Below are 115,343 nucleotides of genomic sequence, written 5' to 3'. Positions count from 1 at the left end.
CTGTAACAACAGTTTTCTTGGTAGGTTTTAGACCAACAATTTCAACTTCTTCGTTAAGTGTTAATCTTCCACGTTCTACACGTCCTGTAGCAACAGTTCCACGTCCTGTAATTGTGAAAACGTCTTCAACAGCCATTAAGAATGGTTTGTCTAGTTCTTTAACTGGGTTTTCAATGTATGTGTCAACAGCATTCATTAATTCCATAATTTTGTCTTCATATACTGCGTCACCTTCAAGTGCTTTAAGAGCTGATCCTCTAACGATAGGAGCGTTGTCTCCGTCAAATCCGTATTCTGATAATAGATCACGAATTTCCATTTCAACAAGCCCAATCATTTCTTCGTCATCAACCATGTCACATTTGTTTAGGAAAACCACCATTCTTGGAACACCAACTTGTTTTGAAAGAAGAATGTGTTCACGAGTTTGAGGCATAGGCCCATCTGTTGCAGCAACAACAAGAATAGCACCATCCATTTGTGCAGCCCCTGTAATCATGTTTTTAACGTAGTCAGCGTGACCTGGACAGTCAACGTGAGCATAGTGACGTTTTTCTGTTTGGTACTCAATGTGTGAAGTATTAATGGTTATACCACGAGCTTTTTCTTCAGGTGCATTATCAATAGAAGCATAATCACGAGCTTCTGATAATCCCTTTTTAGATAAAACAGTTGCAATAGCAGCTGTAAGAGTGGTTTTACCGTGGTCAACGTGTCCAATGGTTCCAACGTTAACGTGTTCTTTTGAACGGTCAAAATCTAATTTTGCCATTTTAATCCTTTCTTTTTAAAAATTAATTTAAATTGAATTTAATGTATTTATGTATTTATAAAATTTAAGTTTTAGCGCTAAAACCAACCAAATGCTTAGCCTTTCAACTAAGTCCTGTCCATAAAAAGTTTTACAAAAATGTGCGCCAAAATAGCATTATTAATTATATTAAATTTTTCAAAAATAATTTACTTTTTAAATTGCTCTAAAAACCTTGCAAGCCCTGCATTTTCATAAGTATAAGGAAGCACTTCATCGGCAACTTTTTTAAAGGCATCTGAAGCGTTAGCAAAGGCGATAGTTTTTCCTAAAACACCAACACAAGATGCATCATTCATGGCATCTCCTAAATGAATAGCACGAGTTACATCAATATTTTTATGTTCGCAGAAAATTTTATTTCCACTTGCCTTAGAAACACCTTTAGCAGAAATTTCTAAAATATTATTTTTATTTCCAGATTCTGTAATAGTTACAAAATTTCCAAATTTTTCTTCTAAATGTTTGCGAATTTTAAAAAGCTTTTCTTTTCTTAAATCAAAGACAATAAATTTAAAAATAGTGCTTTCTCTATCGAATTCATCGTATTTTTTAAGGCTATCAAATCTAAGAAGTTTAAGAACAAATCTAAGTGATTTTCAAGCAAAATAACTTTGGTTTTTAAAATCAGAATTTAAAACCATAACTGATTTAAATTTTGCAATTTCATCAAATATTTCAATAGCAATTTCTTGTGGTATTTCTTTTAAAAAAACTTCCTCGTTATCAACTACAACTTTAGCTCCATTTCAAAGCACATAGCTATTTAAATTAACTGAATCTATTATTTCTTTGGTAGCGCTAGTGAAGCCTCTACCAGTTGAAATAACAATAGGAATTTCTTTATTTATTTCTATTATTGCTTTTCTATTTTTTTCTGAAAAAACAGATTTATTATTAACTCTAGCATCTAAAGATGTATGATCTAAATCGATAAAAATCGCACTTGGTTTAAACATAAACTATATTATAATAAATAATAAATTTTACGGTTATGGATAATAAAAATTTAACAGTTAAAAAAAGCTTTCAATATAATGAAAATGAAAGCTTTAATTACTTATATAAAGTTTCATCAAGGATGAAATATTTATATTATAAAACTAGAATTTTTAATCGTAATTTGGAAGTTATTTCAGCTGTTAATGACTTTGATGAAAAGTATTTAAAGAAAAAAGAAATACTTAAATTTTTTGAAAAATATTACAAATATTTACATAAATCATTTTATGTCGATAACAAAAACAATTTAATAAAAAATAATTACTTTTATTTATTTGGAATTAAATATTTTTATCAAATTCAAAACGTTAATAAAAAAAGCTTTATCTTTATTTTTAAAAATGAAAATGATTTAAATTATTACAAAGTAATAAACGCAAAAAACAATATTCAAAAAGCAATAGATAAATTTTTAGAAGATGAACTTTTAAAATTATTAAAAGAAAAACTTCTACCTAAAGCTTTTGAAAAATTAAACGCTCCTATTGCGTTAAACAAAATAAAACTAGAAATTAAAACTAAAATTTCAGCTTGAGGAATTAATTCGCAAAATAAAACAAAAAACATATATAAACTAATTTTTAATTTAGATTTATATATGTTTCCAGAAGAAGTTATTTATGCAATTGTAGTACATGAAGTTTGTCATTATTTTCAAAGAAATCATTCAAGAGATTTTTATAAATTAGTAACTAAAGAAGTCCCTAATTATTTTTCGCTTCTTAAAGTAACTTATACATATGATTTTGATTAATCATAAGTTACTCCACTTAGATTTTGAACAAAATTAATAAATTTAATATAAGCTTTGTTTAAATCTAAGTTTTTTTCTTTTAAATAAAAATTATGCATTCTTGCATATTCTTCAAAATTTGCAAGAATTTCTTCTTCGCTATAGCATGGTTTTAAATTTAAATCAGTTAAAACATTTGGATAGTATTTAGAAAGAAGTCTAAAAAGTTGACTTGCTAAAAACTTAGAACTAAAAATTTCATTTCTAATTGAATTAATTGCAATAAGCTTGATTGCGATTTCTTGGTCTTTAAATTTAGGAAGTAAAATTCCAGGAGTATCTAAAAAGAAATAATTATCTTTTGTAGTTCATTTATTGGCTTTAGTAACTCCAGGCATATTAGCTACTTTTAAACTATTTTTTGAACTTAAAAAATTAATAAGAGTTGATTTTCCAGAGTTAGGAATCCCAACTACAAAGGCTTTAATTCTAGTTTGTAGCAAACCTTTTTCTTTATCTTTTTTAATTTTATCTTTAAAGATTTCATTTATTTTATTGAAGATAATTTTTTTGCTTGATTGTTTTCTTAAACTAACTCAAAGCAAATTTTTATCTTTATAAAAATTATTAATTTGATCTTTTTTGGCTTTATCCATTAAATCTGATTTGTTAATGATATATAGCCTTGGTTTTTGTGGTGAAATTAAATCAAAATCAGAATTATAAGAACTAATAGGACACCTTGCATCTAAAACGATAATAAATAAATTAGCAAGTGAAGCTAGTTCTTTTAATTCTTTAAAAGACTTAGCCATATGCCCTGGATATCAGTTAATTAAATTCTGAATTTCTTTATCTGTTGAAATTAATTTCATAATTTATTATTTTACTCTTTAGTATAATTAATTAGTTATTTTATATTGGAGATAATTTATGTCATTAAAAGCTGGAATTGTAGGACTACCTAATGTTGGGAAGTCTACTTTATTTAAAGCCCTAACAAAAAAACAAGTTGAATCAAGCAACTATGCTTTTACTACAATTGAACCTAATATTTCTACAGTTTCAGTTGTAGATAAAAGATTAAATGAAATAGCTAAAATTATCAAGCCAAATAAAATCGTTTATGCAACTTTTGATTTTGTCGATATTGCAGGTCTTGTTAAAGGAGCTTCTAAAGGAGAAGGTCTTGGTAATAAGTTTTTAAGCAATATTCGTGAAGTTGATGCAATTATACACGTGGTTAGATGTTTTGAAGATAAAAATATTTTGCACGTGTCAAATTCAATAGATCCAATTAGAGATAAAGAAGATATTAATTTAGAGCTTCTGCTTGCTGATTTAGAAACTGTTAATAATATTTTAAATAGAGTTGAAAAGAAAGCTAAAGCAAGAGATAAATTTGCCCTTCTAGAAAAATCTATCTCACAGAGAATTAAAAAAGCGCTAGAGGAAAATATTCCAGCAAGAGAGCTAGATTTTAGCGATGAAGAAAAAAAGATAATTAATGGTTATCATCTTTTAAGCTTTAAACCAATTTTATATGTAGCTAATGTAAAACCAGAACAACTTCAAAATATTAATAGTGATGAAATTTTTAACAAATTTAAATCATCTTTAAAAGAGTACGAAAAAGTTGTTCCAATTTGCGCGCAAATTGAATCAGAATTAATTGATTTAAGCGATGAAGAAAAATTAGAAATGCTAGCACTATACAACATCAGCGAAAGCGGAATCGAATCACTAACTAAAAAAGCTTTTTCACTTTTACAGCTTGAAACTTATTTTACTGCTGGAGTAGTTGAAGTTAGAGCTTGAGTTTATTTAAAAAATTCACTAGCACCTAAATGCGCTGGAATTATTCACAGCGACTTCGAGAAAAAATTCATTAAAGCTGAAGTAATTTCATATAAAGACTTTATTGAACATGGCGGTGAAGCTAACGCTAGAAGCGCTGGAAAATTAAGACTTGAAGGTAAAAGTTACGTAATGCAAGATGGCGATATTTGTAACTTTAAGTTTGGTAAATAATTTTTTATTTTGGGAGTTTAGTACAATGGCAGTATATCGGTCTCCAAAACCGATGATAAGGGTTCGATTCCTTTAACTCCCGCCATTATAAAGTTATGTTTATTTTATAAAGAGCATATATCTTTGTGCTTTTTGTAAAATAATAATAATAATAATAACTAACAATATTTTAAATTAAGGATTTTATGAAATTAAAATGACTAAAAAAGTTAATAGTACCAACTAGTTTGGTAACTTTAACAACAGCAATAGCTATATCTTGTGGAGCTCCCGTCGCAGATGATAAAAAAGATGGAGAAAAAAAACAAGGACAGCAAGATAATCCAAAAGCTCCTACAAATCCTAGTAGTTCGCTTGTAGATCAAAAAGCATTTGATGCTTATGTTAAAGAACACAATTCTCTTATTTATAATCCTGCCGAAAAAGGATCAGATAAAGATAATTACCCAACCAACTTTGACGCGCTAAAAGCTATCGCTGATAGATCTTTTAGCTTATATGTTGGAATGCCAAATCCGCAAGCTAGCTACGTTGGAACTATGTGACTTCTTGACTATCAAAAAGTAAGTGACACTCAATATAAAATGTTTTTTGGAACAAACTTCCACGTTGCTGCTGGAATAGTAACTGCACAAAATGTTAACGAAAACGTTGCACAAAATGATGTTGCAGCAGAAAATCGTCCAATTGGATTTACCATTAGAGCAGCAGTTGGGACTAATCCAAATGATAGAAATGCAACTACTGGAAGAAACTATTATGAAACTTCAGTTTTATCTGAAACAAATAAATTCAAAGTATTTTGACATGCACGTAACTTTGTAAAAAGATCTGAAGAATTAAATCAAGTAATTGCGCCTGATAAAGATTTATATACTGACTTTTCAGTACTTGAGTGAGACGTTGACTTTAACGATATTCAAAATAATCCAAACTTCTTTTTCAATCCTAACTTAAGAGCAGAAATATCTACAAGTACTAATGGCTCAAATACAGTTGTGCAAACTGTATCAGACGAAGTAGCTGCAAAAAGAAAAGCAAATAATGATCGCTTTATTGAAAAACTTAAAAATGCAGTAGCAGCAGTTGATAATCAAATTGCTTTAGGCAAAAAAACAACGCTATACAACCACCTTGCAGGTACTCCATTTAACTTTGACTTTTCAACATCATTAAATGTTAAAGATAAATACGAAGCAACTAATTTAATTTACAAAAGACCTACAACTCCAGAGCAACTGCAAAGTTTTGCTTCATCGCTAACTCAACAAGAAAAAGATTTCTTAGAAACTAAATATGTAGATACTCCTAGATGAGTAAATCTATATGGATTTCCATTAATTCAACAAAATGAAGGATTTGGAATTTACGCTTCAATTTGACAAGAAGCAGGTGAGCCAAATAAACTTCAAGAAAAAGGATGAGATGTATATCCTAAGTTCCAAAGCTTATTTAGATTCGATAGAACTCAACTTGGAAAAGAATCAGCAATTACTCTTCAAGATGGTAGAAAAATAATTCAAGCAAGCTTTAACAATAAAACTTTATATTTCTATGGATATCAATATAAAGTTACAACTCCAGTTGATGTCAGCGGTGGTGTATCAGGAGCGTTAGTTACTGATACACAAGGGCTTTCATTAGGAATTTTTAACTCAAAGGATAATTCATTTGTAACAGCTAGCGATAGTGAGCGTCCTGAATTAGGTGAATGAAGAATATTTAACATCTTTGTAATTCCATTTACTCAAATGGAAAAAATCGGAAGAGTTGAAGCTTATAACTTAATCGATGGAACCGATAAAACTAAGTTTCCAAACCAAACTTCTTCATATAGAGATCAACTTCGTTTAGTTTACAATTCAGGATCAACTAAATTCAAAACAGCGCTATTTCCAGAAGGTGCTTAAAAGCAAAAAATAAATAGGCAAAAGGCCTATTTTTTATTTATTTAATTATTGTTGATAAATATCAAGAAGGAAGATAACCACCAGGATTAAACATATTAACTATTACAAAGGTAAATAAAAGAAGAAGTGCAAATAAAATTACAAAATCTAGAAATTTGAATTTTAATTCACGGTATTTTGTTCTTTTACCATATGGATCATATCCTCTAGTTTCCATTGCATTTGATAGATCTTCTGCTTTAGCAAACGATGATACAAAAAGCGGAATAACAAGAGTAGTAAAGGCCGTTGTTTTTTCGTTGAAGTGCCCGTTTTTAAAGTCAATTCCTCTTGATGATTGAGCTTTCATTATTCTTTTAGCTTCATCAAGCATTGTAGGAATAAATCTAAGCGCAATAGTTATTATCATCGCGATAATATGCACTGGAACAAAGACAAATTTTAAAGGTCAAATAATATCTTCAATTGCCTTTGTAAGTAGAACTGGACGAGTTGAATTAGTTAATATAGTTGTGATTAATATCATGATATAAATTCTTCAAAAAATCGCAATTGATTTATTTAGTGAAAGAATTGATATCCCGAAATTATTTTCTTTAAATTTAGTAAATGCTAAAAATAAATCAGCGTGATATTTACTTTCGTGAACATCATTTTCTCTAATAACGTAGATATTAACTAGAAATATAATTCCAGCAATTAACGCAGGAAATCTCATAAGGCTAAGCAGCGGAATTACTTTTTTGTAAGTAAAAATGTAGACAAAAATTATAGGAATTGTAATAACTGCCATGTCAATAAAATGATGAACAAAGAAAATTAAAACAAGATATAAAATTGCTACTACAATTTTTGCTCTAGGATCAAAATTGTAAATAAAACCTTTACCTGGTAAATAACGACCAAATGAATTATTCATTACTTACCTCTTTTTTGTTTTTAGTTTCCATATAATCATTAATTCAAGAAACAAGTTCAGCTTCACTTGTAACTTTCGGAACATTAACGCCTTTAGCTCTTAATTTATTAACAAAGTTTAATAACTTAGGAGGTTGAAGATTATTTTCTTCAAGGAAGGCAATATCATTTAATGTTTCGTAAGGCTGACCGTCTTTTATTATTTTTCCATTTTTTAAAACAATAACTCTTTTAGCCCTTTCAAGCACATGATCTAAATCATGAGTTACATTTATAATTGTTTTTCCGCTTTCATGAAGGTGAGTTAAGATATCTAAAATTTCTTTAACTCCTCAAGGATCTAGCCCTGCGGTGGGCTCGTCGACTACTAAAACGTCAGGTTCCATTGCTAAGATTCCAGCTAGAGCTACTCTTCTTTTTTGTCCTCCTGATAAATCAAAAGGACTTCTTTTTAGATACTCTTCAGGTAGGCCTACTAGCTTGATATATTTTTTAGCTTTTTCTTCGGCTTCTTTAGGATCCATTCCGTATGATACCGGCCCAAAGATAATATCTTCTAAAACAGTAGCTTTAAAAAGTTGATACTCTGCAAATTGAAAAACAACACCAATTCTTTTTCTAATTTGCTTAACTTTTTTAAATTTTCTTACCTTTTTAAGCCCGATTACATCGGTTACTACTACTTCTTTTTTGGTTTTAGTAGCCTTATCAAAAACTTCGTCTTTATAAATTCATTCAACGGTTCCAGTAGTTGGCATTAGAAGCGCATTTAAATGCTCGATTAATGTTGTTTTACCGCTTCCTGTTTGGCCAATAATTCCAACATATTCACCTTGATTAACTTCAAAATCAATTCCATGCAAAGCCTGAAATTCTCATGAAGATTTTAGGTTAAATGTAAATTTAACGTCTTTAAGTTTTATTTGCATATTTGACTTATCAATTCTTCTTCTACGTATGTTGGTTCAATTCCATTTATATGTTTTGAAATCTTATAAATAAATGGAGATGCAATTTTTGCAATTTCTATTATTTTTTCTTCATTTAATATATCTTTAGGAGAACCAGCTGCTACTAATTTACCTTTAGCAAATACAAGCACTGTATCAGCTAAAATAGCTTCATCCATATCGTGAGTTATTGAAATTAAAGTTTTATCTTTATCGTCTTGAATTTGTTTGATTATTTGAATAACTTTGCTTTTTCCTTTCGGATCTAGCATTGAAGTTACTTCGTCAAAGATTATCACTTCAGGATCGAGTGCTAATACCGAAGCGATAGCTACTCTTTGTTTTTGTCCACCACTAAGATATTCAGGTTCTCTTGAAAGGTGTTTTTCCATATCAACTACTTTGGCGTATTCAACTACTTTAGTACGCATTTCATCTCTTGAAATATTTTTATTTTCAAGACCAAATGCAATATCGTCTTCAACAGTTGATCCTATGAATTGATTATCTGGATTTTGGAAAATAATTCCAATTTTTTTTCTTATTTCTTTTAAATTTTCTTTTGAGTATTGAATGCCATCAATAAAAAGCTCACCTTTTTGAGGTTTTAAAAGAGCGACTAGAATTTTAGATAAAGTTGATTTACCAGAACCATTATGTCCTAAAATAGCAACGTATTGTCCTTTTTTGATTTCAAGACTAACATTATTAATTGCTGGATTTTCATCACTAGGCCTATACCTAAAGGTAACATTATTTAGTTTAATCATAGTGGTTGTCCTACTTAAAGTATGTATGTTATATTATAACAATATTTAACTTAAATTAAAAAATGTAAAAAGCGTCATATTGACGCTTCTTTACAAAAACTAATACTTGGTAATTATACATTAGTTATTTACGTTTTGAAACTTTAAAAATAAATAAAATTGTTGCAAAAGTTGCAGCGCCCATCAATGTATAAACTAGCGAAAAAGTTGGACTTATTTCTTGGGTTGCAATTTGAAGTTGTGCGTTGTTTTTAATTCCTGAATTTATGCCACTTGTTAATTGCGATACAAAATCATTTGCCTGCTTTATTGCAGCAGTTTCATTAGGAATAACTGATTTGAAATATTCAAGCACTGACATTTGGCTGGTGGTATTGTCAGCTAAATTTTCTACCATAAATTTTAGGTTGTTATAATCTAAATGATTCATGCTTTCAGTTATAAAATCATGATTAAGCGCTACGTTTCTTAGTAGCAGTCCCGCTTGGGTTTGTGGAATTAATGAAAGCACACCAGCAAGGCCTTTTGGAAGAAATGAAATTGGAAAATATCCACCAATTAAAAATCCCCCAATAGACGAAATCATTCCATTAAGCATCATAAATATAGCGGTTGTTTTTACATATGAAAATATAAAAACAAAAAACATAGAAGATATCACGCAGCTAATTAGCGTAACGCCTAAAATACTGAAAAATATTTTAGGCTGAACTATTATTGAATTTTTAAAAGCTGCAAATAAATAAATATAAATAACACTTAATGTAAATAAAGTAATTAATATATTAAATATTAAGTTAAATACAACATATGAAAGTCTTATTGTTGTAGTTTTAGTTGGAGTTATAAAAAAATCATCTAGGGTTCTAGTTTCTTTATCGTGAACTATATTTTGCGCAAGCTGAGTTGCGGTGGTAAATGCGGTAATTGAAATAAGACCAGATATTAAAGTTGCATTAAATAAAAAGTTTGAAATATTATCGGTAAATTTTTCAGGATAAACAACTGCTTTAACGTTTCTTGGAAGATTTTCAATATTTAAGAAAGCAGTGTTAACGGTTCCTACATTGAAATTTCTTTTAACAAAAAAGAAAAATACAAATAAGGTAATCATAGGCCCTAGAAATAAGAAAAATAATTTTGCTCTATTTCTTAGAAAAAGCTTGATATTTCTTTTAAGTAAATAGTTAAATGTTTCCATTATTTACCCCCTTCTAAATGTTTTTTAGTTGAATTAATAAAAGCTTCTTCCATATCACCTTTAATTAATTCAAAGTTTTTAAGATGGTTTATATTTTTCTTGGTAAATTCAAGCGCTTTTTGATAGCTATCAAATTCAACTTTATATAAATCAGTTTTAAATTCAAAAGCTAAATTATGTTTCTTTAAAAGATAATTTATTTCAAAATCATCTTTAGGCGCTTGAATAAGAATTTTAGCTTTTGTTAGTCTTGTTTTTAAATCACTAGGAGTTCCTTCGTCGAGTTTGACTCCTTTTTTAATTACGATTGCATAATCGCAATTATCAGCTTCTTGCATGTAGTGAGTAGTTAAAATAATAGTTAAACCTTTTTCTTTTTGTAGTTGGCTTAGAATATCTCAAACTAATTTTTTTGATACAGGATCAAGTCCAGTGGTAGGTTCATCTAAAAACAAAATAGAAGGCTTATGTGCTAAAGCCCTAGCGATATCAACCCTTCTTTTTTGTCCACCAGATAAAGTGCCATATTTTTGGTTTACTAAATCTTCAAGCTTGAATTCAGAAATTATTTCACTAACAACTTCTTTTATTTTTTTACCTTTGAAATTGTTTTTATATAAAAGAAGACGCGAATATAAATTCTCATAAACTGTTAGATTGCTATCTAAAATTGAACTTTGGAAAACTATTCCGATATTGTTTCTAATTTTTGTAAAGTCACCTTTTATGTTTTCACCAAAAAGTTCAATTTCACCTGAATCTTTAGATAAAAGGCCCATGATAATATTTAAAGTCGTACTTTTACCAGCTCCATTGATTCCTAAAAATCCATAAAGCTGTTTTTTATAAACTTTAAAACTTAAATTATCTAAGGCTTTATATTTTTTAAATGTTTTAGTTAAGCTTTTAACATTTAAAACAATATCTTTATTTTGCATGTTTCTCCTTATTTATCTAAAAGTGAATTCTCATTCATTTCTTTAGGTTTTGCCATTCCCATGTAATCTAAAACAGTAGGAGCAATGTTGGCTAGTTTTCCTGGTTTTAGTTTTAAAGACTTGTCAGAAGTAACTAGCATTACAGGACTGCTGGTGTGTTTTGTTACAGGTTTGTTGTTTTCATCAAGCATAACTTCAGCGTTACCATGATCTGCTGTAATAAAAACTGTAATTTTATTTTTCTCTGCTCATTTTACAAGCCTTGATAATTGTTTATCTAAAACTTCAAGAGCTACTATTGTTGACTCTAAAACACCAGTGTGGCCTACCATGTCAGGGTTTGCATAATTTAAAATTGTTAAATCAAAATCTTTTGCGTGGCTTATTACTTGCGAGGTAATTTCTTCAGCTGACATTTGAGGAGTATCGGCATATGATTCAACTTTGAGTGAATCAACCATTATTCTTTTTGAATTTTTATATTCAACGTCAACTCCACCATCCATAAAGTATGTAACGTGAGCGTATTTTTGAGTTTCAGCAACTCTTAATTGAGTTTTGTTTGCATCTTCAAAAACTTTACCGATAGGATTATTAACAAGCATTTCCTCGTAGGCAATGTTACATTTAATTCCTTCGTATTTCATCATTGAAACAAAGTCACTTACCTTAACTAGATGCGAAGGTTGATAGTCATATAAACTTGAATTTAAAATAAGATGCGATAATTGCCTGGCTCTATCTGGACGGAAATTAAAAAATATCACTGCGTCATTGTCTTTAAGAAAGTACCTAGAATCAAGAGTAGAATTTTTAGCTGGTTCTAAAAATTCATCCGTTATATTTTGTGAATATTGCAAGTCTAAATACTCTAGTGCTGAAGAAAATTCATTGCCTGATTTCCCTAAAATAGCTTTGTAGGCTTTTTCAGTTCTATCAAACATTTTGTCTCTATCCATTGAATAAAATCTTCCAGAAATAGTTGCGATTTTATATCCATATTTATCAACTAATTCTTGAAGTTTTTCTAAAGATTCTCTAATAGATTTAGGAGCTACGTCTCTACCATCGCCAAAAACGTGAACGGCCACGTTTTCAACTCCGCTATTGTGTGCTTGTTTTAAAATTTCAAATAAATGAGCCTCTAATGAGTGCACTCCACCAGGAGAAAGTAGCCCCATTAAATGAAGGGTTGAATTATTTTCTTTAACTTTATTAAATGCGTTTAAAAAAACTTGATTTTCTTTAAACTTATCATCTTTTAAAGCTTTATTAATTAGAGATAGTCCAGTATAAACTACTCTTCCGGCACCGATATTAAGATGCCCTACTTCTGAATTACCTATCTGTCCATCAGGAAGACCTACATATTCTCCTGATGCCTGAATTAAGGTGTTTGGATATTCAGAAAACAATTTATCAAAAAAAGGAGTGTTGGCCATTTGGAAAGCATTTCCATGAATTTCACTTCTAAGACCTAGTCCATCGATTACAACTAAAATAACTTTTTTCATATTTAATTAAAAGCGTAAAATACGCATATTCTATATATTAACATAATATTAACATATTCTATATATTAAAATTTATTATATCTTTATATTTTATAATATATAAAAAATAAAAATATAAAAAATTTGGTCTTTAATTATTAAGCGCTATAATTAATAAAAATAACAAAGGAGATTTATGGTACACAACACTACAAAAAACAGCCTTCCAGAAAATTTTAATTCTGGATTAAAAGTTTTAGTATTTCATGCTTCATGATGTGGTGCATGTAAAATGCTTTCACCAGTTTTAGATAGACTAGCTCAAGAAGATAGCTACGAAGTATTTAAAGTTAATATTGACGAAGACAAAGCGTTTGCAAAAGAATTAGGAGTGAGCTCTATTCCTAGCGTATTTGTTTACAAAAATGGACAAGTAGTAGCTAACTGAGTTGGTTATCAACCATACGAAGTTATGAAAAAAAATCTTGAGGCTTTAAGATAATTAAAAAAATGCAAAATTGCATTTTTTTAATTATTCAGATTTTAATTCCCTAGTTAAAAGCTTTGAAAGCATTTTGTCGAGGTTTCTATTTTTATAAACTACGTTGTATAGCGCTTCTATAATAGGAAGCTCGATTACTTTTTTAGAAACCACATTTTCGTAGATATCTTTTAAGGCGGTTAGTCCTTCTACTGTCATTGAAGTTTCAAAGGCTTTAATTCCATTTTTTCCAAAATCATATCCGAAGTTAAAGTTGCGGCTGTATCTACTAAATGCAGTAACTATTAAATCCCCTATACCTGTAAGCCCAAGAAGCGTTTCTAGTTTTCCACCGCTATAGAGAGTGTATTTTTTCATTTCGCCAATTCCTCTAGAAATAAGAGCGGCTTTGGTATTAATTCCATAATTTTTAGCGTCTAGTATACCGTTAGCTATCGCTAAAATATTTTTAAAAATAGATCCTATTTCAGCTCCGATTACATCGGTTTGTGAATAAACTCTAAAATAAGAATTAGAAAATAAACTTTGCACGTTTTGAGCCAGCTCTAAATCACGTGATACCGAGCAAACTAAAGTAATGCAATCTTTAATTATTTCTTCAGCATGTGATGGTCCTATCAGTGAGACTACTCCTTTAATTTTAGGATTATCTTCTGTCATTTTTTCTAGCGCGCTATGAAGCGGAAGAGTAGTCCCTGGATAAAAACCTTTAGCTACATTTATAAGAATTACATCGCTATTTAAATTAGTAATTATTTGACTGTAAACTTCATTCATAAATTTTGAAGGTACTGCAAGCAGCACATAATCAGTTTTATCAAGAGCTAGTTTTAAATCACTGGTTGTATTAAACTTTGGAATTTTAGTTTGCTTTGAGAAAAACTTTAAATTCATTCCCATTGATAATTCTTTTAATTCCTTCTGATTAACACCGTAAATTATTACTTCGTGATTATTGTTAAATAAAACTTTACCGCAGGCGCTAGCCATTGCGCCTGATCCTATAATTGTAATTTTTGCCATAAAAACCTTTATTTCTACTTTAATTATATTAATATTTAATAATATTAAATAAGACTTATAAAAGTGTAAAATTTAAAAATGATCTTAACTATAAGAAATTAAGGAGCTAAATGAACTACGAACTAAATCTAAAAAGTCAAGTAGACGCTTTAAAAAGCGTTAAAAAAATTGTTTTAATCGATGGCGATGACCAAAGAGCACTTGACGCAGTTAGAGAACTTAAAGCTCAAAAAAATATTGAAGTTTTACTACTAACTGAAAAGCAAGAAAATTCTAGCGAATTTGAATTTGTAAATATTTTTGCCGACGAGGCAAAAACTAAAAAATATGTAGAGCAATATTTAGAACTTAGAAAAAATAAAGAAACCTTAGAGCAAGCTGAGAAAGCAATGGCAAGCCGTCCATTTCACGCAATGATGATGCTTCATAATAATGAAGTTGATGGAGTGGTCGGGGGACTTAAATTTACCACTGCTGATATATTAAGGGCAGCCTTTAAAGTAATAGGGCCTAAACCTGGAATTAAAACCATTTCTTCAATTATGGTTATGCATAAAGAAGAACAACAAATGGTATTTAGTGATATTTCAGTTAACGTTTCACCAAATGCTCAGCAGCTTTCTGAAATTGCAACCAATGCCGCTGAAGCTGCAGAGCTACTTGGTTTTCCTGATCCTAAAGTTGCATTCTTAAGTTTTTCTACATCAGGAAGCGCTGTTACTGAAGAAAGCAAACTAGTAAAAGAAGCAACTGATTTATTTAATGCATCATATGCTAAAACTAAAGCAATTGGAGAAGTTCAACTTGACGCTGCAATTGACTTAAGCGTTAGAAAATCAAAATACAAACAAGACTCATATGATGAGAAAGCTAATTTACTAGTATTTCCTAATTTAAGCGCTGGAAATATTGGATATAAATTAGTGCAAAGATATGGAAACTTTGGTGCAATAGGACCTATCATTGTAGGAACTAAAAAACCAGTAAATGATTTATCTAGAGGAAGCTCAGTTAATGACGTTGTAAATACCGTTTTAATTACAGCACTACAATCAGAAGGAAGCAAATAATGAAAGAAAAAATTTTAGTAATAAACGCAGGTAGTTCATCAATTAAATTTAATTTATTTGATAAAGAGTCTATGCAATCAATTGCTAGTGGACTTGCAGAAAGAATTGGTCTTTCAGAAGGTCACATTAGCATTAAATACAATGATGAATTCGATAGATACGTTGACATGAAAAATCATGAAAACGCAGTTGATGTTTTATATAAATTTATGCAAGAGATAAATTTAATAAAAGATAAAGAAGAAATTAAATACATCGGATTTAGAGTAGTTCAAGGAGCTGATTATTTTTCTTCATCAACTAAGCTAGATGCTAAAGTAGTTGAAATCATTGAAAAATGTTCAATTTATGCGCCGCTACATAACCCTGGTGCGGTTCAATCTATTAAGGCTTTTGAAAAAGTATTTCCAAAAGCTAAAATGTCAGCTGATTTTGATACAGCATTTCATACTACAATTGATAGAGTTAATTCATCATATGCAATTGATAATTCACTTGTAAAAGAATTAAAAATCAAGCGTTACGGAGCTCATGGAATTTCGCATTATTACATTACAAAAAAACTAGAAGAAATTCTTAAAAAAGACAAAGTTACTTTTGTTAATCTTCACATCGGTAATGGTGGAAGTTTATGTGCTGTTAAAGATTCAAAAAGTTTTGACACTTCAATGGGACTAACTCCTTTAGCTGGAATTATGATGGGAACTCGTAGTGGGGATATTGATCCATCAATTCACGCATTTGTTAAAGCACAAAAAAATATGTCAGTAGAAGAATTTACCGATCTACTTAACAAAAAAAGTGGACTGCTTGGAGTTTCTGAAGTATCTAGTGATATGCGTGACGTAAGAAAAGCGGCTCGTGAAGGAAATACGCAAGCTAGATTTGCTCTTGATTTATTTGCTAAAAATATAGTAGACTACATCGCTAAGTATTTCAATAGCTTAGGTGGTAAATTAGACGCGATAGTTTTCACCGCTGGTATTGGCGAAAACGATATTGCAACCAGAGAAGAAGTGGTTAATTTAATTAACTTTAGAAAAGTTAAAATTGACCCTGAAAAAAATCTTGAAAAATATTCAGATTATAAATTGATTTCAACTCCTGATAGTGAAATTAAAGTTTATGTAATTAGAACTAATGAAGAATTAGTTATTGCTAAAAATGCATTAAAACTTTATGACCAAGAATAATTTAAAAAAGGCTATCTACCCTGGAAGTTTTGATCCAATTCATAAAGGTCATATTAACATAATCGAAAAAGCCGTTAAGCTTTTTGATTATGTTTATGTTATTGTTAGCATTAATCCAGATAAAAATAATTTAACTGGAATTAAAACTAGATTTTTAAATACTAAAAAAAAACTTTCAAAATTTGAAAACGTAGAAGTTTTATTAAACGAAGATGATTTCATAGCTAATATTGCTAAAAAGCATGACTGTAATTATTTAATTAGAAGTGCTAGAAATATTAAAGATTATAGTTATGAAATAGAGCTAGCGGCTGGAAATAAATTCTTAAATAGCAATTTAGAAACTATTTTAATAATGCCTGATTATGAAAATATCAATTATTCTTCAACATTACTTAGACACGGTAAAAAGTTAAATAAAAACAGTGTTTAAATTCGTTAAATCATCAAGTGATTATACAAACTGATATTTTCATAAAAACTCTGAAATCGCATTTTGAGGAAGATCTAATGTAGGTAAGTCTTCGTTGCTAAATGCACTTACCAGCAAAGGCCTTGCTAAAGTTTCTAAAACTCCTGGAAGAACTCAACTGATTAACTTTTTTGAAAATGAATTAAATCAAGTGTATGTTGATCTTCCTGGATATGGATATGCAAAGCTTAGCAAAGATTTAAAAGATAAAATGATGGCTATGATTGAAGAATATCTTTTAAATCGAAGCAATTTAAAAATGCTTTATCTTTTAATAGATTCTAGGCTAGGATTTACTAAAATAGATTTAGAAATTCTTTCATTTCTTAAAGAAAATAATTTAAACTACTTTATTGTTTTTACTAAAATAGATAAGCTCAATACCAAAGAAAAAAATGAGCTAAATAAAAAAATTAAAACTTATCTTGAAAAGGAAAGTTTTAATTACTTAATAGTTTCAAGTGAAACTAAATATCAAATTGATAAGCTCAAAGAAAATATAAATTCAAATTTTTAAAATGAAAAAACTTAAATTTAAATATAAATTAATTTTGCTGCTTTTATCTGCTGCTGCAACTCTATCTGCGACAGTTGGCGTTTCGGTTTTGGCTTTTTCTAAAGTTCAAAATACAAAAGAAGTAAATAGAATTTATTATCAAGAACAAAATATAAATACAATTGGTGGATCAGTTGTAACTCTTGATAATTTTGTATTTAATGCAAGCGCAAGAGTTAAAAACTACTACGCTAATTCATTTTCAAATCATAGAATTTATAATAGCGCTAATTCAGGATATGATTCAACTCCAAATTATTGATCAAAATTACTGACATTTAGCAAAGCCCCTACTTTAGTAGAACTTCAAAGCAAAGACTTTACTTTAATGACTCCTGATGGAATCTTTTTAAATTACTATCTTGGAGCTTTTCAAATAAGCTTTGATTCATTTAGCGATGAATTAAATGGAACTTTATATCTGCAAGTTACTTTAACAAGTAAAACAAATCCTGCTAACGTTATTACTAAAGTTTTTGAAGCTAGTGGATTTAAAAAAGTATCAGAAGATTCTGGTGATTTAAATTTAAGAAATTTACTTAGCTTTAATTCAGTAAATTTAAACTTTACTTATTTAGATTCATTTAAAAATTTAGATGACTTTAAAGCGCAATATACAAGTGGCGCTGCAACTGAAAAACTATCAATGATTCAGAGCGCATTTAACTTTGAAACATCAACAGTAGCTAGCGTTGACTTTTTAAATTCATCATTAGTTTTTGATGATAATAACAACTTAAAATTTAATTTAAGACTAACTGCCAATGTGCCTATGGCAATTCCTACAAACTTAGATCAAAAAGTGCGCCTTGATAATATCTATTTAGATATAACAACACAAAGTTATTCTTTATTAAAAGATTATTTTGCTGCAAAAGTAGTAGGTGATAAGCTATCTTTTGCAACCGATGGTCTTGATAAATATACAATCGAAGATATTAAAAAATCATTTGATTTACTTGGCGCAAATTATGCACTATTAAATGTTAATAATCTGCCAGTAGAATATAACCTTAAATTTATTGATATTCCATTTTTAAATCCAGAAAGAAATGAATACGAATTCATTTACAATTTATATCTAAAATCAGCGCCTAGTCAATTAGTGTATACCGCTAAACTATCGCTGCCAAAAACAGCTCTAAAAGCTGAAGAAGAAAAAGCCTCAGAACCACAACAAAACTAGGCTTTTTCTTTTTGTCTAAAATAATGTAAAATTAAAAATAATTAATTGGGATAAGCTCATTATAGGAGAATAATGTATAAAGAAACCGATAAAAGAACAAAATTAGTAGCTACCATCGGACCTTCAAGTGATAATTATGAAATGTTAAAAAAATTAGTTCAAGCAGGTGTAACTTGCGTGAGAGCTAATTTTAGTCACGGATCATACGAAGAACAAAAAAATAAATTTAACTTAGCAAAACAAGTTTCAAAAGAATTAAACCTTCCTCTTTCATTAATGCTAGATACCAAAGGACCTGAAATTCGTGTTGGTAAAATGAAAGATGGTGTTCAACTTATTAAGCAAGGAACAATGCTTGATATTTTAACCACTGAAGAAGCATATAAAAACCTAGAAGGAAATTCAGAACAAATTTCAGTGTCATATGATATGTCACTTGACTTGCAAGTTAATGATTCAGTACTTTTAGATGATGGAAAACTATCAACAAAAGTTGTAAGAGTTTCAAAAGGTCTTGTACAAGTTTATGTGCAAAACAATCACAAACTTAAAACAAATAAAAGAATTAACCTTCCAGGAGTTGACTTTAGCCTTCCATTTTTAAGTCCTAAAGATGTTGAAGACGTTAAATTTGGAGTTCAAAATGGAATTAGCTATGTAGCAGCTTCTTTTGTTAACTCTGCTGAAAACGTAAAACAACTTAGAAAAGTTTTAGTAGAAAATGGCGGAGAGCACATTGAAATTATTTCTAAAATTGAATCAACTTTAGGAATTAAAAATATTGACCAAATCATCGAAGCTTCAGATGGAATAATGGTGGCTAGAGGTGACCTAGGACTTGAAGTTCCTTACTACGAAGTTCCATACTACCAAAAAATGATTATTAGAAAATGTCGTGAAGCAGGTAAACCAGTTATCGTTGCAACTCAAATGCTTGATTCAATGGAAAACTCACCTCATCCAACAAGAGCAGAAGTAACTGATGTTTATTTTGCAGTAGAACTTGGAGCAGATTCAACCATGCTTTCAGGAGAATCAGCAAATGGTGGATTTCCTCTAGAAGCTGTTCAAACCATGACAAAAATTTCTAAGCGTGCAGAAAGAGAATTCTATTCAAAAATCTACTACCCAGTGCATTTAGAAAAAATTAAAGAAAAACTAGGTTCAGATCTTCGTTCATTAATTGCATACGAAATTGCTAAAAAAACTCAAGGCAACGAATACAAATTTGCAATTGTTTTATCTAGAACTGGAAAACTTCTTAAAAAGGTAGCTAACTATCGTCCAAATACTACAATCGTAGGTATTTTAGATGATGAAAAACTAACAAATTCATTTGGTATTTATTCAAGTGTTTTCACCTCATTAGATTCAAAAGAATTATTTTCAGAAATTAAAAAAGACCATTCAAAAGCTATTTTAGCTCTAAAACCTTTTGAATATTCTAAAGGTGATAAATTCCTTGTAGTTGAAAATGATTCTATTAAAGAATATACAGTTCAATAATGGCACATATTAATTTATTTGCTTTAGGTGGACAAGACGAAAACGGAAAAAATTGTTACGTTCTTGAACACCAAGCTGATATTTTTATAATTAATGTTGGTGTTAAAATTCCAATCAACTCTACAAATGGAGTTGATGCGCTTATTCCTAACTTTGAATATCTAACACAAAGAAAAAATAGAATTCAAGGTGTTTTTATTACAAATGTTAAAAATGACAATTTTTCTGCCATACCTTGACTTGTAATGAAAATTCCTAACTTAAAAATTTATACCTCTTCATATAATAAAACGATAGTTATCAATCGTTTAAATAAATACAATATAAGTCCTAGTCAATACAAAGTTATCGCCTTTGACAAAGACTTAGAATTTAAAAATTTAAAAATTCAAGCCATTCCAGTTTCAGGATCTATTCCTGGTAATTTAGCCTTTTTATTCAAATTAGAATTTGGAAGCTTTTTATTTATGTTTAATTACGTAGAAGGTGATTTAAAATACTTTGGTAATTTAAACTACAAAAATCTTTTAGCTAAATTAGATAACAAGCCTTTAGTAGGGCTAATTACAAACGCCGGGCAAAGCAATTATCCAGCTACTGCTATGTCGCGGCTAAATCTTCCTGATTACATTGAAAATGTTTTCAAAGAATCAATTGATTCAAACTATCAAATCGTAGTTGGTTCATACGATGAAGAAATGGTTAATTTAGACCAAATAATTAACCTTTGCAAAAAGTACAATAAAAAAATTGTAATCTACGGAAGAACGTATGCTAATCTGCTTAACCTTTTATCTAAAACCAATTTAGAATTTGGAAGCTTTCTTCCTGAAATTTTAGATCACAAAACTATTAAAAAACACAAAGACTGCGTTATTTTATTTACTGGGAAGTTAACTAGGCTATATAAAAGGTTCCAAAGAGTTTTAGATAATGAAGATGCTTATCTAAAACTAAAAAGTGATCATAGAGTAATTATGATGGCTCCGCCAATTAATGGAACTGAGTCATTATATGCATCGCTTCTGGATCAAATTGCAAAAGTTACTCCATATATTTGAGATGTATCTGATTTAGAGCTTTTTAGATCCAATCCTACAAAAGAAGATTTATCAAATCTTCTACTTGCGCTGCGCCCAAAATATTTCCTACCAGTAGCAGGTCTATATCGTTATTTAATTGACTCAAGTAACTATTTAAAAGACTCAGCAAAACAAAATAAATTTAATTTTGACTCGCTAGTTCTTCAAAACGGAGCAATTGCTCGTTTTGAAGATGACAAATTAATTAATAGTAATGCTAAAATTAAAGAAATAGGCGAAACTATTATTGATGGTTTTGGTGTTGGTGATATATCAAGCGAAATAGTATCTGAAAGAGAAACTCTTGGTAGAGAAGGCGCAATTATTATTAACGTTTTATATTCATCTAAACCTAATAAACCAAAAATGATTCTTGATGAAATTCAAATCGACTTTACTGGAGTAACCAGCGAAGAAAACTTTGATGATATTAAAAAGCTCATCAAAGCTACAATCGTAAAAATAATTTCTAAAGAAAAATTTAAATCAATTAAAGAATTAAACAAACGCCTTAGAAAAAGCGTTAGAAAAAAAATCTTTAAAACCACTGATAAAGATTCGGTAGTTGCTCTAAGTTTTATAAGCGTATAAATATGACAAAAACACTAAACAAGAAAGAGTTTTTTAAACTCCAAAAGTATAAGAGAATAGAAAAAGATTTTAATACAAAATCTAGTTATTCTATCTGACATTTACTTTTTTATCTTGTAGTGTTTTTTTTAAATTCAATTCTGCTAGGATTCTCGCTACTGTTTTTACTTCGTAGCGATTTTCTGCCACCAATATTTTTTGAAATTTATATTTATTCAATAAATTCATGACTTGGAAATTTAGTCTTTCCGTTGTGTCTTCTGGTTTATCTGCTACTTATGATGGTGCTACTTAATAAGCTTTTTGAAAATAAGGCGCTGTCATGATTTTCAAGTAGAGATATTAAAATACCTTGAAAAGTAGTAAGCAAGAAAATAGTTAAATTTTTATTTTATTGATTTTTTATATTAGCTCTATGTGATTATTTATATTTTCACTACATTGTTTATGAAAATTCGAGTTTATTTTTTAATCCAACTTTAGTTAGAATTCAAGAACTTTTTGCTAATGGTTGATGAAAATATTTTAATAATAGCCAAATTCCGCTAGGTGCATTTTTACATGTCGGAGTTATCTTTGATTCGCTAGGAAATGCGCTAGTAGTAGCTTCGCTTTCATGAATACTCACTTTATTTTTACTTGTTTTTTTAGGAGCTACTAGTTTTGCTGAATTAATAGTTGTAGATTTATCAAAAAATAACGCCTCTATTTTCAAAAGAGAAAATAATCTTCAAGAATATAAAGATTACTTAAGATATTCTAGCTATCATTATTCATATACAACTAGCGTTGAAAAATATTTAAACTTTTTAATGAAAGCTGCAATATATTTCAAACTTGATTATATTCACAACACTGTTGAAGATTTAGAAAAAGAAGTCTTTGAGCAGCTTAAAAAAGAAAAAATTCAAGAAATTGAAGCTGTTAAATTATTTGAACTTTCTAAAGCAGATGAAGCAAGAGCTAATTCGCTATATTTAGAAAATCAAACTTTAAAAGATCAAATTGAAAAATTAACTGTAGAAAATAGAAATTTAAGAAATCAAGAAAAACAGCTAGACTTTTTTGATGAAAATCATTCTACATGGCAAAACAATCAAACTCCTTTTGCTACTAATTTAAGATTAGCTAGGCCAAATCAAGGCTTTACTCAAGAAGTTAAAGTTACTCAAGCTGTTCCTATTCCTAAGCCGCAAGTAAAAACTCAAGTAGTTGATACTGGCCCTAAACCTAATGATGGGATATTTGCAAATTCTAAGCCAGCGCCAGTAGTTAAAAAAGCTAAAATCGAAGAATTTGACTTGGATGAATTCTTAAAACAGGAAGCTACTCAAAGCATTAAACTTGAACCAGAATTTGAAGAAGTAAGACCACTTTTTGCTCCAAAACCAGTCAAAGAAACCAAAAAAACAGTTGAAGAGCTAAATAGAGAAGCACTTGAAAAACAAGAGTTTTACAACTGATTAGAAGAAAAAAATTCAAGCAAAGTTGGTTTATTTAAACCTAGAAAGCTAGGAGATACTAGTCTTGGAATGGTTCATGAAAGCGATGGAATTTTAAGAGATGATGTAAATCCGAAAAACTTCCAGCCAAAAAACCAAAGGATGCAAACAAAACAAAAAGGTCATTATACCTATAGCGATGAAAAGCTGCAAAAAATAACCAATGAAATTGATGTAAGTGACTTTTTAGTAGATGATAATTAAGGATAAAACATGGAAATTACAAGATTAAAATGAGCTGAAGCTCAAGAATTAGTGAAAAACAATAAAGATTCAGATTTATTATTTTTAGAATTCACCACAGATTGATGTGGAGATTGCAAAATGATGAAGCCAGTAGTTACTAAACTTGCTAGTTCATTTTCAGAAGAAGACAACATTAAATTTGTAAATGTTGACGCTGAAGAAGCTCAACTTTTTAGAAATCCAGACAGCAGATGACAAGTTTTAAAAGTGCCAACACACATTCTTTTAAAGGGACAAGAAATTGTTGAAAAAGCATACGAGTATGTTCCTGGTGAAGTTCTAAAGACTTGAATTGAACAAAGAATTTCTAAATAAAAAAAATGAAAACGCCTGAAAAATAGGCGTATTACACTTAAAAAATTCACATTATTTTTAGCTAAAATTTTGTGAATTTTTTTGTTAGATTTTTTCTGCATTATTGTATAATTGATAAGCATATAGCCCATAGTTTGTAAAGGTTGCTGATACACCAAAAAAGTTGTTGAGGGTTTATCAGGTAGTTTTGCAAATTGGATATGTTCTTAGAAACAATAAGGAGACAACGATGGCAAAAACCCAAATTAAAGTTTTTGGATTCGATCACAAAGTGGTTGATGAAGCTGCTAAAAAATTAGTTTCATTAGCGGTTGCTACCAAAAACAAATTTGTAGGTCCAATTCCAATGCCTACTAAAAGAGAAGAAGTGACAATTCTTAGATCAGTTCACGTTAACAAAAAATCTCGTGAACAATTCGAATCAAGAACTCACCAAAGATTAGTAGTGCTTGAAAACCCAAGTAGCGAACTACTTGACAAGTTAAAAAGACTTGAGCTTCCAGCTGGTGTTGGACTTAAATTTAAAGAAAAATAATATTCATAAGGAGAATCATGAAAGGAATCTTAGGACGTAAAGTTGGTATGACTCAAATTTACTCTGAAACCGGAACAGCAATTCCAGTTACAGTAATTGAAGTTAAGCCAAATGTTGTAACCAAGGTTTTAACAAAACAATCAAATGGTTATGAAGCTGTTCAACTTTCAGTATTTGATAAAAGAGAAAAATTATCAAATAAACCTGAAACGGGACACTTTAAAAAAGCCAATACAACACCTAAGCGCTTCGTTAAAGAAATTCGTAACATGAACGGTTACGAATTAGGTCAAAGTGTTTTAGTGAATATCTTCAGCGTAGGAGAATTAGTTGACGTATCTGGAACCTCTAAAGGTAAAGGATTTGCCGGTGCAATTAAAAGATACAATCAACACATCGGACCTAAATCTCACGGTGGAGGTGGAGGTAGCCAACCAATTAGACAAACTGGATCACTTGGAGATATCTCAGGTAACCGTGTTTTCAAAGGAATGACCATGCCAGGTCACCTTGGAAGCGAAAAAGCAACACTTCAAAACTTAGAAGTAGTTAAAGTTGATCTAAAAGAAAACCTTCTACTTGTTAAAGGAAGTGTTCCTGGAGCTAAAAATTCTTTTGTTGTTGTTAAATCAGCAGTAAAAGGACTTCCTGCAAAAGCTGCTGTTAAATTAGTTGACGTTAAAGAAGTTGTTTTAATGAACGAATTAGTTGAAAAAGCAAAAAAACTAAACGTTGAAGTAAAAGTGGGAATGCATTCAGATGAATTAAGACCACTTATTGAACAAGCAGAATTAGAAGCTGCTAAAGAAAAAGAAGGAGAGTAATAATGGCTGAAGTTAAAAATAAAAAAGCTAGTGTAGCTACTCCTGAAAAAGAAACAGTAGTTGTTCAAAAAGATAAATCTGCAGCTTTAGTTAAACCCCAATTTAACGCACAAGTTGATAAAAGAATGTTAGTTGAAGAAGTTCACCAACAAGCAATCTTTGATTCAATTCTTTCAGAAAGAGCTTCAAGAAGACAAAGTACACACCAAGTTAAAAACAGAGCCGCTGTTAGTGGAAGTGGTAAAAAACCATGAAAACAAAAAGGAACTGGTAGAGCTCGTCATAGCTCAAGACGTTCACCAATTTGAGTTGGAGGTGGTAGAGCCTTCGGACCTCAAAGTGTTAAGAATTATTCACTTAAAGTAAATAAAAAAGTTAAACAACTTGCCTTTAGATCAGCACTTACAATGCTAGTTAATGACAAGGCAGTTCTTGTTGAAGACTTTAAAATGGATAAAATCTCAACAAAAGATTTAAACCAAAAACTAAAAAGCTTAAACGTTGACAAATTAAGACATGTAGTTTTAGTTTCAGAAAACGCAACAGTATTTAAATCAAGTGCAAACCTTAAAAACGTAACAACATTAAAAGCACATTCACTTAATGTTGAAACACTTGTTAGAGCTGATGTTTTACTAGTTGAAAACGAAAGCATGAAATTACTTACAGAAAGGGTGCTAGGTTCAAATTAATATGGAATTAACCAGAGTCATTCAAGCTCCAATAATCACCGAAAAAACCGATAGATTATTACTTGATAGAAAATACACCTTTAAAGTAGATTACTTTGCAAACAAACATCAAATCAAACAAGCAGTTGAGACAATATTTAAAGTTGAAGTTGTTGATGTTAACACAATCAAAGTTGGTAAAAAACCAAAAAAACTTGGAAGATTTGCCGGATTTAAAAGCCGTTACAAAAAAGCCATCGTTACACTTGCTGCTGGACAAAGCATTAATTACTACCCAGAAGATGAAAGCGATTTAAAATCAAAAGCACAATTTTCAGAGGAAAAAGCTAGAGCCAAAGAAACACAAAGCAAGAAATCAAAAGAAGTTAGTGATAGAGTTGCTCAAAAACTTGCTAACAAAAAACAAACCGCAACCAAAACTAACGAAAATAAAAAAGCGCCACAAACTACACATAGAAAAGTAGGAAGCGGTTCTTAGAAGTGGAAAATATTTGCTTAGAAGATAAAATCCACAATTATTTTTAAGCATAAGGAGAATCATGGCAATTAAACATTACAAGCCAACAACTAATGGTCGTAGAAACATGACTTCTCTTGATTACAAACATAATTTATCAGGTGATAAACCTACCAAATCATTGCTTCGAATTCTAAAGAATTCAGCAGGTAGAAACAACCAAGGTAAAATTACTGTTCGTCATCACGGGGGAAGAGTAAAAAGGTTTTACAGATTAGTTGATTTTAAAAGAAATAAAGATAATATCCCTGCAGTAGTTAAAACAATTGAATACGATCCAAATAGATCAGCAAACATTTGTCTTTTAGCTTACGCAGATGGTGAAAAAAGATACATTATTGCACCTAAAGGAATTAAAGTAGGTCAAAAGGTAGTTTCAGGAGAAGGAGCCGACATTATTGTAGGTAACTCACTTCCGCTATCAAATATTCCTGAAGGTACATTTATTCATAATATTGAAATGCAACCTGGTGGTGGCGCAAAACTTGCAAGAAGTGCTGGAACATCAGCTCAAATTCTTGGAAAAGACGATAACGGAAAATACGTTGTTGTTAAATTAAAATCAGGTGAAACTAGAAGAATACTAGCTCGTTGCCGTGCTACAGTTGGTATGGTAGGAAATGAAGAATATTCTCTAGTAAATGTTGGAAAAGCCGGAATTAATCGTCACAGAGGTATTCGTCCAACAGTTAGAGGTTCTGTTATGAACCCAGTTGATCACCCACATGGGGGAGGAGAAGGTAAACAACCAGTTGGTAGAAAATCACCTCTTACTCCATGAGGTAAAAAAGCTCTTGGTGTTAAAACCAGAAAAACTAAAAAGTCTTCAAATAAATTAATTCTAAGAAGAAGAAAGGATGCTAAATAATGGCACGTAGTCTTAAAAAAGGTCCATTTGCAGACGACCATTTACTAAAAAAAGTTCAAGCCATTATTGACGGTAAGGCTCCTAAAAAACCAATCAAAACTTGATCAAGACGTTCTACAATTTTTCCTGACTTTGTAGGGCTAACATTTGCAGTACACAATGGTAAGCAATTTATAGAAGTTTATGTAACCGATGACATGGTAGGCCACAAGCTAGGGGAGTTTTCTCCTACAAGAACCTTCTCAGGTCACGGTGCAGATAAAGGTAAGAAAAAATAATGGCACAACAAGCAAAAGCACATGTAAAAATGCAAAGAGTTAGTGTTTCTAAAGCTAAACTTGTTGCTAATTTATTTAGAGGAAAAGACGCTGCACTAGCTCTTGGAATTCTTCATAATACACCTCAAAAATCTGCAAAAATTTTCATTAAATTATTAAACTCTGCCATTGCAAATGCAACTAATAACCACGGAATGGATGCTTCTAAATTATTTGTAAAAGAAATACATGTAAATGAAGGTCCTACCTTAAAAAGATTTCAACCTCGTAGCCAAGGAAGAGCTTACGAAATTTTAAAAAGAACATCTCATTTTTCAATTATTTTAGAGGAGCGTGCATAATGGGACAAAAAGTTAATCCAAATGGTTTCCGTTATGGAGTTACCAAAGCTCATAACACCACATGATTTGCTCACAAAGCAACTTATGGATCTAAATTAGTTGAAGACGTAAAAATTTATAAGTTCTTTGACAAATTTACAAGAAAATTCCAAATTGGTAAAGTTGAAATCCAAAGAGATTTAAACAATAAAGTATCAGTATTTTTACATACATCTAAGCCTGTTGCGATTTTAGGTGAAAATGGAACCAACATCAAAAACCTAACAGTAGCGCTTCAAAAACACTTAAAAAACAAAAAACTAGATGTTAACTTAAAAGTACTAGCAATTAAAGAACCAGATTTAAATGCAAGGCTTTTAGCTGAAATGATTGCAACTAAACTTGAAAATCGTGAAAGCTTTAGAAGTGCACAAAAAATCGCCATTAGATCAGCTCTTAAAGCTGGTGCTAAGGGAATTAAAACTGCAGTAAGTGGAAGACTTAATGGAGTTGACATGGCTAGAACTGAAGGATATTCAGAAGGTGAAATGAAATTACATACTTTAAGACAAGATGTTTCATATGCAACAGCAACCGCTAGAACTACATATGGAGCAATCGGAGTTAAAGTTTGAGTTTCTTTAGGTGAAATATTACAAGGAGATAGAACTTTCCATCATGCTTCAACCAAAAAGAACTAAATATCGTAAACCATTTTTACAAAGCCATGACAAAAGAAAAGCTCATAAAGGAAACAAAGTTTCATTTGGAAGCCACGGTTTACAAGCCGTAACCAGCGCGTGAGTGGATTCTCGTCAAATTGAATCAGCTCGTATTGCTGCAACCCGTAGTTTAGGGCGTGAAGGAAATGTCATAATTAGAATCTTCCCTCACTTTTCAAAAACTTCTAAGCCAATTGGAGTTCGTATGGGATCAGGAAAAGGGTCTCCTGAGAAATGATACACTCCAGTTAAGGTAAATACAGTTGTATTTGAAATTCAAGGAGTTTCTGATGAAAGAGCAAAAGAAGCGCTTAGACTAGCAGGACACAAACTACCAGTTAAATGAAAAATCATTGAAAAAGAAGGAGTTAACTAATGCAATTTAAAGAAGTAAAAGCTAAATCTGTTGAAGAACTCCACAAACTTGTAAATGATTTAAAAGCCGAACTATGAACCTTAGAATTTAGAAATTCAACCGGTTCACTTGAACAAACCCACAAAATTCCTCAACTAAGAAAAGATATCGCTAGAGCGTTAACTGCACTAAAACAAAAAGAAATGGAAACCAAATAATGACTTTTGAAAATAGAAATAACCGTAAAACCTTAACCGGTAAAGTGGTTAGTGCTCAAAAAACACAAAAAACAATTATTGTTGAAGTTGATAGATATAAAAAACACCTTCTATACGGTAAACGTTTCAAGAAAACCAAAAGATATGCAGTTCACGATGAAGCTCAGGTAGCAAAAGTAAATGACATGGTTATGATTATGGAAACTCGTCCACTGTCAAAAACTAAGCATTTCCGTTTATACCAAGTTTTATCTACAGCAAGCGATGTTGAAAAGGAAGCTAAATAATGATTTTTGAACTATCAAGAGCCAATGTAGCTGATAATTCAGGTGCAAAACAAGTTGGTGTTATTAGAGTTTTAGGTGGGTCAAAGAAAAAAGTTGCCGAAATTGGTGACGTGGTAATTTGTTCGGTAAAAAAAGCGCTGCCAAGTGGAGACGTTAAAGCAGGGCAAGTTCTAAAAGCGGTAGTAGTTAGAACTAAAAGAAATACATATAGATCTAATGGATCATACATTAGATTCGATGATAATGCCGTTGTTATATTAAAAGATGATGGAACCCCAGTGGGGACTCGTGTTTTTGGACCAGTTGCTCGTGAAATTAGAGAAAAATATCCAAAAATCGTATCTCTTGCACTAGAGGTTTTATAGGAGTAGTTATGAAATTCAAGAAAAATGATGAAGTAATCGTAATTGCTGGAAAAGACAAAGGCACAGTTGGTAGAATTGAAAAAATTCTAGTTAAAGAAAACAAAGTTATCATCAAAGATGTAAACATGGTAACCAAACACAATAAACCTTCTCAACAAAATCAAGAAGGAAATTTAACAAGCGTTGAGGCGCCTATCCATGTTTCAAATGTTGCTTACTTAGTTAAAAAAGCAAGCAAATCAAGCGCTGCGGTATATTCAAAACTTGGAAGAGTTACAAACAAAGACGGTAAAAAAGTTCGTCTTGTTAAAAAAACTAAAAAGGAAATTCAATAATGTTAAAACAAAAATACAAATCAGAAGTAGTTAGCGCATTAGTTAAAGAATTTCAATATTCTTCTGTAATGGAAGTTCCAAGAATCGAAAAAATCGTAGTAAATATGACTGCCGGAAAAGAAGTAAATAACTCTAAAGCTATCGAAGAAGTTTTAAATGAATTAACTCTTATTACCGGACAAAAACCTTATCAAACAGTTGCTAAAAAATCAAACGCTGCTTGAAAGTTACGTAAAAACATGCCAATGGGTGGAAAAGTAACTCTTCGTAAAGATAGAATGTGGGATTTTTTAGAAAAATTAATTACAGTAGCAATGCCTCGTATTCGTGACTTTAGAGGAGCTAATCACAAGGCGTTTGACAAAAATGGTAATTTTGCTTTAGGAATTAAAGAAGAAATTATCTTCCCAGAAATTGAATTTGACAAAATCCGTCGTAATAAAGGTCTTGACGTTGTAGTGGTTACCACCGCTAAAACCGCCAAAGAATCTAAAAGATTACTTGAACTTTTAGGAATGCCTTTTGATGACAAAAAACATACAAAGGAGAGCGCTAAATAATGGCAAGAAAAGCATTAATTGAAAAAGCTAAAAAGCATCCAAAATTTTCATCTCGTGCTTATACACGTTGTGAATTATGTGGGCGTCCTCACTCTGTATTAAGAAAATACAAAATTTGCCGTATCTGCTTTAGAAATTTAGCTCATGAAGGAAAAATCCCAGGCGTAAAGAAAGCGAGTTGATAAGATGTTTTTAACAGATCCAATATCAGATTTAATCGTTAGAATAAAAAACGCAAATCAAAGAAAACACAAAACCGTTGAAATTCCTCACTCAAATAAAAAAGAAGCAATTGTAAAGCTAATTAAAGAAGAAGGTTACATCAGTTCATATTCAGTTGAAGGATCTAAAAAAACTGATAAAAGGCTGCTAGTTACCTTAAAATACAAAGGCAAACAATCTGCGATTGTAGGAATTAAAAGAGTTTCAAAACCTGGCCTTAGAGTTTATGTTAAATCAGAAGAAATTCCTAAAGTACTTTCAGGATATGGAACCTGTATTATGTCAACTTCAAAAGGGTTAATGACCGATAAAGAAGCAAGAAAGGCAAATGTTGGTGGTGAAATCATTGCCTTCATTTGATAGGTAGATATATGTCACGTGTTGGAAATCGTGTGCTTGTAGTTCCTGCTGGAGTTACAGTTGATATTTCTGCTAGCAATTTTGTTTCAGTTACCGGAAAGCTGGGAAAACTAGAAAGAGCATTTTCTCCTAAAGTAAAAATCACTCTTCAAGATAACACCCTAACCACTCAAAGACTTAACGAGGAAAAAGCAACCAAGCAGCTTCATGGAACAACCAATGCGCTGCTTGCTAATATGCTTAAAGGTGTATCTGAAGGATTCCAAATTAATCTAGAAATCAAAGGGGTTGGATATAAAGCTGAGCTAAAAGGTAATAAATTAGTAGTAGCAGCCGGATATTCTCACCTTGTAACATTAGACGTTCCAAGTAACGTTGAAGTTAAAGTTCCAAAACCAGTTGAAATTAGCGTAAAAGGTATCGATAAACAAGCAGTTGGTGCATTTGCAGCAGTTGTAAGAGAAATAAGAAAACCTAATCCATATTCAGGAAAAGGAATTTCTTATAAAGGTGAAAAAATTAGACGTAAAGAAGGGAAAACAGCTTCTAAATAAGCATTAATATGAATTTATCAAGAAATAAAGCTCGTAAAGTTAAACAAAAAAGACTTAGAGCTAAAAGTGAATTATCTAGAGCTGCTTTTAAACCTAGACTTAGCGTTTTTAAATCGCATGCAAACTTTTACGCACAATTAATCGATGACCAAAAAAGAGTAACTTTAGCTAGCGTATCTTCACTTAAAAGTGGAAAATACGGAGGTAATGTTGCTGCCGCTAAAGAATTAGGACTTTTAATGGGGCAAAAAATATTAGACTTAAAATTAGAAACAGTAGCCTTTGACCGTAATGGATATTTATACCATGGAAGAGTTAAAGCATTTGCTGATGCAGTTAGAGAAAAAGGAGTTAAATTTTAATCATGGAAGATAAAAAACTAAGCAGCACTAAACCTGCCACTAGCTCAAAACCAGCTCCTAAAGCCCCTTCTACTGGTACTAAAGTAGTTACCAAGCCTGCTAGTGGCCCAAGACCTGCATTTAAACCAGGTCAAAGAAAACCTCACGCAAGTAATGCTTCTAATGACAAAGTAGCCTTTGAAAAAAGAAACTTCACCAGCGGTGATAAAACCAAAAAACCAACCGATTCAAAAAACCCTAGATTTCAAAGAAATAATAAAGATAGAAAATTCGTATCAGAATACGAAGAAAAAATTGTAGACATCGCCAGAGTTACAAAAGTTGTTAAAGGTGGAAGAAGATTCAGCTTTAGCGCCTTTGTAGTTATAGGAAATAAAAAAGGAACAGTAGGTTATGGGCACGGTAAAGCCAACGAAGTTCCTGATGCAATTAAAAAAGCCATAAAAGATGCACACAATAATTTAGTAGAAGTTCCAATTACCAAAGGAACTGTGCCTCACGAAGTTACTGCTAAATTTTTAGCATCAAAAGTTTTACTAAAACCAGCTCCTAAAGGAAAAGGGCTTATAGCTTCATCAAGAGTTAGAGCCGTTGTCGAGCTTGCTGGATATACTGACATAGTAAGTAAAACTTATGGATCTAGATCAGCTCAAAACGTTGTTAAATCAGTTGTAAAAGCTCTACTTAACCTTAGAACAGCAAAACAAATTGCTGAAGTTAGAGATAAAGATGTAAAGGATTTACTATAATGTCTTTAAAATTACATAATTTAAAACCTACACCAAATTCACGCCCTGAAAAACACCGTAAAGGTAGAGGACATGCAGCTGGTAAAGGTAAACAAGCTGGTAAAGGTCAATCTGGACAAAACAAACGTAAAGGGCACAGACTAGGATTTGAAGGTGGTCAAACCCCTTGATTTAGAAGAATTGGTAAACGTGGATTTAAAAACGTAAACCACGTTGAATACCAAGTTGTTAATCTATCTTCACTAGAAGAAAGATATTCAAATAATGAAACAGTTACACTTGAGTCATTATTTGAAAGAAACTTAATTAGAAGAAGCGTCGAATTAAGACCTGTTAAAGTTTTAGCTAAAGGAAAATTAACTAAAAAATTAACACTACAAGTTCACTCTGTAAGCCAGGCAGCAAGAGAAGCTGTTGAAAAAGCTGGTGGAAAAGTAGAAGAACTTTAATAAACAAGTGGGAGACAATAGTCGCTAATACCACATTATCGAAAGGATAATTACAAAATGGCAAAAGACGTACAAAAAGTTGCAAAATTGCAATTTTTAGCAGGTAAAGCTAAACCAGGACCATCACTTGCTGGTGTTGGTGTTAACATGCCTGAATTTACAAAAGCATTTAACGATGCTACAAGAGATAGAGGTGACGAGCCAGTTCCGGTTCAAATTACTGTTTTTAAAGATAAAACCTTTGAATTTAAATTATTTACTGCACCTGCTTCATATAAAATTAAGCAAGCTGCAAAAATTCAAAGTGGATCAAAAAACGCTAAAACTACCATTGCCGGAACTATAACACTAGAGCAATTAAAAGAAATTGCGGAATATAAATTACCTGATCTAAACACCGATGATGTTAACGCTGCTATGGCGATAGTAGCTGGAACTGCAAAACAAATGGGTGTTTTAGTAGAAGGATACGACGACGTTGCTAAAGCTAAACAAGCAGCAAGAGAGGCTGCTAAAGCAGAAAGTTTAGCTAAAGCTAAAGAAGAGAGTTTAAAGAGTCAAGAAGAAGAGCTTAAAGCTTCAAAAGGTAAAGCTATTGATGTTAATGTAATCGAAAAAGAAAGAGAAGAAAAAGAATAATGGCAAAAAAACTTTCAAAAAACCAACAAAAAGTTCGTGCTTTATTTGATGCAAATCAAGCTTATGACTTGCATGAAGCAATTGAGCTTGCTAAAAAAACTTCTTATACAAAATTCGATGCATCAGTAGACCTTGCCTTTAAATTAAATCTTGACGTTAGAAAAGCGGACCAACAACTACGTGGATCAGTTCTTTTACCTAAAGGAACTGGTAAAGACGTTAAAGTTTTGGTGGTGACTAATAATCCTGAGAAACAAAAGCTAGCAACCGAAGCTAAAGCAGATTTTGTGCTTGATGCTGCAGCTTTTGAGCAGAAATTAAAAGAAGACGACTATAATTTTGATGTAATTGTAGCTGATCCTGCCATGATGCCAATTCTAGGTAAATACGGTAAAAAACTAGGGCCAAAAGGCCTAATGCCTAACCCAAAAACTGGAACAGTAACTCCTACTCCTGAAAAAGCAGTAGAAGAACTTAAAAAAGGTAAAGCAAACTACCGTACCGATAAAGCCGGAGTTGTTCATTCATTAATAGGTAAAGTAAGCATGCCAACAGAATCACTTGTTGAAAATGCTCAAACTTTAATTTCCCTAATTAAAAAATTAAAACCAGCAGCTGTTAAAGGAACATATATGCAAAATTTAACAGTTTCTTCTTCAATGGGGCCTGGTATTAAAATTAAATTAGAAAAATAATAATTTTCCGAAATAACAAAATAAACCATTATTTTAAAATGGTTTTTTCGTTATTAAATTAAACAAAAAATGCATATATACTACTAGGCATTTTTCGTTTTTTTATTTTACTTTGCAGATTAAAATTTTCTTTTTCCCTAAGTGAAGAGTCGCGTATTTTCCTTCGAAGTAATTAGAGCTTACGCTAAAGTCTTCATCAATAGATTCGTAGTTAAATTTTAGCGATTTACTTGCGATGAATTCTCTGGCTAGCCGCTTTGATTGCAGAATTTTATTTTCAACTAAAAAGTTAACTAGATTTACGCCTTTTTCAACTTCAAAGCTTTCAATTTGGCTGTAGGCAAACTCCATATTTTCAAGTGTTACTTTTGATAAATCTAAACTTGAATTAAATAGCATTTCACTTAAAAAGGTGCAATTTTCAGCCGCGCTTTTTCCGTGAATGTCTTTAATAACTTCATAAGCTAAAGCTTTTTGAGCTAGCCTATCTTTTGGGTTTTTATTATGTTTATTAACTAAATCTTTAATTTCGCTAATTCCTAAAAATGTAAGTCATTTTAGAAGTTTTTCAACTTCTGAATCAGGCTGGTTAATTAAAAACTGATACATGTCAAAAGGCTTGGTTTTTTGAGCGTCAAGTCACAGACTTCCGCCTCCAGTTGACTTACCGAATTTATTACCATTAGAATCTATTAATAAATTCGCAGTAATAGCGATAGCTTTGTGATTATCGCCTACTACTTTTGAAATCATTTCAATTCCAGTTGTGATATTTCCTCATTGATCAGAACCACCATATTGAACAAATATATCTTGATTTTGATATAAATGCAAAAAGTCATATCCTTGAATAATTTGATAACTAAATTCAGTAAAGCTTAGTCCTTGAGCAAGGCGATCTTTTACAGAATCTTTAGCAAGCATATATGAAACGTTAATTAGCTTTCCAATATTTTTTAGAAAATCTAAAAAAGAAATATCTTTATAGATTTCATAATTATCAAAAACTTTAAGTCCAAAAGATTCTAATTGAGATTTAATTTTATTTTTATTTTTAAGAAGCTCTTCAGTACTTAGAAGCACTCTTTCAGTTGATCTAAAAGAAGGATCACCTATCATTCCAGTGGCTCCTCCTAAAACCGCTAAAGCGTTTCAATTGTGTTTTTTGAATCTAATTAAATTAACAATTTGAACATAATTCCCTAAATGAAGGCTATCGGCTGTTGGATCAAAACCAACATATACTCCACTATTTTTAGGTAGGCTTAAAAATTTTTCTTCGTTAGAAATATCTTTTAGTATTTCTCTATCTCTTAATTCAGTTAATACTTTATGCATTGATTAAATATTCTGTCCCTATTAATTTCTCATCTTTAGTTGTAAAAACACCATCTTTATCTACTGCGGCATTTTTATAACTCATTATCATTCCTTGGCTTTCAATGCCCATAACGCTAGATTTTAAAATAACATCACCTTTAGCAGTAACGCTACCAGGATTAGCTATTAAAATTATCATGTCTTTTTTAACTAAAGTTGAATTAGTTACAATTTGAACTTCTTTGTCACGTTTTGCGTCAAGCTTTAACACAAAAAGCGAATCACTTTTTGGGTGTTTTTCTACTTCTAAAACTTTTGCAAATGTGAAAAATTCAACTAAATTTTCACCTAGTTTTAAGTTTTTATCCAGTTTTTTTAACTCTTTTTCAAGCGCTGTTTTTAGCTTACTGTCAGCTGAAAAAAATAGCTCATTTTTTTCTAATTTTAACTTTGATAAATCTAATATATTTACTGAGTTGATATTATAGTTATCATCGCAAAAAACAATAAAATTCTCAAATTTTAATTGCTTTGTAACATTAACATTCATGTTAATAAAAGCTATTGCAATATTTTCAAAATTACTTTTAAATTTTTTTATTACAAACATGAATTTTATTATACCAATTAATTATTTATTGCTTTATTTTTAGGTTATAAATTTAATTTTTTAATATACAATTAGTAACAATAATGTTTAGTAAAAAAATAGCTATTGTTGTCGATAGTTCATGTGGATTGACAAAAGAGCAAGCGGAAAAACTAAATTGACATTATCTACCTTTAGTTGTAGAAATCGATTCAAATGAATACTTAGATGGCGTTGATTTAACATCAGATAATTTATTTGATGTGTTTAAGGCAGATTCAAAAGCTGCTAGAACTTCTGCAAGTAAAATTGGTCAAGCACATGAACTTTTAGATAAACTCTCACAAGAATATGACAAAATCATTGTTTATACAATTTCAATGTATTTATCAAGTCAATATTCATTTTTTAAAACTATAGAAAATGATTTTCCAAAAATTGTAGTTGTCAATAGTAAATCGATTGCATTTTTAACAGTAATGCAACTTTTAAACTTTGAAAACAAATTAAAAGATGTTAAATCAGAAGAAGAATTTGAAGCTCTTCTAGTTGGTTTAGAAAAAACCGATCAATATAGCGTTTCTTTAGTTCCTAAATACAATAACTTTTTAGTTAAAGGAGGAAGATTAAGCCCACAAGCTGCGCTGCTAGCCAAGCTGCTTAATATTGTTCCAATTATTAAATTTGAAAACGGTGAACTAAAAAAAGAAGGTAAAGGAAGAATTTTTGAAAGAGTAGTTACTAAAGTTATTCAAGATAAATTAAGTGAAGACTTTAATCCTAATAAAAACGATGTAGTTTTACTACACTCTAATAACTTACAAATTAATTCTTTTAAAAATAAACTAACTAAAAAATACAATGTAAATTGCTATGTATTTAATATTCCTTCAGTGGTTGCAATTCACACTGGACCTGAAGCATTAGTTGTAATTAAAATGCCAAAAATGAATGCGCATTTAGTTAAAAAACTAAAAAGCATAAATCTTATTTCTTAGCATCTTCTTTAAACTTGAAAACTACCTTGGCTACCAATGGTAGTTTTTCTTTTCCATAAAGCTTTATGAAATTATCTCTAAGCATTAGCGTTTCTTTATTGCTTGCTAAATTAAATTTTGCTTTAGGAAATTTTTCTTGCATCTTTTGCATTTGCAGTAAGAGCTCATATCTAGCAACAATAGAAGCCACCGCTACTTCAATATAGTGGCTTTCTGCTTTTTTAAGAATTGCAATTTTTTCTTTTCAAGGGCTAAAGCCATATAAGTCTTTGTAAGAAACTATTATTTTTTCGTAGTATTTATTAAATGATGGATCGCTATTTACATAAGCGTCTATTATTAAAAGCTCACTTTTTTTAACTTTTTTTCTTAAGTTATTTATAGCTTCAGCATGCGCTAAAAATTTAATTTCATTAGCATTAAATTTTGTAAATAAAATGTTGTAGCTTTTCTGTGAAATTAAAGCACTAGCGTATTGAATGTGACTTTTAATATCGTTAAAAACGTTTTTAATTTTTTCATCGCTTAAAAGCTTAGAATCTTTAACGCCTAAATTTTTTAAAAGCTCTAGTTTATCTTTTGGAACATAAACCGCAGTTGCTATTAATGGAGTAAAAAACTCTCCAACTCCTACTTCGTCGATTCCAAAAACAAATTTACTTTTATCGTAAATTTTTTTTATTTCTGCTTCGTCTCTGTAAATTTTTAAATCTGCCATAGTATTAAAAAAATCAAATGATTTTAATCATCTGATTCTTGAACTGAAAGAATTTTTTCTTTTCTTTTGTTTGATCTTTCTATTTCTTTTTCTGGATTATCTAGAAAGGCATTAATTCAATGCCCAACTCCACCGTTTTTATTATTGTGATTAATTTTAATAGTTGCATATTTTTTAACATGCTTATCAGCATTTTGCATAGCAACTGATAAATTAGCTATTTTAAACATTGAAACATCATTAAAGCTATCACCGATTGCAATTGTGTTTTCAATTGAAATATCGTAATATCTCATAAGCATACTTAAAGCTTTTCCCTTTGATGCTTTAAGGCTGGTGATGTCAAATACTGGAGTTAGACCTTCTCCTTTAGATCAATATGAAAATTCAGCCAAATCAGAAAATTTTGTTTTTAAATATTTTCTTAATTTTTCTGGATCTGTAGTTTCTTTTACATCAAATAAAACTCCAGTAGGTTGAAGAGGAATTTTAAAAAAGTCAAGTCCAATTCTTTTCTTTGGAGTATTATGCAAGCTAAAAACAGCTTCTAAATTAACATCTTTTCTTTGAAGCTGAACTCAGTCAGGACCTTCAATTACTAAATTTGAAATTTCATTTTTAACATAGTCATCGCCTAAAATATAAAGCGCTTCGTTTAAGTTTAAATATTTAATGTGTGGAATAAAAGTTTTGTCTAAAGGATGATGAATATGTGCACCGTTATAGTTTACGACAACGGTATTTAAATTTAAAGTTTTATAAATTTCTTGAGTACTTCTTCAAGGACGGCCAGTTAATATGCACACAACATGCCCTTCTTTAACTGCCCTTTGAACTGCCTTAATTGTAACTTCGTGAATTTCGCCTGTTCTTGATGATTGAAGGGTAGTTCCATCAAGGTCAATTGCAAACAAAAACCGGTTTTTATTGTTTTGAATTTTGGTTGTTTTCATATACATCCCTCATAAGTTAAGAAATTATACCAAAATATCGTTTATTGCCTATTTATAGTCATATATGTTAAATTTAATATATAATTCCATGAAATGAAAGATATAACCCAGCTTGTTGGAAAATTTACAAAGATTAAAGCCGGTGGCCCAGAAGTCGGATGAGGGCTATATATTTTCCAATCAACTGATTCGCTATTGCGTAACTGCATGGTTTATATAACCAAAAAAAGTGTTGGTTCAATGCCAACATTATTTAGAAACTACAAAATTGATTTAGTAAATAATTCAAATCCAAATTACAAAAATTCTTCAAAAACATTAGTAGCATTTACAGAATTCTACGAAGATCAATTAACTCAAGAAGAAAAAAACAAACTTCTTGAAACTATTTTGCTTAAAGTTAAAAATTTAGGTAAAGTAAAAATCGAAAGAATTATTAAAAATTTTGGTTTTGATATTTTTAAGCATCATAGTGACATAGATGCTTTAAAAGAACAAACCAAAGATATTCTTACAAATCTGCAAATTGAAAGCCTTTATGAGTATTTTCAAAATCATTTAGATTTAATTAAAAGTTCATTTTTAAACAGCAAAGAAATTAGTAACTTTGATATTTTTATCGAACAAAATAAATTAAGTGACCTTAAAGAATTTTTAGTTAAAAAACACCCTTCTAATTTTGATTTTTTAAAGCATTATAAAGTTAGCGATCCTTATGTTTGATACAACAGAAATGAATTTGATAACTTTGCGCTTCTTGATTATTTTGCTCTTAAATTAAATTGAGGAATGTCTTGCGATGAAAGAATTAATGCGCTAACTAAATTTTGTTTTTTAGAACTAATTACTAACAATTCAACCATGGTTGAATTGCGTTTATTAAATTCTAAAATCAAAGAATTTATTCACGAAGAAAATTCTTATTGAAATGGTTATCCAGAAGACAAAAATGAACTAGAAAAAACCTTTAAAGTTGTTAGAGAAATTGATGGCAAAATTTATGTTGCTTTAAGCATTATTTATGACAAAGAAAAAAAGATTGCCAGCTTTTTAAAAATGCTTAATTCACTAAATCCTATTGTTTTAGATTCACTTCCTGATAGTGAAACTAAGACTTTGTCTGAGGGACAAAAAAGTGCATATGAAAGCTTTCTTAAAAACAATATAACCATTATTTCAGGAGCACCTGGAACCGGTAAAAGTCACATCATTAAACATATTCACAACACCTTAAAACAAAACAAATATAAAAACCAAAAAGAATATGCAATTTTAGCTCCTACTGGAAAAGCTAGCCTTTCAGTTTCTGAAAAAATAAACGCCAAAGTTTCAACTATTCATTCGTTTCTGCAAATCGAACCAAGTAGCGAACACACTATTAAAGTAAAACAAATTAACACTGAAGTTAAGTTTTTAATCATTGACGAATTTTCAATGGTTAATACTTATATTTTTAATTTATTAATTAGAGCTTGTCCTAATTTAATAAAACTAGTTTTAGTAGGTGATGTTGATCAGCTTCCTGCAATAGGACCTGGTAATTTACTTTCAGATATTGTTGAAAGTAAATTATTTAATGTGTTTTATTTAGATAAATATTTTAGAAGTGATTCAATTGAAATTTTTAATCACTTTAATTCAATTAAAACTAATTCGCCGCCTAATTTTAAAGACGGAATAATTAATTACATTAAATATTTAGATTCAAAATATTTATCAAGTGTAGTTGATTTATTTTGTGAAATAGCTAAAGAATCAGGCCTTGATAATTTAATGCTACTATCTCCAATGAAGGTTGGCGATAAAGGTCTTGATGCAATTAATAAAAAAATTCAAGATTTAATTAATCCTGATTCTGAATTAGTTTATAGCACTAAGTTTGGAAATAAATTTAAAATCAACGATAGAGTTATTCAACAAGAAAATAGACTCGATGATGACGTATATAATGGAGATATTGGTTTTATTAGAAAAAAAATCGGAACCAAAACTCAAGATATTAAAATATTAGTAGAATTTAAAAACAATAAATTAATTAAATATCCATTAAATGAATTTCTATCTCAGATAAAGTTGGCTTATGGAATTACTGTTCATAAATTTCAAGGTTCTGAAATTGATAACGTAATTTTTGCATTTGCAGATACTCACAAAAGAATGCTTTATAAAAAGTTAATTTATACAGGGCTTTCCAGAGCTAAAAAACAAATTTGAATAGTTACTAATAATAAAATTGATTATCCAAATTTAATAAAAGAAATTCAAAATGAAACTCCAATTTATACTAATTTAAAATACATTCTAAAAGGAAAATAATGAAATTAATAGTAGGTTTAGGTAATCCTGGTGATAAATATAAATTCACACGTCACAACGTTGGTTTTTTAGTTATAGATTTAATTTGTCAAAAATTAAAAATAACTCTAGATAAAGAAAAAACACATGGAAGTTATGCTAAGTTTGAAGACTTTATAATCGCTAAACCTAACACCTATATGAATTTAAGTGGAAACTTCGTTTTAGAGCTTGCTAACTTTTTTAAAATAGCACCAGATGACATTTTAGTAATTCACGATGAAAAAGATTTTGAGCTTGGAAAAAGCGCAATTAAAATCGGCGGATCAGGTGGAAGCCATAATGGTGTTTTAGATGTTATAAATAAGCTCAATACTCAAAACTTTAAACGTTTAAAAATCGGTATTGGACAAAACAAAGAAATGGCACTTAAAGACTATGTATTGCAAAGATTTTCACTTGAAGAATTTAGCGTATTAGAGCCGGTATTAAATCAAGCTGCTGATGTTTGCATTCAATATAGTTTTAACGATATTCATTATTTAATGAATAAATACAACCAAAAGAAAAAAAATGGAAACTAAATATTTAATAGCAGTATCAGGTGGAGCTGATAGCATGTTTTTACTTGATAAATATAAACATAAAAACATAGTAGTAGCTCACGTTAATTACAATCAAAGAAATGATTCAAATTTTGACGAAGAACTTGTTAGAAATTACTGCGAAAAAAATAATATAAAACTTGAAATTTTATCTTTAAATAAACAAGATTTTTTAAAAGGAAATTTTCAAGATTGAGCCAGAAAAGCAAGGTATTCTTTTTTTGAAAAAGTTTATAAAAAACATAACTGCAACAAGCTTTTAATAGCCCATCATAAACTTGATTTTTTAGAAACTTATTACATGCAAAAAGAATCAAATAAAATGAACTTTTTTTATGGAATTAAAAAAAGATCTTTTATTTTTGATATGCATGTCTATAGGCCATTTTTATATAAATACACAAAAAAACAAATTTATAAATTTTGTAGAAAAAATAAAATTCCATACCGTGATGACTATAGCAATTTTGAAAGTAAATACACTAGAAATATAGTTAGAAAATTGCTGCTTCAAAAAAATTTATTTTTATTAAATTTAACTTTTTTCAAAGTAGTTTTAATTAACTTTTTTAAATCATTTAAATATAAAAAAGTAACAAAAAAATTTGAAAATTTAAAGCAGCATAATTTTCAAATTAAAGACTTTAAGGGTAGATATTTAAACGAATTAATTTACCTGTATTTATCTGAATTAAATTTAGATTTAAATATTAATAAATACAAAATTTTATCCGTTAAAAGCTTTATATTAAGCGATAAAACTAACAAAGAATATCTTTTAGAAAAAAAATATTATCTTCAAAAAAAACAAAACAAAATCGTTTTAATCAACAAAGAAAATTAAGTGAAAATTTCTTAGTTTTTTTACTGCTTAAAAAAACCAAATTTAGGAAAAAATGGGCCATAAATAAGCTTATAATTTATAGGCCGTAAAAACATAATTTTGCTATAATACAATAATCTCATTATAGAGTATAGAAAAATGAAACAAAATATCAAAAGAAATTGAATTTGAATTCTAATTGTAATGATAGTTATTGGTATCATTTTGTACTTTTCAATTAGAAATTTATTTTCAGCAAAAGTTGCAGAATGATCAATCTCTGAATTGCTTAATAATATAGAACGTGCAAAAGAAAATACAACTGATGCACTTTATTTTAAAGAGATTACAGTAAATCCATTTACTAATTCAATTACTGGAGTATTCAATAATACAGATAATACTTCAACATCATTTGTAACATATACAAATTTAGATTTATTAAGACTTTCAGGAGTTGCTTCAGATCAAGGAGTAATTTCAAAAATATTTACTCCTGAAGTATTTCTAACAGCTAATAATGTTAGTGGGTCATTAAAATCAGTTGCTACTCCACAACCTAATCCATTCCTTGGAATACTTATATCATCAGTACCTGTACTTATTCTTATTTTTGTTATGGTCTGAATATATAGATCACAAGCAAAAATGATGAACGGTCAAGGTGGAGCTTTTGGTGGCGATAAAGGAACTGCTCAAATTATTAAATCTGACAAAAAATTCACTGACATTTCCGGAAACAAAGAACCAATTGAAGAAATTTCAGAAGTAGTTGACTATTTAAAAAATCCTGGTAAATATCAACAATCAGGAGCTAGAATGCCTCATGGTATTTTACTCGGAGGGCCTCCAGGAACTGGAAAAACTCTTCTTGCAAAAGCTACAGCTGGTGAAGCTAACGTTCCATTTTACTTTGTATCTGCATCAAGCTTTGTTGAGCTTTTTGTTGGTATGGGAGCAAAAAGAGTTCGTCAAGTAATTTCAGAAGCTAGAAAAAATTCTCCTGCAATAATTTTTATCGATGAGCTAGATGCTATCGGTAGAACAAGAGGAAGTGGTATCGGTGGTGGACACGATGAAAGAGAACAAACTCTTAACCAACTTCTTGTTGAAATGGACGGAATGAAAGAAAATTCAGGTCTATTATTTATTGCTGCAACCAATAGAACAGACGTATTAGATCCTGCGCTAATTCGTCCTGGACGTTTCGATAGAATAATTACCGTTGGTCTTCCTGACGTTAAAGAAAGAGAAGAAATTCTAAAGCTACACGCTAAAGGAAAACGCTTTGAAAGCAATGTAGATTTTGCAAACATTGCAAAAAGAACACCTGGTTTTTCAGGAGCTCAACTTGAAAACGTAATTAATGAAGCGGTGCTGCTTTCTATTAGAGAAGATACAAAAGTTATTAACTTATATCAAATTGATGAAGCCATTGATCGTGTAATGAGCGGTCCTGCTAAAAAATCAAGAACTATAACCAAAGAAGAACTCACAATGGTAGCCTACCATGAAGCTGGGCATGCCGTTGTTGGGATTAAAGTTCCAGGTGGAAATAAAGTTCAAAAAATAACTATAATTCCGCGTGGAAATGCTGGTGGATATAACTTAATGATGCCTGAAAATGAAAAATACAACTACTCTAAAGATGATTTATATGCAACTATAGCTAGCTTTATGGGTGGAAGAGCTGCTGAAGAAATAATCTATGGAGATAATAAAATCTCAACTGGTGCAGCTGATGATATTAAAAAGGCAACAAGCATCGCTAGAAGAATGGTTACTCAATTTGGAATGAGTGATTTAGGTCCAATTGAATACCAAAGCGATGAAGGAAGTCCATTTTTAGGAAAAACATTAGCCTCAAATTCTTCTTTATCAAATCAAGTTAATCATGAAATTGAACTTGAAATTCGAAAAATAATTTTTACTGCCAAAGAACAAGCTACAAAAATAATTAAACAAAATATTGAACTTTTAGAATTAATTAAGGAATCTTTACTTAAAAAAGAAACCATAGTTGGTGAGGAAATTGAATATATTGCAAAACATATGAAACTTCCGCCAGAAAAAACAGAAGAAAAAGATTTATCAAAAAATAGTGAAGATAACAATCTAGATTCACTAATTGAAAAAACATCTAAAAAAGAATAATTTAATAGCATTCATATTTGTTTCTAATTATCTTAATTTGTATATTTAAAATAATTAGATTTGCTAATTATTTTATTTTCCAAGGATATAATGTGAAATTTATTTAAAGAAACATTTTTATCGTTATTTAAAAACAAAATAACAATTATAGGTCTTACAATTTTGGTATTTCTATCAACTGCTGTTTTTGTTTTATTAAATGACGCTTCAAGTTCTATTAAAAAAGAATATAGCCGTTATACTAAGCAGTCAAAACTTCATGATATAACAGTGGATTTAAATATCCCTAATTCAGGAAGTGCTTATAATGATGGATACTACATAAATTCACTTGATAGAAACCTTGGAGGAAGTTTTTATGATCGCCCAATTCACTATATAAAAAGCGATTATAAAACAACTTCTAATATTTTAGACATTAACAATATTAAAGATGAATACATTAATTTATCTAGTTTTGTTGATGATTCAAATTATGTTAATAAATATCTTGCAAAAGATGATTTCCTTCGTTTTTATAATATCTATGATCCAAATTCAACAAGCGCGCTAAAGCTTCAGCTGAATTTTAATCAACCACAAAAAACTTTTACGCTGCCTGAAGATTATTCTTTCCAGGTTTATAACAAAGTAAATAACGCTTACCAAGTTGATTTTAATAATTTTGTCATTAATTTAAATGATGAAATTCACTTTGACAAAACTTATAAACTAAGCGATATTGCTACCATTACTTTTGATAATTCAAAAGCTATAGTTAGTCAGCTTTCTACTTTATTTATAAATGTAGTTAGTAAGCAAGCAACTTTTGATATCTTAAAAGGTCGCCAATGAGTTGAAGAAAAAAGCGGTTATAGAGTTACTATGAATGATTTAGTTAAGTTTTTAAAACTAACTAAAACTTCACAAAATAGCTTCATCTATAACCTTAATCTAGCTAACGCTAGCAACGTTTATTCTAATTTAAATTCATCTTCAGAAACTAATGATATTTTTAATGCTGCCTTGAAAGACACTTTCACATTTAATTTACTATCTTCAAAAAGACTAGATTTCAAAAACCCAACTAGCATTATTTTTAGGAAAACAACTAGCTATAAAGTTCCTAATGTAATTGCTGCTCAAAGGGAAAACATTGAGTATTTCGAAAGAAAGCACTACACTACCACATATGATAAAGATAACGCCGATAAATGACTTGGCTCATATAAAATCGTTATTGATAATTTAAAAGACCAAAACAATGGCGAAATTCCAAAAGAATTTAGCGACTTTTCATATTGATATAAAAACGTTTCAGTTTATTTTATTCGTTATGACAATAATGGTCGCCTTGACGAACAAAATAAAGAAAAAGTATTAGACTTTAACTCATTTGTTTCTTTAGATGAAGTTAAAAACACAAAGCTTTCAATAGGCCCACTGGATGACCAATATCCTAATACTTTCCTTTATAACTATTTATTAAAAGAACCTCAAACTATTGAGCAAATTGAAAAATTTTCAAATATAACAACTCAGCAGTATAACAACTTAATTAATCCTGATATTTTAAGCAATACATTTAACTACATTAAAAACCAAGCTAAAAAAGTTACTCAAAATTCAATAGTAAAATACGTTGAAAATAAATTTGGTAAAGACAATTTAGGATTAAGACAAACAGTTACCGTTGAATCTGTTGATAATTCAGGAAATAAATCTGTATTTAACTTTATTAATTTAGGAAACGCTAATAACGAAATTAACGGTGTTAAATTAAATGTTGATAAACCATTTTACGAAAGCCAAGATTCTACTGCGCTTTCTACATTAAACAACCAAGACTTAGCTAGTTATTTTAAAACTAGAGAATTAGATCCTTACGTTGTTCAAACTCTTTTATTAAATGCTAAACATAACTTTTCAAGTGACAGGGATTATATAATTCCTGAATTTGATTATTGAAATGTAACCTATACTAAAAACACATCAAATACAGTTGAAAATTTAAGCAATGTTAAAATTTACAAACTTGCTAACTTTATAGGTGATAATCCTAAACCAAATTCCGAATATAACAAATTTAATGGATATGGAATATTTTCATATGGTGATGATTTTGTTTTAGTAAAAGCAGTCTATGATGATGATGGCAAAATAACTCACTGAGTTAATGCTGACGTTGTTCCTTCATTTAACGATATTGTTAGAGGTGGTGATATTGAAAGATTTTTCAGACAACGTAACTTAACACTAGAGCTACAATATATCAACCCTAATGGATGAGTTAAAGTCGATAATTTATTTAGTAACATCGTTTATCTTCCATTTTACTTTAGAGCGCCAAAGCCTGATTTAATCGCAGAAGCGCTAAACAATAATTCCATTGAAAAAGGAATGCAAGAAATACAAAAAGCTCTGCTTAATACTGACCTATATAAAAAAGGCTTTATTACTACAAACGAGATTTTTGTTTTAATTGCATCAGCTACCAAAGTTGCAAACGATAATAGCTTTGCAAAGATTTATGCTGAAGGAAATATTAACTTAAATATTGTTCCTAAAATGGTTTATCAGTTAATTTATGAACTTTCTCATAATCCAACTGGTGAATATGTAAGCAAGATTCTAACTAGCTTTTTAACAACTGCAAAACAATACGTTAATACCAAAGAAGGTCTTACGAAAGAAATTAAAAATCTATCAAGTATTTTTTCTATCTTTGGATTTAACGAAATACTTCAATTTTTATCTCTTGATGCGCTAACTAAAATTATTGAAAATCCATCAAAAGTTATTAATGGGCTTCTTCAAATAGTATCTTCAATTGACTTTAGAAACTTTGCAGATAAAATCAAAGAGTTTTTAGATACCGAATACGATAAAGTTACAACTATAAATGAAATTGACTACACTAGAAAATTCTCATTATATGAAATAGGGACTTGACTATTAGAATCAATTGATCAAAAAAGATTTAAAGATGGAGTTAATACCATCATTGATTCAATTAATCCAAGCGGAATAATTGAATACGTAAAACAAATCTTTGGTCCTATTTTAGGTAATTCTTTTGGTGAGCTTTTAAATAAACTAGACGCTTTCAAAAATACAGATACACAATATAAAAATTTAACAACTGGAATTAAAGAACTTGTTTCACTGCTTGACTTTAATATTTTAAGAAGCAGCCTTGCGGAAGCTACTGAAATTCACACTTTCCAAATTGAAAATTCTTTAATTGATCCAATTACTAAAAAACCATTTACCAAAATCGAAAACTTCACTGCTGGAGTTATAAATAACGCAGACGTTGTTAAGTCTCTTTTAAGAGCCTTATTTTCAGTGCCAGGAAGTGATAAAACATTTAAAGATATAATAATTAAAATGCTGAATATTTCTTCAAAAGGTCAAGTTATTCAAATATCAAATGATCAAAGCTTAATTATTCCAGCCGATGATCCAGATAAGCTAGGGCTTTTTGACTTAATAAATTTACTTGGAAATTCACAGCAATCATTTAGTGAAAGCAAAGTTGAAGAAAAAAATAGCTTTACTTATGGAAGTGATTTATTTAGCAACATCATTACCTTTTTAATTCTTCATGAAAAAGATTCAGTATTAAACTTTAGAAACTTAAATAACACTGAAAAATTCATAGCTGCTAATGTCTTTAGATGAGATTCGAAATCAAGAGTAACTCAAAAAGATATCGCTGCTGAAATTCAAAAGTGAGCTAAAATAGTTAAGCTTTTTGAATATAGACCAAACGCAAATAGATACAGCAAAGAATTAAGTTTATCTAACCTTGCAACTTATAGCCTTAACTTTACATCTACTAATAACAATAATTTATTCTGACAAACTACAAGCAATTTAATTCGTCAGTTAGTTCCTATCGCTGAGCCTACCAAATTTAATTACGTTAAAGATGGATATCAAAGCATGATTCTTTGATGAGATATTTTATTCTCAGATGAAAAAATCTCATATCAAAGAAAATTAGATTTTGCCAAGGATTTATTAAAACTAGCAAATGAACCAAGTGTTATTGATAGCTTTAATTCATTTGATCTATTCCAGCCTTCTGCTGAAAATATAATTCAATATGAAAAAACCAACTTTGGTGTTTCTAGATCGATTGCAAATCCTGAAAGAATGCGTGAGCTATTCTTTACAAAATCAGGAAGTAGATACACAAATATTTATCTACAAAAACTTGCAGATAAATATCCAGAGTTTCGTGAATTTATTGAAAACAATGAGCTTTTAATAACTCAAGAGTTTTCATATTTAGCATCATCTGATATGTATGTTCGTCAAGGCGACGATAGTAATTTAGATAACCAAGTGCCTTTAAAATATAAAGGACTTAGATCTAATCTTGCAGATAACTTTTTAAATGGTATTGCATCAAATAATTTAATTAGAGACAATCTTGATGTTATTCAATATATTTTAAAAGTGGGATATAGCAATAACATTGGCGGAATTAATCCAGTATTTCTATCACTGCTTGGAATTTCTAATATATTAATCGATCCAGTTCTTAGATATAGCAATCCTCAATATTTAATTTGAGCTTTAGCTGATACTTCATCTGTTAATTTAAACCAAGATTCAGTTATATCAAATTTAGCCTACTTTATCCAAAATAAATTAGTTAACTTTTATAACCTAATAAATGGAAATTCTAATACTTTAAATGTTTTATTAAATAACTTATTCAAAGACTATCCATCAATTAACCCAATTAACGAATACGATAGCTATCAAACAATTGCAATTGACAATGACTTCTTTGAAAAGCTTAAAGAAAAAACAGATGCAGATTTAGAAAATAATTTATTTTTAGGAATAAACTTTACCGACTTTTTACTTAATGTTATTAACTCAATAACATCTTTAAACGCGGCTAATAACGTTTTAGTATTTAACCAAAATTCATCATACGTTGCCAAAGCTAACTACGCATGACTTCAACAAAATAATAAAAAAATCTACAGCGGTGAAATTCCAGACAATCCAATTAAAATGCTGGCGCTTCTTAACTCTTTACCAGAAGATAACATTTTAAATGTTAACGGTGTTAAATTTATAATCATTGGTCAAGAAATAACTGCTGATTATTTATATCCAGTTATTGACGAAGAAAACCTTCAAGTAGATACAAAATCACAAGGAATAATCTACGTTAACCAAAATGGTTTCGATAGAATCCGTAACTCATATAGAAATAATGTTGTTAAAGAATATGTAGTTGCTAAAATTCCAGGTGAAACCACCGATGAACAAAAAAGTGAAATTAGAAACAACATCGAAAACTACGTTCAAGAAACTATCGACGATAGCGCTAAAATTAAAAGAACTTATCTAACAAACGAGCTTGACGGAATTAACCCTGAAAGATCATTAAGAGTTAGAATAATTGACTCAATTATTTCTTCTATTAATAAGTCACTAATAGCTCTAACTGGAATACTAATATTCTTTGTTACTGTTTCAGTTATCTTCATTATTAAAAGATATATATTCAATAAAAATAAAGTTATAGGAATACTTATTTCTCAAGGATATTCACCATGAGAAATAGTATTTTCAATGACTACATTTTCTATCTTTATAATTTTCTTTGGTGGAATACTTGGATATGTAGTTGGATTTACTAGCCAGGCGGCCGTAATTCATGTTATTAAAAACTACTGGACGCTTCCGATAGTTACGCTTAACTTTTCATGAGTATCGCTTCTTGTTACTTTAATGATTCCATTTTTAGCTATAACTGTTTTAATTTATTCAATTACTATTTCGTCACTAAGATTTAAATCAATTGATTTAATGTCTGGAGTTTATGAAGTTAAACTTGGTAGAGTTCAAAGAATATTTAGCAGCTTATTTAAAAGCAAAAAAATAACTACTAAATTTAGTGCGTCGCTAATCTTTAATAGTTTCTGAAAATTATTTTCATTTGGTACATCAATATTTTTAACATCGATAGTTACTATCTTTGCTTTTACGGCAACCACGGTATTTGACAAAGCCATAAACGAAACTTATAAAAATCGTTTATATAACTATAAATACGATTTAAAAACACCAACCGTTGAATCTAATGCTTATAAAACATTTAACGGTTCAACATTAGATAATCAGCTTTATGTTCCGCTAGGACATAGTAGTGAAATTAATTCATATGCAGGCGATTACTTCCGTCCAGGATTTTCTAATTCAATTAATACTAACTTTGCAAATGGTAATCCAGAATATAACGATCCGCACGTATTAACTCAATTCTCACTTAATATAAGAATTAATGGTGGAGTTAGCGTTGATCCATTTAATTTAATTTTTAACTCTCTTCCAGATTCGCAGAAAAACAAAATAATAGTAACTAGAAATATAATCGGAAAAGAGCTCGAAAAAACTCAAGATAATCTAGTTTACAATTCAAATAATGAAATCGATATAAGCAAGACTTCTAAAATTAATAAAGTAGGATTTTTCGGTTACATTCCAGATAATTTAGTAATTCAAAATGGAAAGTTTTGATACTTCCAATATAACGATGCTAAAAATGAATATGAAAGAGTTCAAATAACCACCGGAGCATATAGAAACGAATATAGACAGTTTTTAATAAACGGTTATAAAAAACTATATGAAGATCCTAAAAAAACTCAAGACTTTTTAATTTCATTTGGTGGAATTTATTTAGATAATAGATTCGATGAAACCTATACTTACGCGCAAGCGATATTTAATGATAATTCAATAAATTTATATGGATATCGTCCTGATTCTAAACAAATTCAAGTTTATGACAACAACGTAAATATTCTTAAAAAAATAAACGATGAATTTGATGCAAATCCAGATTTAAACAAACCAATTCCTTTAATTATTAATGAAGTTGCTAGATATAAATACCTACTTCAAAGAAACCAAATTATTACTTTAAAAATTGAAAATACAACTGATAGATTTAAGGAAAAATTTGACAAAGAAATAAATTCAAATAGAGAGCTAAGTGATAATACTTATAAATTCAAAATAGTTGATATTTCTAAAACATATATCAACACCGAATTTATAATTCCTCATCAAGCTGCGAATTTAATTACGAAATTAGATAAGCTAAACTTTGGTGAAGACACCGGGCCATTCAATGGAATTCTTTCTAAAAATGAAATTCCTAGTCTACTACTTTCATCGGCATCACTATATTCATATAGTAACTTCTGAGGAGTGGTTGCGGCAATTGATACCAACTCAATGAGTAGAATTGATAAAGTTGCTTTATTTAATTCTCTATTTGGATCAAAATTAACCAATCCAAATGACTTTACTGAAGGTGTATTAAAGACAAATGGTTATAGTGATTTTGAAATAGCTAAATTTATTAACCCTAACTTTAACCAAAATGATAGAAATGCAATTTATGATAACTATCATCAAACGATAAATAATCCAGATGGTGCAATAAATAAATTCCTAGCAGCCTATAACGATATGCCTTATGTAATAGTTGCATCTAATTTAGACGCTAAAAACATAGAACTTTCATTTACAACTATAACAGCTAATACTGTTAAAGTTATAATAACTTTCGTATCGATAATATTCTTTATAACATCGATAGTAATATTAATTATTTTCTCAACAATATTAATTAATGAAAACACTAAAAACATTGCAATTTGAAGTATTTTAGGATACTCAAATAAAGAAAAAGTAAAAATGTTTTTCGGAATATTTATTCCATTTATATTAGTAGCTTTCCTTCTGGCTATTCCGCTTGCGATTGCTATTATGCAAATCTTTAGTATAACGCTAACTTACGTTGCCCCGATTGCTATTCCTTCAATGATAAATGCAGTTAATATTTTTGCAACTCTTGGAGTAGTACTAGGAGTATTTAGCATAACTTCGGTTATACTGTGAATAAATATGAATAAAATTAAAGCAGTTGATTTACTAAAAGGAAAATAATGATTTTTAACTTCAAAAAAAATAATAAAAAACCAGATCCCGAAATTAAAGATAAAGACAAAGAAAAAAATAAGGAACAAGATCAAGCTAAAACCAAAGAAAAAGATAAAACCCAAAAGCTTGAAAAAGAAAAAAAGATTGTCTTAAAATCTAAACCAAAAAAAGAACCAAAACCTAAAAGAGCTCCTCGTATATCATTAAAAGAAAAAAACCAAAGAAAATTTAACGATGATTTAGAAGAGCAAAACGTTGAGGTTTTAAATAAAAAAGAGCTTGGCGTAAAAGTAACTAAGAAAAATATCTTTGAGCTTCTTGACAAAGACGGCGGAAAAAATAAAGTTTTAGTCGATGCTAAAATTGCCAAAATTCTAAAAAAAGCCAGTAGCAAAAAAAGAGCTAAAGACGAGCAAAAAGCTTTAACAAATTCTAAAGATGCAATTATAGAAGTTAGAAATGTTTCTAAATACTATCTTTTAGGAAATGTTGTAACTCGGGTTTTAAAAGATATTTCAGTTACTATTAATAAAGGTGAATTCGTCTTAATTTACGGTAAATCAGGTGGCGGAAAATCAACATTGCTTAACTTAATTTCAGGACTTGATCGTCCTAATAATGGTCATATAATAGTATGCGATACTAACCTTCCATACTATAGCGATTCGCAGCTAACATACTTTAGAAGAAAGCACGTTAGCTTTATCTTCCAAAACTATAACCTTTTAAATAATTTAAATGGTTATGATAATGTTTTAACAGGAGCTTATCTTCAAAAAGATAAATCAAAAAAATTAGACATTGATGAGTTATTTAAAGAATTTGATCTTTTAGATATAAAAGATAAATATCCATCACAAATGTCAGGAGGTCAGCAGCAAAGAGTTTCAATTTTAAGAGCGCTAGCTAAAAACGCTGAAATTATCTTTGCCGATGAGCCTACCGGAGCTCTTGACGAAAAAACTTCGCAAATAGTTTTATCTTATTTAGTTGATATCAACCAAAAGCTAAAAACTACCATTGTAATGGTTACCCACGATCCTAAAGCTATTGAAATTGCAAATAAAGTCATAACAGTATCAAAAGGAAAAATTGAAAGTGTTAAAATAAATAAAAGTCCAAAACATCCAAAAGAAATATATCTGCATTAAAATGAGCATTAAATTAACAGAACAAGAACAAATTAGATTATCTAAATTAGATACATATAAAAAATTAAATATCAATCCATTTGAAAAAATTGAAAAGAATTTAAACTACGTATATTCAAAAGATTTAAAAGAAAAATATTCTAGCTATTCTAAAGAAGAGCTAGAAAGCATGGATCTTTATTTTGATTTATATGGAAGAATAACTTCACAAAGAGGACCTTTTATTGTTATAAAAGACTACTTTGATAAAATCCAACTTTATTTCAATAAAAAAGAACACCTATATTTAGCAGAGTTAGTTAGCAACTTAGATTTAGGTGACATTATTCATGCACATGGAAAGCTATCAAAGACTAATACCGGAGAACTTGTTGTTAAAATAAAAACTTTAAAACTTTTAACAAAAGCGCTAAAACCTCTTCCTGATAAATTCCACGGTCTTAGTGACATTGAAGAAATATATCGTCATAGATATTTAGATTTAATATCAAATGAACATTCAATGGAAGTATTTAAAAAACGTAGCAAAATAATTTCTTTAATAAGAAGGTATTTTGATTCGAATATGTATCTTGAAGTTGAAACCCCATTTTTAAGTAACTATATTTCAGGAGCAGCCGCTAAACCTTTTAAAACTTTTCATAACGCTTTAAGCCAAGAATTTACTTTAAGAATAGCGACTGAAATTCCTCTTAAAAAACTTTTAATTGGAGGAATTGATAGAGTTTATGAAATGGGAAGAATCTTTAGAAACGAAGGAATAGATACAACCCATAATCCAGAATTTACTACTATAGAATTCTATGAAGCTTATTCTAATTTAGAAAAAATGATGCAACGCACTGAAGAGCTTTTTAAATTAATCGCCAAAGAATTAAATTTAAAAACTCTCCAAAATAAAGGCGAGGAAATAAATCTAGAAGAGCCATTTAAAAGAGTAAATATGATCGATGAAGTTTCTAAAGCAACTGGAGTTGATTTTAGAAACGTAACACTAGAAAAAGCGCTTGAGCTAGCAAAAGAACACGGTGTAAAACTTAAAAAATATTACACCGTAGGACATATCTCTAATGAGCTTTTTGAAAAACTAATTGAAAAAACTTTAGTTCAACCAACTTTTGTAATGGGGCATCCTATCGAAATTTCTCCTCTAACATACGAAGCTAGTGATCCTAGATATGTTGAAAGAGCAGAGTTATTTATCAACGGTAAAGAATATGCAAATATGTATACCGAGCTTAGCAACCCAATTGAACAGCTTAAAAGATTTGAAGATCAATTAAATGAAAAAGCACAAGGTAACGATGAATCTAGTGACATTGATTGAGACTTTATAGAAGCTCTAAAATACGGAATGCCTCCAGCAGGAGGATGTGGTATTGGAATTGATCGTCTGGTAATGCTTTTTACTGAAAAAGAATCAATTCGTGACGTTTTATTTTTCCCTACACTTAAAAACAAAAAAAGTCAAGGCTAACTACCTTGCTTTTTTATATAATAATTAAACCACAACATAACCACAACGCAATAAACCACAAATGAAAAACCACAAACAAACCACAAAACCACAACAAAATTTAAAAAATCTTTAAGGACAATTTATGAAAAAACTCTTCACTAGTGAATCAGTTGGTAGAGGACATCCTGATAAAATTTGTGATCAAATTTCAGATGCAATTTTAGATGCATATTTAACATGAGATCCTCATTCTAAAGTAGCAGTTGAAACCATGGTAAGTGGAAATAATGTCTTCATCGCCGGAGAAGTTAAATCTAAAGTAACTGTGGACGTGATTGAAATTGCTAAAAACGTTTTACGTAACATTGGTTATTATTCAAATAACACTTCATTTATAACAGATATAAAATCGCAATCAGAAAATATCGCTATGGGAGTTAATCTTCAAGATAGCGATGATCTAGGAGCTGGTGACCAAGGATTTATGTTTGGTTACGCAACTAATGAAACCAGCCAGTATATGCCACTGGGAATTACTTTATGTAATAAGATCGTAAGCCGCGCTGGAATGCTAATTAAAAATCAAGAATTCAAAGACGCTAAAGAGGATATGAAAACTCAAGTAACTCTTGATTATAGTGATCCACAAAACGTTAAAGTTGACAGTATTATATTTAGCTGTCATCACAATGAAAAATATAACGAAACAAAATTCAAAAACTACATTAAAACTCAAATTCTAAAGCCAGTTTTAGATGAATTTAATTTAGAACTTCCTGAAAGAATTTTAATTAATCCAACTGGTAAATTTGTAATCGGTGGACCATTTTCAGATACAGGTTTAACAGGTAGAAAAATAATAGTAGATACCTACGGAGGATCAGCTCGTCATGGTGGAGGAGCTTTCTCTGGAAAAGATGCAACCAAACTTGATCGTTCAGGAGCATACATGGCTCGTTGAATTGCCAAAAATTTAGTTGCAGCTAATATCGCAGATAAAATTGAAGTTCAAATTGCTTATTCAATTGGAGTAGCTAAGCCAGTATCGGTAATGGTTAATACATTTGGGGAAAATAAAGTTCCAGAAGATGTAGTGCTTGACGCAATACTAAATAACTTTGAATTAACTCCAAAAGGAATTATTAAAAGTTTAAATTTAAACAAACCAATTTATCAAAAATCATCAGTGTATGGACACTTTGGTAGAGAAGATTTTCAATTTACTTGAGAGTCACTTGATAAAGTAGAAGCAATTAGAGAATTTGTAATTTCAAAAGGATTTAATATTTAATGAAAAAAATAAAATTTAGTTTTAAAGATTTAAATACAAATTACTTTTTTCTAAAATGCTTAATGCTTGTTTCTGTTCACTTTTTATATTTAGCAGATTGAATTTGAAATGGTGTTGGAATTGAACACTTTACAACAATTTGTACTTACTTTTTTGGTTTGATTTTAGCGCATTTATTTTTATTTGTTTTTTATAGAAATAAAAAAAATAAGGAGTTAAAATTTGATAAATTTTGAAATTCAAAACAAAAGAAATCAACGCTTTTATTTTTAGTATTTTTTGTATTTGTATTTTTAATTTTTTCAAGACTAAATTTAATTTGATCAGATCCAGATACATTTCCTTATTCAAATAGTTTTCATAGAACTTTATATAACTTTTGAGCTATTTTTTGAGATGGAATTTTAGTATTTAATTCATTTATAGTAATAGCTTCAGTTTTATTTTTAACACTGCTTAGCGATTATGTATTTAAATTAATTTATTACACAAAACCAAAATACAACGCAGTTGAAAAATCTAAAGCTAAACTTAAAAACTTTGCAGTTATTTATCTTGGTGTTGTTACAAGTTTATGAATTCAAATTGCAATGCTGTTAAAGCATATTTACTATAAAGAAACAGCAACCTTAGCGCAAATTGTTAATCCTGTATTTTTATTAATTTTATTAGTTGGATTTGCATTATTTGTTTTTGTTTATTTTAATGTTAATTTAAATAATTTAAAAATAACTAAAGATGAAAAAAGTCAAATATTTAAATTTAGTAAAAATTTATATTATTGATTTTTATTAATTGTTTTAGCATGATTTTTTATCAGCTGAATTCCTTATACTTATTATTTTTTGGTAACAAATTACCAAGTAATAAGAGGATTTAAAGAACGTAATTCAATTGACATTAATCCTAGCAGTTGAAATTTTGTGCATATGAGTTATTTAGCCTTTAATTCAATGCTAATTATCATGCCTTCTAGTTTGCTATTAACATGTGCGTTTAGCTTTTTATCTAGAAAACATTGAAGCTATAAACTAAAATAAAAAAAGAAAAACCATATCGCATTGATGTGGTTTTTAATTTTTAAAATTATTATTTTCCTTGAACAAGTTTAACTAACTTTTCAAAAGTTTGTGGTTGATTGATTGCAAGTTCTGAAAGCATTTTTCTGTTAATTAAAACTTCAGCTTTTTTAAGACCATTAATAAATTGTGAATAACTTAATCCATGTGGTCTAACCGCTGCATTAATACGAGCGATTCATAATTTTCTAAAGTTTCTTTTTACTTGCTTACGGTCTCTAAAAGCGTAAGTTCAAGATTTAACAACTGCTTGTTTTGCAACTTTGTAACCAACTGATTTGTGACCGAAATATCCTTTAGCAAGTTTTATTCATTTTTTTCTTCTTGCTCTGGTAACGGTTCCGCCTTTTACTCTAGCCATATTTTAAATCTCCTTACCCTTATAACATAAACTTAAATCTCTTGAAGTCACTTCTTTTCATAAATGAAGCTTTACGAGATTGTCTTTTTTGTTTTTTAGTTTTATTTTGCGCAAGATGAGATCTAAATGCTTGTTCACGTTTAATTTTTCCAGTTGCTGTAACTTTAACACGCTTTTTTAAAGCGCTTTTAGTTTTCATTTTTGGCATTATTTGTCCTTATTTTGTAAATCTTTATCTTTGTCTTTTTCTTTTAAGTCTTTTAGATATTTTGCTATTTTTTGTTTATTAGGTAGCAGGTTTATATTTAAAAAACGCTCACTAGGATTTTTAACATCTAGCGATGAATCACAAATATCTACAAGAGTTTGATAAAACTTATCTAAGGTCTCAAATCCTAATTCTTTACGTGCAATTTCACGGCCTCTTAACTTTAAAGAAACTTTAATACGATCACCTTTAAGAAGGTATTCTCTTGCTTTTTTACTTTTGGTTTCTAAGTCAGCTTTACCAATAAAAGGAGTTAGTCTAATTTCTTTATTTTGAACATTAGATTGTTTTTCTTTTTTCTCTTTTTGGTTCTTTTTAGAAATGTATTTAAATTTTCCATAATCTAAAATTCTAACCACAGGTGTTGGATCGGTTGCAATTAAAACTAAATCTTTTCCTTGCTCTTTGGCAATTTGAAGAATTTTATCTTTTTGATATAAACCTAATTTTTCACCTTCTTCAGAAATAACAAAAACTTCTCTATATGGAATGTTGGCATTTAAGATATGCTTTGGTTGAGGTTTTTTTGAATTGTGTTGAATAGTATCTCCTAGATAAAAAACAAAGTGGTTATTACCACTTCTTGCATAAAATATATCTTTAGTGAAAATAAGAAGATATATTTAATTGTAGCAAAACCCAAGGCTACTGGCCATCAGGTGAGAAGTGATTCTACTTTCTGCAATTAAATATTGCTTTATTATTTTACCAAATTTTATTATTGTAAAATGCATTATTTATATTAACTGTTATATAATATAAATCAACATATAATATGAAAAAAGAATTTAAAAATAGATTAAAAGAATTTTTAGAAATTTCAGCAATGTCTCGTTATGAAGAACCAGTTGTTGATGAACTAAAAAAAACTTTAAATAAATTAGACTTTAGTCTTTCAAGAGATAATTTCGGATCTTTAATTGCCTATAAAAAAGCCAAAAGCGCAAAAGCGCCAAAAGTAATGATTGCCGCTCACATGGATGAGGTTGGTTTTCTAGTTAGATCAATTGATTCTAAAGGTCAGCTACTACTATCTCCTGTTGGAGGAATTTGACCAACTACAGTTGTAGGAACTAAAGCGGTATTAATCACTAGTGAAAATAAAAAATATAATGGTGTATTTGGTCACACTAGCATTCACATCATGGAAAGAGAAAAAGTTACCAAAGCTCTAACCAACAAAGAGCTTTACGCAGACTTTGGTTTCTCTAGCGATAAGGAAGCTTTAGAGCATGGCGTTCAAGTTGGTGATAGAGTTGCAATGACCGGTGAAAGTGTTGAGCTTTTCAACGATGATTTAGTGGCTGGTAAAGCAATGGATAATAGAGCTGGAGTTGCGGTTTTAGAACAAGTTGCAAAAGAAGTTTCTGATTTAAAACTAGATGTTAATTTATATTTAGTTTGAACTGTTCAAGAAGAAGTAGGAACCAGAGGAGCTATAACTAGCACCTCGCTAGTAGATCCTGATATTGCAATCGCGCTTGATACTACTTCATCACATGATACAATTAATACAATTCCAGGAACAACATCATTAGGCAAAGGTGCAGCTCTTAGAGTTTTTGATAATGGCATGATGGCCGATCCAAAACTGATAAGTTTTTTACTAAAAGTTGCCAAGAAACATAAAGTTAAAGCTTATAAATTTGTTTCAATGGGCGGAGGAACTGACGCTTCTTCAATGCAATATGCAAAAGGAGGAGCAGCAACAACTACGCTATCTCTTCCACAGAGATATTTACATAGCCCAATTGGAATTTGTTCGGTTTCAGATTTACTTGAAACAAAAAAATTACTTGTTAATTTTGTAAAAGAATTAACAACACAAAAATACGAAAAAGAAATTAAATATAGTTAGGAGAATTTATGGTTGAAATGCAAACTTATGCATTTGTTCTGATGATGATTTTTGTTGTAATAGGAGTTGGTTTTGCAGTAGCTATTGTTACATTTATTTATGTTAAAAAGTTATTTGAAAAACAAATGAGAGAAAATCCACCTATTTCAGAAAAAATGATTAAAGTAATGTTTGAACAAATGGGTCGTCCAGCGTCACAGAAACAAATCAAACAAGTTATGAATTCAATGAAAGCTGCGAAAGATTCAAAATAACAAAACGCAAATTTTAATTGAAAATAAAATATAAATAATGGACATGTTAATGTGTTCATTTTTTATTTTTTAATTACTTTTTATTAATTTATAAAAAGAAAAAATCCCAAAACCAAAAAATGGCTTTGAGATTTGTTTATAAAATGTACATGTAATTTTATTAAACTAAGGAAAAAATAAAATTCAAAAATATTTTTAGAATTTTTTAAATATTAAAAAGTTAAAAGTTATAAATTTAATATAGTTAAATATTTTTTAAAAGCAAAGTCGCGGCATTTCTGCCGCGTAGCGCCTTATGAATTTTATTTTTCTTCTTTATTCTCTACTTTTTCCTCAGCTGGTTCTTGAGTTTGTTTTTCTTGCATGCTTTGAATTTCTTTGTCAAGCTTTTTAAGTTCTTCTACAAGATAAACTTTGTAATCGTTTCAAGCTTTAAGTTCTTTAGTTCTTGAAGTTTTTTCAAGAAGTCCTTCTAAAACTGCTAATTGATCTAATAAGTCATTTGAAGGTGATGTAAATTTAAGAGCATCAAATACTTCTTGATATTGTTTTTTTTCTTCTTCTGTGAATTCTTTTTTGAATTCTTTTAATAATTCTTGGTAAATGTAGCTTAATTTATATTCGTTAACTGCTGAAGTTTTAAGTTCTACTTGAATATCTTCTTCAGTAGCTTTAATTACTTTAAGATATTCTTTTCTTTTTACTTTATATTGTTTTAGTTGGTCGTTAAATTGTTTATCTAATTGAGCAATTTTTTCTTTTAAAAGTAAATCAGAAATATGGAATTTAACGCTTTGAGATAATTCTTTAACAAGTTCATCAAGGAAATCTCTTTGGCTTTGAATAAATCTAGAAACAACTAAATCTTTTTTAACAAAAACTTTGTATTGTCCTAAGTATTCTTCAGATCCTAAAGGTGAATCTTTAAATTCTTTGCTATCTAATTTTAGTGAGTTAACTCTTCTAACTTCTTTTAAATTAATTTCAAAAGTAGCTTCTTTATCTCTATAGTTTTTAACGTAATATGTTGAAGGAAAAGTTGCTTTAATTTCACCTTTTCATCCAGCTTTTTTTCCAAGAAGTTGTTCTTCAAAACCAGCTATAAATTGCGCTGATCCTAAAACTAGTGAATAATCTTCAGCTTCTCCACCTTCAAAAGCTTCGCCATCAATGTAACCTTTAAAGTCAAAAAGAACTTCATCACCTTTTTTGGCTTCGTCTTCAACTTTAACTCTACTTCTACCTTCATTTAATCTAGTTTCAATAGATTCTAAAACGTCTTTATCAGTTACTTTTTCTAATTTTAATTCTGTTTTAGCTGACTTAACATCTAAATCACTAACGGTTGGAACTTTGGCAAATTTATAATCAAATGTAAGTCCGTTTTCTTTTTCTTTTAAATCAATTGTATAAGCAAAAGTAACTGGTTCTTTTCTTTCCATTAATTGTTTATAAACTTCATTTAAATTTTCTTTTGAAAGATTTTGTAAAACTCTATCAAGTAAATCTTTTGAATTTAATCTAGCTCTTAGCACTTCTTTAGGAGCTTTACCAGCTCTATATCCATTGACTTTAATTTTTTTAAGAGCTTCTGTTTCAAGCTTTTGATATTCTTTATCAACTTGTTCTTTTGAAGCAAATAAAGAAACTACAAGTTCTGTTTCTGTATTTGTAAATTTAAAATCTGACATTATTTTTTCCTTAATTCAAGCTTAATGTAAAAATTAATTATGGTAATAATTATTAATTTATATTTTACATTAATTTTTTTATAACTTTGTTAATGAAAATTTATTTAATTTGTAAAATAAAATAAAATTAAATTAGGTAATTTATGAAAAAAACAAAAATTAAACTAATTCCATTAATTGCAAGTCTAAGCTTAATTCCTACAATTGCAATTTCATGTGGAGCTGCAGCAAAAAGCGAACCTGTTAAAGAAGATGAAAACAAACAGTCGCAACAACCTCAACCAAAGCAACCAATTGAAAATGGTCCTCAAAGCGTGGGAGATATTCAAACCATGCTTACTAATGTAACCTTTGCAAAATCACTAACAGAAAACACTGTTTTTACAGAACTTCAAAAATCACTATCACAGCTTGACCCTCAAGCGAAAAGCGAAAAACTTACAAAATTTACAAGCGTATTAAACGAAGTTAAAGAATTAATCAAAGATCTTGATTTAGTAGAATTATCAGCTAGAAGTTATACACAAGATGATTTAACAAATCGCGAGCTAGTTGTTACTAAATTAAAGTATCCAAGTTTAGATCCAAAACTTAAAGAATTAAGATCAGCTCTTAATGATTTACTTTCAGATTTAATTGGATTTAGCGAGCAAATCCCAGGTTATTTAAACCTTACAGAAAACTTAAATCAAAAAGTTTTTAATGCACTTAAAAACGATACTTTAAATAATTTAAAAGACACCACTCAAGCAAGCGCTGTCAATATTAGCCAAAGCACAATAGATAATATTTTAAATAAATACATTGAAGAAAAAGCTAAGGCTCAGCAGTGATTTACAAAGATGAATCTTCCTAAAGAATTGCAAATTAAATATTTCAATTTAGCTTTAGGAAATACCAAAGCAGAGCTTGACAAAGAAATCGCAAAAAATATTCAATTCCAAAACGCCTTCACTCCAAGTGTGGAAGCAACTCAGCCTTCTAGCTTATTTGCTTCAGAAACAAATGTAGTTTCAAATGAAGCTAGCCCTAATCCTCCAATGATTAGCCTTGAGGATTTTCAAAGATTAATTTCACAGTCAAGATCTTCAATAGATATTGCCGCAAATACTTATCCAAAATACACAAATAAATTTTGAACTCTAAAATCAGAAATTCTTTATAAAGAAATCTATGATAGAACATTTTCTTTAGCTTATGGATTTAATGAATATGATCCAAAAGCAGAAAATGGAGGAAATAAAGATTGAGTAGGAACTCTAGGAGGAACTGCTTGACTTCTTGATTATCATAAAAATACTCAAAATCCAAATAAATATAAATTATTTTTAGCAACTAATTTACACGTTATAGGATATTTATCAAATACCTTAACCGAAGAGCAAGATAAACATTTAAATTACTTTGATCCAACTGGATTTAAAGCTAATGGAATAGCTCTTGGAAAACAAGTTCAAACTCCTAGTTTTGCTGCCGTGGCTAATAACACCAGAAACAACCAAAATCCAATTTATTATGGGAACATGGCTGGTTTTAGCACAGTAATTAAGCAAACTGGAAGTTATAAAAATTTAGATTCAGTTATATCAAATGCTAAGCTTATTTTTGCTGCAGTAGATTTTGTAAAAAGAAGCAACGTTGAAAGATATCAAGAAAGTCTGCTAAAAGCCTTTGACCATGATAGTAAAAATTCTTTTGAAGCAAAAAATACTAGCATCCAAAAAGATAGAAACGTATTTGATGCAAAAGTTGAATATCAAAAACAACAAAACTTTGTTCCATTTTACCAGGACTTTGGAGTTTTTGCAGTCGATGTTGATTTAACAAATGCTGATGCAACTTTTAAATCATGAATCACAAATGCAACTGCGGCAGTTGATAAACAAGTATCAAGAAAATATACTAATTTATCACCTAATAATTTAGATCTTTTAAGCCCTACTCCTAGCATGGATTATGTTTCAGCATCAAAATATTTAAGCGATGATAAAAGCACTTTTAAATGAAAAGAATTAATTCTGCCTAACGCTAAAAATCTTTATATTGCCGGATACCCTGCAGATCAAAGTAAAGCGCAATGAATGAAAAATAATCCAACTGAAAGATCTTCAAGAGAGCTAACTTCAGCGCAAAATTCTTCGCTGAAAAATAATAATTTATTTTCTCTACAAAATGGAACTTGAACATCAAGAACCATTAACGATGCAAGTAACTCTCCATCACTATATAAAGACTTATGACATAGATACTTTGCTCAAGACTATGGATATAATCTAGATGTTAACTTTTCATCGCTATACTTTGGAGCTTCTGGATCTATGGTTTTAGATGAATTTGGTCAAACTGTAGGGATTTATAATTTAGTTTCACAAAATGCCACTTTTGGAGATCTACTAAAACCTGCTAAATTCACTCAGCTAACATTGACTAATCCAGTTTTAGATGAAGGCGGAAAATTATTAATGCCAGCTTATAATCTTCTTGATGGTAGCGATCAAGCTAAATTCCCAGAGCAAACCAGATCATTCCGTCAAAACTTAAGGTATTTATATCAAAATGGCTTCGAAGATGGTGATAACAAAACCGCGCTATTCCCTGATGGATTTTAATAATAATTAATTTGAAAAATACAGATTTTATTAAGTTTGTATTTTTTTATTATTTGGCTAAAATTATTATAATAATAAAAAATCTTAAACAAGTTTTTCTATTAAATTTTAAAGTTTTAAGCTTTAAAAATTTTTGACACGAAAAATGGAAATATTTTATATAATGAATATTACTATGCTAATTATTTGCATCGCTTAAATTTAAGAGGAGAATCATGAGTAAACGTACTTATCAACCAAATAAACGTAAACACGTTAAAGTTCACGGTTTTAGAAGTAGAATGTCTACTAAAAACGGAAGAAAAATTTTAGCTGCAAGACGTGCAAAAGGTAGAAAAAGATTAACAGTTTCAGATAAATAATCTTTCTTAAAAAATGAAAAAACAATATCGACTTCGAAAAAATTGAGAATTCGATTTAGTTCTTAAAAATAAAAAATTTATCGCTAATAAATATGTAATTGTCTACTATAAAAAAGCAAGCGTTTTCAAAGTAGGAATTACAGTTCCTAAAAAATTTGCCAATTCAGTTGGAAGAAATTATCACAAACGCCAAATGAAAGCTATCGTGCATAAAATGAATTTGTATAACTATCCATATGAGATGGTAATAATTATTAGAAAAAATTTTATTAACTGCAATTTTTTAACAAAAGTTATCGAAATTGAAAAAATATTTACCCAATTTAAACAACAGAATGAAAAGATCAAATAATTTTAACTACTTTACAGCTGAAAAAGACCCAACTGTTCAAAGAAAAAATACATTAAAAAAAGTTTTTAAGTGATTAAAAATTCTTTTTTATACTTTCTTCTTTGGTCTTACACTTACAGGGTGTATTCAAAACTTTGTTGTTACATCATCAAATACCGTAGGAAATGGAATTGAATTTTACAACAGCAAAAAAGATGTTGTTCCTAGAGTTAATACACTAGACGCTAAAGAAACAACAACATCATATGTCGATGCAAACGGAGAAACTCAAAGCTTTACAACAAAAGAACTTAAAGGTAATGCTTTAGATGCAGTTCTTTTAAATAATAGAAGCGTTTTAGAAAAACTAAGAGAACAATCACAAAAAAACGGTGGTAATTTTGGAGAATACAACAGCTTAACTTCTTCATTTTATCTAAACGTTAGCGAAGAAGGATTTAGCAATCCTGATGCAAAAATCTTTGTAAACAATGGAAAATATTTATTTGCAACTAACGGAAATAAAACCTATGAGTTTGTAAATGAAATTAAACCAATTTACGTTTTAGCACCACTAAATAATAATGTCGTTGCTCAAATTAGTAAAGTTACTGAAACTACAACAGATGAAAATGGTACTCAAAGTGTAAAAGATAAACTCTACACCGACGAGCAAAGCCAAGAGAAAAGATTTGGAATTAAATACGTATCAGGACTAGCTAGAATTAATGACTATTCAAGCGATGCTTACGTTGCTAAGCCAACACTAAAATACTCTCGTGATGTTTTACAACTTTACTATAACTATGAATTTGGTCCTTCTTCAGAGTTTTACAAACAACTAGGAAGCGATGTTTCAAAATTTTTAAAATCAAAAATTGATTCAATTCAAGATAAAACAATAGTAGGAACTGGAAATAATTCACCACTATTTTATTTAACACCAAAACAATATTCTTTAGTTAACTACTATAGCAATAGAATGAAGGTTATTTTAAGTAACCTTGGTTGGTATAAAAAAGAAACTGTAGAAAACGTTGCAATTGATTTTTCATCATCTAAAAACTTTTTAGTTGACGATGCATTAAAATACAATGCCGATAGCAATATATTAGACACTAGAACCGATGAAAAAGAATTACTTGGTTCTGGTGGAACTGTTCAAAACCCAGTTACTGACTGAGGACAATCATGACAATATGGACCATTTTACGGTTTAATTGTTTATCCATTTTCAGCGCTAATTAATGCCATAACTAATTCGCTTCCAAGCCTTGATGGATGATCATCAATTATTGCGATATTAGTTTTAGTTCTTCTAACTAGATTATTTAGTTTATTTATTACTTTTAAAGCTACAATAGTTCAATCAGCACAAGAAGATTTAAGAGTCAAAAAAGCTGCAATAGAAAACAAATATAAAGGTTTTGAAAACAACAAGCAAATGAAAATGCGTAAGCAAAAAGAAATTGCTGACCTTTATAAGAAAAACAATATTAATGTTTTAGATGGGTTCTTGCCGCAACTTGTTGCTATGCCAATTTTCTTTGCTATGTGACGGGCAATTCAAGCAGTGCCTTCAATTAAAGCTACAACTTGACTTGGAATTAACTTCGGTGCTACTTCATGAAGAGAAGTAATCGCTGGAAACTTTATTTATCTATGAATAATAATTGTAGTTGTAATTATTCAATTTACATCTCAGCTCATTCCACATTGATTAAATAAAAAACGTCTTAAAGAAAGAACTACAGTTGCTGAAGTTCAAGCACTTAAAAAATCAGAAAGATACCAAACTATATTTATTATTGTTTTCACATTTATGGCGATAATATTTACAGCTGGTGTGCAAGTGTATTGACTATTTACCGGAATCTGACAAACATTCCAAGTAATAGGACTACATAAACTTAGAAAAACTCAGTGATTTAAAAATAAATACTCACGTAAAAAACCAGCATAAATCTGCATGTGCAGATTTTTGTTATTTAAAAGGAACATATGAAATTTTTTAGCGAAACAGTTAAATTAGAAAAAAACAAATGACTAGAGGCTCAAAGAGATTCTCTTGCTGCTTTAGAAGAAATTAAAAAAAAGCAACCAAGTCTTACAATAAATCAAAGTGAAATTTTAGATTTTGCATTTATGAATTTATCTCTTCAAATGACAGATGAACATTGAAAACAAAAATTAGATTCAAATCCAAATTTTGTAGTTTATAAACCTTTACTGCAAAATCACAAAAAGACAGTAGATTCACTTGAAGTGGAATACAAAACATATTATCTAGATGATCTAGAAAAATTTAGCTTTGACGATAGCTATAAATCAGAATTAAAGGTAGAAAGTAATTATGAAGAACTTCTTCAAGATTACATTGAAAAATTTATTCAAAACTACGAATTTCACTTACCTAAAAAAGATGCGCCAGTAGCAGCTGGTGATTATTGTAAAGTTGTCTTTTATCAAAAAGAAGAACAAAAAACCTCAGAACGTCCTGTATTTGTCTACGCTGGCAAAAGTAAAGACCAGTTAGCTTTTGAAATTCTTTCACTAGAATTAAACAAACCTAAAGCAATAGATTTTTACGGGCTAAAAGGTTACGTTGAAGTATTGGAAGCATTTGAAGTTAAACATATGCCAATTACTGAAGAAAACGTAAAACTTTTAAATTTACCATTTGCACAAACTTTAGCTGATTTAAAAAATGCAGTTTACAAACAAGTTAGAGAAAACATTGTTGCAAATTGTTTATATTACTACGGAAATGATGCGCTAAATTTCTATACATTAAATAACAAAGATATTGCAAAAATAGAATTTGAAAAAGATTTAGAAGCTGCTACTAGACAAATGGATCAAAGTAAAAATCCTAACTTTGCAAACTACACTCTTAAAAAATTTAGTGTTGAAGTAATGCTTAGACAAAAATGAAATATCGATGTAACCGAAGAAGAGCTTCACGCAGAGCTGCAAATTGTTAATTCTTTTATTAATCCGCCAAAAAATAGTAGCGTTAACTGACCACGTCTATATCACGTAGTATTTTGTAAAAAATTAGGACTTCGTCTGTTAAAGAAAAACTTCCCAGAAGTTTACAATGAGCATAAAGAATTCGTCAGAGTTTCTTAATAATTTTGGTATTATTTAAAAACTAAAAATAAGGAGAAAAATGAACAACCTAAAAGCACCTGCATATGTTTTTGATACCGCCTTCCCAGAAGGTGCATCAACTATTTTATTTAAAATTGGTTCATATGAATTTCACCTTTATTCTTTAATGCTTATGCTTGGAATATTGTGTTCTATTTTAACTATTATTTTCTTTTGAAATAGAGCAAAAATTAGTTCTGATATTTTAATTGTTTTTATAATGATAACCATTCCAACTTCGCTAATTGGAGCTCGTCTTGGTTTTGTTTTTGAGTCATTAATTTATCACCCAGAAACGCTTCAAGTTTCTAAATGGTATGCAATCTGAAACGGAGGACTTTCAATTCAGGGGGGAGTTCTTCTAGCAATGATAGCCGACGTTATATATGCATATAGAATTAGATTAAAAATTGATATGCGTAAAGTAGCTAGCATTATAATTCCAACTATTTTAATTGGGCAATTTGTTGGTCGTTGAGGAAACTACGTAAACCATGAAGTTTATGGAAAAATCGACTGAGATGGACATTCTGTTTTAATTTTTGGAAAAGACTTTGCTAGAAATATGTATATCTCAGATACATATTCAGCATCACTAGGACTTCAAGGAGCTTATAGATATCCATTATTTTTATATGAAGCTCTACTTAACTTAGCTGGATATTTATTAATTGTTTGAGTGTTTAATTTATTTGGGCTATTTAAACCTGGAGTTACTTCAGGAATGTATCTAGCTTGATATGGAGTGGTTCGTCTAGCGATGGAGCCTCTTCGTCAAGAAGCATTTTTATTCTATTCACTATTAGCGATATTTTTCACTTTAACTGGACTAGTTATAATGGTTTATTACCAGTTTTTTAATAGAGTTAAATACTATAAAATCAAGCGTAAATATTACTATGATTATTTAATGGTTGATTTGGTAAAATATAACCAGTGAGTGCAAAAAACATCATATAGTGCCCTTTTTTATGCTGTTTTTTCATTTTTTCAAAAAAACGTAACAAGAAAGCTAATTAAAAAATAATAATGCAAAACGAAAAATACGATTTATTAATCATCGGTAGCGGACCTGCTGGATTAAACGCTGCTTTATATGCTTCAAGAGCAAATTTAAAAGTAGGATTTGTCGAAAAAGGAGCTCCAGGTGGAAAGCTTTCAACTACATCAAAAGTTGAAAACTGACTTGGAACAAAAATGATTGATGGAGCTGCGCTAGCCTTAGAATTCTTTGATCACGCTCAAGCTTATGGAGCGCAGTATATCTACGGAGAAGTTGCTTCTATTAAATCTCATTCACTATTTGACAAAGAAGTTCTTTTAAAAGATGGAAAAGTTTTAAAAGCTAAAACTATATTAATAGCTACCGGAATGGTTAATAGAGTTCCTACTTTTATTAAAAATATTGATAGTTTTTTAAATAGAGGCGTGAGTTTTTGTGCTATTTGTGATGGACCATTATATGGTAAAAACCCAACTATAGTTCTTGGTGGTGGAAATTCTGCCGTTGAAGAAAGCGCTTATCTTTCAAAGATTGCATCTGAAGTTCATTTAGTTGTTAAAGAAGCTAGCTTTAGAGCAGAGCCTAGCCTTGTTGATGATCTTAAAAAACTTCCAAATGTTCACATTTACATGGAAAGTGAAATTAAAGAACTAAGAGGTGAGTCTAATTTAAAATCAGCAATAATAGTTGATAAAAATGGAGTCGAAAAAGAAATTAAAGTAGCTTCATTTTTCCCTTATATTGGATTTATTCCAGCAGCAGATTTTGCTAAAGAATTAAATATTTTAGACGATAAAGGCTTTATTCCTACTAACGAATCAATGGAAACTAGCGTTAGAGGAATTTTCGCCGCAGGTGACATTAGAAGCAAGGAAATTCGTCAAATTATAACCGCAGCAAGTGAAGGTGCTATGGCTGCTAAAAAAATTTCAGACTTATTAAATTCAAGCAATTAATTTGCTTGTTTTTTTAAAATTATGCTTAATTTAACAGTAACTTATAAAGATCGAATCGATAAATATATTGCCTCTAATTCTAGCCTATCTAGAGCCGATATCCAAGAATTAATTAAATCAAAGGCCGTTTTTGTAAATAATGGTCTAGTATGCAAACCTAGCTATATTGTTCATCCGCCGCAAGAGATAAAAATAATAAGGCTTTTAGATAAAACTCCTAAAATTGAAGCGCAAAATATCAAACTAGATATCATCTATGAAGACGATCATTTAGTCATAATCGATAAACCTAGCGGATTAATAGTTCATCCATCACCTACGCATTATGAAAATACTTTAGCTAATGGACTTCTTTATCATTTTAAAAATAATCTAAGTGATACTAATGGCCTTTTAAGACCGGGAATAGTTCATAGAATCGATAAAGACACCAGCGGACTACTTATCGTTACCAAAACTAACGCAGTGCATATTAAACTTGCTGAAATGTTTAAGAATCATAACATCAAGCGAAGCTATATTGCAATTTGTGATAATTTTTTAACTGATAAAAAATTAAGAATAAATCTTCCAATTGGCCTTGATCCTAAAAACCCACAAAAAAGAAAAGTAACAAACATTAAAGCTAAAGAAGCTATAACTAATGTAGAATTAATTAAAACCTTTTATCATGAAAAGCAACCTAAATCTTTAGTTAAATGTAATTTAGAAACCGGAAGAACTCATCAAATTAGAGTGCATCTAGCTCACATTAATAATCCAATATATGGCGATAATGTATATAATAAAAAAATAGATGACTTTAATCAAAGACTTCACGCTTATAAACTTGAATTTTTTCACCCAATGCTTGAAAAACAAATGACATTTTATAGCAAAGTACCAAGCGAATTTAATATTTGTGAATATGACTTTGAACTTCTAAAAGGTTAATTTGGTAAAATAATTAAAACGGAGATTAAATGTTTTTAGACAAAAATAAAATCCTTAATTACAGCGATGAAAATAAACTTTGAAATGACTATAACAAAGTCTTTTTTCATTATGTTATGTGATTTATCGCTGGATTGTTTTCGCTTTTTTTAGTAGAAGCAATTCAATTACTTCTTTTAGTAGTTTATAAAAATGATATTCTTTTAAGTTTTTATAAATTAGCACAACAGCAAAATCTTTCAAACCAAGAATCTTTCGCAATTCAAAGTTTTAATCAGCAGCTTGGTATTCAAATTTTTACAGCTCTTTTATATCTTGGAATTGCTGTGTATTTTGCATATACAGCCTTTGCCTCAAGAAAACTTAAATCATATTATCATTTATCTTCATTTGTAATTAATACTTTAGCAATTCTAATTATTGTTAAAGTAATAATGCTAGTGGTTTTTACCACAAATAGCAGCGTTGGACCTATAACTGGAACTGAAGTGCCAGCCTTAATTGCAATTTATGTAGTTTCGGTAGTAGCTAGCGTTTTAGTTGGGCTTGTATTCTTGCGTCCTGTTTCACTTATTAAAAAATCATTTGTATTTGCAAGAAGAAGAAACGAATTTATGAAAATGCAAGAGATGTTTAAAAATAGTCAAAGCAATCCAAATGGATTTGATCTTAATGCCTTTTTTAACCATGTTAATAATCAAAATAAAGATCCATATATGAAAAGTCAAGATGAACAAGCTTATCAAGACAATCCATATACTGGACAAAATTATAAAGCTCAAAACGTTAAATCTGAAAAAGATTTAAAAATCGAAAAGCTTTTATCACTTCCAAAAGAACAGCTCCACGAAATGGCCAAAATTTTAAATATTTTCGGTTATGAAAAACTTGACAAAAAAGAGTTAGCTGAAAAAATTTATAATTACACCAAAGACAAAAAATAAAAAGAAAAGCAAGGAACAAAAAACCTTGCTTTTAATTTAATAATACAGAAGAAATTATTTGAGAAATATTAATTATTTTTAATATTTAAGTAAAACTGATCATTAAATTTCAATAAAGAAACATAATGATATGGTGCCATTAACTGGACTTGAACCAGCGACCCCTTCCTTACCATGGAAGTGCTCTACCTGCTGAGCTATAACGGCATTTAGCTTATTTATTTTATCAAAATAAAATTAAAATAAAAAAATAATTTTAAAATAATTTTAGCAAATTATTACTTTATATGCTAAAATTAAAACATTATGTCAAAAAGAGATTATTACGAAGTTTTAGGTGTATCAAAATCAGCTAGCGCAGCTGAAATAAAAACTGCATATCGAAAGCTTGCAAAGCAATATCATCCTGATAAATTAAAAGATGGAACCAGTGATACTAAAATGCAAGAGCTCAATCAAGCTTATGAAGTTTTAAGTGATGAAAATAAAAGAAGAAAATATGATCAATATGGTCATGATGCTGAAAAATACGGTCAAGGATTTGGTGGATTTAGTGGCTTTGAAGGTTTTTCTGGTGGAGATTTTTCAGGCTTTGGTGGATTTGAAGATATCTTTAATATGTTCACCGGAAAAGGATCATCTAGAAGAAATCGTCCTATGCAAGGAGATGATCTAGAAAAAGAAATTGAAATTTCTTTTATAGATTCTATTGTTGGAACTGATTTAAAAATTGAAGCTCAAAAATATAACTTATGTTTATTTTGTAAAGGATCAGGAAATGATTCTTCAGCTACTATGAATACTTGTTCAACCTGTGATGGACATGGTAAGATTCAACGTAATAAATCATCTTTATTTGGAAGCCGCACTTTTGTCTATGAACAATGTCATTCATGTAATGGCTCAGGAAGAGTTTCTTCACAAAAATGTAAGCACTGTAAAGGTCATAAATACCAAAAAGAAATTAAAACCATTAAAATTAATATTCTTCCAGGAACTAAAAACGAATCAGTTGTAAAGCTTAGCGGTTATGGTTCACCTGGATATAATGGTGGCCCAAGTGGGGACTTATACATCGTAATAAGAGTAAGGCCTCATAAGTACTACCAAAGAGTTGAAAACGATTTATATCTTCAACTTCCAGTTTCTTTTTTAGATATATTAAAAGAAAGCACTATTTCAATTCCAACTCCTTGAGGAGAAAAAAGAATAAAACTTTCTAAAAAATATAATAGTGAGAAAACCATTAAAGTTCCTAACGCAGGAATTAAAACTTCAAAAGGTTTTAATGACTTAAAACTAGTTTTAAAAGTTGTAATGCCTGATTTAGATAAAAAAACTACAAAAGAACTCCTTGAAGCTACTAAAAACTTTAAAGATAAAACCAGTAGTGATTTTGTAGCCAGCGTTTTAAAAGCAAAGTAATTTTGCTTTTAATTTTTTTAAATAATAAAATATATAATTAATAAACATGTCAAATAACTTATATACTGCAGAAAGCATTAAAAAACTAAAAGGCCTAGAAGCCGTTAGAAAACGTCCAGGAATGTATATCGGTGGAGCCGATATACATGGACTTCATCATTTAATTGCCGAAATAGTAGATAATTCTATCGATGAAGCTCTAGCTGGATATGCCAGTGAAATCACCGTAACTCTTCATAGCGATTTATCGGTATCGGTTTTTGATAACGGTAGAGGAATACCAGTTGAAAAAGTCAAAGGTGAATCTAAAACTGCTGTAGAGCTAGTTTTCACCGAGCTTCACGCCGGAGGAAAGTTTTCTTCTGATTCATATAAAACCTCAGGAGGACTTCACGGAGTAGGGTCATCTGTAGTTAACGCGCTTTCTAGCAAATTAGAAGTTATTGTTTCAAGAAATGATAAAAGCTATAAAACCGCTTTTATCCAAGACTCAATTGTTGAAAAAACTCATGAAATTCCGCTACAATTTAAAAGAGGAACTTTAGTTAGATTTTGACCTGACTATAAATTCTTTAAAGACGCAAGGCTAAATTTTTCAACTATTGCAGAAAGATTGAAAGAATCATCATTTTTGGTTTCTAATCTAAAAATAACCATCATAGATGAAATTAAAAATCACAAAGAAGTTTATCAAAGTCAAAAAGGTTTAGAAGAATTTTTAGATTTTATAAACGGATCTAAAAGTGTTATATCAAAACCAGTATCTTATAAAGAAACTTTGAAAAATATTGAAGTAGAATTTGCTTTTCAATATAGCGATGATTATTCAAGTATTATTTTATCTTTTGTAAATAACGTTAAAACAATTGATGGCGGAAGCCATGAAGCAGGAATAAAATCTGCCTTTGTAAAAGTTATAAATGACTATGCTTTTAAAGAAGCTTTTATTAAAAAACAAGACCTTTTTGATTTTGAAGATATTAAAGAAGGGCTAAGCCTAATTTTATCTCTAAAAATTCCGGAAAATTTACTTGAATTTGTTGGGCAAACTAAATCAAAATTAGGAACCACAGAAGCAAGGCATATCGTCGAGGAAATAGCAACTAAAAAACTAGAAATTTGATTTTTAGATAATAAAAAAGAAGCTAAAAATATTGTTAATAAAATCAAAAATGCCTACGAGATAAGACTTGAAGAAAGAAAGCGTCGTCAGGAAAATCGTAAGTCTAAAAATATATTAAAAGAAAAATATATTTTAAGCGATAAGCTAACTCCGGCAATGAGTAAAAATCCTTTAGAAAAAGAATTATTTCTAGTCGAAGGAGATTCAGCTGGAGGAAGTGCTAAATCTGGTAGAAATCGTAATTTTCAAGCTATTTTACCATTACGTGGAAAAGTAATTAATAGCGAGAAATCTAAAATGCTTGAGATTTTAGAAAATACTGAAATAGCTACAATTATAAATAGCATCGGAGCTGGTTTTGGCAAAGACTTTGACTCTTCAAAAGCTCAATATAATAAAATAATAATAATGACTGATGCCGATACCGATGGAGCTCATATTCAAATTTTACTTCTTACATTTTTCTATCGCTTTATGAGAAAGTTAATAGAAGATGGCAAAATTTATATAGCGCTAGCGCCTTTATATAAAGTAACTTACAAAAGCAAAAATCAATATTACTATGCTTGAGATGATTCAGAACTTAAAGATATTTTAGAAAAAAATGCTCAATCAAGCTATGAAATTCAAAGATATAAAGGATTAGGTGAAATGAATTCAGATCAACTTTGGGAAACCACTATGAATCCTGAAACTAGAACCTTAATAAAAGCTACAATTAGCGATGCTATATTAGCTGAAAAAAGAGTAAGTACTTTAATGGGTGATAACGTTAAAATTAGAAAAGAATGAATCGATAATAACGTTAACTTTTCAAACGATGATGACTTTTTAGAACAAATAAATTAATATGCTTAATATAAAATACATTTTAGAAAACAAAGAATTAGTTAGAGACAAATTAATTAGCCGTAATTTTGATATTACTGTTTTTGATAATTTTTTAAGCCTAGCCCAAGAACGCGGAAAATTAATGTCAAGCGCGCAAGAGCAAAAATCAAAATTAACCAAACTATCAAAGCAATTTGGAATTTATAAAAACGATTTAGAAAAATTATCATTATTAAAAAAAGAAATTGAAAAAGTTAAATCACTAGAAACACAACTTACTAATCAGGCAAATGAATTAAATTTTAAACTAGATGAAATTTTAGCTACAATTCCTAATTTGCCATTAGATGAAATTCCTTTTGGAAAAGATGAAAACGATAATAAAGTCATTAACGTTTATGAAATAGGAACTAAAAAAGACTTTGAAAAGCCTCACTATGAAATAGCTAGTGAATTAAATATGATCGATATTCCTAGAGCGGTAAAACAATCTGGATCTAGATTTGTAATATATAAAAACGAAGGTTCAAAATTAGTAAGAGCTTTAATTAACTTTATGCTTGATTTACATAAACAAAAAGGCTATGATGAATTTTTAACCCCTTATTTAGTTAGATCAGAAATGCTCTTTGGTACAGGACAGCTTCCTAAATTTAAAGAAGATATGTTTAAGGTTGAAAATAGCGATTTATATTTAATTCCTACCGCTGAAATTACTTTAACTAATTACTATAATAATGAAATCGTTAATTTAGATAAACCTTTTAAAGCCTGCGCTTACACTGAATGCTTTAGATCAGAAGTCGGTTCTAGCGGAAAAGATACCAAAGGAATTATTCGTCAACATCAATTTAAAAAAGTTGAAATTGTAAAAGTTACAACTAAAGATGACGCTATAAAAGAATTTAATTTAATGCTAGAAGATGCTAAAAATGTTTTATTTAAATTAGAAATTCCTTTTAGAGAAGTTCTACTATCAACTGGTGACATGGGATTTTCTTCTAGAAAAACCATAGACTTAGAACTTTGACTTCCAAGCGAGTCAAAATATAGAGAAGTATCTAGCGTTTCTTATATGGGAGATTTCCAAGCTCGTAGAGCTAAAATAAGATACAAAAACCAAGATCAAAAAACTGAATATGCCCACACAATGAATGGTTCAGCTTTAGCTGTAGATAGACTAGTAGCAGCTATAATAGAACAATATTTAGATACTGATGGAAATTTAGTTATTCCTAAAGTTTTAGTTCCATATATGGGCATGAATAAAATTTATAAAAAATAAAAACCACAAAATGTGTGGTTCATATTCTAAGTGGTAATTTGTACCCTACAATATGGAAAATTACCGATTTTTAAAATCTGCTTTTTTTATTTTAATTGTTTGAATTTATAAATTTAAATTTATTATCGAAGTAATTCTAGTGTTATGTTTTTTTGAGCTAGCTTTGCATCATATCCATATTCACTTGAATTATTTTTAATTTCTCTTATTAAAGAAACATCACTAATACCAAGATCTTTAGCCATTTTTCTAAGAGAAAAGTTAAAGTTTTGTAACAAGAATTCTATTTTTCGCGAATATCGTAAGAAATTCGTTTATAATTTTTAAAGGTTTTAAATGAATGCTCTCAAGGTAGCATTTTTCTTTCTTTTTGTAGTGAGTTTTTAATAAAAAAAACTCCCACTTTACAATATGGGAAACAAAATATAGATATAATCATATTTTGTTTCTTAGTTTATAAGTTACTTTTTAACTCTTTTTTTCATTAATTTAACAATAAAGAAAGTTGCCATACCAAAAGTTGCAATTCCGACTAAAGCACCTAAAATACTTCATAAAATAACATTTGTTTTGTTTGTTTTAGGTTTTTTAGAATTATTGTTTTTTGTAACTGAACTTTCATCAGTTGTTGTATTTGAATTAGTTTGCTTTTCTGTTTTAACTGAATTATTTGTTTGTGATTCAGATGTTAGTGTGGCATTGCTTTCTGTTTCAGATGTATTAGATTCTTTTGAAATCGGATTATTTCCTTCATCAGCTGCTATGTCTTTATTTAATTCAGTAATTGGCATTTCAAGAGTATGAGCTTTAATTCCGAATACAACATAACCGTTTTTGCTATTTACTCATTCATTTTTGTATTTATAAAAACTCAAAATTTCTCTAGTTTCTCCACTTGCCATCAAATCAACGTTTTTTTCGCCTTCATTAGTAACATCCACTATGATTGAAAAATATTGACCTTTGTTTAAAATGATTTCTTTATCTAAATCAATTGTATAAAATCCTTTTTCACCAGAATTTGGAATTTGAACTGTTTGAGTTAATTTTAGTTCACCATCTTCCGGATTAGACATTAAAGAATCTTTAACATAAATTTTGATTTTGGCGGTAATATTTAGTCCTCTAAGCGCAAAATTAATTGATTTTAATTTTTCTACAACTTCATCATTTGCTTTTTTAACTGGAAAAATATTTGCCATTGTTCTTTCTTTAGTATCAAGAGTTGCAAATAAAGAAAATGAGTTTTTTGTATCATAATAATAAGTATTTTTATATGCATCATTTTTTTCTACTTCAACTGCCATTACTTCATGAATTAAATCTAATGAATCGTATGAAAGTATAAAGTATCCCTGAGAATGCATTTTAGTTCCTCAACTGTTTTTAACAATAAATCCACCTCTTCGAGTTGGTCTTTCGGGCCCAAAATTAGATTCATAATAAGTATCATCTCAACCAACAATAACTGAAGCATGATTTTTGATATTTTTTTGATTAGCAGATTTATTTACAATACTGGAATTTGGTTCATTATATCAAATAGTTTTAGGATGTAAATTCATCGCATTAAAAGAATAAGCAAATCCAACAGAACCATATTTGGCAATCGCTAATTTAATATCTTCAACAGTAGGATTAACTTTTACAGCATTTTTAATTTTAGCAATTGTGGGATTATCAAATTTAGGAAACTCACTTTGATTAGTTTGAAAGATTGGAGATGTGTTTCTCATTAAACCTGTAAATGCGTGAGATAAATAATTTCCTTCACCGAAAATTCCTCCTCATTGCTGAGCATCGGAATTTAAATTTAATTTATCTGCATTATGATTTCAACTATTACTTACATAATCAATTGCATGTTCATCAATATCTAAAGAATTTTTGGTGTAATTACCTATATTATTTTTTAACATATTAGTTTCTAACATCGAAGCAATTGTATATGCTCAACAAAGACTTTCAGTACCTTGATGTTTAACACTAGTAACCAAATTGTAATCTCTTGCATCAAAGAACTCCATTTTTGCAATTTCTTCTGCACTTTTATTTTTAAAAAAATCTAATTTTGGTGCATTAGAATTAACTGATGTGGTTGCACTTATTGTGCTAAAAGGTATTAATAAACCGGGACTAACTAATAAACTAGTTAATATTTTTTTATTTTTCAATCTCATATATATTTATTATAAATAAATATTTGCCTTTTTATCGATAAAATCAATAAAAACTGGAAAATGACACACTTAAAAATTTAACTATTCATTATCTATCAAATTTAATGTAAATTAAAATAAAAAATATATTGCACTTTTTTCAAATATTGAGATTACAAAAAAACAAATACACCTTCCTAACTTTAACACTTTTATTATTTTTGAGACTTTTTGAATTTCTTAATATATTTATATATTAAGAAATTTTTATTTTTTTCTTACATATATAGTAAATATATGGTATAATATAGTAAAAAGAACAAATTATGGCATCAGTACAAATTATTAAAAAGAATAAAACGCAATATGTAAGAATTGTGGAATCATATTGAGACAAAGAAGTTAAAAAACCCAAAATAAGAGAAGTTAAGTTTCTAGGAAAATTAGAAGATCTTACAAAAGATAATCCAAACTTTATTGAAGAATTAAAAGAATCTGTCAGTTCAAAGAAAAATAAAAAACAAAAAGATAGAAATGAACAAATTTTACAGATTATGAATTCGTTGAACTTGGACAAATTTAAAGGGACACAAATCAAAGGTTATGGAAATTTAGTTTATGAAGAAATTATGAATTATCTTGAATTACCAAGTTTCTTAACTGATTTACAAAAGAAAAATAGTAGATCAAAATATGACCTAGCATCAATTACAAAAATACTGATTTTAACAAGAATTTTAGAACCATCATCTAAACGAAGTTCAGTTGAAAAAATTAAAAAATATTGATACGAATTTAATGATAGTTTAAAAGATGTTTATCGATCTCTTGAGTTTTTACAAGATAAAAAAGTAGAAATTTTAAGCTATTTAAATGAACAATTTGTAGAAAAAATCAATAGAAATTTAACTTTTTGTTTTTATGATGTAACAACTGTTTATTTTGAAAGTTTTTTACCGGACGAATTTAGAAAATTTGGCTTTTCAAAAGATAATAAAGTTAACCAAACACAAGTAGTGTTAGGTCTTTTGATTGATGATATGGGAATACCAATTTATTACGATTTATTTCCTGGAAACACTTCTGATTTCTTAACTTTAAAACCTGTTTTAGAGAATATAAAAAAGGATTTAGGTATAGAGAAAATCACTATTGTTGCAGATAGAGTTTTAAACTCAAAAAGTAACTTATTAGCCATAAAAGAAGCAGGATATGACTACATTATGGCCTACAAAATCAAAGGTAAAGAAAATAAAATCGAAGGAATTTATGATCTTGAAATATATAAAATGATGTATGAAGAATTTGGTGTGAAAAAACAAGATCACAAAGAGTTTTTTAAATCAAATAATACTTTCTATGAAATTGATAACAAACTCATTTTAACTTTCTCAAGAAAGAGACAAAGAAGAGATAAAAAAGATCGTGAAAGACTCATTAAAAAAGCTGAAAAATTACTCAATTTATCAGCTATAAAATCAGAAATGAAAAAAGGTGGTAAGAAGTATTTAAAATTTACAGCTAACGAAGTTGAATTAGATCATCAAGCCATTTTAAAAGATGAAACTGCAGATGGTTTTTACGGAATTTTAACATCTCATGAAGATATGGATGAAAAGGAAATTATTAAGCAATATTCAAAACTTTGAAAAATTGAAGAAAGTTTTAGAGTAATGAAAACAAACTTTGAACTAAGACCTATTTTTCTTTCGAGAGAAAAGACAATTAAAGGGCATTTTTTAATTTGTTTTCTTGCACTCACAATCCAAAGATATTTAGAATTTGTTCTTGATTGCTGTGGTTATCCAATGCCTACAAACAAAATAATTGATGCAATTAAAAATCAAAAATTATCAATTATCCCAGAAATTAATACTTATATTAAAACAGAAGAATCTGAAGATTTCAAAACTATTTTAAAAGTTCTTGGAATTAAACCAATTGAGACTATTGGTAAATATGAAGATATTAAATTTACTATATAGGAATTGTATTATAAAAAACTACGAATAGCTCTATATTGTAGGGTTATTCGTAGTTTTAAGTTTTAATAGTGTCAAAGTTAGGAAAAAAGTCAAATTTTCAATATTTCTTATAGAATCTTGAAAAATTTCTTCTAAAAAATATTCAAATGAATCTTTTTCTTCAATTGAAACAATTCTATTTAGATCTTCATTTGTAAAAGCAACGCTTTCTATATAATCAAAATTATTTATATGTTTAAAGAAATCATTAGTTAAAACAATAATATTAAAATTATTTGAAAACTTAATTAATTCATTTATTAAAACAAAATCAAAATTTTTAATAATTAAATTTATTTTTTGATTATTATATTTTTGATTTTCCATTCATTTTATTAAAGATTTATTATCAATAAATTTATCGTTTTCTAAATTAAATAAATATTTTAAATATTTAGAATTATTTTCTTCAATAGATACAAATTCAAAACCTATTTTATTGTTTAATAAATTTTTAATTTCTAAAACTAATTTTTCATTTGCAATTTTTTGATTTTCAAAATCTAAATCATTAATTCATTGATTTAATAAACCTTTGCTATTGAAATTATATAAATCATGATATTTTGTTAAATTATCAATAATAATAAAATCTTTAATCGAATATTTATTGTTATTAATATTTATTGAAGATTGATTTTCTGCATGTTCAAATTCAAATAGTTTTCTAATAAACAAATCCGAATTATTAGTTTCTATGCAAACAATGCCATTATAGTTTTTAACAAAGCCTTTTAAATTTAAAAATTGAATCATTAAAGCTCTATATATTTATCCCTTTCATTATAAATTTCATTTAAAGATTTTTCGCCACTTAAAATTATCATGTTTTGATATTGATTTTCTGTTAAAAGAAGAATCCTTATATTTGCTCTATTTGGTATTTTAGAACTCAGTTTTTTTATTTCTGAATCGAATTGTGTGTGAACAGAAATATTTTTGCAGTAAACAGAATATTGAATCATGAAATAACCAAGAGATAAAATGTGTTTTTTAAAATTGGTGTATTCTTTGTTTTTTTCATCAACGCTATAAATATCGTACATTAATATAATTCTCATATATCTATTTTTTGTTTCAGTCAATTTCTAAACTTTCAAAATTAAAATCTTTATTTATAAAATTTTCTATTAATTTGCATATATATTCATTTACAGAAATGGGACTTTTATTTAATAATATTTTTTCTTCAAAAATTAAAAAAACTTTTTTCTTAAAATTAATAAAATCGTAATTTTTTTCAATAATTAACAATTCATAAACTAATTTATCTATTAAAAATCTAAAAGGTTCCATTAAATCAGTTGCTAAAGCAAAATGATTATTAAAACTTTTGTGAAAAACCCCAATTCTATTGTCGTAGCCTTTTTTTACTAAATTTCTAGATACATAAGTCATTAAAATTGTGTATCCATAGTTTAAAAATTTATTAATTTCGTTTTCCTTGTCGCTTCTATTAAAAGTGCTTCCGTACAAATTCTTAAAAGTTAATTTTGCAATATGTCCTTCCATTGAATTTTTATCACCTGGAGTTATTTTTTTGTAATAGAAATTAAATTTTTCTACATCTTCTTTATTGAGTAAACCAAAAAAATAAATTAAATTAACATAATTTGTAGTTTTAAGTTTAATTATTTTTTCTCAAGTTTTATCTTTGAATTCTTGTGTTCAATTTATTTGAGACAAAAAATTTTTATTTGAATAATAACCGCTTATGCTAAGTAATTGTACATTTGGTTCAAAATCTTTATTACAAATAATTAAGTTAATGTTATTACTTACTATAGCGTTTATTAATGGTACAGAAATTGTGCAATAAGGATTGGAAATTAAAATAGTATCTATATCTGACAATGGTAAAACAATTTTGTTGTTTTCTTTTTTTACAATTAAAGAATTTAAATGAAAAAATAAGTATTCTGTTTCTTTTATTTCAACAACTTTTTTTGCCATAATTTTTGTATAAAAAAAACCGAGTTACCTCGGCGTTTACGGCAGCTTATATAAGTGCATTATTGCATCTTACATAAGCGCCTTATTTTGGAATCGTACAATTATTTTGTTAAGTAAGTAATATATACGATAACATTATACAACAAAAAAATAAATTTAATTATTATTTTCTAATTTTTTAGTTCAGTTTAAATTGATCCCTAATGGATTTACATGTTCAATAATTTTATACTCATCAGGATTTGTTATTTTTTTCATTGAAACATATTTACATTTATCCATTTTTTTGTTAATTAATTTTATTTCCGCTTCTAAAGATGAAGATCTTAGTGTGCTAATATAGTATATTTGTTGATCTTTAAAATTTAATAATAATGCACTTGGTTTTACAAATTTTACAAATTCAATTTCATTAATTGAATTTAATTTTTTATTTTCCGGACGTTTTAAATTTATTTCATTCAATAGTTTTTCTTTATTATATGAATCAAAATCAAAAATATCTTTATCTTTATCACCAAAATGAATAACTCTAGAGTTAATTGGAACAAAAATACTTTCTTCTAAATCATTTTTATTTTTTAATCAAATAAAGCCAACACATTTATAGCTTTCATAAAAAGATTTAGTTTGATTTTTTGAATCCTTATGTACAGCTTGTTTATTTTTTAATGTAGCATCTTCTCTAAAAAACTTTAAATTTTTGATTTTTATAACTTTTTTCGGATCATTATGTTTAATAGCATCAAAAGTTAAAATTAATGAATTTTCTTTTTTACATTTATTTATAAAATCTTGGCTGAAAAATTCTGAAAATTTACTTGGTAAACTATCCATATATTTATTTAAAGCATTAATATCGCTTTTGCTATCTTTAAATTCTTCATTTTCTAAAATTTGTAAAATCTCATCAACTATATATTTTTCAGTTAATATACGTTTTCTTGAACCGTTTTTAATTTTTTTGTTTTTCTCGCTTTCTTGGTTTAAATCTTCAAGAATAAATTTTCTTAAATCTTTTCTAGAAAATAAATTAACCTTTTCTAATTTGTAAAAATTGTTCTCAAATTCTTTTACACCGTATAGTGTTTCGTTAAATAACTGGGTATTTAATTTAGTATTTGCTTTTCTAGAATATCTAACTTGATTTTGGAAATCAACATTATTTAAAACATTTTTAATTTCTATTGCATTTTCTCTAATTTTTAAAAAATTATGTTGATCTTTTCAATAATCTTTATCAGCTTTTTTAACTTCACCGGTTTCTTTATTTATTAAATAAACACCATCTTCTCTTCTTTGAACATCATAACTCTCATAAACTCTTAATTTGTTGTATAGCGTTTTTGTTAATAAAGAAAAAATGGCAATTATACTTGCATCTACTGCATGATGAAAAAATTGATTTCTATCTTTTTTTCAAAAATTAAATCTATAAACTTGTTCTTCATTTTTTCTTCACATACTTTTTCTTAAAAATGAAGTTATAGAACCGTTCATGCATACAACCTTAAATAATTTATTTTCATCATCTTTAGAGTGATGTTTAGAATAATTGTTTAATTGATCTCTAAATACCTTTGTTGCATAACGAGTATCATTTAAATTTCTCGCTAAAAAACCTAGATCTTTATATGGATCAAAAAGTTTTTTTGTTATGTTTTTAAATTTTAAATTAGGTTTTTTGTTTTTGAAAATTGAATTTTTTTCAGAATTATCTTTTGATTCTTTATCTGATTTTTGAACTAAATAAATTCTTTTAGCTCATGCTACGAATTTATTTCATTTAGCTTCTGGGTCTGATTCATTTTGATAATATTCTCAAACTGTTTTATTTTTTTTCAATTGGTTTGTTGACTTTTTGACTAATAATTTATTAAATCAAGAATCATCTGCTGATTTACTATAAGGAATTACATGGTCAATTTCTGTTTCATCTTCAATTTCATTAATTTTTATATCAAGTTGAGTATAGGGATCTTTTCTGTCTTGTTCGAATCAAAGAAAAAGTTTATTTCTAAAAACAACAGAATTTTCTATTTTATCTATAAATTTCTTCTTAGTAAAATCGTCAAACTTTTCAGTTTGATCAAGCTTTTCTTTTAATATTTTTATATTAGAGTTAGTAGCGTTATTTAATAATTTTTCTAAGTTAGGTTTAGTTAATTCTCTAGCCATTTCTATAACAACTTGACTTATTTCATACTTTTTCCCAAAATTTTTAATAATTTGGTTAAAAATTTTAATTGCTTGCAGTACGCTAGTTTTAACAGATAATGGAACTAATGCTTCTTTTAAAAAATTATCTTTTAAATATTTTTGATTTTGTTGAGCTTTTAATTCGGCTTTTTCGGTTCGTTTTTTTAATTCTTCATTACTATGTTTTAAAGATTCGTAGTTTTTTCCTTCATTATTACTTAATAAAAGTGGAATTATATGGTTAAAAGCTTTTTTAGAAAGGCTATGAGTTTTAGAAAATGATTCAAACTTTTCTTGGTCTGTTATTTCAAAAATATCTTCAACATTTTCTATAATTTCCAAATTATTATTTTTAATTTTTGGATAAAGTTCTTTTAGTAATTTTTTGAATCATTCATTTCTTTCTTTTAAATCAGAAGAATATGAAATAGCTAGATATATGGAATCTAAAAAATATAAAATTTCTGTGTTTTCTAACCCAAGAAGATAGTTCAAATCTAATTTTTTTTCTTTTAAAAACTTAATAAATACATATAAAGGTTTTAAACTAGAAAATTCTAAAGCAGCATCTGCAGTTGCATTTGATTTTTCGTAATATTTAACACCTTTTAAACCTAAAACTGTATCGTTTTCTAAATCTCTATTTTTTAAAATTTCTTCATTTAAATTGAAGTTTTCTAAAGCAAAATTTAATAAATATTTTTTTATTTTATCTTGAAGATTTTTATTAAATTTTTTATCAGAATATGTTTTGTTTTTTCAATTAAATAATTCTGCAAATACAAATTTTAAAATTTCGCTTTTTTGTTCAGCATTTAATCATCAATTTTTAAATTCTGTAAATTCGTTTTTTATTGTGCATATTTCATTTTGTAAATTAAAAATTAATGCAGAAGGTAAGTTCTTTGGTGCTCTAATTTCTTCTTCAAATAAAGAACATTTTCCTATTGTCTTATCTCATATATTTGAGTAATCTTTAAACTTATTTGTTTCTGGATCAATATCCGTTGAAAACACACCGTAAGCTGTACGACTATTTTTTGATCCTGGCCCTTTATTAAAAGGTCTTACATAATTAAATATTTTTAAATATTCTTCTTTAAAACTTTCAGTTAAATAACTTTGATTCTCGAAAACTTTTACAATTTCATTTATTCATTGTTTATTTGAAAAAATAAACTCTTCTGATTTTTTTTTGCATCGCTTTCTTCTTCATCTTTTTCTTTTGCTTTGTCTTTTTTATTATCTAATTTAACACTTCCTCTGAAAAAGCCGTACTTTTCATAATGCTCATGTAATTTTTTAGATGGAAAAGAATTAGATACAAATTCATCAGTTAATTTTTCATTTTTATAGAAGTAACCTCTATTTTGTAAATAGTCACGAAGAACTCAAACTAATTCAGATGGTTTTATTTCTTCTTTTAATGCATTTATTTTTAACTTTAGAATATTTCTATATTTACTTGACTGATCTTTATAAACATTTAATATTTGATTTCTACTTTGCAATCCAAAAATTTCTGCATTTTTTAAAATTAATTTATGAAACTTTTCTCTTTTAAATTTTTTTCTTCTTAAAAGCCTTCTTGTTGTTCTTTTTGCTCTTCTATAATCTGCTTTTTCTGGCTCAGAAAATAACCTTACTCCAAGGTCTATAACTTCTTTTGTTTCTGCGTTTACGATTGATCAACCTACAGATGCAACTCCTAGGTCAAAACCAATAACAATTTTTTCTTTGTTGTTGTTGTTTTCCATGTATCTCCTAATATTTTAGTATTACTTTTATTTTAAATAAAAAAATAATTTTTTTGTCAAAAATCAGCAATAGTAGAAATTTTTACAAATTTTGCACATTATTTAGCACTAAATTATTTGCGCAATATAGTCTTAAAATTTGATAAAATTAAAATTCTTAAGAAAAGGCAAATAAATGTTTTCGAAAATAAACCTATTTTTTTATACTTTTGGGTCTAAATTAAAAAATAGTTGATCTAATTTTTGATCTTCTAAAGAAATAACAAAAAAGATAATTTTTACTCTTTTGATTATTTCTTTATATATAGTTGGAACAACCATAACAGCGCCTTTTGTTAGGTTAAATGCCAATATTTCAATTGCAGATAATAGCTTTTTAAATACCCTTAATTTAATCGGTGGTGGAGGACTTACACAGTTTTCTATTTTTGCGCTTGGAATAAGTCCTTTTATTAATGCTTCGCTGATTATGATGATTTTGCAAAGTAGGCTATTTCCGTTGATACATAAATTAACTCAATCAGGGCCTCAAGGTAGAAGAAAGTTAAATATAGCAACTAGAATTTTAACTTTTATAATTGCCTATCCGCAAGCGGTATTTTTAACAAAATCACTAACTGCAGGTGAAAGAAATTCTTCATTTATTACCCTGGTTTCTATAGATGGATTTTCAGTTGATTTACTTGTTTATTTTCTGCTTCCAATGATTTTAATTTCGGCATCTTTATTTGCTTTATTTTTAAGTGAGCAAATTACAAATAAAGGTGTAGGAAATGGAACTTCAATTATTATAATGACTGGAATTGCTGCCAGACTTCCATTTCAAATGCAAAATGCATTTAAAATCTTTGTAGGTGATTTATCACAAAGTGGAATCTTAGTTGGGATATTAAATTTCGTAACTTATATATTTATCTATCTAGCTTGCCTTATGGTGATTGGAATTTTTTATAACGCTGAAAGAAGAATTCCAATTCAGCAAACTGGAGCTGGTAGATCTAAAGCACTTAAAGAAATAGGAAGCCTTCCGATAAAATTAAATCCAGCTGGAATTATGCCAATAATTTTTGCGATGCTAGTTTTATCGCTACCGACATTAATTGCCAATATTTTGCCAAATGATAATTATTCAAAACAATGAATAAATGAAAACTTGCAATTTTATAAACCACTAGGTTTTTCGCTATTAATAATTATTACTTTTGTCTTTAGTCTTTTAATGGGAATTCAGCAATCTAAAGTAGATAAAATTGCAGAAGACTTTGCTAAAAATGGAACTTTTATTCCGAAAGTAACTCCTGGAGAAGAAACTCAAAATTATTTAGTTGCCATAGTATTTAGATTAAGCTTTTTCAGCGCCTTTTATTTGGTGATAATCGCTGGAATGCAATATGTGCAAATAATGACTGGAATTCTTCAACCTTCAATTGCCTTTGGTGGAACTAGCTTAATGATTTTAGTATCAGTATCGATAGAAACCATTAGCCAATTAAAAGCTAGAAATAAATCTAAAAAATTATTTAAAGCCAAAAGTCAAACTAAAAAATTAATTTTAAATAGAAATAATTCAAAAAACAAAAAAGATTCATACAAAGGACTTTTATGATAAATAAAAACTTAATTCTTATGGGAATGCCAGGTTCTGGAAAAGGAACTCTGGCAAAAGAATTAATAAAAATTTCAAAACTCAAGCATATTTCAACTGGAAATATACTTAGAAATGAAATACAAAACAAAACCGAGCTAGGAAAGCTAGTAGAAGAAATCATGGCGCAAGGAAAATACGTCTCAGATGACATTCTTAACGAAATGGTAAAAAAAACCCTTTTAGACGCCAAGGAAAATAATGAATTAATCATACTAGACGGCTACCCTAGAACTATAAATCAAGCTAAGTTTTTAGATTCGCTAAATATCGAATTTAAAATAGTAGAGCTAGTAGCTCCGCTTAATTTAATAACCAAGCGGTTATCTGGAAGAAGAGAATGCCCTAAATGTAAGGCAAGCTACAACGTATTTTTTCAGCCACCAAAGCAAGAAAATAAATGCGATTTAGACGCGCAAGAGCTAGTAGCCAGAAAAGACGATAACGCAGAATCAATAGCTAAGCGGTTAGAGATATTTAAAAAAGAAACTAGCCCATTATTTGAATACTACAAAAGCAAAAATAATCTAATTAAAATTAGCTCAGAATCTAATCCAAAGCTAATTGCAATAGAGCTATTAAAATCGCTATAATTACTAAAAAAATAAATAACGATTTTGGTAGTATTTTTTGATATAATTAAACTTACTTTATATGGCAATTATTAAAACTCAAGAAGAAATTCAAAAAATTAGTAAAAGTTGTCAGATCTTGGCGGAAGTTAAAAACATTCTTTATGACTTTGTAAGACCAGGTGTTTCTTTAAAAGAAATCGATCAATTGGCTTTTAAAGAAATTATTAAAAGAAACGCCAAACCTGCCTTTTTAGGTTTATATGGCTTTCCAGCTACTGCTTGTATTTCCGTTAATGAAGAGCTAATTCATGGAATACCAAGTGATTACGTTTTAAAAGATGAAGATCTTTTAAGCATTGATTTAGGTTGCACCTATGAAGGATATCACTCCGATAGTGCATTTACAATGAATGTTGGCAAAATCAATGAGGAAAATATTAAATTGATCAATGTAGCCAAAGGTGCATTTGAGGCGGGACTAAAAGCCATTAGAAAAGGTGCTACCATTGGCGATATTTCTTATGCTATAGGTAAGTACATCAAAAAAAATAATATGTATACACCTAAAGAATTTTGCGGGCATGGAATTGGAAAAAATCTTCACGAAGATCCAAATGTTCCAAATGATGGCATCCCAAAAAAAGGAATGCTGCTGCAAGATAATATGGTTATATGCATCGAACCTATGATTACTCAAAGCCCGGGAATTAAAATTTTGAAAGATGGCTGAACAGTAGTAAGCAAAGATAAGAAAAAAACTTCCCATTATGAACATACCGTTTTAATTAAAAACGGAAAAGGAATTATCCTAACGAAAGGAATTTAATTGGCAAAAGACGCAATCAAATTAAGAGCTAAGGTTTTAGAGGCTTATTCAATGGACGATTATTTAGTCGAACTTGAAAATAAGCAACAAATCAAAGCCAAAATCTCAGGGAAAATGAGAGTTAATAGAATTAGAATTCTGCCTGGGGATTTAGTTGATGTTGAATTAAGTTCATACGATTTAACCAAAGGAAGAATAACCTACCGTCACAAATAGGAGAAACATGAAAGTTAGATCAGGTGTAAAAAAAATCTGTAAAAAATGCACAATTATTAAAAGAAAAGGAGTAAACCGCGTTATTTGTGAAATCCCAAAACACAAACAAAGACAAGGATAAAATATGGCTAGAATTTTAAATATTGAAATCCCAAATAATAAACGTGTTGTTATTTCATTAACTTATATCTACGGTATTGGTAAATCACTAGCTAGTGAAATTTGCAAAAAAGCAAACGTAGATGAAAATACCAAAACTGCAGAATTAACAGAAGCTCAACTTTCTAAATTAAGAGAAGTTGCTAAAGCTTATACTACCGAAGGTGATTTAAGAAGAGAAGTAACCTTAAACATCAAACGTTACATGGAAATTAAATGCTACCGTGGAATTAGACACCGTAAAGGATTGCCAGTAAGAGGACAATCAACTCAAAAAAACGCAAGAACCAGAAAAGGTCCAAGAAAAACTGTAGCTGGAAAGAAAGGTAAATAATGGCTCGTAAAGCAAAGAAAAAAAACATTAGTAGTGGTGTAGCACATATCCATTCATCTAATCAAAATACAATTATTACCTTTACAGACGAAAAAGGAAATGTAATTGCTTGATCATCATCAGGTAAAGTTGGTTTTAAAGGAACTAAGAAAAAAACTCCTTTCGCTGCATCAGAGGCAGCCAAAGACGCAGCTCAAATGGCAAAAGAACACGGAATTAGCCAAGTTAGAGTTGAAATGAAAGGTCTTGGATCTGGAAAAGACTCAGCTAGAAAACAAATCGAAGTTTGAGGAATTAAAGTAACAGAAATTAAAGACGTAACACCTATTCCTCACAACGGAACACGTCCACCAAAACGTGTACTAAAAAGATTACGTCTTAAAAAATAATTAAATCGCAGGTTCATTTATGGAAAAATTAACAAAAATTAAGCACAGAATCATTCCAGCAAAAGATTCACAAAATAATTCATATAAAAAAGTTCTTGAAATTAAGGGTTTAGAGCGTGGTTTTGGTAATACATTAGCTGTTGCCCTTAGAAGAATACTTTTATCTAATATCACCGGCATTGCGCCATTTTGTGTTCGTATTGAAGGCGTAGAACACGAATTTACAGCGCTTGAAAAAGTTTCAGAAGACATAGTTACTATTTTAAGTAATTTAAAAAAGGTAGTTTTAAATTACAATGAAGACTATGTTAAAGACAACCAAATCATCAAGCTTTCACTAAATGCCAATGAAGATAATAGAATTACTTCAAATCATTTAACAGTTACTAATGCTCCTAGAGTTGAAGTTCAAAATAAAGACGTTGAAATTGCAACTTTAAGTAAACCAGGAGTTCTTAAACTTGAAATGTTTTTAAGAGCTGGTAGAGGTTATGTTGACTTTGAAGATAATAAAAAATTTATCGAAGAAAAAGAAAAAGAACTAAAAGAATTATCAAGCTTATCAAAAGGAGCTTTCATTGCCATGGATTCAGTGTTTTCACCAGTTGTAAACGTGGCTTGAAAAGTAACTGAATTAAATACTGCTTCTTTAAAAATTGAAGAACAACTTGAACTTGAACTTGAAACCAAATTAGGTGTTACTCCTGAATCTGCTATCAAACTTGCTTGCAAAATTTTAGTAGCGCATTTCCAAACCATTGGAGATTTAACAGATTTAGATAGTGACGAAATTTTCCAAAGTGAAAAACAAAGCCTTGAAAAAGAAGAAGACGATATGGAAATAAGACTTCTTAATCTTTCAATGCGTTCACAAAATGCTTTAGCTAAAAGTGGAATTAAAACTTTAAACGAACTTGCTTCATATCCAATTGAAAAGCTAAAAGAAATTAAAAATTTAGGTGAAAAATCTAGAGAAGAAATTATTCGTAAATTAAACGAATACGGAAAACTTAAAAACTAGGAAAGGAAATTATGGCAAATCCAACACAAATTTACTCAAGAGATAGTAAATGAAGAAGAGGCGTAATGCGTTCTTTAGTAAGCGAACTTTTACTTCATGGAAGAATTCAAACTACTTTAACTAGAGCTAAAGAAGTTAGAAGACACGCTGAAAAATTAATCACCAAAGCTAAAGCGCAATCACTAGCTTCTAGAAGACATGCTGCTTCATTTCTTCGTCCACTTGTAACTAAAGATAATAAAACTCTATTACAAGAATTATTTGATACTATTGCATCAAAATATAAAGATCGTCCAGGGGGATATACTAGAATTTATAAACTTCCAAAACGTGATGGTGACTCTACAAGAATGGCTCTTATTGAGTTAGTTTAATATTTGAAAAGTTGCAAATATGCAACTTTTACATTTTATAAAGCCTTATTTTATAGCAAGATAAGCAAAAAGCACAAAAAGCGGTATAATAAATAAAATTATAAATAGGAAATAAATATGTCTGAAAACAATAAAAACAGTCAAGGATTAACCACAGCCGAAGCCAAAACAAGAAATCAAACTTATGGGCTTAACGTATTAAAGAAAACTAAAAAACCAAATGTGTTTTTAGTGTTTTTATCACAGTTTAAAGACGCTATGGTTATACTGCTTTTAATTGCCGCTGTTGTATCGCTAGGAATTGCTATTTATAATGTAAGCAAAAATTACGTAATTACTAGAGAGCAAAACGAAGTAGTAGCGCTTTTTATAAGTCCTTTTGTTATTTTTTTAGTTGTGTTTTTAAATAGTTTAATTGGAACTTATCAGAGCCTTAAAAGTTATAAAGCCGTTAAATCGCTAGAGAAAAATAACGAGCTTAAAGCTAAGGTATACCGTGATGGAAAAATTCAAGTTATTCCATCTTCTGAAGTTACTGTCGGAGATTTTTTAATCGTAGAAGCTGGGGATTATATTTCAGCTGACGCTAAGATTTTAAAATGCTACGATTTTTCAGTGGTAGAATCTTCTCTAACAGGAGAGTCTAATTCTGTATTTAAAAGAGTCGGTAAGCTAGCTAGTGAAAATATTCCTTTAGGAGATAGATTTAATCAGATTTTTTCTGGTACTTATGTTTCTAAAGGTCATGCTCTTGCCGAAGTATATGCAATTGGAGAAAATACTCAACTTGGAAAAATAAGCCAAATGATTAAAAATCAAAAAGAGCTTTTAACTCCATTGCAAAAAAAACTTATTCATCTTTCAAAAATCTTTGGATACGCCGGAGTTGCATTATTTTTACTAACTGCAATTCTTCATGTGCTTCTATCTGCTTTATTTTCAAATGATTCTTTAGGATTTAAAAATCCAAAAATTTATTCAGATGCTTTTCTAATTGGTATCTCGCTAGCGGTAGCGGCCGTGCCTGAAGGTTTAGTTACCTTTTCTACAGTGCTTCTTGCTATTGGAGTTTCTAGAGTTACAAAAAATAAAGCTATTATTAGAAATCTTCCTTCAATTGAAGTTTTAGGTTCTACTACTGTAATATGTAGCGATAAAACCGGAACCATGACTCAAAATAAAATGCAAGTAGTTGGATTTTACGATTTTACCAACCCAGCTGCAACTGCAGATAAATCAATGGTAGGAGTTGGATTTTTTGCGACCAATACTGCAACAATTCGCCAAGAAGGCGATAAGTTTGTAGAAATTGGAGATCCAACTGAAATTGGAATTTTAAAATATCTAACCAATCATAAATTCTCACAAGAAATGTTTTGAAGATCATATTCAAAACTTTCAACCTTAGAATTTGATAGTGAACGTAAAATGATGTCAGTTTTACTTCAATCACCTAGAGGTAGAAGCTTAATTGTTAAAGGTGCTCCTGATGTTATTTTAAAAAGATCTCTTAACGCTAATAGAAGCCACTATGAAAAAATTGAAGAATTTATTTCTAAAGGTTATAGAGTTTTAGCGCTTGCTTATAAAAAATGAGAAAGCCCTTCAACTCAATTAAGCGTTCAAAATGAAAATAATTTAACATTTCTAGGTCTTGTAGCTTTATATGATCCACCAAGAGAAGAAGTTGCTAGTTCAATACTATCAGCTAAAAATGCTGGAGTTAAAACTATAATGATAACCGGAGACCATATCGGTACTGCCGTTTCTATTGCTAAAAACTTAGGAATTTATCAAACTGGTGATTTAGCCGTTTCAGGAGCAGAACTTGCTTCTTGAGATGATAAATATCTAGATAGCGTAATTAATAATGTTTCAGTTTTTGCTAGAGTAAATCCTAGCGATAAATTAAGAATAGTCTCATCACTACAAAGACAAAACCAAGTAGTGGCAATGACTGGAGATGGAATTAACGATGCTCCTGCTCTTAAAAAAGCCAACATTGGTATTGCAATGGGCCAAGCCGGAACCGATGTTGCCAAAGAAGCCTCTGGAGTGGTTCTAGCCGATGATAACTATAAAACAATCGTTAATTCAATTAGAATCGGTCGTGAAACTTTCGATCGAATTAAGCTAGTTATTACTAATTTACTAGTTTCATCAATTGCCGAAGTTATTATTATTCTTTTAGGATTATTTATCTACCGTTTTGCTTTCAATAGACAAATCGATGGAAATGAATTTATTATTCTTTCAGCAACGCAGCTATTGATAGTTAATCTTTTAGCTCACGGACTTCCTGCAATAGCTCTTGGTATTGTAAAGCAAGAAGAAAATGTAATGCTTAGAAAGCCATATAAAACTACCGATACAATTTTTTCAAATGGTACTTTTATAGTTTTACTTAGACAATCACTTATTATTGCCTTTTATTCACTTTTAGCTTATGGAGTAGTTGGGCTATTTGCCATAATAAATGATTTAAAAGGTAAAGAATTTGTTAGATTATGTTCTAGTGCTGCCTTTTTAACACTTGGAATTTCTTCATCATTAAATACACTTAATTTAATGACTAAGAAAAATCTTGTTTTTGCAAACTTTAATAGATACAAATGAGCAATTCTTGCATCGCTGTCATCATTTTTAATAGTTGTATTTTTAGGATTTACTCCTTATTTATCAGAGTGAATCGGAAATGCAAATGTCTTATCAGAAAACTATACAGCCTTATATGGACTAATTCCTTTAATCTTTGGATTTATTCCACTTTTCTGAGAAGAAATACATAAATTATTTGATCAATGATGAAAAGATCCATCAATTGCAAGACCAGATTTTAAAAAATTCAAACTTGCTAAAAAGAAATAAAAATAATGCTATAATACATATGCCATTAAAACGATAACTCTTTAACCTGGTCAGGATAGAAATATAGCAGCCACATAAGAAAGTGTTGTGTTTAATGGTACTTTTTATTTTTATACTTTTTAATTAGATTAATTAGAAAAAAAATAGATTAGTAGTATCTATTTTTTTCTTTCTTTTTTTGCAATTATTTTAATTTCAAATCAGCTTTTAGTTTTAAATTTTCTAAAACTAAATTTTCGTTTTGTTCTTTAAGCTCTTTGTTTTGAGCGCTTAGTTCATTGTAACTAGATTCAAGTAATAATAGCTCGCTTTTTAAATTGCTAATAAATAAAGCAATCTCACTAGGCGAAACTCCCACTAGCGATTTAGAAAAACTAGCGTTTTCTAGCAAAGAGAGTAATTTTTTGTATTTAGAATTTTCCATATTATTTATTTCTTATTTTATTTAATATTATAGCCAAAGCACTAGCTACATTAAGTGATTCAAAGGCAATTGGAATATAAACTTTTTCGCTAGCGTATTTAATTAAGTTTTTATCAATTCCATTAGCTTCGTTTCCTACCACAACTGCTATTTTTTCATTATCAAAACTCACTTCATTTAACTTCTTAGCATTTACATCTAAAAGTGTGTAATATAGCTTAAAATTTTGCGCTTTTAAATCTTTTAAAATCTCTTCTAAGTTACTTGTTGAAATAATATTTAAATTTGAAAATATAGCTCCTAGAGATGAACGAATTATTTTAGGATTATAAATATCGATATTTTCAATTATTACTGTGTCAAATTCAAAAGCAAGAGCTGATCTTAATATAGTTCCAATATTTCCAGGATCGCTTACATTATTTAAAATAACGGTTTTATTTATTTTATTTGTAGGCTTTAAAAAAGAGGCCACGCCGATAATGCTTTGCGGAGATTTAGTTTCAGATAAATGCTTAATAATTTCATAGTCCACTCGAATAGAATCTTTATAAATTAAATCTTTAGAAGACTCTAGCGTGATAACATTGGTATATTTTTTAGCTTCTGAAATTAAATTAAATCCTTCGAGTAAAAACTGCTGCTTTTCTTTTCGATATTTTTTATTTTGCAGCTTTTTATATTCTTTAATTAATGGATTTTGTTTAGACTTGATTATCATCTTCTAAAAGATATTCTTTTCCTTTTTGAACTTCGTATAAAGAAAGACCTTTTCAATTCATTTGACGCATAAATTCAAAGCCTACAATGCAAACGGTATTGGCTAAATTAATTGACCGCATTTTAGAAACCATAGGAATTCTTAAGCATTTATCGATATTGTTTTTAAGAATTTCTTTATCGATTCCAGTTGATTCTCTTCCAAACATAAAAAAAATGTTTTTATCTTTGCTATATTCGTTTTTAAAATCAACTTTATCATAGCTTTTTAGTCCATATCTAGTAATATAAAAAACATTTGCATTTTTATATTTATTATAAAAATCTAAATATGAATCATGAACTTCATGTCTTATATCGCTAAGAAGCCTCCCTGCGGCTGCTCTTTTAAAATATTTAGGATGTAAATCAAAACCAAGTGGTTTTATTATATGAAGCTTAGCTCCTAATGCGTAGCAACTTCTAATTATATTAGCGGTGTTAGGACTAATTTCAGGTTGATATAAAACGATATTAAGCATTTTCTTCCTTTAAAAGATTATGAAATTCTTCTTCAGTAATTACTTTTATATTATTCTCTAAAGCTTTTTTAATTTTAGTTGAATTTTCTTTACTATTAGAAATTAAATAAGAAGTGTTTTTAGAAACTGAATTTGAAAAAATTCCACCATTATCTAAAATAATCTTTTTAAATTCATCTCTAGAAACAGATAAGCTTCCAGTAATTGCAAAGTTTAAATTATTTAGTTTAGATGATTTCTTAGAATTTGAATAATTTAAATTTTCATCTAAGAATTTAATTAGATCTTGATTTTTTTCGCTGCTTAAAAACTCTTTTAAGTTTTCAATACTTTTTTCACCAAAAGTATCAATGCTTAAAAGATCTTCATCAGTTAAATTATTTAAATCACTAAGTTTGGTTATTTTATTGGTTAAAAGGTTAGCTGCAATATTTCCAATACCTTTAATTCCAAGTGCTGCAAGAACATTTCTTAAATATGCATCCTTAGCTTTTTCAATTGATTGCAGAATATTATTTATCTTTTTATTTTCTTGACTTTTACCTGCAAAGAATTTTATTTTTTTAATTTCATCAATATGATTTTTTAAAAGAAATATATCTTGAATTTCTCTCATTTGAATAACTGGATGATTGTAAAAAATTCTAATATTTTGAACTGATAAATTTGTAATGTTTAAACAATTTTTTGAAACAAAAAATGTAAGCATTTGAATTTTTTTCTCATCACAGTTTTCATTTCTACAAAACTGATCAATATATCCTTCAGGAATTTCTAGAAGCGAGTTACAGCTAGGACAATTTAAAACTTTTTCAAAAACACTATCAGTATTTTTTTTGTAAATGCTAATTACTTTTGGAATTATTTCACCAGATTTAATAATGGTAATTTCATCACCAATATTAATGTTGTTTTTCTTGATGAATTCGTAGTTATGAAGAGTTGCATTTTGAACGGTTGTATTATTTAATTCAACTGGCATAAATTGTGCAATATAAGTTATATTACCAGTTCTACCAACTTGAGCTACGATATTTAAAATTTTAGTATTAGCTTCTTCAAGCATATATTTATAAGCAATAGCTCATTTAGGAAACTTTGAAGTAAATCCAATTTGCTCTCATTTATCGATTAAATTAAATTTAATAACAAAGCCATCACAATCAAATTCAAAATTATTTTTTATTTTTGAAAATTCATTTATTTCAAACATAATTTCCTGATCATTTTTAGCTAGCTTTTGAAATTCATTAACTTCAAAATTTTGTTCTTTTAAAAAAGCTAAAACTTCCATTTGAGTTTTTAAATTATGCTCTAGCGGAGAAACTATTTCGTAAAATAAACTTGATAAATTTCTCGACTTTACAATCTTGGCATCTTTTTGACGCAAAGTTCCTGCAGCTGCGTTTCTTGCGTTTTTAAAAAAAATAGGAGTTTTAATTTTTAAATTAGATCAACTTTTGCTTTTTGGCAGAGCTTGCATATAAGAAAAAATCTTTTCAATGTTAGTTTGAAAATATTGATTTTTAATATCTTCGTTAAGAGATTTTCATGTTGATTTTTTCATGTAAATCTCACCACGAACTTCAAGCGGTTTTAAATATGAAATTTGTTTTGGAACATCTCTAATTTGGAAAACATTTTCTGAAACATCTTCTCCAGTTGTTCCATCACCTCTGGTGATAGCTTTTATAAATTTACCATTATCATAGTGAATTGAAATTGAAAGACCATCAATTTTAGGCTCTAGTGAAAAGCCAAAATTTTCTAAATTTTTATATTGAGTAAAGTTTTCATAAAAAGAAAAAATTTCGCTTTTTTTATAAGCTTTATCTAAAGAAAGCATTTCTTTGTTGTGCTTTGTTTTTTTGAATTTGTTATTTACAAAAGCACCAATTATTTTAGTAACTGAATCTTCTAATACTAAGCTTGGATATTTAGCTTCTAATTCTAAAAGCTCGCTATACAAGCTATCATAGGTTTTATCATCAACTTCTGGCGCATCTAAATCATAATAAAGATGATTTAAATGCTTTAAATAATTATTAAGTGAAATTATTTTTTCTTTTATTTGTTGATTTGACATATTAATTATTATAATATAACAATATAAAGAAAGCTTAGGATTAAAATGGCCACAAAAGTTACTGCGTTTTGCAACACATGCACATTAAAATGAGAATACTTCTTTGGTGAAACCCAAGAATTATCAATGATTAATTTAGCACTCAATTACATCGAACAAAATCAAAAAAATTTATTTGTAAAAGAAAACTTTTTTGAATTTATAAATAAAAGTTTTTCAGGTAAAAAAGATTTTGAATCAATGCCACAAGAAACCAAAAATAAATCAATGGAACTTTTTTATAATCAATTTGTTGGAATGTTTAATGATGAAGAAAGAGCAATGCTTGAAAGCAATATTTTACTCAAGCATAATTTGGAGATTTATCCAATATATTTATCAAGTCTTCCAGAAGACGAAAGAAAGATAATGAATATACCTTTACTTAGTTTATGGTTTTTAAATCAAGAAGAATATAAAAGAAGATATAACCCTGAAATAATTTATATTCAATTCACTAAAGAACAAGACTATTTAGTTTGTCCTAAATGCCAAAGCATGTCTGCTGCAGTTATTGCCCAAGATCAAGTTTAATGTTTTATAAAATCAATAAACCAACAAATGTATTTTGTAATAAATATATTCGCTCTTGAGCAAAAGAAAATAATGCAGAAAAAATTGGTCAAAGCGGAACGCTCGACCCTTTAGCTAGCGGCCTTGTGATAATGGCTACTAATAGCGATACCAAAATTTTGCAATATGTTAAAAACCAACCTAAAGTTTATTTAGCTAAAATGGAATTTAATTTATTTTCAAATACGCTAGATTCTGATGGTGAAGTTAAAAAGTTAAATTATAAAAAAGTCACTTTGCAAAAGCTAGAAAAAGCTATTGTAAAAATCAAAAAGCAAACCTATCAAATGCCTCCGCAGTTTTCTTCAAAAAAAGTTAAAGGCAAAAAAGCGTTAGATCTAGCTTATAAAAATATTGCAATAAAACTAAAAAAACAAAAAATAAAAATTTTTAGTTTTGAACTTCTAGAATTTAATTTTGAAAAGCAATATGCTGTTTTTGAAGTTTCAGTTTCTTCTGGAACTTATATTCGAAGCATTGCAAAAGATCTTGCAAAGTATTGCAATAGCAGCGCGATTTTAACTTCCTTAAAAAGAAAATCAATTGATAATATTTTTCTAAATGATTTAAAAGAAAATGAATTTGAAAAATTGAATATTAAAAATTTATTTAATATTAAAATGCATAGTTTATCTATAGAAGATTTAAATAAATTAAAAAATGGACAAAAAGTTTTTTTAAATTATTTAAATGAAAAAGTTTTCTTTATTGTTGATAAAAACTCAGCTAAAGTTTTAGCTACTGGTAAAATTAAAAACAAATATTTTTATCCTAAAAATGTTTTCGTAGAAAGAATAAAAAATGAATTACAAAGACAAGTATAAATTAGCGGCCTTCGATGTTGATGGGACTTTACTAGTTCCTGGTGATTTAGTATTTTCTAAAAACATTAAAAACATGTTTTTAGAACTTAAGAAAAATAACGTAATAACTACGCTAGCTACCGCTAGAGAATTTGCTAGCATTAATAATTTTTTAGAGCAACTTAACCCAGATTACTTTATTGGTGCAAATGGATCTTTTGTTTGAGATGTTAAAAACAAAAAATTCATCTTCACCAATGTATGCAACAAAGAAGACGTTATAAAACTCTATGATGAATTTGCAACCAAAGTAGAAGGATTTCAAATATCACATTTTGACAAAGTTTTTAAATCACCTACAACTAATACCAATACTTGATATGCCAAGCCTTTCGAGCATAAATTTGAAGACTATAGCGCTGATAAATTAATCGATGATCAAATTCATTTAATAACTTTAAATCAACCTGATCCTAAAAAGGTTCAAGAGCTAGTTAAAAACGTAACAAAATTTATAAAGCAAAATAAATTAGATTTAGAAATTTCTTCACTTTGATCAAGAGGAATTTTTATTGCGCCTCCTATGAGTAATAAAATTCATGCTCTTGAAAAATTAGCTAGTTATTTAAATTTAGGACTTGAAAACATTATCGCTTTCGGTGACGGTGAAAACGACTACGAAATGATTAAAAATGTAGGATATGGTGTAGCTATCGATGATTCAAGTAATGAATTAAAAGCGATTGCAAAAGACATTTGCTTTAGCTGCGAGGTAGATGGTCCATATCACAAATTAAAAGAGCTAGAAATTATCTAATGCAAGATTTAATAATTTATAAATTTGATCAATGAACGCCACAAGAAAACGATAATTACATTATCGGTGCTTTTGAAGCATTTCATTTAGGACATTTTCAACTTTATAAAAAATTATTAAATAATTCTGGCAGAAAAGTAATAGTAACTTTTAATAACGAAAATTTATATAAAGATGCTAATTATTTTTTTCAAGATAATCACAGTAAATATTTAAATTTTGCAAAGTTAAATATTGACTGCGTGGTAGAACTTGATTTTCAAGATATTAAAAATCAAAGCGGACAAGATTTTATTAATAAGCTAACTAATAATCTACCAGCTAAAGTTATAGTTGGAAAAGATTTTCGCTTTGGAAAAAACGCAAAATATAAAGCTAGTGATTTAAGTTTAATAAATCCAAATTTACAAGTTGAAATTTTAGAATTTTACAAATTCAACAACTCTAAAATTTCAACATCAGAGCTTAAGCAGCTAGTAGAATTTGGTGATATAAAACTGCTTAATTCTTTACTAGTTTACAATTACAATTTTTCTGGAACTTTAAACATTGACGCTAGCGTTGAGCTAAATCCGAATTTAACTCCACTGCATTCTGGAATATATCTAGCTAAATTTGTAATTAAAAACTTTTTATATTACGGACTATTTATCAAAGAATTTAACAAAAACTGCTACATATATATCTTTGATTTAGATTTAGATATTAAAATAAAGCAAACCATCGATATCGAAATATTTTACAACCTAAAACTAATAACTAAAGACGAATCCAAATATCTAAATGACGATTTAATTGAAATGGCTAAAAAGCTGATGCTAAAATTTGTAAATTAAGATAAAATAATAAAAAACAAATTTTATCTTTGGTTTACATGATTTAATGTTTGCTAGAGTAAAACAATACTTACAATTAAGGATTGAAATGATTTCAAAACAAGAAAAAAAACTTTTAGTTAAAAAATACGGTAAAAACGAAAAAGATACCGGTAATGCATTTGTGCAAGTTGCACTTTTAACTCATGATATTGAAAAGCTAAAACCACATTTTCAAGCAAATCCAAAAGATTTCCATTCAAGAAGGGGATTTTTAGCAAAAATTACTCAAAGAAAAACTCTTTTATCATATTTAAAGAAAAATGATCCAGAAACATATTTAAAATGCCTAGAAGAATTTAAATTACGTAAATAAAAATTGCACGCAGCAATTTTTATTTTATTTTCTGGAAAATTGCCGCAAAATTTTTATTTTTTGTTTTTTAGACGCAAAAAATAATTTCATAATTAGGAGACAAAATGATAGAAAATAAAAATATAAAATCTGCTCTTAATGAAATTGAAAAAAAATTCGGAAAAGAATCTATTATGGTTCTTGGAGATATTCCAAATGCCGATGTTGAGGTGTTTTCATCAGGAAGCATTCTTTTAGATAACGCTTTAGGAATCAATGGACTTCCTAAAGGAAAAATAATTGAAATTTACGGCCCTGAATCTTCAGGGAAAACTACGCTAACATTGCACGCTATTGCTGAAGTTCAAAAAAATGGCGGAATTGCAGCCTTTATCGATGCCGAGCATTCAATTGATCCGCAGTATGCAGCCAATATCGGTGTTGATATTGATAATTTAATCTTATCTCAGCCTGACTCTGGTGAACAAGCGCTAGAAATAGTGGACATTTTAGCCAAAAGCGGAAACGTTGATTTAATAGTAGTCGATTCGGTTGCCGCGCTAGTTCCAGAAGCAGAGCTTAATGGTGAGATGAAAGACCAGCAAATTGGTGCTCAAGCTCGGCTAATGAGTAAGGCTTTAAGAAAAATTACTGGTAATTTAAATAAAAATCAAACTACTATAATTTTTATTAACCAAATTAGAGAAAAAGTTGGTGTAATTTTTGGTAATCCAGAAACCACAACCGGAGGAAGAGCGCTGAAATTCTACGCTTCAATTAGAATTGAAGTTAGAAAAGGCAGCCAAATTACTGAAGGCAAAGACATTCTAGGAAACGAAGTTAAATTTAAAGTCGTTAAAAATAAACTTTCAGCGCCATATAAGGTAACTCAATCAGAAATATTATTTTCAAAAGGTATCGATAGATATAATGAACTAGCCACCATTGGTATTGAAAATAAAATCTTTGACAAAAAAGGTTCATGATACTACTATAAAGAAAATAACGTAGCGCAAGGTAAAGCTGCGCTTAAAACTTATATAGAATCTAACCCTGAAATTATTTCAGAAATTCAAGATACATTAAAAAGTAATAAATTATAATATTAAAATGAAACTTAAGATTCTTTTTGTTGGAGATATTTTCGGAGAGCCTGGAATTCTTGCGCTTAAAAAAATTTTGCCTAAAATTATTTTTAGAGAAAAAATTGATTTTATAATTGCGCAAGGAGAAAATGTATCGGGCAGAAAAGGTCTTTCCAAAAAGGATTTTGATGATCTTTTAAAATTAAATGTAAATTGCATTACAATGGGTAATCACATTTGATCAAATTCAGAAATTTATGAATTTATCAATAACCCAGAGCTTATTAGGCCTCTTAACGTTGAAGGTTCATATCCTGGTAAAGGAAGCAGAATTTATAACGTTAAAAAATATAACCTCAGAGTAACTGCAATTTTAGGAAGAGCATTTAACGTTTTAAATAAGCCATGAGACCAAGCTCAGGCTAATGATTTTTTTGACGCTTTTGATAGCGTGATTTCTTCAGAAGAAAAAGTTGACTTTGACTTTGTTGATTTTCACGCAGAAACCACTAGTGAAAAATATGTCTTTGGACTTTATCTTGATGGTAAAGTAGACGCATTTTGCGGAACGCACACTCACGTTCAAACCAATGACGCAAAAATTTTGCCTAATGGCACAGCTTATATTACTGACGTAGGAATGACCGGGCCGCAAAATTCTGCAATTGGCGCAAACTTTGAAGAAGTTTATAAAAAAATGCGTTTCAATGGCAAAGAAAAATTTAAGGTAAGCGATAACGATTTACAATTCAATGCAGTTGTAATTACCTTAAATAAAAATAAAAAAACTAATAAAAAACGCCACAAAATTAAGCTTATTAATATAAGTGACATTAAAAAATAAAAATTTTAAAAAAATATATACATTTTAAAATCTTTTGTGTATAATTAGTCTTGCGAGTTTTAAATTATCTTGTTTAAAAACAATTTTTTCTTAACGATTTTTTTATGATATAATTTGCAACTGCAAGCTTAAATTAAATAAGCAATTTGTTCTTTCAAAACTAAATACAATACAAGATACACAACGTCAATTTTGAGAGTTTGATCCTGGCTCAGGATGAACGCTGGCTGTGTGCCTAATACATGCATGTCGAGCGGAATTTAGCAATAAATTTAGCGGCGAATGGGTGAGTAACACGTACTTAACGTACCTTTTAGACTGGAATAACGGTGAGAAATTATCGCTAATGCCGGATATATAAAAAAATCGCATGATTTTTTTAAGAAAGAAGCGTTTGCTTCACTAAGAGATCGGGGTGCGGAACATTAGCTAGTTGGTAGGGTAATGGCCTACCAAGGCAATTATGTTTAGCGGGGTTGAGAGACTGAACCGCCACACTGGGACTGAGATACGGCCCAGACTCCTACGGGAGGCAGCAGTAGGGAATTTTCCACAATGGGCGAAAGCCTGATGGAGCAACACAGCGTGTAGGATGAAGGCCTTCGGGTTGTAAACTACTGTTATATGGGAAGAAAAACTAGTATAGGAAATGATATTAGCTTGACGGTACCATGTCAGAAAGCAACGGCTAACTATGTGCCAGCAGCCGCGGTAATACATAGGTTGCAAGCGTTATCCGGAATTATTGGGCGTAAAGCGTCTGTAGGTTGTTTGTTAAGTCTGGTGTTAAAACTTGGAGCTCAACTCCAAATTGCATTGGATACTGGCAGACTAGAATTGTTTAGAGGTTAGCGGAATTCCTTGTGAAGCGGTGGAATGCGTAGATATAAGGAAGAACACCAACATGGCGAAGGCAGCTAACTGGGAACATATTGACACTGAGAGACGAAAGCGTGGGGAGCAAACAGGATTAGATACCCTGGTAGTCCACGCTGTAAACGATGATGACTAGTTGATGGAAACCATCGACGCAGCTAACGCATTAAGTCATCCGCCTGAGTAGTATGCTCGCAAGAGTGAAACTTAAAGGAATTGACGGGGATCCGCACAAGCGGTGGAGCATGTGGTTTAATTTGAAGATACGCGTAGAACCTTACCCACTCTTGACATCTTCTGCAAAGCTATAGAGATATAGTGGAGGTTAACAGAATGACAGATGGTGCATGGTTGTCGTCAGCTCGTGTCGTGAGATGTTCGGTTAAGTCCTGCAACGAGCGCAACCCTTGTCCTTAGTTACTTTATCTAAGGAGACTGCCCGAGTAATTGGGAGGAAGGTGGGGACGACGTCAAATCATCATGCCTCTTACGAGTGGGGCAACACACGTGCTACAATGGACGATACAAAGAGAAGCAAAATAGTGATATCAAGCAAATCTCAAAAAATCGTTCTCAGTTCGGATTGTAGTCTGCAACTCGACTACATGAAGTCGGAATCGCTAGTAATCGTAGATCAGCTACGCTACGGTGAATACGTTCTCGGGTCTTGTACACACCGCCCGTCACACCATGGGAGCTGGTAATGCCCGAAGTCGGTTTGTTAACTTCGGAGACGACTGCCTAAGGCAGGACCGGTGACTGGGGTGAAGTCGTAACAAGGTATCCCTACGAGAACGTGGGGATGGATTACCTCCTTTCTTACGGAGTACATTAATTTTACAAAAGGCATTTTTTATTAACTGAAAGCTTTTAGAGAAAAATTCTAAAAGCGGTTGTGTATCGCTTTTTTTGCCTTGGGCTATTGTATTTAGTTTTGAGAGAACAACCTCTCTTAAAATTGTTCTTTGAAAACTAAATAGTAATAAAGATATTACAACGACATCAAAAATATAAATTAATTAAGGTTAATTTGTTTTGATACCGAGTTTAAATTATTGAATAATAATTTATTAAAATGTCTTTGAATACATCATAACAATATAACAATAGGACATATTGATACTAACTTTTAAAAAAGTAAGAGTGTGTAGTGGATGCCTTGGGTCTTAAAGTCGATGAAGGACGTGATTACCTGCGATAAGCCTCGTTGAGCTGGATATAAGCTACAAAACGGGGATTTCCGAATGGGGAAACCTAATTAGATTCAAATCTAATTGATTTATAGTGAATTCATAGCTATAAATGCGAGACACGTTGCGAACTGAAACATCTTAGTAGCAACAGGAAAAGAAAATAAATAATGATTCCATTAGTAGCGGCGAGCGAAACTGGAAGAGCCCAAACCAATTTATTGGGGTTGTAGGACAGCCTGTATAAAGTTACAAAACTGTATTATAGTAGAATAAACTGGAAAGTTTAAGCATAGAAGGTGAAACTCCTGTATACGAAATAATATAGACTTTTGGCTGTATCCTGAGTAGGGCGGGGCACGTGAAACCCTGTCTGAATCCGCCAGGACCATCTGGCAAGGCTAAATACTAATAAGACACCGATAGTGAACTAGTACCGTGAGGGAAAGGTGAAAAGAACCCCGAGAGGGGAGTGAAATAGATTCTGAAACTACATACTTACAATTAGTCAGAGCCCGTTAATGGGTGATGGCGTACATCTTGCAGTATGGACCGGCGAGTTATGTTAACATGCGAGGTTAAGTGGATAAAAACGGAGCCGTAGAGAAATCGAGTCTGAAATGGGCGCTATAAGTATGTTGGCATATACCCGAAACCATGTGATCTATTCATGAGCAGGCTGAAGCTTAGCTAACCCTAAGTGGAGGGCCGAACCGTAGTACGCTGAAAAGTGCCCGGATGACTTGTGAATAGCGGAGAAATTCCAATCGAACTTGGAGATAGCTGGTTCTCCTCGAAATAGCTTTAGGGCTAGCGTGTGATGTTAACCTATGGAGGTAGAGCACTAAATATGGAATGGCCGCGCCTAGCGGTACTGACTATAATTAAACTCCGAATGCCATAGCGAATTATCATGCAGTCGGAACCGGGGTGCTAACGTCCCGGCTCGCGAGGGAAACAACCCAGATCGTCAGCTAAGGTCCCAAAATTGTGTTAAGTCAGAAAGGTTGTGAGATTTCATAAACAACTAGGAGGTTGGCTTAGAAGCAGCCACCCTTTAAAGAGTGCGTAATAGCTCACTAGTCAAGAGATCTTGCGCCGATAATGTAACGGGAGTAAAACACAATACCGAAGCTACGGGTACATTTGTACGTTAGAGGAGCGTTCTAAAAGCATTGAAGCTAAATCGTGAGAATTAGTGGAGCTTTTAGAAGTGAGAATGCCGGTATGAGTAACGATTCGCGGTTAGAATCCGCGACGCCTATTGGGAAAGGTTTCCTGGGCAAGGTTCGTCCACCCAGGGTTAGTCAGGACCTAAGAAGAGGCTGAAGAGCATATTCGATGGACAACAGGTTAATATTCCTGTACTGATTATAAATAGTGATGGAGTGACGGAGAAGGATAAAACAGCCTATTATTGGATTTAGGTTAAAGTAAAAACTGGTGAATATAGTCAAATGCGTATTCTACAACTGGAATTTACGATATAAAGTGCTTGCACGAAACTGTTTGATTTCATGCTTCCTAGAAAAACTTCTAAACGTTTAAATTTATAGTCACCTGTACCGAGAACGGACACACGTTCCCAAGATGAGTATTCTAAGGCGAGCGAGAAAACTAGTGTTAAGGAACTCTGCAAATTTACCCCGTAAGTTCGCGAAAAGGGGTGCCTATTTTAATAGGCCACAGTAAATTGTGAGGGGCAACTGTTTATCAAAAACACAGCTCTCTGCTAAACCGTAAGGTGATGTATAGGGGGTGAAGCCTGCCCAGTGCCCGAAGGTTAAGTGGATGCGTTAGCAATTGCGAAGCGTTGAAATGAAGCCCGGGTGAACGGCGGCCGTAACTATAACGGTCCTAAGGTAGCGAAATTCCTTGTCGGCTAAATACTGACCTGCACGAAAGGCGCAATGATCTCTCAACTGTCTCAACACTAGACTCGGTGAAATTATGGTCCCAGTGAAAACGCTGGGTACCCGCATCAAGACGAAAAGACCCCATGGAGCTTTACTACAACTTCGTATTGAAATTTGGCCTAACATGTGTAGGATAGGTGGGAGATAATGATACTAAAACGCCAGTTTTAGAGGAATCAACCTTGAAATACCACCCTTGGTATGTTGAATTTCTAACTTGCATCCATTATCTGGATGGAGGACAGTGCGTGGTGGGTAGTTTGACTGGGGCGGTCGCCTCCTAAAGAGTAACGGAGGCGTTCAAAGGTACACTCAATACGGTCAGAAACCGTATGCAGAGCGCAAAGGTAGAAGTGTGCTTGACTGTGAGACTTACAAGTCGAGCAGGTGCGAAAGCAGGACTTAGTGATCCGGCTATACGTTATGGAACGGTAGTCGCTCAACGGATAAAAGTTACCCTGGGGATAACAGGCTTATCTTGCCCAAGAGATCACATCGACGGCAAGGTTTGGCACCTCGATGTCGGCTCATCGCATCCTGGAGCTGGAGTCGGTTCCAAGGGTTTGGCTGTTCGCCAATTAAAGCGGTACGCGAGCTGGGTTCAGAACGTCGTGAGACAGTTCGGTCCCTATCTGATGTGGGCGTTGGAATATTGATGAGAGCTGCTCTTAGTACGAGAGGACCGGAGTGGACGTACCGCTGGTGTTCCAGTTGTTTTGCCAAAAGCATAGCTGGGTAGCTAAGTACGGAAAGGATAACCGCTGAAAGCATCTAAGTGGGAAGCCCCCTTAAAGATAAGTATTCCCTAAAGATTCCTTGTAGACTACGAGGTTGATAGGATGGAAGTGTAAGTGTAGTAATACATTCAGCTGACCATTACTAATAAATCGATAGATTTAAAAGTTATCAGGATGTATTTAAATTCATTTTGATAAATTATTATAATTACTATTTAGTTTTGAAAGAATAATTAAATTTTTCATAAACTTTGGTTAAAAACTAAAGTTTTTTTATTTTTTTGTGTATAATTCGCAGTTAATAATTTTTACATAGAAATATTAGGAGAATAAAACATGAAAATAAAATTTTTTGTAGAAACTAAAGAAGTTAAATTAGATCAAGAACCAAGAATAATAGAATATACAAAGCTAATTAAAAAGAGCCGTCCAAAGGTAATTAATTTTGAACTTTGAAGGCTAATAGAAGCAATGCTAGAAGAAGATGAACGTGATAAGCTTTTTAAATTCGTAGATAATGACATGCAAAAGTTTTACGTTTATATAAAAACTAAAATAGAATCAAGACTTAAAAACAAAATAGTGATCTTTTCAAGACATTACATAAAAGTAGATTATGATTTTCGTTCAGGACTAGACGCTGCTAAGGTTTATATGATCGATCAATGATATAAAAGATTTAAAACCATGCAAGAAAATATCTATCTTGTTAGAAAAGATAGCTGAAAATACAATAGCTACCTATATGAAAAATCACTATTTCATAAAGTCGATAAAGTAAATCAAGATAATTGCCCTGTTGCTAAATATCCAAAAAACTTCTTTTGAAAACTAGAACAAGAACCATACAAACACAAGAAAAAATACGATCAATATCCTAAAACCATCTTTACTTTAGAAAAGCAGCTAAGACACGCTCCTGAGATAGTATCTTATGGACACTTTTTAGATAATTTATGAAAATTTTTAAATGCAACATATTCATTAAAATTTGATAAAGCCTTTGAAGATAAACTACTATTTAGCTATCTTCAAAGAAAGCATGAAAATTTAATCCTTAACTACGACGTTAGAGTTCCAGAATCGCTTCATAAAATAAAATTCACAAGCAAAAGTGCACAAAATAAATTTCAAAGAGTGCTGCTTGCTGCTAAAGAAAATATGAAAGTTGAATATTTATTTGTAATAATTACAAATGTTTTATATTCAAGCAAAACTCAGCAAAAAGAAAATATTTCTTTTGAAGTTGGAGGAAATTTACCATTTAGCGTATTTGATTTTAAATTTTTCCAATTTATAGATCATAAGGTAGTTTATGATGCTTTTGCTAAATTAAAATCAATCGTAAGAAGCAGCGCATATTTACCTTCAACTAACTGAAAAGAAATTAAAGATTAATCGAAAAGCCCTGTAAAATAGGCAAATAATTTAAAAAAATTTTTAATATATTTTTTAATTTTTTGTTTATAATTATAAAGCTTACAGACGATGTAAAAAATCATGTGTGGAGAAGTAGCTCAGCTTGGTAGAGCGCTACGTTTGGGACGTAGTGGTCGCAGGTTCAAATCCTGTCTTCTTCACCATTTATGGGGGGTTAGCTCATTTGGCTAGAGCGCCTGCCTTGCACGCAGGAGGTGGTGGGTTCGAATCCCATACTCTCCACCATATGGCACTGTAGCTCAGTTGGTTAGAGCATCCGGTTCATACCCGGAAGGTCGTGAGTTCAAATCTCACCGGTGCTACCAATGAATTTAATAGGATCTATAGCTCAACGGTTAGAGCAACCGGCTCATAACCGGTTGGCTACAGGTTCGAATCCTGTTAGATCCACCAAGGGTGATTACCCAAGTCTGGCTGAAGGGACTAGTCTTGAAAACTAGCAGGGGCTTCACGGCCCGCGGGGGTTCAAATCCCTCATCACCCGCCAGTTTATATATCGCGGAGTAGAGCAGTTGGCAGCTCGTTGGGCTCATAACCCAGAGGTCGCAGGTTCGAGTCCTGCCTCCGCAACCAAGGTTCAGTGGTAAAGTGGTTAATACGTCTCCCTGTCACGGAGAAGAACGCGGGTTCGATCCCCGTCTGGACCGCCATTATGGCCCTGTAGCTCAGTTGGTAGAGCAACAGATTGAAGCTCTGTGTGTCGCTGGTTCGATTCCTGCCGGGGCCACCAAAAAAACAAAAAAAGATTTTTTGTATTTTATTTTTTAGTTTGATTTTTTGCTAAAAAATAAAATATTTTTTTTATAAAATAACAAATATACAACTTATATCAAGGATTATTAACTAACTATGTCTTTAGATTTTAAAAAAACATTAAATATGCCGTCAACTAAATTTGACATGAAAGCAAATTTAGTTGAAAAAGAACCTTTATTTAGAAAAAAATGACTAGAAGATGACATTTACCAAAAAGTATTAAAAAATAATGCAAACAATGAGCGTTTTGTCGTTCATGATGGGCCACCATATGCTAATGGTGATATTCACGTAGGTCATGCTTTAAATAAAATTCTAAAAGACATTATTGTTAGATACAAAAGCCTTCAAGGATACTACTCACCTTTTGTTCCAGGTTGAGATACTCATGGACTTCCTATCGAGCATAAAATGCTTACCGAGTCAAAACTTGATAGAGATCAAATAACAGTTGAACTTTTAAGAAAAAAATCAAGAAACTATGCTTTAAAGCAAATTGAGCATCAGAAAAAACAATTTCAGAAATTGCAACTATTTTCTGATTTTTCAAAAATCTATATTACCTTAGATAAAAGCTATGAAGCAAAGCAATTAAAAGTTTTTAAAAAACTAGCTCTTGATGGACTTGTTTATAAAGGCCTTAAGCCAATTTATTGATCACCATCATCTCAGAGCGCGCTTGCTGAAGCTGAGGTTGAATATGAAACCGTAACAACTAATTCAATTTACGTTTCTTTTGATGTAACAAAATCAACATTTAACAAAGTTCCAGTTGGATCAAAGCTTGTTGTTTGAACAACAACTCCATGAACACTTATCGCCAACGCTGCAGTAGCAATTTCTTTTGATATTACATACTTAACAGTTAAATATCAAGATAGTTTATACGTAGTTGCTAAGAATTTATTCTATAATGATTTACTAGAAAAATTCCAATGAGAAAATTATGAAGTAGTTGATGAATTTCTTGGAAAAAAAATGCCAAGAAATTCAATTTGATATAAAGCACCGCTTCTAGATTTCGATGCACCAGTTATTGCAACAAACTACGTTTTAGAAGATAGTGGTACCGGGTTAGTTCACTCAGCGCCACTATTTGGTGAAGACGACTTTAGCTTAACCTTTGATAACGATTTAAAGCTAATAATGCATATTTCAGATACTGGTCACATTGAAAATAGTCAAACTAAATATGACTCGCTATTTTACGAAGAAGCCAATAAAGAAATTATTAAAGATTTAGCTGAAAAAGTAGTTCACGTATATACTTATTCACACTCATATCCTCACGATTGAAGAACTAAAAAACCGATTATCTATAGAGCAACTCCACAATGATTTGTTTCTATAGATAAAGTTAGATCAAAAATAGTATCAGAGCTTCAAAATAACGTTAAAACATTCCCTGAATGATCAAAAAATAGAATGATTTCTATGATTGAAAACCGTGGAGATTGAACTATCTCAAGACAAAGAACTTGAGGAGTTCCAATTATTATCTTCTACGATGAAAACGAAAAACCAGTAATCAACGAAGAAATCTTTGACCACGTAATAGATCTTGTTGCTAATCATGGAACTGATATTTGATTTTCAAGTACAGTAGATGAACTTCTTCCTGAAAAATATAGAAATAGAAACTGAACTAAAGAAAGCGATATTATGGACGTTTGATTTGATTCAGGAGTTTCTTCTATAGCTGTTGATATCGATGGTGGAAAAACTACTCTACCATTTGACGTATACCTTGAAGGATACGATCAATTCCGTGGATGATTTAATTCTTCAGTAATTAATGCTGTGGCATACGCTGGAGTTAGTCCATATATTAATCTAGTATCACATGGTTTTGCTTTAGATGGGCAAGGTAAGAAAATGTCTAAATCTAAAAATAACGTCGTAGATCCGCTTGACGTTATTAAAAAATATGGAGCTGATATTTTGCGTCTATGAGTAGCTAATAGTGAATATTCATCTGACGTTCATATTTCTGAAAGCATACTTGTTCAAAATAGCGAAATCTATAGAAAAATTAGAAATACAGTTAAGTTTTTATTAGGTAATTTAAATAACTTCAAATACGATAAAGATTTAAAACTAACTTCAATTCACCATTACATCAATGAAGAGCTTAAAAGCGTTAAAAAAGAAGTTTTAGAAAACTACGATAAATTTAGATTCATCAACGTTATAAAAGTTTTAAATAGATACGTAATTGATTTATCAAGTTTTTATCTTTCAGTTACTAAAGACATTTTATACATTAGAAAAGAAAATGACGAAGAGCGTCAAATGGTACTTAAAAACTTCTATGAAATACTAGACTTTTTAATGCTAGCGCTTGCGCCTATTATTCCTACCACTGCTGATGAAATGTATTCATATTTTAATAAAGAAAACAAAAAAGAATCACTATTTTTAGAAAGACTTGAAAAAGCAGGCGATGTGAGCTTTGATGAAAAAGTTTTAGAGCAATTTAAAGAATTCTTTGAATTAAGAGACCAAGTTAATATCTTAATTGAAAACCAAATTCAAAATAAAGTAATTAAAAGATCAAATGAATTAGAACTTGTTCTTCCAGAAACTGCAAGTGAATTTCTTAAGTCACTAGATTTAAAAACTCTATTAATGGTTTCAAAAATTTCATATGGAAAAACTCTACAAGTTGTAAAATTTGAATCAGAAAAATGTAAGAGATGCTGAAACCATTTTGCAAGTTTAAATAAAGAATATGAAATTTGTGATTTATGTTTTAGCGTTTTAAAGGATACTTTAGCTAATGCTTAGTAGCATTGAAGTTTATAAACAAAAAATAAATACTTATTTTAAAAAATACAAAAAACAAATACTATTAAATTATTTGGTATTTTTTATTGTACTAATAGTTTTTACTTCAATAGACCAAATAATTAAAACCTTTGTCTTTAAGCATGGAAATGCTTTAGAGATAATCAAAGAAGGTCAACACGCTGGGAAAATTTTATCCCCTGATGGATATAGTTATATAAATCCTGAAAGCATCTGGCCTATCAATCAAATTGACTGAAATGATTATGGAATAATCGGAATTAGAAGCATATGACACCGAGGAGTTACATTTCTATCAACTAGAAATATAGCCTTAATTCAAACTCTAAGCATGTTTATTTTTGT

The 115,343-nt window shown here is 29.6% G+C and carries 109 protein-coding genes, 10 tRNA genes, 2 rRNA genes and 1 other RNA gene (2 of these 122 cut by a window edge); 92 read left to right on the top strand and 30 right to left on the bottom strand.

Features of this window, described 5'->3' with window-relative positions; genetic code table 4:
* A protein-coding gene (gene tuf / locus VY93_RS03630) for an elongation factor Tu (protein ID WP_020003176.1) crosses the window boundary here: on the bottom strand, positions 1-772 show its 5' portion. 413 nt of this gene lie to the left of the window's left edge; 772 of the gene's 1,185 nt are visible here — the first part of the coding sequence; the start codon lies at positions 770-772; its stop codon lies beyond the left edge, outside the window.
* Positions 773-960: 188 nt separating this feature from the next.
* The gene (locus VY93_RS03625) at positions 961-1,770 is read right to left on the bottom strand and encodes an HAD-IIB family hydrolase (RefSeq protein ID WP_020003175.1); all 810 of its coding nucleotides are present in this window, start codon (positions 1,768-1,770) and stop codon (positions 961-963) included.
* Between the two features lie 35 nt (positions 1,771-1,805).
* Between VY93_RS03625 and VY93_RS03620 the strand changes: the two genes are divergently transcribed.
* Entirely contained in the window at positions 1,806-2,567 is a 762-nt protein-coding gene (locus tag VY93_RS03620) for a M48 metallopeptidase family protein (RefSeq protein ID WP_020003174.1), read from the top strand.
* On the opposite strand, the gene ylqF is transcribed toward VY93_RS03620, so the two are convergent.
* On the bottom strand, positions 2,564-3,421 hold the full coding sequence (gene ylqF, locus VY93_RS03615) for a ribosome biogenesis GTPase YlqF (RefSeq protein WP_020003173.1): 858 nt from the start codon (positions 3,419-3,421) through the stop codon (positions 2,564-2,566). The two genes, VY93_RS03620 and ylqF, sit on opposite strands and share 4 nt — an antisense overlap.
* A 58-nt stretch (positions 3,422-3,479) precedes the next feature.
* Here ylqF and ychF point away from each other — a divergent pair, with 58 nt between their 5' ends.
* The 3 genes from ychF to VY93_RS03600 all read left to right on the top strand — a co-directional run bounded on the left by ychF (position 3,480) and on the right by VY93_RS03600 (position 6,487).
* Positions 3,480-4,577 (top strand): redox-regulated ATPase YchF, encoded by a 1,098-nt coding sequence (gene ychF / locus VY93_RS03610; RefSeq protein ID WP_020003172.1) that lies wholly within the window; start codon positions 3,480-3,482, stop codon positions 4,575-4,577.
* 11 nt (positions 4,578-4,588) lie between these two features.
* Positions 4,589-4,662: transfer RNA gene (locus tag VY93_RS03605), tRNA-Trp, on the top strand.
* 100 nt (positions 4,663-4,762) lie between these two features.
* On the top strand, positions 4,763-6,487 hold the full coding sequence (locus VY93_RS03600; RefSeq protein WP_020003171.1) for an MIP family Ig-specific serine endopeptidase: 1,725 nt from the start codon (positions 4,763-4,765) through the stop codon (positions 6,485-6,487).
* A gap of 37 nt (positions 6,488-6,524) precedes the next feature.
* Here the strand turns inward: VY93_RS03600 and VY93_RS03595 are convergent, their stop codons facing one another.
* The 6 genes from VY93_RS03595 to gpmI form a co-directional block, all read right to left on the bottom strand.
* Positions 6,525-7,406: an energy-coupling factor transporter transmembrane component T family protein gene (locus tag VY93_RS03595; RefSeq protein WP_011283797.1), complete on the bottom strand. Its 882-nt coding sequence runs from the start codon at positions 7,404-7,406 to the stop codon at positions 6,525-6,527.
* Positions 7,399-8,334 (bottom strand): energy-coupling factor transporter ATPase, encoded by a 936-nt coding sequence (locus VY93_RS03590; RefSeq protein ID WP_011283796.1) that lies wholly within the window; start codon positions 8,332-8,334, stop codon positions 7,399-7,401. The genes VY93_RS03595 and VY93_RS03590 overlap by 8 nt, the downstream gene beginning before the upstream one ends.
* Entirely contained in the window at positions 8,325-9,125 is an 801-nt protein-coding gene (locus tag VY93_RS03585) for an energy-coupling factor transporter ATPase (protein WP_020003170.1), read from the bottom strand. The genes VY93_RS03590 and VY93_RS03585 overlap by 10 nt, the downstream gene beginning before the upstream one ends.
* A gap of 124 nt (positions 9,126-9,249) precedes the next feature.
* Positions 9,250-10,326, bottom strand: coding sequence for an ABC transporter permease (locus tag VY93_RS03580; RefSeq protein WP_020003169.1), 1,077 nt, complete (start codon positions 10,324-10,326; stop codon positions 9,250-9,252).
* On the bottom strand, positions 10,326-11,264 hold the full coding sequence (locus VY93_RS03575; RefSeq protein WP_020003168.1) for an ABC transporter ATP-binding protein: 939 nt from the start codon (positions 11,262-11,264) through the stop codon (positions 10,326-10,328). The genes VY93_RS03580 and VY93_RS03575 overlap by 1 nt, the downstream gene beginning before the upstream one ends.
* Positions 11,265-11,272: 8 nt before the next feature.
* A complete protein-coding gene (gene gpmI, locus VY93_RS03570; RefSeq protein WP_020003167.1) occupies positions 11,273-12,778 on the bottom strand; it encodes a 2,3-bisphosphoglycerate-independent phosphoglycerate mutase in 1,506 nt (501 codons plus the stop codon).
* A 175-nt stretch (positions 12,779-12,953) separates the two neighbouring features.
* On the opposite strand from gpmI, the gene VY93_RS03565 reads away from it, so the two are divergent.
* Positions 12,954-13,259, top strand: a complete 306-nt coding sequence (locus VY93_RS03565) for a thioredoxin family protein (RefSeq protein ID WP_011283791.1) — start codon at positions 12,954-12,956, stop codon at positions 13,257-13,259.
* Positions 13,260-13,289: 30 nt separating this feature from the next.
* On the opposite strand, the gene VY93_RS03560 is transcribed toward VY93_RS03565, so the two are convergent.
* Positions 13,290-14,282 carry an NAD(P)H-dependent glycerol-3-phosphate dehydrogenase gene (locus VY93_RS03560; protein WP_020003166.1) on the bottom strand — a complete coding sequence of 331 codons (993 nt, stop codon included), beginning with the start codon at positions 14,280-14,282 and terminating at the stop codon, positions 13,290-13,292.
* 110 nt (positions 14,283-14,392) lie between these two features.
* On the opposite strand from VY93_RS03560, the gene VY93_RS03555 reads away from it, so the two are divergent.
* The 31 genes from VY93_RS03555 (at position 14,393) to rplA (ending at position 34,907) form a co-directional block, all read left to right on the top strand.
* Positions 14,393-15,352, top strand: coding sequence for a phosphate acetyltransferase (locus VY93_RS03555; protein ID WP_020003165.1), 960 nt, complete (start codon positions 14,393-14,395; stop codon positions 15,350-15,352).
* Positions 15,352-16,545 carry an acetate/propionate family kinase gene (locus VY93_RS03550; protein ID WP_020003164.1) on the top strand — a complete coding sequence of 398 codons (1,194 nt, stop codon included), beginning with the start codon at positions 15,352-15,354 and terminating at the stop codon, positions 16,543-16,545. Before VY93_RS03555 ends, VY93_RS03550 begins: the two co-directional genes overlap by 1 nt.
* Entirely contained in the window at positions 16,532-16,978 is a 447-nt protein-coding gene (coaD, locus tag VY93_RS03545) for a pantetheine-phosphate adenylyltransferase (RefSeq protein ID WP_020003163.1), read from the top strand. The genes VY93_RS03550 and coaD overlap by 14 nt, the downstream gene beginning before the upstream one ends.
* Complete coding sequence (yihA, locus tag VY93_RS03540) at positions 16,971-17,534, top strand: ribosome biogenesis GTP-binding protein YihA/YsxC (protein ID WP_011283786.1); 564 nt, start codon at positions 16,971-16,973, stop codon at positions 17,532-17,534. Before coaD ends, yihA begins: the two co-directional genes overlap by 8 nt.
* Position 17,535: 1 nt before the next feature.
* The gene (locus VY93_RS03535) at positions 17,536-18,759 is read left to right on the top strand and encodes an MAG1430 family protein (RefSeq protein WP_020003162.1); all 1,224 of its coding nucleotides are present in this window, start codon (positions 17,536-17,538) and stop codon (positions 18,757-18,759) included.
* Between the two features lie 72 nt (positions 18,760-18,831).
* Positions 18,832-20,265 (top strand): pyruvate kinase, encoded by a 1,434-nt coding sequence (pyk, locus tag VY93_RS03530; protein ID WP_020003161.1) that lies wholly within the window; start codon positions 18,832-18,834, stop codon positions 20,263-20,265.
* Positions 20,265-21,938: a ribonuclease J gene (locus VY93_RS03525; protein ID WP_020003160.1), complete on the top strand. Its 1,674-nt coding sequence runs from the start codon at positions 20,265-20,267 to the stop codon at positions 21,936-21,938. Before pyk ends, VY93_RS03525 begins: the two co-directional genes overlap by 1 nt.
* Before the next feature lie 119 nt (positions 21,939-22,057).
* Positions 22,058-23,644 (top strand): hypothetical protein, encoded by a 1,587-nt coding sequence (locus VY93_RS03520; protein ID WP_233185474.1) that lies wholly within the window; start codon positions 22,058-22,060, stop codon positions 23,642-23,644.
* Positions 23,645-23,653: 9 nt separating this feature from the next.
* Entirely contained in the window at positions 23,654-24,001 is a 348-nt protein-coding gene (locus tag VY93_RS03515) for a thioredoxin family protein (protein ID WP_020003157.1), read from the top strand.
* 229 nt (positions 24,002-24,230) lie between these two features.
* Positions 24,231-24,536 carry a 30S ribosomal protein S10 gene (rpsJ, locus tag VY93_RS03510; RefSeq protein ID WP_020003156.1) on the top strand — a complete coding sequence of 102 codons (306 nt, stop codon included), beginning with the start codon at positions 24,231-24,233 and terminating at the stop codon, positions 24,534-24,536.
* 17 nt (positions 24,537-24,553) lie between these two features.
* Complete coding sequence (rplC, locus tag VY93_RS03505; RefSeq protein ID WP_011283779.1) at positions 24,554-25,360, top strand: 50S ribosomal protein L3; 807 nt, start codon at positions 24,554-24,556, stop codon at positions 25,358-25,360.
* Between the two features lie 2 nt (positions 25,361-25,362).
* The gene (gene rplD / locus VY93_RS03500; protein WP_020003155.1) at positions 25,363-26,052 is read left to right on the top strand and encodes a 50S ribosomal protein L4; all 690 of its coding nucleotides are present in this window, start codon (positions 25,363-25,365) and stop codon (positions 26,050-26,052) included.
* 1 nt (position 26,053) lies between these two features.
* Positions 26,054-26,530: a 50S ribosomal protein L23 gene (gene rplW, locus VY93_RS03495; RefSeq protein WP_020003154.1), complete on the top strand. Its 477-nt coding sequence runs from the start codon at positions 26,054-26,056 to the stop codon at positions 26,528-26,530.
* Between the two features lie 61 nt (positions 26,531-26,591).
* Positions 26,592-27,437, top strand: coding sequence for a 50S ribosomal protein L2 (gene rplB / locus VY93_RS03490; protein WP_020003153.1), 846 nt, complete (start codon positions 26,592-26,594; stop codon positions 27,435-27,437).
* Entirely contained in the window at positions 27,437-27,715 is a 279-nt protein-coding gene (gene rpsS, locus VY93_RS03485) for a 30S ribosomal protein S19 (protein ID WP_020003152.1), read from the top strand. Before rplB ends, rpsS begins: the two co-directional genes overlap by 1 nt.
* Positions 27,712-28,056 (top strand): 50S ribosomal protein L22, encoded by a 345-nt coding sequence (rplV, locus tag VY93_RS03480; protein WP_162891463.1) that lies wholly within the window; start codon positions 27,712-27,714, stop codon positions 28,054-28,056. Before rpsS ends, rplV begins: the two co-directional genes overlap by 4 nt.
* On the top strand, positions 28,056-28,736 hold the full coding sequence (gene rpsC, locus VY93_RS03475) for a 30S ribosomal protein S3 (protein ID WP_020003150.1): 681 nt from the start codon (positions 28,056-28,058) through the stop codon (positions 28,734-28,736). The genes rplV and rpsC overlap by 1 nt, the downstream gene beginning before the upstream one ends.
* Positions 28,714-29,133 carry a 50S ribosomal protein L16 gene (rplP, locus tag VY93_RS03470; protein ID WP_020003149.1) on the top strand — a complete coding sequence of 140 codons (420 nt, stop codon included), beginning with the start codon at positions 28,714-28,716 and terminating at the stop codon, positions 29,131-29,133. Before rpsC ends, rplP begins: the two co-directional genes overlap by 23 nt.
* Entirely contained in the window at positions 29,133-29,330 is a 198-nt protein-coding gene (rpmC, locus tag VY93_RS03465) for a 50S ribosomal protein L29 (RefSeq protein WP_011283771.1), read from the top strand. Before rplP ends, rpmC begins: the two co-directional genes overlap by 1 nt.
* Complete coding sequence (gene rpsQ, locus VY93_RS03460) at positions 29,330-29,617, top strand: 30S ribosomal protein S17 (RefSeq protein ID WP_020003148.1); 288 nt, start codon at positions 29,330-29,332, stop codon at positions 29,615-29,617. Before rpmC ends, rpsQ begins: the two co-directional genes overlap by 1 nt.
* Positions 29,617-29,982, top strand: a complete 366-nt coding sequence (gene rplN, locus VY93_RS03455; protein WP_011283769.1) for a 50S ribosomal protein L14 — start codon at positions 29,617-29,619, stop codon at positions 29,980-29,982. Before rpsQ ends, rplN begins: the two co-directional genes overlap by 1 nt.
* An 8-nt stretch (positions 29,983-29,990) precedes the next feature.
* Positions 29,991-30,317 (top strand): 50S ribosomal protein L24, encoded by a 327-nt coding sequence (rplX, locus tag VY93_RS03450; protein WP_011283768.1) that lies wholly within the window; start codon positions 29,991-29,993, stop codon positions 30,315-30,317.
* Entirely contained in the window at positions 30,317-30,877 is a 561-nt protein-coding gene (gene rplE / locus VY93_RS03445; RefSeq protein ID WP_020003147.1) for a 50S ribosomal protein L5, read from the top strand. The genes rplX and rplE overlap by 1 nt, the downstream gene beginning before the upstream one ends.
* Entirely contained in the window at positions 30,877-31,062 is a 186-nt protein-coding gene (locus VY93_RS03440) for a type Z 30S ribosomal protein S14 (protein ID WP_011283766.1), read from the top strand. Before rplE ends, VY93_RS03440 begins: the two co-directional genes overlap by 1 nt.
* Before the next feature lies 1 nt (position 31,063).
* A complete protein-coding gene (gene rpsH, locus VY93_RS03435) occupies positions 31,064-31,462 on the top strand; it encodes a 30S ribosomal protein S8 (protein WP_020003146.1) in 399 nt (132 codons plus the stop codon).
* Positions 31,463-31,470: 8 nt separating this feature from the next.
* Positions 31,471-32,013 (top strand): 50S ribosomal protein L6, encoded by a 543-nt coding sequence (rplF, locus tag VY93_RS03430; protein WP_020003145.1) that lies wholly within the window; start codon positions 31,471-31,473, stop codon positions 32,011-32,013.
* 8 nt (positions 32,014-32,021) lie between these two features.
* A complete protein-coding gene (gene rplR / locus VY93_RS03425; protein WP_020003144.1) occupies positions 32,022-32,375 on the top strand; it encodes a 50S ribosomal protein L18 in 354 nt (117 codons plus the stop codon).
* A gap of 2 nt (positions 32,376-32,377) precedes the next feature.
* Entirely contained in the window at positions 32,378-33,124 is a 747-nt protein-coding gene (rpsE, locus tag VY93_RS04630) for a 30S ribosomal protein S5 (protein WP_020003143.1), read from the top strand.
* The gene (gene rplO / locus VY93_RS03415) at positions 33,124-33,573 is read left to right on the top strand and encodes a 50S ribosomal protein L15 (RefSeq protein ID WP_020003142.1); all 450 of its coding nucleotides are present in this window, start codon (positions 33,124-33,126) and stop codon (positions 33,571-33,573) included. Before rpsE ends, rplO begins: the two co-directional genes overlap by 1 nt.
* Before the next feature lie 57 nt (positions 33,574-33,630).
* Entirely contained in the window at positions 33,631-34,212 is a 582-nt protein-coding gene (gene rplK, locus VY93_RS03410) for a 50S ribosomal protein L11 (protein ID WP_020003141.1), read from the top strand.
* Complete coding sequence (gene rplA, locus VY93_RS03405; protein ID WP_011283759.1) at positions 34,212-34,907, top strand: 50S ribosomal protein L1; 696 nt, start codon at positions 34,212-34,214, stop codon at positions 34,905-34,907. The genes rplK and rplA overlap by 1 nt, the downstream gene beginning before the upstream one ends.
* Positions 34,908-35,009: 102 nt before the next feature.
* Here rplA and tyrS read toward each other — a convergent pair whose 3' ends face one another.
* Positions 35,010-36,245: a tyrosine--tRNA ligase gene (tyrS, locus tag VY93_RS03400; protein ID WP_020003140.1), complete on the bottom strand. Its 1,236-nt coding sequence runs from the start codon at positions 36,243-36,245 to the stop codon at positions 35,010-35,012.
* Complete coding sequence (tapR, locus tag VY93_RS03395; RefSeq protein ID WP_011283757.1) at positions 36,238-36,837, bottom strand: TyrS-associated PheT N-terminal domain-related protein TapR; 600 nt, start codon at positions 36,835-36,837, stop codon at positions 36,238-36,240. The genes tyrS and tapR overlap by 8 nt, the downstream gene beginning before the upstream one ends.
* A gap of 83 nt (positions 36,838-36,920) precedes the next feature.
* On the opposite strand from tapR, the gene VY93_RS03390 reads away from it, so the two are divergent.
* Positions 36,921-37,814 carry a DegV family protein gene (locus VY93_RS03390; protein ID WP_020003139.1) on the top strand — a complete coding sequence of 298 codons (894 nt, stop codon included), beginning with the start codon at positions 36,921-36,923 and terminating at the stop codon, positions 37,812-37,814.
* Here the strand turns inward: VY93_RS03390 and VY93_RS03385 are convergent.
* Together VY93_RS03385 and VY93_RS03380 are read right to left on the bottom strand one after the other, a co-directional pair.
* Entirely contained in the window at positions 37,804-38,532 is a 729-nt protein-coding gene (locus tag VY93_RS03385; protein WP_020003138.1) for a ribonuclease HIII, read from the bottom strand. The two genes, VY93_RS03390 and VY93_RS03385, sit on opposite strands and share 11 nt — an antisense overlap.
* 23 nt (positions 38,533-38,555) lie before the next feature.
* Positions 38,556-39,485 carry a Cof-type HAD-IIB family hydrolase gene (locus tag VY93_RS03380; protein ID WP_020003137.1) on the bottom strand — a complete coding sequence of 310 codons (930 nt, stop codon included), beginning with the start codon at positions 39,483-39,485 and terminating at the stop codon, positions 38,556-38,558.
* Positions 39,486-39,578: 93 nt separating this feature from the next.
* On the opposite strand from VY93_RS03380, the gene VY93_RS03375 reads away from it, so the two are divergent.
* From VY93_RS03375 to VY93_RS03335, 9 genes are all read left to right on the top strand, one after another.
* On the top strand, positions 39,579-41,801 hold the full coding sequence (locus VY93_RS03375; protein WP_020003136.1) for an ATP-dependent DNA helicase: 2,223 nt from the start codon (positions 39,579-39,581) through the stop codon (positions 41,799-41,801).
* Positions 41,801-42,364: an aminoacyl-tRNA hydrolase gene (pth, locus tag VY93_RS03370; RefSeq protein ID WP_020003135.1), complete on the top strand. Its 564-nt coding sequence runs from the start codon at positions 41,801-41,803 to the stop codon at positions 42,362-42,364. The genes VY93_RS03375 and pth overlap by 1 nt, the downstream gene beginning before the upstream one ends.
* Positions 42,354-43,229 carry a tRNA lysidine(34) synthetase TilS gene (tilS, locus tag VY93_RS03365; protein WP_020003134.1) on the top strand — a complete coding sequence of 292 codons (876 nt, stop codon included), beginning with the start codon at positions 42,354-42,356 and terminating at the stop codon, positions 43,227-43,229. The genes pth and tilS overlap by 11 nt, the downstream gene beginning before the upstream one ends.
* A 138-nt stretch (positions 43,230-43,367) precedes the next feature.
* Positions 43,368-45,362: an ATP-dependent zinc metalloprotease FtsH gene (ftsH, locus tag VY93_RS03360; RefSeq protein ID WP_020003133.1), complete on the top strand. Its 1,995-nt coding sequence runs from the start codon at positions 43,368-43,370 to the stop codon at positions 45,360-45,362.
* Positions 45,363-45,452: 90 nt separating this feature from the next.
* Complete coding sequence (locus VY93_RS03355) at positions 45,453-53,333, top strand: ABC transporter permease (protein ID WP_020003132.1); 7,881 nt, start codon at positions 45,453-45,455, stop codon at positions 53,331-53,333.
* Positions 53,333-54,478: an ABC transporter ATP-binding protein gene (locus VY93_RS03350; RefSeq protein ID WP_020003131.1), complete on the top strand. Its 1,146-nt coding sequence runs from the start codon at positions 53,333-53,335 to the stop codon at positions 54,476-54,478. Before VY93_RS03355 ends, VY93_RS03350 begins: the two co-directional genes overlap by 1 nt.
* 1 nt (position 54,479) lies before the next feature.
* Positions 54,480-55,955 carry a lysine--tRNA ligase gene (gene lysS, locus VY93_RS03345; protein ID WP_020003130.1) on the top strand — a complete coding sequence of 492 codons (1,476 nt, stop codon included), beginning with the start codon at positions 54,480-54,482 and terminating at the stop codon, positions 55,953-55,955.
* A gap of 124 nt (positions 55,956-56,079) precedes the next feature.
* A complete protein-coding gene (gene metK, locus VY93_RS03340; RefSeq protein ID WP_020003129.1) occupies positions 56,080-57,228 on the top strand; it encodes a methionine adenosyltransferase in 1,149 nt (382 codons plus the stop codon).
* The gene (locus VY93_RS03335) at positions 57,228-58,268 is read left to right on the top strand and encodes a hypothetical protein (protein ID WP_020003128.1); all 1,041 of its coding nucleotides are present in this window, start codon (positions 57,228-57,230) and stop codon (positions 58,266-58,268) included. The genes metK and VY93_RS03335 overlap by 1 nt, the downstream gene beginning before the upstream one ends.
* 49 nt (positions 58,269-58,317) lie before the next feature.
* Here VY93_RS03335 and rplT read toward each other — a convergent pair whose 3' ends face one another.
* From rplT to infC, 3 genes are read right to left on the bottom strand one after another with little or no spacing between them, the layout of a single operon-like run.
* Positions 58,318-58,668 carry a 50S ribosomal protein L20 gene (gene rplT / locus VY93_RS03330; protein WP_011283744.1) on the bottom strand — a complete coding sequence of 117 codons (351 nt, stop codon included), beginning with the start codon at positions 58,666-58,668 and terminating at the stop codon, positions 58,318-58,320.
* A 19-nt stretch (positions 58,669-58,687) separates the two neighbouring features.
* Positions 58,688-58,876, bottom strand: coding sequence for a 50S ribosomal protein L35 (gene rpmI, locus VY93_RS03325; protein ID WP_011283743.1), 189 nt, complete (start codon positions 58,874-58,876; stop codon positions 58,688-58,690).
* Positions 58,876-59,403, bottom strand: coding sequence for a translation initiation factor IF-3 (infC, locus tag VY93_RS03320; protein WP_232953707.1), 528 nt, complete (start codon positions 59,401-59,403; stop codon positions 58,876-58,878). The genes rpmI and infC overlap by 1 nt, the downstream gene beginning before the upstream one ends.
* Positions 59,404-59,711: 308 nt before the next feature.
* Here infC and VY93_RS03315 point away from each other — a divergent pair, with 308 nt between their 5' ends.
* Both VY93_RS03315 and VY93_RS03310 read left to right on the top strand, forming a co-directional pair.
* Entirely contained in the window at positions 59,712-60,794 is a 1,083-nt protein-coding gene (locus VY93_RS03315; RefSeq protein WP_020003126.1) for a M20/M25/M40 family metallo-hydrolase, read from the top strand.
* Positions 60,795-60,802: 8 nt separating this feature from the next.
* Positions 60,803-61,048 carry a YneF family protein gene (locus tag VY93_RS03310; protein WP_011283740.1) on the top strand — a complete coding sequence of 82 codons (246 nt, stop codon included), beginning with the start codon at positions 60,803-60,805 and terminating at the stop codon, positions 61,046-61,048.
* A 302-nt stretch (positions 61,049-61,350) separates the two neighbouring features.
* On the opposite strand, the gene tig is transcribed toward VY93_RS03310, so the two are convergent.
* Positions 61,351-62,739, bottom strand: a complete 1,389-nt coding sequence (tig, locus tag VY93_RS03305; RefSeq protein WP_020003125.1) for a trigger factor — start codon at positions 62,737-62,739, stop codon at positions 61,351-61,353.
* 143 nt (positions 62,740-62,882) lie between these two features.
* On the opposite strand from tig, the gene VY93_RS03300 reads away from it, so the two are divergent.
* From VY93_RS03300 to VY93_RS03260, 9 genes are all read left to right on the top strand, one after another.
* Entirely contained in the window at positions 62,883-65,348 is a 2,466-nt protein-coding gene (locus VY93_RS03300) for an MIP family Ig-specific serine endopeptidase (RefSeq protein WP_020003124.1), read from the top strand.
* Positions 65,349-65,563: 215 nt separating this feature from the next.
* Complete coding sequence (gene rpmH / locus VY93_RS03295; RefSeq protein ID WP_011283737.1) at positions 65,564-65,710, top strand: 50S ribosomal protein L34; 147 nt, start codon at positions 65,564-65,566, stop codon at positions 65,708-65,710.
* A 13-nt stretch (positions 65,711-65,723) separates the two neighbouring features.
* Positions 65,724-66,062 carry a ribonuclease P protein component gene (rnpA, locus tag VY93_RS03290; RefSeq protein WP_020003123.1) on the top strand — a complete coding sequence of 113 codons (339 nt, stop codon included), beginning with the start codon at positions 65,724-65,726 and terminating at the stop codon, positions 66,060-66,062.
* The gene (gene yidC / locus VY93_RS03285) at positions 66,046-68,004 is read left to right on the top strand and encodes a membrane protein insertase YidC (protein WP_020003122.1); all 1,959 of its coding nucleotides are present in this window, start codon (positions 66,046-66,048) and stop codon (positions 68,002-68,004) included. Before rnpA ends, yidC begins: the two co-directional genes overlap by 17 nt.
* A gap of 38 nt (positions 68,005-68,042) precedes the next feature.
* Complete coding sequence (locus tag VY93_RS03280; RefSeq protein WP_020003121.1) at positions 68,043-69,173, top strand: trigger factor-related chaperone; 1,131 nt, start codon at positions 68,043-68,045, stop codon at positions 69,171-69,173.
* Between the two features lie 40 nt (positions 69,174-69,213).
* Entirely contained in the window at positions 69,214-70,221 is a 1,008-nt protein-coding gene (gene lgt / locus VY93_RS03275) for a prolipoprotein diacylglyceryl transferase (protein WP_020003120.1), read from the top strand.
* A gap of 2 nt (positions 70,222-70,223) precedes the next feature.
* Positions 70,224-71,153 carry an NAD(P)/FAD-dependent oxidoreductase gene (locus tag VY93_RS03270; RefSeq protein WP_020003119.1) on the top strand — a complete coding sequence of 310 codons (930 nt, stop codon included), beginning with the start codon at positions 70,224-70,226 and terminating at the stop codon, positions 71,151-71,153.
* 21 nt (positions 71,154-71,174) lie between these two features.
* Positions 71,175-72,086, top strand: a complete 912-nt coding sequence (locus tag VY93_RS03265) for an RluA family pseudouridine synthase (RefSeq protein ID WP_020003118.1) — start codon at positions 71,175-71,177, stop codon at positions 72,084-72,086.
* Between the two features lie 29 nt (positions 72,087-72,115).
* Positions 72,116-73,030: a hypothetical protein gene (locus VY93_RS03260; RefSeq protein WP_020003117.1), complete on the top strand. Its 915-nt coding sequence runs from the start codon at positions 72,116-72,118 to the stop codon at positions 73,028-73,030.
* A 131-nt stretch (positions 73,031-73,161) separates the two neighbouring features.
* Here VY93_RS03260 and VY93_RS03255 read toward each other — a convergent pair.
* A tRNA-Thr gene (locus tag VY93_RS03255) sits at positions 73,162-73,237 on the bottom strand.
* A gap of 99 nt (positions 73,238-73,336) precedes the next feature.
* Here VY93_RS03255 and VY93_RS03250 point away from each other — a divergent pair.
* Genes VY93_RS03250 through serS form a run of 3 tightly spaced genes read left to right on the top strand, consistent with a single transcriptional unit; the run spans position 73,337 to position 77,694 of the window.
* Entirely contained in the window at positions 73,337-74,455 is a 1,119-nt protein-coding gene (locus VY93_RS03250) for a DnaJ C-terminal domain-containing protein (RefSeq protein ID WP_020003116.1), read from the top strand.
* Between the two features lie 46 nt (positions 74,456-74,501).
* Positions 74,502-76,427, top strand: a complete 1,926-nt coding sequence (locus VY93_RS03245; protein ID WP_020003115.1) for a DNA gyrase/topoisomerase IV subunit B — start codon at positions 74,502-74,504, stop codon at positions 76,425-76,427.
* A gap of 1 nt (position 76,428) precedes the next feature.
* Positions 76,429-77,694: a serine--tRNA ligase gene (gene serS / locus VY93_RS03240; RefSeq protein ID WP_020003114.1), complete on the top strand. Its 1,266-nt coding sequence runs from the start codon at positions 76,429-76,431 to the stop codon at positions 77,692-77,694.
* A gap of 122 nt (positions 77,695-77,816) precedes the next feature.
* On the opposite strand, the gene VY93_RS04415 is transcribed toward serS, so the two are convergent.
* Positions 77,817-77,939: a hypothetical protein gene (locus tag VY93_RS04415; RefSeq protein WP_258454414.1), complete on the bottom strand. Its 123-nt coding sequence runs from the start codon at positions 77,937-77,939 to the stop codon at positions 77,817-77,819.
* Between the two features lie 216 nt (positions 77,940-78,155).
* On the bottom strand, positions 78,156-79,874 hold the full coding sequence (locus VY93_RS03235) for a C1 family peptidase (RefSeq protein ID WP_020003112.1): 1,719 nt from the start codon (positions 79,872-79,874) through the stop codon (positions 78,156-78,158).
* Positions 79,875-80,179: 305 nt separating this feature from the next.
* Between VY93_RS03235 and VY93_RS03225 the strand changes: the two genes are divergently transcribed.
* Positions 80,180-81,838, top strand: coding sequence for an IS1634 family transposase (locus VY93_RS03225; protein ID WP_117274835.1), 1,659 nt, complete (start codon positions 80,180-80,182; stop codon positions 81,836-81,838).
* A gap of 30 nt (positions 81,839-81,868) precedes the next feature.
* Here VY93_RS03225 and VY93_RS03220 read toward each other — a convergent pair whose 3' ends face one another.
* From VY93_RS03220 to cas9 (VY93_RS03200), 5 genes are all read right to left on the bottom strand, one after another.
* Positions 81,869-82,633, bottom strand: a complete 765-nt coding sequence (locus tag VY93_RS03220) for a hypothetical protein (protein WP_020002867.1) — start codon at positions 82,631-82,633, stop codon at positions 81,869-81,871.
* Positions 82,633-82,938 carry a CRISPR-associated endonuclease Cas2 gene (cas2, locus tag VY93_RS03215; protein WP_020002866.1) on the bottom strand — a complete coding sequence of 102 codons (306 nt, stop codon included), beginning with the start codon at positions 82,936-82,938 and terminating at the stop codon, positions 82,633-82,635. The genes VY93_RS03220 and cas2 overlap by 1 nt, the downstream gene beginning before the upstream one ends.
* 4 nt (positions 82,939-82,942) lie before the next feature.
* The gene (cas1, locus tag VY93_RS03210; RefSeq protein ID WP_020002865.1) at positions 82,943-83,830 is read right to left on the bottom strand and encodes a type II CRISPR-associated endonuclease Cas1; all 888 of its coding nucleotides are present in this window, start codon (positions 83,828-83,830) and stop codon (positions 82,943-82,945) included.
* Positions 83,831-83,986: 156 nt separating this feature from the next.
* The gene (cas9, locus tag VY93_RS03205; protein WP_334198894.1) at positions 83,987-87,175 is read right to left on the bottom strand and encodes a type II CRISPR RNA-guided endonuclease Cas9; all 3,189 of its coding nucleotides are present in this window, start codon (positions 87,173-87,175) and stop codon (positions 83,987-83,989) included.
* A gap of 5 nt (positions 87,176-87,180) precedes the next feature.
* Positions 87,181-87,786, bottom strand: a complete 606-nt coding sequence (gene cas9, locus VY93_RS03200; protein ID WP_026365158.1) for a type II CRISPR RNA-guided endonuclease Cas9 — start codon at positions 87,784-87,786, stop codon at positions 87,181-87,183.
* A gap of 175 nt (positions 87,787-87,961) precedes the next feature.
* On the opposite strand from cas9 (VY93_RS03200), the gene secY reads away from it, so the two are divergent.
* The 11 genes from secY to ffs all read left to right on the top strand — a co-directional run bounded on the left by secY (position 87,962) and on the right by ffs (position 96,304).
* Positions 87,962-89,395 carry a preprotein translocase subunit SecY gene (gene secY, locus VY93_RS03195; protein WP_020002864.1) on the top strand — a complete coding sequence of 478 codons (1,434 nt, stop codon included), beginning with the start codon at positions 87,962-87,964 and terminating at the stop codon, positions 89,393-89,395.
* The gene (locus VY93_RS03190) at positions 89,389-90,024 is read left to right on the top strand and encodes an adenylate kinase family protein (RefSeq protein ID WP_020002863.1); all 636 of its coding nucleotides are present in this window, start codon (positions 89,389-89,391) and stop codon (positions 90,022-90,024) included. Before secY ends, VY93_RS03190 begins: the two co-directional genes overlap by 7 nt.
* Before the next feature lie 61 nt (positions 90,025-90,085).
* The gene (gene map / locus VY93_RS03185; RefSeq protein ID WP_020002862.1) at positions 90,086-90,832 is read left to right on the top strand and encodes a type I methionyl aminopeptidase; all 747 of its coding nucleotides are present in this window, start codon (positions 90,086-90,088) and stop codon (positions 90,830-90,832) included.
* Positions 90,833-91,048 (top strand): translation initiation factor IF-1, encoded by a 216-nt coding sequence (gene infA, locus VY93_RS03180; protein ID WP_011283714.1) that lies wholly within the window; start codon positions 90,833-90,835, stop codon positions 91,046-91,048.
* Between the two features lie 7 nt (positions 91,049-91,055).
* Positions 91,056-91,169, top strand: a complete 114-nt coding sequence (gene rpmJ, locus VY93_RS03175) for a 50S ribosomal protein L36 (protein WP_011283713.1) — start codon at positions 91,056-91,058, stop codon at positions 91,167-91,169.
* A gap of 3 nt (positions 91,170-91,172) precedes the next feature.
* Positions 91,173-91,541 carry a 30S ribosomal protein S13 gene (gene rpsM, locus VY93_RS03170; protein ID WP_011283712.1) on the top strand — a complete coding sequence of 123 codons (369 nt, stop codon included), beginning with the start codon at positions 91,173-91,175 and terminating at the stop codon, positions 91,539-91,541.
* The gene (gene rpsK, locus VY93_RS03165) at positions 91,541-91,930 is read left to right on the top strand and encodes a 30S ribosomal protein S11 (protein ID WP_020002861.1); all 390 of its coding nucleotides are present in this window, start codon (positions 91,541-91,543) and stop codon (positions 91,928-91,930) included. Before rpsM ends, rpsK begins: the two co-directional genes overlap by 1 nt.
* Positions 91,931-91,949: 19 nt before the next feature.
* Positions 91,950-92,951 (top strand): DNA-directed RNA polymerase subunit alpha, encoded by a 1,002-nt coding sequence (locus tag VY93_RS03160; RefSeq protein WP_020002860.1) that lies wholly within the window; start codon positions 91,950-91,952, stop codon positions 92,949-92,951.
* Positions 92,952-92,962: 11 nt separating this feature from the next.
* Entirely contained in the window at positions 92,963-93,325 is a 363-nt protein-coding gene (gene rplQ, locus VY93_RS03155) for a 50S ribosomal protein L17 (RefSeq protein ID WP_020002859.1), read from the top strand.
* Positions 93,326-93,442: 117 nt separating this feature from the next.
* Positions 93,443-96,193: a cation-translocating P-type ATPase gene (locus VY93_RS03150; RefSeq protein ID WP_020002858.1), complete on the top strand. Its 2,751-nt coding sequence runs from the start codon at positions 93,443-93,445 to the stop codon at positions 96,191-96,193.
* 14 nt (positions 96,194-96,207) lie between these two features.
* Positions 96,208-96,304, top strand: an RNA gene (gene ffs / locus VY93_RS04050) — signal recognition particle sRNA small type.
* Positions 96,305-96,377: 73 nt separating this feature from the next.
* Here the strand turns inward: ffs and VY93_RS03145 are convergent.
* Genes VY93_RS03145 through ligA form a run of 4 tightly spaced genes read right to left on the bottom strand, consistent with a single transcriptional unit; the run spans position 96,378 to position 99,944 of the window.
* Entirely contained in the window at positions 96,378-96,617 is a 240-nt protein-coding gene (locus tag VY93_RS03145) for a hypothetical protein (RefSeq protein ID WP_020002857.1), read from the bottom strand.
* Between the two features lies 1 nt (position 96,618).
* The gene (locus VY93_RS03140; RefSeq protein ID WP_020002856.1) at positions 96,619-97,338 is read right to left on the bottom strand and encodes a TrmH family RNA methyltransferase; all 720 of its coding nucleotides are present in this window, start codon (positions 97,336-97,338) and stop codon (positions 96,619-96,621) included.
* A complete protein-coding gene (locus VY93_RS03135; protein ID WP_020002868.1) occupies positions 97,322-97,858 on the bottom strand; it encodes a tRNA (cytidine(34)-2'-O)-methyltransferase in 537 nt (178 codons plus the stop codon). The genes VY93_RS03140 and VY93_RS03135 overlap by 17 nt, the downstream gene beginning before the upstream one ends.
* The gene (gene ligA, locus VY93_RS03130) at positions 97,851-99,944 is read right to left on the bottom strand and encodes an NAD-dependent DNA ligase LigA (protein WP_026365156.1); all 2,094 of its coding nucleotides are present in this window, start codon (positions 99,942-99,944) and stop codon (positions 97,851-97,853) included. Before ligA ends, VY93_RS03135 begins: the two co-directional genes overlap by 8 nt.
* Positions 99,945-99,989: 45 nt before the next feature.
* Between ligA and VY93_RS03125 the strand changes: the two genes are divergently transcribed.
* The 20 genes from VY93_RS03125 to VY93_RS03030 form a co-directional block, all read left to right on the top strand.
* Positions 99,990-100,517, top strand: a complete 528-nt coding sequence (locus VY93_RS03125) for a hypothetical protein (RefSeq protein WP_020002855.1) — start codon at positions 99,990-99,992, stop codon at positions 100,515-100,517.
* Positions 100,517-101,380: a hypothetical protein gene (locus tag VY93_RS03120; protein WP_020002854.1), complete on the top strand. Its 864-nt coding sequence runs from the start codon at positions 100,517-100,519 to the stop codon at positions 101,378-101,380. Before VY93_RS03125 ends, VY93_RS03120 begins: the two co-directional genes overlap by 1 nt.
* Positions 101,358-102,176 carry a YcsE-related riboflavin metabolism phosphatase gene (locus VY93_RS03115; RefSeq protein ID WP_020002853.1) on the top strand — a complete coding sequence of 273 codons (819 nt, stop codon included), beginning with the start codon at positions 101,358-101,360 and terminating at the stop codon, positions 102,174-102,176. Before VY93_RS03120 ends, VY93_RS03115 begins: the two co-directional genes overlap by 23 nt.
* Entirely contained in the window at positions 102,176-103,012 is an 837-nt protein-coding gene (locus VY93_RS03110) for an FAD synthase (RefSeq protein ID WP_020002852.1), read from the top strand. The genes VY93_RS03115 and VY93_RS03110 overlap by 1 nt, the downstream gene beginning before the upstream one ends.
* 88 nt (positions 103,013-103,100) lie before the next feature.
* Positions 103,101-103,367, top strand: a complete 267-nt coding sequence (gene rpsO / locus VY93_RS03105; protein WP_020002851.1) for a 30S ribosomal protein S15 — start codon at positions 103,101-103,103, stop codon at positions 103,365-103,367.
* Between the two features lie 104 nt (positions 103,368-103,471).
* A complete protein-coding gene (gene recA, locus VY93_RS03100) occupies positions 103,472-104,449 on the top strand; it encodes a recombinase RecA (RefSeq protein WP_020002850.1) in 978 nt (325 codons plus the stop codon).
* 7 nt (positions 104,450-104,456) lie between these two features.
* Complete coding sequence (locus VY93_RS03095; RefSeq protein WP_020002849.1) at positions 104,457-105,275, top strand: TIGR00282 family metallophosphoesterase; 819 nt, start codon at positions 104,457-104,459, stop codon at positions 105,273-105,275.
* A gap of 188 nt (positions 105,276-105,463) precedes the next feature.
* Positions 105,464-106,969, top strand: a 16S ribosomal RNA gene (locus VY93_RS03090).
* Positions 106,970-107,278: 309 nt separating this feature from the next.
* Positions 107,279-110,161 (top strand): 23S ribosomal RNA (locus VY93_RS03085).
* The 16S and 23S rRNA genes sit together here, the layout of an rRNA operon.
* Before the next feature lie 169 nt (positions 110,162-110,330).
* Entirely contained in the window at positions 110,331-111,392 is a 1,062-nt protein-coding gene (locus VY93_RS03080; RefSeq protein ID WP_020002797.1) for a hypothetical protein, read from the top strand.
* A 108-nt stretch (positions 111,393-111,500) separates the two neighbouring features.
* Positions 111,501-111,577, top strand: a tRNA-Pro gene (locus tag VY93_RS03075).
* Positions 111,578-111,582: 5 nt separating this feature from the next.
* Positions 111,583-111,659, top strand: a tRNA-Ala gene (locus VY93_RS03070).
* Between the two features lie 3 nt (positions 111,660-111,662).
* A tRNA-Met gene (locus VY93_RS03065) sits at positions 111,663-111,739 on the top strand.
* A gap of 12 nt (positions 111,740-111,751) precedes the next feature.
* Positions 111,752-111,827, top strand: a tRNA-Ile gene (locus VY93_RS03060).
* A 1-nt stretch (position 111,828) separates the two neighbouring features.
* Positions 111,829-111,921 (top strand) — tRNA-Ser (locus VY93_RS03055).
* 10 nt (positions 111,922-111,931) lie between these two features.
* Positions 111,932-112,007, top strand: a tRNA-Met gene (locus tag VY93_RS03050).
* Between the two features lies 1 nt (position 112,008).
* Positions 112,009-112,084, top strand: a tRNA-Asp gene (locus VY93_RS03045).
* Positions 112,085-112,088: 4 nt separating this feature from the next.
* Positions 112,089-112,164 (top strand) — tRNA-Phe (locus VY93_RS03040).
* Between the two features lie 119 nt (positions 112,165-112,283).
* A complete protein-coding gene (gene ileS, locus VY93_RS03035) occupies positions 112,284-114,977 on the top strand; it encodes an isoleucine--tRNA ligase (RefSeq protein ID WP_020002799.1) in 2,694 nt (897 codons plus the stop codon).
* Positions 114,970-115,343: the 5' portion of a signal peptidase II gene (locus tag VY93_RS03030; RefSeq protein WP_020002800.1), read on the top strand. The gene runs 346 nt beyond the window's last position; 374 of the gene's 720 nt are visible here — the first part of the coding sequence; its start codon is at positions 114,970-114,972; its stop codon lies beyond the right edge, outside the window. The genes ileS and VY93_RS03030 overlap by 8 nt, the downstream gene beginning before the upstream one ends.

Origin of the sequence: Mycoplasmopsis synoviae ATCC 25204, from assembly GCF_000969765.1 — a bacterium.
In the GTDB taxonomy this organism is placed as follows: Bacteria; Bacillota_I; Bacilli_A; order Mycoplasmatales; family Metamycoplasmataceae; genus Mycoplasmopsis; species Mycoplasmopsis synoviae.
The sequence above is the reverse complement of the archived record's forward strand: the minus strand, read 5'-3'. Positions and strand labels throughout refer to the sequence as shown.